Source organism: Emticicia fontis, assembly GCF_054779675.1.
The window spans coordinates 115,343-205,545 of record NZ_BAAGXU010000012.1 but is presented as its reverse complement, the minus strand read 5'-3'; the positions used below and the strand labels follow the sequence as shown (position 1 = coordinate 205,545).

Genomic DNA, 90,203 nt, shown 5'->3' with positions numbered 1-90,203 from the left:
TAGAAAAATACAAATTTTATCTGCTTGCTAGATGTAGCGTTTCTATTGAACCACCACAGTATAGTAGATTTGCCTTTCATCTTAAAATACCATCAAAAACATATGTTTTATGTATTTTCTTACAAAGAACTTGTCTAATGTTTTAGTTTACGATTTATTTGTAAAAAACTAAATTTAAATCAACACTTTGAAGAAAATTAGATTTTTATTATCTGACAATATATACATTCCAATTTCTCATATTTAAGATTGAAAATAAGGCACTTACAGTCAATTATTACTTATAAGAAATGTGAGATTTATTCTTAGCTAAAGTCAGTTGTCTGTAATATCAAATCTTAATTTTTACAATTATTTTTCTTACAAAGCAAATAGCTATTCCTATAATATTGAGACAAAACCAATTTAATGATTTTACTTCATACCTGATTAACAACGCTTTGAATGCATCTAGCCAAGCAAAAGCTCGCTCAATAACGAAACGATTCTGATATAGAATTTCATCAAAATATTCATGTCTGTCATTTATGGAACCATTTCTTGGATTAAAATCTATATTAGCCTCAATCTGATAAGCTTGGCAAATATTCCTGCATTCTTGACTATCAAATCGCAGCGGCGAACCGCCCTGCATCTGCATTTAGAAATAACCCTTCGGTTCGAATATCTGCCTTTTCTAACCAAGTCATTAAATAGTGAAAATGCGATTTAATATCAGATAAATCATGATGTTCGCCGCTAATGGGTTCAGAAATAGCAACCAAAACTCCTTGATTATCACACAAATACAAAAAATTTGTACTTTCATCTGCTTTTCTAAACTGGAACCCAACCTTTTCGCCTCCTCTATTAGCTCTGGTTTGTGAGCCATCTAGTTGAATACTTGATAAGTCTAAGAGATTCTTATATTGTTTCAATAGATTTATCCACATACTTTCCCAAGACCCATCTTTGCACCACTTGGAGAAATGATAGAAAACAGTTTTAGGACTATAACCTTCTTTAAAATATCGTTCAATTGGTAATTCTCTCCATTGGCAACCAGTTTTTAGACGATGGAATATCGCTGAAACTATACTGATTCGCTTTTCTTCTGTTAAGCTTTCTCCTCTTTTACTCTCACTCAAGTAAGGTAAAATGAACTTTTTAATCTTATCTTTGCTTAAGATGCTCATCGTAGGTTTTTATTTTGGTTCGCAAAACAAAATTACTCCTTATTTGAGCATCTTTTTATTTAAACAATAATGTTAGACAAGTTCATATAAAAAAAGAGAATAGATTTTCATACTTCATATTTATAATTTTTACTGTTTTAAGACAAATAAAGTATTGTCGAAATAACAACCTACATATAAGTTTGGAACGAAAAAAGGACGCGTACGCACAGGCGAACGTGAGGCTAAAGTGATAGATATGAATTAGAAAAATATGAGTAAAAAATTGAGTTTTCTTACACTATAAAAAAAGAGAAATTCTTAAAAGGACTTGCTTAGAGAGAATTGAAGTATACTTGGCATAATAACACGCGTATGACCCCCACAAAAAAGAATATAATCACTCATAACCCCCCACTACGCACAGGCGCGCTAGGCTGAAAATATAACTTATATTGAGTTTTCTTGCATATAAAAAAGAGAGAAATATAAAGAAACTTGTTTAGAAGAGGATTAGCTATATTCGGAGGTCATATACGCGCATATAACCTCCGTAAATTACTATATATATGATTTTCTACTATAATTCTGGTAAAGATTTACTACTTGCAATAACCCTAAAATATAGTTATATTAGGTATTAAATAATTTTCCATATGGATATACTTAAATGCCAACTTTGTATTAAAAATGATGCGAACCAGAAAAATTCTCTTATTATCACAAAATTCTTGATTAATGGGTTATTTGAGAATCTGCCATATAAAGGAACTTTTATTATTAAGCATGGTATAAAGCACGAATATGAACCTCAAGATACTATTAAAGAATATTATATTTTATGCAGCGAATTTTATCAATATCCAAAATATTTAATTGAATTAATAAATGCTATTTTGAAGCTAAATATTCAGCTATATTTGTTAATTATTTTTAAGTACAAAATTGTAACCTACAAGAAAACTCTATAAATATGTAAAAACATTTGTTATATATTTTAGAATTAAACTTATAAAAAATCTATTTACAATTACTTTCCTAATCTTCCTATAAGAAATAAATCATGAAATACTCTAATTTTTTCATCAAACATCTTAACTAATTCTAATTTTTACTTATTAGAATTCCGCAAAAGACTGCAAAGCTGCTCACACATTACTATCAATACATGTTATAATTATTTTACCTGTTAGATTATTCAATAAAAAATATTAGATAATTTTAACAAAATCTTTGTAATGTAAACTGCAAATAAATAACACTGATTAATGAAACTTAAGGAAGCTATTTTAAAAAGTTTAGAAGATATTGGAGGTTTAACTAATTTCAATGATGTAACAAATCATATAATTTCTAAAAAATATTATGACTTTAAAGACGCTAAAACACCCCCTTCAACAGTTTCTGCTTTACTTGGGGATTTTATAAGAATTGGAGATACAAGAATAAAGAGAATAAAAAAATCTGGGGGGTATTCTTACTATCTGGCAAAAAACGAACAAAATATAGAAATTGATATTCTTTCGGTAGAAACCGATGCAACATTAGCAAAAGAAGTTCAAATAGATAAAACGAAAACTTTTCATGAAAGAGATTTGCATAAACTCTTAAGTAGCTATTTAAAAAATACTGAGATATATTCAAAAACAATTTTCCATGAACAATCGAATGTAAAAGATAATAATCAAATTTGGACTCATCCTGATATGGTAGGTATTAAGTTTCTAAACTTAAAGAGTAAAACAAGTCAAATTTTTTTAAAGTCAATTAATCGTGTTGACACTTTTAAACTAAGCTCGTATGAAATAAAAAAAGAGATAAATACTGATAGTGAACTTAAAAAAGCATTCTTTCAAGCTGTTTCAAATTCTAGTTGGGCAAACTACGGATATTTAGTAGCATTTGAAATTAGCGATAGTTTAAATGAAGAAATGGCTCGACTAAATGAATCTTTTGGTATTGGGATAATTGAATTAAATGCCAATCCCTATCAAAGTAAAGTATTGTATACAGCTAAATATCATAATTTGGATTTTAAGACTATTGATAAATTATGTAAACTTAATAAGGAATTTGAAAGATTTATTGAACAAACTGAAAAACTACTAACAGCAGAAGAACGATACTATAACTCAACAGAAAAAGAGTTAAATGATTTTTGTGATAAATATTTTATAAATGATACAGAAATAGAAAAATACTGCAAAGACAAATATATCCCTATAGAACAACAGCGAGAGCAGGAATCTTTCTAATAAGAAGTAAATTAACAATATCTCACAATAAAAATACTTAAATACTTAAACACTAACTATTTACATTCAATAATAGATTCAATAATAGCCACAATCTATTTAAAAAACATAACTTAAAACGAATTAAGATAAAATTTTAAACTATGAACAAGCCATTAACATATATAAGTTTATTTAGCAGTGCGGGAGTTGGTTGTTTTGGGTTTAAACAAAATGGATTTGAGTGTATTGCAACAAACGAGATTTTAACTAAAAGGTTGAAAATTCAAGTCTATAACCAAAAATGCAAATATGAAACAGGTTATTTGGACGGGGATATTTCAGAAGAAGAAACTAAAAACAAATTATTTAGTGAAATTAAGAAATGGCAAACTGACCATAAAATTTCTGAGCCAGATGTAATTATTGCTACTCCACCATGTCAAGGAATGTCTGTTGCAAATCATAAAAAAAATGATGAAATAGGCAGAAATTCATTAGTAATTGAATCTATAAAAATTACTAAAGACGTTAATCCTAAATTTTTCATTTTTGAAAATGTAAGAGCATTCTTAAATACTACTTGTACTGATATTGATGGGAAAGAAAAACCAATTGAAGAAGCTATAAAGTTAAATCTAGGTGGAAATTATAATATATTATTTAAGGTTGTAAACTTTAAAGAATACGGGTCAAATTCAAGTAGAACAAGAACTTTAGTTTTAGGCGTTAGAAAAGACTTACAGAATATTAGCCCTTATGATATTTTTCCTGAAGTATGTAAACCTAAAACTTTAAGAACACTTTTTTCAAATTTACCTAAACTTCATGAAATGGGAGAAATATCAGAAAATGATATTTTTCATTCATTTAGAGAGTTTGACAAAAAAATGCTTCCTTGGATTGAGAACTTAAAAGAGGGAGAATCTGCATTTCAAAATACAGAGAAAGAGAGAATACCACATCAGATAAAAGACGGTGAAATAATTTTTAATGAAAGTAAAAATGGAGATAAGTATGCCCGTTGGTTTTGGGATAGAGAAGGTCCTTGTATCCATACAAGAAATGATATTTTAGCCAGCCAAAATACACTACATCCATCTGAAAATAGAGTTTTTAGTATTAGAGAATTAATGCTAATGATGAGTATTCCCGAAAATTTTAAGTGGACAAACTTGTCAATAGAAGAACTTAATTTGTTGAACAAAATTGAAAAGAAAGCTTTTCTAAAAAAGGAAGAGCTTAATATTAGACATTGTATTGGAGAAGCTGTCCCAACAGAAGTTTTTGGAAATATTGCTAAGAGAATCAAAAATGTTTTAAGTCAAAAATTTCTTTCCACAACAGAAATTAACAACATTATAAAAAAAGAGGAATTAGCTGAGACAAATAATTTAGTTTCTTTTATCAACTCTAATTACAATAATCTTGGACTTGAAAATATATCTCAACTAGCAGAATATGCCAATTCTAGCCGTCAAGAAAATTCGGCATTTTTTACAAGAAAAGACATCGCTTTTTCTGTAGTAAAAGATTTACCTGAATTAAAAGGGAAAAAGAAAATTAGAATTTTAGAACCTTCTGTAGGTATAGGGAATTTTATTCCATTACTTATCGAAAAGTATAGTGAAAAAGATGAGGTTATTTTTGACCTCGTAGATATTGACAATAATTCCTTTGTTATTTTCCAGAATATTCTAGACAAACTAAAATTGCCTAAAAAATTTAAATTTAACTTCATAAATGCAGATTTTCTTACCTATCAATTTCATACAAAATATGATATTGTTGTAGGAAATCCGCCTTATAAAAAACTAATTAATAATCAAGAATCTTTATCTCTATATAGATTCAATGCAAGGAATAATGAAACAAATAACCTATTTTCATTTTTCATTGAAAAAGCAATTTCTTTAGGTAATTATGTTTCTTTGATTGTTCCAAAAAGCTTAATCAATTCACCCGAATTTAATATTACTAGAGAAATTTTAACTCATCAAAACCTCTTAAAAATTTGTGATTATGGAGAAAAAGGGTTTAAAGGGGTAAAAATTGAAACGATTAGTTTTTTGCTTGAAACCTCTTATAAAAACTATTCTGAAACTATTCTAATTGAAAGTTATATTACAAATACTCAAGAACAAAAAGAAAAAGATTATCTGTTTTCAAAAAAATTCCCCTATTGGCTTATATATAGAAATGAAGAGTTTGACAGAATTGCCAAGAAATTAAAATTCGATATTTTCCTAAGTTTTAGAGACAGGCAGATAACTAAACAAATAACTAAAGACAGTGGTAAATATAGAGTTTTAAAATCTCGAAATATTGGTAATAATGAAGTGTTAGACTTAGAGAATTACAACTGCTATATTAATGATATGGAAAATTTAGCAGTAGCAAAATATTTAAATCGGGAAAATGTTGTAATGATTCCAAATCTAAGCTACTATCCAAGAGCTAGTTTTTTACCTAAAAATGCTATTGCTGATGGGTCTGTTGCATTATTAACACTTAAAAATGGTAGTAGATTACCTACAGAAAAAGACTTGGAATATTATGGCACAAAAGAGTTTGAAAAATTCTACAGAGTTGCAAGAAATTATGGTACACGCTCATTAAATATAGATAATAATTCTGTTTTTTTCTTTGGTATTTTTAAAGACCTAGATAATGAGAATATTGATTACAGAGGAAATGAAAACTCAGGCGGCAATAGAAGCTAAAAGAAGAGATTCTTTTATTCAGCATCATTTTGAAGTAAATCATTTAACTTATGACCAAAGGGATGAAATTGGTTTTCTAGGAGAATTTGCTTGTTGTAATGCTTTAGGTATCGACTGGAAAGCTAATATTAGAGAAAATTACTTTACTATTGATGACTATGATTTCATCGTAAAGGGAAATCGTATAGATGTAAAAACAGAAACTTTACCTTTAAATTTTGCTCAAAAAATCATATCTAGGCAAATTACTGATAATGAACTGTATGGTCGAAGACTTATTAATAAAGGTCAATTGTCACTGCTCACTAAATATGATTTAGTAATTTTTGGTTTATTTATTAGAGAAGACCTAAACTATTGGTATCCTCTAGGTTATTAGAAACATCGATTATTATTAACGATTATCCACCCACATATAAGAGACCAGATGGAGGGAATTATCCTTTCCCTGGCTCTCCAATACCAACTTCCAAATTAAAACCTATAGAGAACCTATTAAGATGATAGAAGAATTAAAGGCTTTTCTTGCGTCTTTCGACTTTGATGTAAGAAAATCGAGGGACGCACGATTTATGGATCAGAAAGTAACACCTGATGTATTATGTATTATGGCTGATTGCGTTTTGAACTATGTTGCAGATAGAGATTTAGAATTTACTAAAGATGATATTTGGAATGACCGATACTTTAATAAAAATGTAAAAGCTATTTTTAATAAACCTGATGCAGGTAATGAAACGACGCGGCAAGAATATGACAAATTTACTTCTCAACCTCTAAGAATGTTAGCGTATTCAAAAGTTCTAACTATGAGGAAAGAGGGAAATAAAAATCTTTATCGCATAAATAATAAAACACTACTTGAATTTATAGCAATAAAAGAACGAAATGCATACATTTTTCTTTATCACTACCTTGAAAAAGTATTATCTGATAGTGGTCAGCTAAAATATTTTGAAGAATTTAAGGATAAATGTCAAAATGGAATTATTACAGATGATGATTTTTCTGAATTAAAAGAACGCTTTCAAAAATTCTTGATTGGAAATACTGCAATTAACGGGATACTTGAAGTAAATAGGATTTTTCCTAAAATTTTGAATATATATGCTTGTGAAAACAACATTCAAGGCACAATTAAAGGAAAACTGTCAGACCACCAGTTTTATTATACTGATTTAATGTATAATCGCCCAAATTGGAGAGATACTAATAAAAACAAAAATATTTCAAGAAATGAATCTATTCAGGAACACGAAAAATTGATGATGGAACAAAACGAAGCATACTCTGACTATATGGTTCAAAAAGCTATGAGTATGATTCGTAAAATGTATAAGGAAAGCGAGATAAAAGACCAATGGGCAAATGGAGAAGCTACACAAATACATCATATTTTTTCTAAATCTGAATTTCCTCAATTGGCTCATTATCTTGAGAATCTAATTAAATTAACACCAACCCAACATAATACAAAAGCACATCCAAGTAATAAGACAACTGCAATTAATAAAGATTATCAATTGATTTGTTTGCTTGCAAAATCTGACAGTATTGAAATATCTTTAAAGAGAGGGGAATTTATTTACCGAAAAGAATCGTTTATATACGTAATAAATACAGGTCTAGCTCAAACTTTGGACTATGGGCTTAATTTCCAAACTATTAAAAGTGAATTAACAAGAATTTATAACATTACTTAAAGTTTAAAACTATGTATCAACAACATTTTGGCTCTGTGCAACAAATTAAATTTGATAATGAAAGTGAATATTATGAACTGATTGGGCTTCTTGCTAAAAATGACGGTTCTACAAGTTTAGCTTGGGAGCCTAATGATGAAAAAGGAACAGCTTGGGGCAAAGAAGGTAGAATACAGTTTCACCGATACCCTATAAATCTCAGTTGTTATTTAAAATATACAGCAGGAAATGGAGGAAATATTAGTAAAAGGGTTAATTGCAATGAGTTTATTCAAAATCTAATAAATAATCATGGTTTTGTAATGGGAGCTACACAAAATATAAGTTCAATTAGAAGCACTGTTCCTCCTCAATATCATGTAGATTTCGACAGAGGCTTACAGTTATAATATTATTTCCTTTAAGTTTCAATAAGAATAATATTTGTCAATTATATTCTTTTGGTAGTTATTTTTAATGATTACTTAGCATTTTTTTCTTCTTTTATAAAAATTGCTTCAATTTATATTGTGACTAATAAGACAATTTAAACCCAATGAATTTAGATACAATTTATAGTAAACTTAAATCTGCTATTATCGACGGTTTATTGTACGTAAAAAATCATGAGGAAGAATTCTTTCGATTTACCCTGACCAATTATCATGATGATTATTACACCATTAATTATCGTGATACTGGTTATCCATCATTTTATAAATCTTCGTATTCCAAAAGAAAATATTCTGGACTATTTTATAAAGATGATTGTAAAAATATGTCAAGTTGGAAAGAATTTCAAGAATATATTTTACTTAATGATGATTTCTGTAAATTTTTTGAAATAGGAAAATATTTTATTGGTAATCATGAAATAAGAAAAAAAAACTTAAATGATTTATATTCAAGCTCTCCAATTACTGAAATAATTGAACGATATATACATATATATTCAACAAAGGAGTTTGATGAAGAAAAATTTAAATTACTTTTTAATGAATGGGCAAATCATATTTTTTCAAAAGAATTAAAATTTGATATAATTGTTCCAATCTTAATGGTCACTTTTGACTTTGAGAAACTTGACATTCTGGAAAATTTAAGTATTGAAAGAATGAATGATATATTGCAAAGGTCAAGAAACATAAAGAAATCTGAAAATTCTTCTCCTCATGAAATGGTAATGAGTGCATCTACCCATGCTCTCGTCATTAAAGGTCAATTATTGCTAAATGATGCTGATAGTAGAGGGGAGCTATATAATATTAATTTTTATAATAGTACTATTAATACGTATATTGATAAGGTATTTGCTTTTTTAAGAATAAAATCGGGATTAGATACAGGGTATTGTCAAATAATTGCAAAACCTGATAACTGGGCTAGTTTTTGGGATGTAGACTTAATACCGTTAAAAATTGTATCTATAAAAGCTTATCCTGATTATTTTGAAAACTATTACTGGCGAAACCCACCAAAAAAAATAACTGAAAGTTTATTTATCAATGGTGATTTAAATAATTACTTGAACCCAATTCAAAGAAATGTAGAAGTTGCAATTAACAGGTTAAATAACTCTTTTCTTAGAAAACACATTGATGACTCTATTCTTGATATAACAATGGCTCTTGAAGCATTATTTATAGAGGGTTCAGAGAATTCAGAAGTAACTCATAAATTGGCAATAAGAGTAGCAGTTCTATGCAAATTATTCCCAATTAATTCTCTTACTTCATTCCAGATTTTCAAAATATGTAAGAAAATTTACTCATTTAGAAGTGCAATTATTCATAGTAAAGAAAAAAAAGATTTAGATAAAAATAGAATTATTAAAGCCGAAGCTTTTCCTGAAATTTCAAGCGTCGAAGCGGGAATAAAAATTCTTTCTCATTCCATTAATATACTTTTAAAAAATCCTGAATATTTGAAGCCTGAGAATATAGATAGTAAAATTTTTGAATAGTTATTTAATCCTAAAGATTTAGAAAGCTCTAGGATTTATAATTTACTATAAAAATGGCAATTATTTCTTCATAATATTTCTCAACTCATCTAAAGATAGGTATTGGCCATCAAACTTTGAATGTAACATTCTATGGCAATTGGCACACACCAGAGCAAGGTCATCTAATGAAGTTTCTCTTACGCCTACAGAAGAGCTAATAGGGGTAAGATGATGACATTCGATATAAACTTTGTTATAAGTCTGAGGAAATGAAAAGGTGCAAACTTCACAATGAAGACTATTATTTTCTATGGCTTGTCTTTTCTTCTTTCTTATTATTTCTGGATTTCTTTCTCTAACAAGATGAGATAATAGTTTTAATCCACCCTCATTTACTTTATAATCTATATCAAATGCTTTTAATTCGCTAACTACTGACGTTGTAATTTCAACAGATTTTCGCTCCTCCGAACGAAAATATCTGATAAAGTCTTGCCAAGTTTGAAGCTGTAACTCTTCGATATTTGTAACAGATTCAATGTTATTAATATTGCAAGCATTCCCATTAGATATACCACTAAAATTAATGTTTTTCCACACGGTTAAAGAAACATTAATAGCCGATTCTTTCTCTGCTACTGCAATTATTTTAACTTTCCTGCTATATCTAAATCTAGGATTTCTAGGGTTGTCTACTATTTCATTATCAACTGGTGTTACTAAATGAGTAAGTACAGAAATATTATCTATTTTTTGTCTAAGAACTATTAATTCGCCTATTTGAGGACTAAGGACATTTGATTTATGTTTCGCAGGGAACTCAAGATTGAAAGTGCCATCGGCAACAGGAACATCAAGATAAGCTTCACCAACCACATCGTTTGTAATATTCTTAATCCAAAGAATATCAGCCGGAGTATATATTTTATTAATTAGGCTAATTGGAATTTTACGAACTTTCAATGAACCTTGTTCATTTTTATAAATTTCCCAGAGACCGTGGTAAATAAAATTGTATTTAGTAACAACACCATGCCGGATTTTATATAGAACATCATAATTGGAGTGTGAATCTGTTCGCCTTGGAAACGAATTTTCTTCATAGTTTACACGTGAATCAATATTAACTGTTAAAGAATTGATATGAGCTTGTATTGTTCCATATTTAATCCCTTTCCATTTTTTTGTTATAAAATTTATAATTTCTCTATTTTTTACTTCACCACCTAGAGTTTCAATAGCTTCTTTTACCATTTGCCAAACAGGTATTCCATATTTATTCATAATTAGAACATGTAATTTATAGAGTTGAAATATAACTTTTTAAAACATAAATACATATTATTGCTTCACCAAACGCTTAACGAATAGACAAACAAAAAAGCGTAACTTATTGATTTTCAATAGATTACGCTTTTATTTTGTAGCGGGAACAGGACTCGAACCTGTGACCTTTGGGTTATGAGCCCAACGAGCTACCAACTGCTCCATCCCGCGATGTTGTTCCTAAATCGGACTGCAAAGGTACGACTATTTTTGAAATAAAAAACTATCTTTGCAAAAAAATAAAATATTTTTTCTCGTGGATATAATTTCTCCAAATCATAAAGCTGGTTTTATCAGTATTGTTGGTAAGCCAAATGTGGGTAAATCTACCCTGATGAATATATTAGTGGGTGAACGTCTTTCTATTATCACCTCAAAAGCGCAAACTACCCGTCACCGTATTATGGGCATTGTAAATGGCGTGCACAATGGTACCGATTTTCAGTTAGTTTACTCTGACACACCAGGTATTATTAAGCCTGTTTACGAGCTTCACAAATCAATGATGCATTTTGTACATGGTTCACTTGATGATGCAGATGTGATTCTGTTTGTAACAGATATTTTCGAAAAACATGATGAAAATGATGTAATCGAAAAACTCAAAAATACAGAAACGCCCATTTTATTGATTGTTAATAAAATAGATTTAGCTAAGCCTGAACAGATAGAAGAAAAGCTCAATTATTGGAAAGAAAACTTCAAAGCTACTGAGGTCATTGCTATTTCGGCATTAGAAAATCAGAATATCGGCGAGTTATTTGATAAAATCATTAATTTTTTACCCACCCACCCACCCTATTTCCCGAAAGATGAGTTGACAGATAAACCGGAGCGTTTCTTTGCGGCTGAAATCATGAGGGAAAAGATTTTTACCAATTACATCAAAGAAGTACCCTATAGCTGTGAGGTAGTGATTACCAGTTTCAAGGAAAAAGAAGACATGATTGTGATTAGTGCCGAAATTTATGTTGAGCGCACAACACAGCGTGCTATTTTACTGGGTCATAAAGGTGAAAGAATTAAGAAAGTAGGTATCGAAGCGCGTCAGGAAATGGAGAAGTTTTTTGGCAAAAAGATTTTTCTGGAACAATACATCAAAGTTGAGCCTGATTGGAGAAATAAACGAAATAAATTAGAGAAATTTGGGTACGAATAATCTACCCATTACTTTAATCTCTACTACAATCAACTACTATGCTATACCTTATCTTAAGTATCATTTTCTCGGTATTACTACTGATTAATTTCCGTATTTATCCAAAATACCAAATCAGTACTTTTCAGGCAATTGCGTTTAACTATCCTGTCTGTTTTCTGACAGGTCTGGCATTAATGCCTAAAGAGCAGCATTTTGAGTTGAATTTTTCAGAAGACTGGTCTTACTACGCTTTGTTTTTAGGGGTTGGGTTTATCATTACATTTATACTATCAGGCGTTTCTACCCAAAAAATGGGTATTACGGCTACCTCATTAGCTAATAATATTTCTTTAGTAATTCCGGTTATTTTCAGCCTTTTTATTTTAAAAACGAATGGACGAACCTTTGATGGATTAAATTATCTGGGTTTACTTCTGGCAGTAATAGCGGTTGGCTTAAGTACGTTTAAACCAAGTAATGAAAAAATCAAAGGCAAAGGCTTAGATTTCCTATTACCTATTGCAGTTTTTCTGCTTTATGGCATTACCAATACTGCCATTAATTATCTGAATCTGAAATATATCACCTCTTCCGACCGAACTGTCCCTGTTACTTTGGTTATGGTACTTGGAGCGGTAATTGCTGGAGCTGTTGCTCTGATTATTCAGATAATAAGAGGCAAAGAGAAAATTGAAGGTAAGAACATTCTGGCGAGTATAACACTCGGAGTACCCAATTTCTTGTCATTCTATTTTCTGATATTAGCTCTTTCTGCTTTTGGTAATAGTGGTGCTTTTGTTTATCCCTTATATAATATCGGAGTTATCCTGGTGTCGGCAATTATTGCCGGGCTATTTTTTAAAGAAAAGCTTACAGGCTTGAATAAAATCGGTTTGCTATTGGCTATTGTTGCCATTGCTTTGATTTCGTGGCAGGATATTCAAGGAATTTTTTAAGTATCTTTGAACCCAAAGCTCGTGTACCGTGTTGATACTCAACAGAATTCCCTCTGTTTTCCTATCTTTGTACCCCATTTATACCCAAAGCTTAAAGAGACCTAAAGACCTCTCTCTTTATTGGTATTTGGAAAAATTGTTTTTTTATTATTTCAGAGGTCTTCATCTATAATTATACCCTCTTGAGGGTCAGGGGTTTATGGCAAATATTGTTGCAATTGTAGGCCGACCGAACGTCGGAAAATCTACACTTTTTAATCGTCTTATTGAGAGCCGTGTGGCTATCACTGATAATATGCCGGGCGTGACGCGTGACCGCCATTATGGGCAGGCTGTCTGGACAGAGAAATATTTTACAGTTATTGATACTGGCGGATACGTAGTAGGTTCGGAAGATACTTTCGAAGGCGCTATCCGCGATCAGGTAGAGATTGCTATTGAAGAATCAAGCGTTATTCTGTTTGTGGTAGATACTATGACAGGATTAACTGATTTGGATAAAGACTTTGCGAATATCCTTCGTCGTTCTAAAAAGCCTGTATTTGTTGTAGCTAACAAGGCAGAAACTTTTGAGCGCCAACAAACGGCATCAGAGTTTTATGAAATGGGTTTAGGTGAAGAAATCTTTGCCATCTCGGCTGCTGATGGTGGCGGAACGGGAGATTTGTTAGATGAAGTAGTAAAAGCATTTGAGGATGATGGCATCGAAAATCCAAACGAGGGCATTCCAAGAATTGCGATTCTGGGTCGTCCGAATGTGGGTAAATCTTCATTCCTTAATGCCCTGACTGGTAAAGATAGAAGTATCGTGACTGATATTGCCGGTACAACACGTGATGCGATTGATACGCACTATCGATTGTATGGCAAAGACTTTATTCTGACTGATACAGCAGGTATCCGTAAAAAAGCGAAGGTACACGAAAGCATTGAGTTCTATTCGGTTTTACGTTCTATTAAAGCACTGGAAGATTCTGACGTATGTATCATTCTATTAGATGCATCTAAAGGCTTGGAATCACAAGACATTAGTATCATTGCGAATGCTCATAATTCTAAAAAGGGTATTGTGTTGATGATTAATAAATGGGACTTGGTAGAGAAAGATTCTAAAACTGCCGATCGCATGAAGAAGGAGATTCTTGAACGTATTGCTCCTATGAACTATATGCCTGTTGTGTTTGCTTCAGTTCTGGAAAAGCAACGCATTTTTCAGGTAATTGAGAAAGCAATGGAAGTATATGAAAATAAAACTTTCAAAATTACTACTTCTAAATTGAATGAGGTAATGCTACCAATCATTGAGCAGACACCTCCACCTATGTTGAAAGGTAAACAAATCAAGATTAAGTATTGTCTTCAGTTACCTACACCATCGCCAACGTTTGTGTTCTTCTGTAATCTACCTCAGTATATCAAAGAAGCATACGAGCGTTTCTTACAGAATAAAATACGCGAGCATTTCGGTTTTGAGGGAGTACCGATTACGATATTCTTTAGAAATAAATAAGCGAATTAGCAAATAAGCCTCATCGTTGATGAGGCTTATTTGCTTTTATACTACTGCAACTTCTTATACTTAATACGCTTAGGCGTTACATCAGTACCCAGACGCTTGCGTCGATTCTCTTCATATTCTGAGAAGTTACCTTCAAACCAATATACTTGTGAGTTACCTTCAAAAGCAAGAATATGTGTTGCGATTCTATCTAAGAACCAACGGTCATGGGAGATAACTACTGCACAACCTGCAAAGTTTTCAAGACCTTCTTCCAGGGCACGTAATGTGTTTACGTCCAAATCGTTGGTAGGCTCATCTAATAACAATAAGTTACCTCCTTCTTTTAGCATCATGGCTAAGTGCACACGGTTTCTTTCACCACCTGACAAAGTACCGATTTTCTTTTCCTGATCTGATCCCTGGAAGTTGAAACGGCTTACATAGCCACGGGCATTTACCTGCTTATTACCCAACATCACCCATTCATTACCCCCTGAAATCAATTCATATACTGATTTGGCAGGGTCAAGCTGGTTATGTTCCTGATCAACATACGAAAGCTTTACGGTCTCTCCTACTTCAAATGTTCCTTCTAATGGCTGTATTTGCTCTGTTATCAGTTTGAATAAAGTAGTTTTACCAGCACCGTTAGGCCCGATAATACCTACTATACCATTTTGTGGAAGATTGAAATTGAGATCTTCGTATAGTAGTCTATCGCCAAAGCCCATTTTTACGCCTTTGGCTTCAATCACTTTGTTACCCAAACGTGGTCCTGGAGGAATAAATAATTCAAGTTTTTCCTCTCTCTCTCTGTTATCTTCGCTCACCATGCGGTCATATGCAGCCAAGCGGGCTTTAGATTTTGCCTGACGCGCCTTAGGTGCCATTCTTACCCATTCCAACTCTCGTTGTAAAGTCTTCTGACGTTTCGATTCCGATTTCTCTTCTTTCGCTAAGCGGTTTTGTTTCTGCTCTAACCACGAAGAATAATTTCCTTTCCATGGAATACCCTCACCCCTATCCAATTCCAGAATCCATCCGGCTACGTTATCCAGAAAATAACGGTCGTGGGTTACGGCAATTACCGTTCCTTTATATTGGCGCAAATGCTCCTCCAACCATAATACCGACTCAGCATCCAAGTGGTTGGTAGGCTCATCTAGTAATAATACATCCGGTTGTTTCAACAATAAGCGGCAAAGTGCTACGCGGCGTTTTTCACCACCTGACAGAGTTTCAATTTTCGCATCTTCCGGCGGACAACGCAGAGCATCCATCGCACGTTCCAGACGGGTATCTAATTCCCACGCATCTAACTGATCGAGCTTCTCTTGTACTACCCCCTGTCTCTCAAGCAGTTTATCAAAATCGGCATCGGGTTCAGCAAAAGCGTTGTTGATGTCGTCAAACTCTTTCAATAAATCTACAATCTCCTGCACCCCTTCTTCTACCACTTCTCTCACGGTTTTAGTTGGGTCTAGCTGCGGCTCTTGTTCAAGAAGACCAACAGTATAGCCAGGTGAAAATACTACGTCGCCATTGATGTTTTTATCGATACCTGCAATGACTCTCAACAGGGTAGATTTACCTGAGCCATTGAGACCTAAAACACCAATTTTTGCTCCATAGAAAAACGAAAGATAGATATTTTTGAGAATCTGACGGTTCGGAGGAATGATTTTACTCACCCGCTCCATCGAGAAAATAATTTGCTCACTCATTGTTTAATGCGGTTTCTTAGATAGTTTTTTATGCTCCAATGTTAAATTTTTTAAAAATATATCGTATTTCAGGCTTTTTTACTACCTTAAATAAAATTTTGTCTCAAATATCGTGATTCAAGTTTGCATTATACAAAAAAACTACGAATTTTACCTTTTCAAACCACAACCCTTGACTCACAAGCCATGTGATTTTAATTATGGACGGCGTAACATTAGATAACGAATATGCTTACATCAAAGACGGTAAGGTATTCTTGAAGGGCTACTTAGACATGCCCGACCGACAAATCGGCGAAGTAAAACGCACAGAAGAAGAAGCTTTCCAGTACTTCATTAACCGTTACCAGATTGCGGTAAACAAGGTTAATCAACTAGAATCGGAAATCACGGATGCCCAGAATAAGGGCTCCTTCTTAACAAAACTCACGCAACTTCGCAAAAGACTGCTGAACTTCGATGGTATCGGCGACTTTATTCCATTGCTCAAAAAATTAGATGAGCATGAAGAATACCTTCGCGGGCTCATCGTAGGTAACCAAGCCAACAACCTTACTATCAAGCAAGCTTTGATTGACGAAGCTAAAGAAGCTAAAGAAGATGTTGATTGGGGTATTGTAGCTGAAAAACTACAAGACATTAAAACTCGCTGGATTAGAACAGGGCCTGTAGACAAGCCTTATCAAGAAGACATCGAAACGGTTTTCCGTGAAGTACTGGATGATTTCTATCAACGTAGAAAAGCGTTCTACGAAGAGCAAAACAGAATCATTGCCGAACGCATGGAGAAATATAATGAGCTGGTAAAAGGAGCTGAACAACTATTCCGTATGGGTAACTGGGAATTATCTTTTGCCGAGTTAAAAAGACTGCAACACGAATGGAAAAATGTGGGAGATGTACCTCCAAAACGTTTGAAATTCGAATTCCGCCGTTTCAAAAAACTAACGACTCTTTATTACGAAAAATATTGTAACGCCAAGGGTATTCAGATCAAAGCCAGAGTTGACCCTCGTGTAGAAGCACAACAAAAAATGATGGAAGAAGCTGAAAGATTGGCTGACGCTAAAGATATTTTTGCTTCTACTGAAAGAGCCAAAGTGCTTTTGAACGACTGGAAGAATATCAAAGTACCTTCACATCTGGCAGTACGCAACGTAGCAGAACGCTTCAGAGCAGCTTGCGATAAGATTTTTGAGTTGAGTTACCTGATGAAGGTAATCACAAGAAAATTGCCTAACTACAATTATTTGAGCGAAAGACAACAAGTCTTGACCAAATATCGTGAGATGGAAAGTATCGTAACCCGTGCCCGTGGCGAATTGAAACAATTAATTGAAAGCTACGATGGTGTAGCACGTAATCCGGACATGGATAAAATCATGACTTCTAATATTCAGACTCAAAGACGCAAGTTATTGATGAAAGAAGTAATTCTGGAAGAATTGAGACGTGCCGCACAAAATGTAGGATAAGATAAATTTTATGCTTCATACATAGCCCTGTTTGCTTGGCAAATGGGGCTTTTATTTTGGCCTTTTCTCTCTAACGATATTCATTAAACGTAACGCATAAGAAAACAGCGTTGCGGAAAAAACCACAACGCTGTCTGATTACCCTAAACTAAATACTAATGATATATTATTTTACTTCTACAGTTCTATACTCTGAAACAGTCGGCACTTTTGTTTGAAGATTTACTTCTTTTGTGATGGTTTCTTTACCATTGGTAATTTCGAAACGATATTTACCATCTTCCAAGCCTGTTAAATCAAACTTCTTTGCAAATTGAGTCGCCTTTCTGTTAATAACCTCCACATAGATTGTTTCGTTTTTATCGTTTTTCAAACGAACTTCTACCCAGTTACCTTGTTCTTTAGCAATCGTCATGTTGATTTTCATGGTGTTCAACACGCGATACATGCCTACGTCGAATGTTTTTCCTTCTGCTAGTTCTGTTGCCGAAACAGCTGTGAATGTGAATAAACCTGCTACTAGAGCTAATGCGAAATTTTTTACTTGCTTTTTCATAATCATAATTTTGTTAAAATGTTAAGTACTTTGCTTTTTCAATTAAATAGACTACTTTTTACTATTGTGTGTGACAAATTTTAAGCTAAACGGCTTAATGGCTTGATAAATGGCCGGTGGCTTAGTAACTCAATGTATGCGATCCTTTTAAGATTTCTTTCGTAATGATACGGTCTCCGTTTTTCACTTCTACGTAGTATTTACCGGCTTTCATGTTGCTCATATCGAAGCATAATTTATAGGCTTCAACTTTTTTACCTAAAACTTCTTCGTGTAGAATGCTTCCGTCTGCATCCATCAATTTGATGGTAGCGCTTACGCCCTTATCCTTTGTCAGGTTCATGTTCAATTTCATTGAATTTGTGAAACCTGCTTCGTACATACCTACTTTAAGGTTACTACTTTTGTATTCAATTTTTTTGTCGTCTGCATTTGCATTAAATGCTACGGTAGATGCTAATAAAGCAATAGCGATGATTGATGTTATCTTTTTCATAATTTTATTCTTTTAAATTTTAGCTTTTTCAATTAATAGATGCTTTTCTAGAGCTGTGTGTTTCAGTTTTTACGTTAATCGGCTATATAATCTGATGAACGGTAACTGGATTAATAACTTAAAGTACTTTTGCTTTTTAAGATTTCTTTGGTAATAATACGATCTCCGTTTTTCACTTCTACATAATATTTACCGGCTTCAGCGTTTGTCATATCGAAAGACAATTTGAATGATTCAGCTTTTTTACCAATAAATTGTTCGTGTATTGTGTTTCCGTTTGCGTCCATTAATTTAACGGTAGCGGCTACACCTTTATCTTTTGTCAGGTTCATATTCAATTTCATTGAGTTTGCATAACCTGCTTCGTACATACCTACATTAAGGTTGCTGCTTTTGTACTCAATTTTTTTATCGTCTGCATTGGCGTTGAATGCTACTGATGTTGCTAATAAAGCTATTGCGATGGCTGATGTTAACTTTTTCATAATTTTATTTTTTTAAACTTTTATTTAATTTTTTTTGATGTTTTAAAATTAGCTCGGCTTTGTTTTTCAGTGTGACATTTGTGATGAAATTCGAGTATTTTGTGATGAACCTCTTATCTCTTTATGTCTCTTGTTTTCTGCTTTACTATTTTGTTTTTGTTTTGATGATTCAAAGATATATGTTTTAACTGGTACTGTGCATTACAAACTACTCGAATGGTTATTTTAAAAGGATAAACGGTAATTAAATTTGATTGCTTGAAAATTCATTTGTTGTAAAATTTTATTTCGTCAAATCCTTTTATTTAACTTTAAAAAAGAGCTTTACAGAACATTATTTTGTGAAACCTTAATTTTTGTTAAAATTCCTTATTCCCGCTTTTCTCTTTTTTTTGTTTTCGTCTTTGCTTTGATGGTTCAAAATTATACTGCTTTTTCTTATCAGATAACTTACAATTTATAAACGGTCAATGCTAACTTACGAACGGTTACTTCTTTTGTATTTCTGGTTCGATTTGGGCGTTTCACAAAATTATATTCTATCTGTATATACTTTGCTTTTTAAAAAAGGTTACAAACAAAATAAAATTTTGGTAAAACCTCATTTTCGCCCTTTCGCCTCATGCTTACATTTTATATATATGACAAACTCGTGCCAGAAAATTTTAAAATTTGTTAAAATATTTATAAATCATTAATAATCAACGATTTAGATAAATTTTAGCGTGCCAAAAAAAATTTCAGACTATTGAAATTTGTCCGATATCGTACGCTTTTATTCCGTTTTCGTACACCCGTACGCAAAACTTTATTGGTTTTGGCACGGCACTCAAGTCGGTAAAAGGCTAAAAAAGGTTCTTTGAGAGAGCAGAAAAATAATTTTTATCTATTTTTTAAGATATTCTTTTTAAAAAAACTTGTAGCTTGCAGCCTTAATCTATACCTATATATATAGTATAGAGAGTAACATTCAACCTTATTTACTCAAGATGAAAAAAATACAGATTTTAGCCTCTTCATTTGCCATTGCAGTTTTAATCAGCTGCAACACTAACGCCCAAACCAAAAGCACTGTACCAGAAGTTTCACCAGCACCAATGAAACCAGATATGACAGAAATCTGGAATCCGGAAGTACCAGTGGTAACTCCAGGTAAAAATCTGGGTGATGCTCCTTCTGATGCCATCATACTTTTTGACGGAAAAGACTTATCGCAATGGGTAAGTGCGAAAGATGGTAGTGCTCCTAAATGGAATATTGTGAATGGTATTATGGAAGTAGCTCCGGGCACAGGTGATATCAAAACCAAAATGAAATTCGGAGATTGCCAACTACATATTGAGTGGAGTGCACCAGACGAAGTAAAAGGCAATAGCCAGGGTCGTGGTAATAGTGGGGTGTTCTTCCAGGATCGTTACGAGCTACAAGTATTGGATTCATACGAAAACCGTACTTACCGTAACGGACAAGCCGGAAGTATCTATAAAGATCAGGCTCCTCTGGTAAACGTTACACGTAGCCCATTAGAGTGGAATACTTATGATGTTATCTATACAGCCCCTCGTTTCAAAGCAGATGGCCGCATTGATTATCCTGCTCGTATCACTGTATTACACAATGGTGTAGTAGTTCAAAACAATACTACTATTCTTGGCTTGACTCTTTATATTGGCTTACACACATACCCAGAAGCACATGGTGACGATGTAATCCACTTACAAGACCATGGCAACAAAACTCAATTCAGAAATATCTGGATCAGAAAACTGTAAGACTTATATAGTATAGAGTTATATAGAAATGCCGTTCTCCAAAGGAACGGCATTTTCATTTTGTCTGAACTTTGATTTACCTGATTTTATGATTTAACTGATGAACAATTATACAGAGTTTTAAATCATAGTTCAGAAAAAAATAGAGATTAAATTTCTTCAATTGATATATTTGAGTAAACCAAACACTTTAGCAGATTGTTAATGTTTTGAAAGCAATAAGACTTTCCCCCTCTCTATTTACAATCTTATTATCTCACACTTCAACCTTTTCACAATGAAACAAAGCAAATTGGGTAATCAGGGCTTGATAGCCTCACAGATGGGTCTTGGCTGTATGGGTATGTCAGAATTCTATGGAAGCAGCGACGAAGCGGAATCTTTACGAACCATTAACAAAGCCATTGATTCAGGTGTAAATTTTCTGGATACGGCTGATATGTATGGCCCTTTCAAGAATGAAATATTACTAAGTAAGGTATTAAAAGACCGAAGAAAAGAGGTTGTATTGGCCACTAAATTCGGTATTGTAAGAAGTGCTACTGATCCTACCGTAAGAGGCTTTAATGGCTCACCTGAATATTGTAAAAAAGCCTGTGAAGGTAGCCTGCAAAGATTAGGAATTGAGACCATAGATCTCTATTATCTACACCGTGTTGACCCGAACGTGCCGATTGAAGAAACCGTAGGTGCTATGGCTGATTTGGTAAAAGAGGGGAAGATTCGTTATATAGGTTTATCAGAAGCAGCTCCCGCTACGCTTCGCAAGGCTTTTAAAGAGCATCCTATTACAGCTTTACAGACCGAATATTCGCTATGGTCTCGTGAGCCGGAAGATGAGATTATTCCAACCTGCCGTGAATTAAGTATCGGCTTTGTGCCTTATAGTCCTTTGGGTAGAGGTTTTCTGACAGGAGAAATCAAAAGTTTTGATGATTTGGCACCAGATGATTTCCGAAGAATGTCGCCACGTTTTCAGGATGAGAATTTTGAAAAGAATCTTGTACTGGTTGACAAAATCAAACAGTTGGCTACTGAAAAAGGCTGTACGGCTTCACAGTTAGCTTTGGCTTGGGTGATGGCACAAGGCGATGATATTTTCCCGATTCCGGGCACTAAACGCGTGAAATACCTGGAAGAAAATATGGCAGCGGCAGCTATTACACTTTCTGCTGATGAATTAGCAGAAATCGATGCCATCGCACCGAAAAATATAGCAGCCGGAACCCGTTATCCAGCGGCAAGTATGCAGTTTGTTAATGGCTAATCAATAATAAAGTGAAAATCCGGCTTTACTAATATTGATTAGTAAAGCCGGATTTTCTTATTAAATGCTTATCTCGAATAAAATACCGTTAAAGAATAGAATGATTTACTCTTATTCATAGATTCTGGGTGTTTTGGCTGGTCTGGGAGCAACTACCGGAGCAGGAGTTCTGATATATCCTGATGGCGGTGTTGGCGCCACAACCGGAGAAGGCGTTCCTGCATATCTGATAGGTGCCGGAGGCACTGGAGCCGCTGATGCAATGGCTGGTCTTGCTATGGCATGTGGCGTTGGCGCAACAGCTGGTACTGGAGGCACCGGAGGTACAATGCTACCAAAATTATGGAAGATATGTCCGTTTTCGCTATAGGTACTAAAATTAATATGCTCACCATTTGCCTCAATCGTAAAGTCTTTATCTTTAATACCTCTCATACGACTACCCCAGGTCTTATCAATCCAGTTCCATACTTTTTCGTAGACAGCAGAAGATTGTGGCTCTAAGTTAATGAGTAGTTTCTGTCCTTTTAAACGAATTTCGAAGTCTTTTTTATCTTTAATCAAGCCTTCTTTGAAAAGCATCTCAGCAAAATCGCGGAATTCTTTTTTAAAGCGCGCCTCCTCCTCTTTGGCTAATCTTTCAATTACTTTTCCCTTTTCTTCCATCAATCGACCAAGGCTATCCATAGGGCGATGGTAGCGTTCCATTGCTCTTTGTAAACTATCCATCGGGTTATTCAAACGCTCCATTTTCCGTTGGATAGGCACCATTTCTTCCTCAACTTTACGCATTTCTTCTTCAAATACATGCATCTGATTTTCAAGATCACGCTCTTTTTTCTCCAAGCCTCTCAATTTTTGTTCGGCATCAGTTGGCATTCTCACATCGCGGTATTGATTTTCGATTTTTCTCATGGCCAGACTCACTTCCTGCATTTCGATAGATAGATTGTCAATTTTTCTCTGAGGTACACGCATTTTCAGGGAAACCTGCTCCATGTCTTTGCTATGCTTTTCCATCAATTTGCCATATTTATCTTCCATTTGTTTGCTATGCTTTTCAATTTCCTGACTGTACTTCTCCATTTCTTTGCTCAAACGTTCCATTTCTTTTTCAGCATCCTGTAATCTTGAAGTATCAGCTACGGTATTGAATTCTTCACTAAATTCTGTACCAAAGAATTGCTCATTGACGTCTTGTATTTCATCTTCCACAATACCCGGCACTACGGAAAAGTGTGAGTTTTTAGCTTTCAGGAACTCGTCAGAATAGGTTTTCATTGTTTCAAACTCTTTGCCTGTCAGATTTTTACCATCTATTACAATCTTTATAATTTCGCCCCTTTTGTTTTTAAATACCCCTACATTCTTTCTATCTTTTTCGAAAAAATAGAAATCGTATTGTTCTTCAGGCTTTGTGAATTCAGTATTTTTCGACTGAGGGTCATTTTTAGCGATTCTATCCTGCCCGTAAGCAATGCCCATAGCGGCAATCAATACCATGCCTACAAAAACTGCCCAATTGCCATAGCTCATAGGTTTGGCATCATTGATACCCACAATGCGTTTGATTCTATCCATAAAGGTCTGACGTTTAGCTCCGAAGGCCATAGCCAGACGTGGCTGATGCTGGAATGTAGCTACTTGTGTCAAGGCTTTGGCTAAAACCAGTCTGTCGCCACAGATATTTACTGCAAAATCATCACAGCAATTTTCTCTTTCGTCACGCACTTGTGTTGAAATAAACCAGGTTGCAGGATGATAAAAGAAAAGAATCTCAACACAACTCTGAAAGATATTAATCAGGTAATCATGGCGTTTGATGTGGGCTAATTCATGCGCTAAAACGGCCTCTAATTGCGTAATCGTCAAGCCTGACATAATACCCGCCGGAAGAAGAATAATAGGTTTTATCCAACCAATAGTCATTGGCACTGCTGCTTTAGCCGATTCAAATAATCGGATAGGCAGATGCAACTGGATTTTCTCCTGTAATTCTTCCATAATGCCCAATATCTCATCTCTTACAGGCGTGATTTTCTGTACTTTTAATTGCTGCACATATACAAAACCTATGATTAAGCGTAGCAATAGAAGGTTAGCTCCAATGAACCAGAATAACACGAAAGTTCCCAGGTTGTTGTGGATAAATAATTCTGCTTGCTGAAAGAAACTTAATTTTGAAGGAGCAAAAATTGAAACGCCATCCAGATTTGCAGCATTGTTGATAAAGAAAGCCATGAATCTTGGCTTTCCGGTTGCTTCCATTTCAGCAGGTTGATATACCAGGCTGAAAGTAACAAGGGCACTAATCAATTGTAAACTCAAGGCAACTATGCCTTGCCAGTAACGTGCATTAGACGTTTTGAAAATGTATCTTAAGATACCAAAAACCACTACAATAACAAGCCCTTGCCATAAAGAGTGGATGAGTGTCCAGCCTAATGCTGAACTGATGTTTTCGGGAATTCCGGCAGTAAAATCAAAAAGCTTTTTCATAATTTAATTAAATGTTATATTAGTTTAAATAGGTTATTGGCCTTTTTCGATAGAATCAATCAATTTCTTAATTTCTTCTAACTCTTCTTTACTCACTTGCTGATTACCCAGCGCCTGCATCACCATTCTGGTGGCTGAGCCCCGGAAAGTTGAACCAATAAATTTGTCCAGAAGCATATGTTGGGTGGGTTCTTCACCTACTGCCGCTTCATAGACATGATAGCGGCCCTCGTCTGTACGACTTACCAATTGTTTCTCAAACATAATCTGCATGAGCTTGAGTGTTGTCGTGTAGCCTACTTCTCTGGTTTTAGAGAGCTGGTCATTTACCTGTCGAACTGTGGCTTTACCTAAAGCCCACAAAATCTGTAAGATTTCTAATTCAGACTCGGTGGGCTTGATATTTATTTGCTTTTCCATAATTTTTAAATTTTTACTGAATAATGGTATCAGTTTGACCTGACAGAGAACATCTACGAAGAACTTCGTAACAAATGTACCAGAAAAGAATTGAGACTTCCAAATTTTATTACGAAAATTTTCGTAGACAAGGAGAAATTAAGATTTTTTAACAGAAAGAGCTTTGTCCATAAAGTTTAGAGAAGGTTACTTTTGGTAAAGTTTTTATAAGAATGTAACGATTTAGAAAATCTTTACCTACTTTATGATATTATACTAAAGCGAGCTGGAAGCTCGCACCACAATACTGAATAAATACATGGTTATGGGATAATTTCCCAATGCAGACGGAAAGTCCCTACAACATCTACTTGTTTCCATTTGATAACTTTCAGATTGGTACAATCCAGCTCTCCGTCGGCCCTTACCAGTCTCCCGTTAATGGTTCCTTGAACTGTTAGATTATTCTTACTCATTTTAGAAACACCTAAGGTCACATTGGTATACAGTAATTTATTATCACAACCATCCTGATAGGATTGTTTGTAGTTGGTTGTTTTGGTAGAGAAAGTAACCACCCCGGTTTCATTACCTGGGTTAATCGGATAATCACCGATTGTTTGAATAGCTTTGCTATCTACTCTAATGGCCAATGCAGTGCCATCTTTAGTGTTTGAGGCAGTTAATGTGGTAGTATTCCCTGTGGAATTTGTTGCAAAAACGGCGTTAGCATTTTGTTGTCCGGTGGCTTTATAGTCTACTTCAAAATTATAAGTTACGCCTTCAACAGTAAGTGATACGGAGCCTGTATTCAGATCGTCGGCGGGTTCAGCACTATCTTTTGAGCAGCACATCATTGTGAAAAGAAGACCTGAGACACACAACAGAGTTAATGTTTTTTTCATAGCTATTTGATAATAATTGATGGATTTCAATAATTTAACTGAAAGTAATTATCTTAAAGTATCTCAACAGCTATATTTCTGATAAAATCAGCTTAAATCTATAAAAGTATTGGTGAGGTAGTGAATTTGAAGAGTTTTGAGTGAATAGACTTATTATTCATCTAATAAGTCATATATACCCAACAATTACAGCAATATCTTCTTTCTTTGTAACTGAAAATATAGATATTTGTTTGCTGATGTCTGAAATAATCTGTCTCAAACCCATGTAGTATGCGTATATTGATTGCAGACGATCATAAATTTATTCTGGATAGCCTTGAAATGCTGATTTCGACCATGCCTGAGCATGAAGTGATAGGCACGTATAGCAATGGTGGTGAAGTATTACAAGCCTTAGAAGAAAACAGTGATGTGGACGCCATTCTATCTGATTATAATATGGGAGAGCTCAATGGCATTGCCATGACTAAGCAAATTAAACAACGCTACACACATATAAAGATCTTATTGCTCACAGTCTCAGAAGATGCAGAAACTATCAAAGAAGCGTTTGAGGCAGGTGTATCTGGCTACGTAATGAAAAAAGCTGGCAAAGCTGAATTACAAAAAGCGCTGAATACAATTGCCTCTGGAGAAAAATATTTTAGTGAATCGGTTGTTTTTGAATTATTGAACCGGGATAAGAAAATAGTTAATCTGGAACAGGAGTCAAATCAAACAGGTTTGTTAACAGAAAGAGAATTAGAAATTATCCGGTTGATAGTCAAAGAATTATCTACTAATCAGATTGCGAATAAGCTCTTTATTAGTCATGCAACAGTAGAAACTCATCGACACAATATATTGAAAAAATTAGGAGTTAAAAATTCGATTGGCATTGTGATGTATGCCATCAATAATAAATTGGTTTAGTGTCTACACAATTGGTACTTCAACCACTACTTCTGTTCCTTTCTCCGGCACACTCGTAAATTCAATCTCCATGTAAAGAAGCCACACGGGTTTTAATATTTGCCAATCCCATGCCCTGTTTTGAGGCTTTTTCTGACATCCCAACACCATTATCTTTAATCACTAATCGTAATTTACCGTTGATCTGTGTTAAGGCAATAATGGCTTCAGGGGCTTGTGCATGGCGCAGGATATTATTCGAGAGTTCGAGTATCACACTGAATAATTCATATTCGATTTTATTGGCAAAACGTTCATCGTGTGTAGAAATACTGAGCGAAAAACTGGTCTTACCCAGCGAGTTAATTTCTCTTACTATAATTTCCAGGGCTTTAGCAAGCCCATGCAATTCAAGCTCGGCGGGTAATAAATTATGTGATAGTAAACGAACATCCGTATACACTTCTGAGAGTGCCTCTACGGTTGAATTAAAAATTTTACTCTCTTTTTCAGTCTGAAAACTTGGATTGATGGCCTCCAGGCGCCAGCGTAAACTGGCTATTTTTGCCGATATATTATCATGCAATTCGCTAGCGACCCGTTTCAGTTCGATGGTTTGCCCTTTCAATAAAGCACCTTGTATCTCCTCGTTTTTTTGTACCAACTCCGCATTGATTTGTTTGAGTTGATTATTGTTCCAGAACACATACGCAATCAGAATAACACCCACAATAAGGCTAAATATCAGACCCATTCCTATCAGGCTTTTTTTATCATCCGCTTGTTTGAGCGTTTCATATTCAAGAGTTTTAATACGTGTTTGTTGTTTTTCAAAATTATAGCTGGCTTCCAGTTCGGCATATTTCTGATTCACTACTATTCTGCCCAAACTATCTTCATGGGTTTTATAATCTTTCAGGTATTTCAGGGCATTACCACTATCTTCGGCCATTTCGTAGGTTCTGGAAATTTGATTTTCTGCTCTGGAAATCATTTCAATCCAAGCCGATTTTCTGGCATATTCAAGGCTAAGTTTCCGGTATTCAACAGCCTTGGCAAATTGTTTTTTCTTTTCATATATTTCTGCCAGATCAGAGTAAATTGCAAATATTACCACCCGATTATTGGTTTCCTGAGCATATTTCAAAGCCTTATCCCGATAATATGCTGCCAGATGCTCGTTGCCTAGTTGGGTATAGCAATTAGCGATACAATGCGGGTTATCAGCTTTCAGATTAGCGCTGGTCGCATGGGGTAATAGTTTTTCTACTTCCAGGTAATAACTTAATGCCTTTTGATAGCTTTTTACACCAAAATTATCATAGTAATTATAATCGCCATAGTAATCCATAATCCAGCACAGGTTGTTTGTGTTATAGGTCATTTTTGCCAATGGCAGGGCTTTTTCCATATACTCCAGGCACTTATCTACCCTACCATTATTATTCAGCACAAAACCCGTCAATATATAAGTATAACATAAATCAAAAGGGTCTCCGCCTGCTTTTATCAATATCTCACTGGCTTTTGAATAGAGCCTCAATGCTTCTGTATAATTGCCGTTTCTATCTTGTTTTTTACCTAATGCTCTATGATACAATCCTTTGCCTTTGAGCCAGTTTGTCTTTTGTGTGAAACGTTTTAAAGAATCCAATAAACCATCTGCCCGTTTATCAGCCAGATTAATCATTCGTTCTGTCAATAAACTCAGTTTACCTATAATTAAGGTATCACGGCGAAGAGATATTTTTTTTTCATTTAAGCCATGAATCTGATTAATCAATGAGTCAAGCGGATGATTTTGCGCCATCCCTTTAAAAGATATACTAATGAAAAACAGCCAATACCATAGTTTGTTCATGGGCGATGAAGAGCAGGAGGTATAAGTAAAAATAGTGGATTATAAGAGTGATTTGCAATAAACTATCGCAAAATACAGGAAAACCTGTAGGCTCACTAAAGGCTTTCCTTGAATAAAATATAAAAGACGCATCAGTCTATTTGATACGTCTTTGAGTAAATTATTATCAATATTTATATCATTTCTTTTTCAACTCAATGTCCATTGCAGCAGCAGGCATTTCTACCGATACTCTATCTATATCTCCTTTAGCATTCATGAGGAATTTAAACTTGATATTTTCCCAATCGCCCAAGGCTTCAAAAATATCATAATGGTAGTGGCGTAAAGAGATTTTCTCAGTATGAAAATCTGCTTTCAGTGAATCGTCGTTTACGTTAATAGTTAATGTACCATAGGCAGGGTGTTCATAAGTACCTGCATAATTAGTTAATGTGTGTGTTGGTTTAGTATCTTTCTGACGTTGGTTTTCATTATCAACTTTTGCTTTAGCAGTTTTCTCTTTGGCTTCTAGAAAATCTTTTCTCAATCGGGTATTCCAATCTATTACATTCTTTTCCAGATAGGTATCAGCAATATAATTGGTAATAGTACTTACAAAATTATATCCTACTACACCAGTATTAGTAGTAATAAATACTGCCAGATTATCATTCGGAAAAACCGTCATTTGTGAGCGATACCCTTCAATAGACCCACCATGTTGACGACGTAAATGTCCTCGATAAGTGTTAATTGTCCATCCCATGCCATAAGTTCCAAACCCTAATTCAGGATATTTTGCTTCAGCAGGTTGTACTACTGCTAGAGGGGTATGGTTTTCATTCAGGTTCTTCTCTGATACAATTACTTTATCCCCTACTTTCCCTTTGTTCAATTGTAATAATAGCCAGTTCGACATTTCTGTTACATTCGCTTTCACGGCTCCGGCAGGGCCAATCCCATCCACATTACTATCAAAACCAGCTTCTTTTTCCAGATGCTTTTCATCGTCATAAGAAAGTGAATAATCTGTATTTTTTAACATTTCAGGATAAGTCAATACAGTGGTTTTCATACCAATTGGATCAAGAATTTTCTCCCGCATAAACTCCTCCCATGTTTTGCCTGACAAGCGCTCAATCAATACACCTGCTGCCATATACATCAGGTTATTGTATTGGTATTGGGCATATACAGGCTTATTGAGAGGCAAATACCTCAATCTATCAAACATTTCTTTTCTGCTCAAAGGCGCCGCTACCCATAGATAATCATGGCGGGGAAGACCCGAACGATGAGAAACCAAATCACGGGCAGTAAGGGTGCGTGTAGCGTATTCATCATATAACTGAAAGTCAGGCATATATTCTTTTACGGGCTTGCTCCAATCTAATTTGCCCTCATCTGCCAGAATAGCCAAACAAGCCGCAGTAAATGATTTGGAACAGGAAGCAATGCCAAATAGAGTATTAGCCGTAACAGGGGCTTTGGTCTTCATGTCTTTTACACCATAGCCCTTGGCATAGAGAAGCTTGCCATCTTTGACAATACATAAAGCTGTACCCGGAACAGCCCATTCAGCCAACATTTTATTCACAAATCCATCTAGCTCTTTTAGCGTATCAACAGGAGCAATGGTCTTTTTCTTTTGCGCAAGCGCCGGAGAGAGGATAAATAGGAGAAGAAGCAAATAAATATTTTTCATCAGATTTAGTTTAGGTTATGACCAAAAATAAGAAAATCTGATGAAAAATATTGCAATTTGGTTAAGAAATTAACCAATAAAAGAGATAAACTATAACCCTCTTAACCAAGTAGTCAATAATCTAACACCATAGGCAGTACCAGATTTCATAGAGCCATATTCTGAATCTCCGAAGGCCATTCCGGCAATATCCAAATGTGCCCAGTTATTATGGCCGTCAATGAAAAGTTCTAAAAACTTAGCAGCAGTAATGGCTCCGGCTATAGGTAGAGAAGATAGGTTTTTTACATCGGCAATATCCGATTTCATCATGTCTTTATAATCATCCCATAGAGGTAAGCGCCAGAGTTTTTCTCCACTCATTAATCCCGTTTTATATAGTTGACTGGCTAGTTCATCATTGTTAGATAATAGACCTGCGGCATTATAGCCTAAAGCGGCAATACAGTTCCCTGTTAAGGTAGCTAAATCAATAATGACTTCCGGCTCATAGTTTTTCTTGATATAAGATAAACCATCAGCTAAAATGATACGACCTTCAGCATCGGTATCTATTACTTCGATGGTTTTTCCTGAATAGGTATGAATGACATCGCTTGGCTTCAAGGCATTGCCATCCACACAGTTTTCTGTCACCGGAATCACCCCTATCAGATGTACTGGTAGTTTTAGTTTAGCCGCCAATTCTATTGTACCCAATACAGCGCCAGCTCCTCCCATATCAGACTTCATATAGCTCATACTCCCGGCACCTTTGATAGAAACCCCGCCCGTATCAAAGGTTACGCCTTTACCTACTAAACCTATTTTCTTCAAAGGTTTATCGCTTAGAGCAGACAGGTTATATTCCAATACAATAAATCTTGGAGGGTTTTCAGTACTTCCTTTTCCGACTGCCAATAGGGCTCCCAAACCTAGGCCCTCACATTCTTTTTCATCAAATACCTTCACATCAAAACCATACATTCCACCAGATTTCAGGGCATATTCTGCCATTTTCTCCGGGTATTTTTTATTGGCAGGCGCATCAACCAAGGTCATGATTCTGATTTGGGTCTTGGCAGTTTCTTCGCCGATTTGAGCTAATGCCTGAGATTCATCTAACCCTTTTTCAGATGCGTAGATAGTCAGTATTGATTCGGCAGCAAAGAAGTCTGCTCTTTCTTTTTTTTCTGTTTTAAATACACCTATCTCATATTCAGCCAGACAAGTACCATTCACCACATACTCAATACTACTTTCCAGCTTGCTTGTTTTCAGGTCAATAGCTATTGAAAGTGGTAGCTTTTTCTTATTTTGATAAAAAAATGAGCGAAAAACTTTAATGAAATCGATCTGCTTAGGTGCTTTACCGAAACCTATCAGGTATATTCTTTCAGGTCCTTTTTTGGCTGGATAAAGTGTGACTATTTCTTTTAAACCCGCCTTAAAATCCTGTTGGAGTGCTTCTGCATTTAATCCTGCCTGACGAGCAATTTTTGAAAGATTTTCTGCTAGTTTATCATTATCAATTAAAGGATAAACGATTGCTTGCGGAGAAGTTAGTTGAGAAGATATATTGATTTTCATTGTGTTTCTGTGATTTGTTAGTAATTGGTATGTTGATTAAACAAATATACCACGATTCACACCAAATTTTCATTCAATGTGAATCGTGGTTATATACAAATTCATTTAAAACCTTAATAAAACAGCCATTCCAGAGCTTTAGAGAACTCTTGTCCCCAACGTTTTTCGGTATGGTCGCCTCTTGAATCAAGTGAGAGTTTTACATCTACTTTATCTGTACTCCACCTTTGGCTGTCTATAGTATCTTTGATTTTTTTCACACTCGGAATCATCGTTGCACCTTCTTTTCCGCCACCATACAAATAGATTTTGGTATTAATCGGGCTAAAAAATTCCACAATGTCAAAATATATTTTGTTAGACACCCATAATGATGGAGAAAAAACCATCACGCGACCAATAGTCTCAGGATACATCAGGCCAGCATATAAGCTAATCAATCCTCCCATTGAACTACCACCAATACCTGTAAATTGAGCTTCAGGTTTGGTTCTATAATTTTTATCAATATAAGGTTTCAAGGTACGCACAATAAAATTGGCATATTTCATACCCATTCCTTTCCCTTTTTTCTCAACTGTGTAAGGTGAATATTCCTTGAAACGATCTTTATCTCCGTGGTCAATGGCCACTACAATTACATCAGCTTTATCTTGTTTGGCTAATAAAGACAAACGTTTATCAACTTCCCAATTGCCATAACTTGAGCCTTCTCCATAAAGATTCTGCGCATCCTGCATATAGAGTACCGGATAGCTTTTATCGGTATTCTGCTCATAATCATGCGGTAATAAGATATGAATGGCTCGGGTCTTACCCAATTGAGGAATACTGAAACTCTCAGATACTACGTCCACTTTTGGCATCAATGTAGCGATAGATGCTGTTGAACCATCTTCGCGCCAGAAAGGTACATAATCTTTGATACTGCCTTGCTTTTTAGTAATGACACGATTGGCCGGGGCATTTCCATAAGAATCCAGTTCCACAAAATCCCAGCCACCGCGTGTATACTTATATTCTATTTTTTCAGGAAGACTTTCATCTGGCGAAAAATTAAACTTATATTTTCCTTTACCAACCTTTTCCATTTCAAACTCTGTCAAATCAGGATACCAATCACAAAAATTTCCTGCTAGGTAAACAGGTCTGTCATCATCTTCGGGGGTTGCTAATTCTAAACTTAATAGTGTACGATTACTCATTTTTTACTCTTTGAATGCTAAATAACCATCAAACTTACGTAAGAAAACTTTCTTTTATAAATTTGAGTTCAAAAAAAATATCAAATTTAATATAGCAATAGGCTGAAAATCAAATACTTGTGTGGTTATTTAAAATGCATTTTCTTTGGATAATCCTATCACTAAGACAATTTTCAAAAAATAATACAATTTTAATATTAAAAAATTATGCCAATGCTTCCCACAAAATTTCTACAGGATGCAGGGCTGTTCTACCGGTACCATCGTGTATCTGGTGACGGCAACTGGTACCCGGTGCGGCAATAATTACTTCTTCGGGCTGTTTTCTGACAGTTGGGAAAAGCACTAATTCACCGATTTTCATCGAAATATCAAAGTGTTCCTGCTCATAGCCAAAAGAGCCTGCCATTCCACAGCAACCTGATGGAATGAGATGCACTTCATAGTTTGCCGGAAACGACAATATTTTTTTAGTTGGTGTCAATGAGGCAACTGCTTTTTGCTGACAGTGTCCATGCAGTTTAATCAACCTTTTTTCCTCCGTAAAACTGCTTTTCCTGATATTTCCCTTATCAATTTCTCGGGCAATAAATTCATCAACCATCAAGGCATTTTTTGCCAGCGTTTTAGCATGAGAAATTAATTCATCATTCACTAAATCAGGATATTCATCTCTGAAAGTCAAAATAGCTGAGGGTTCTACACCAATCAATGGTGTATTTTCATTGATAATGTCTTTTAACAGACTTACATTTTTATTCGCCAGTTTCTGCGCATCTTTCAACATCCCTTTTGACAGATAGGCTCTGCCTGCGTCTACGTGGTCTGGTATGATAACCTGATAACCCAGCTTTTGTAGTAAAAAGATTGTCTTTTTACCGATTTCTACATCGTTAAAATTGGTAAACTCATCACAAAATAAATAGACTTTCTTTTCGGCGTTTTTATCAATTGTTTTGGCAATGTTTTTATCATACCATTTTTTCAAGGTATCTTTTTGCAGAAGCGGCATGGTACGTTCAGGGTGGAAACCGACCACTCGATTAGCAATTTTGCGCAATGGCTCGTTATCAAAAATCAGATTATAAGCCCAGGGTACATAGGAAGCCAGCGTACTCATTTTAGAATAATTGCCTACCAACCATGAGCGCACAGGCACACCGTGTTCTTCATTATAATGCTGCAAAAACTCCATCTTCAACTTGGCTACGTCTACGTTTGATGGGCATTCTGATTTACATCCTTTACAGACCAAACATAAATCCATTACCTCTTTTACTTCTTTACTATCAAACCGGTTCAATTTTTCTGATTTGGTTAGCACTTCTCTCAGCATATTGGCTCTGGCGCGGGTCGTATCTTTTTCGTTGCGGGTAGCCATATAGCTTGGGCACATGGTTCCACCACTAAGTTCTGTTTTCCGACAATCGCCTGAGCCATTACATTGCTCAGCGTGTTGCAGAATATCCTGATTATGGAATTTAAAGACTGTTTTGAATTCTGGCGTTTGTTGACCTGCTTCATAACGCAGAAATTTATCCATCGGAGGTGTATCAACAATCTTATTCGGATTAAAGATATTCTGTGGATCCCATACCTGTTTTAATTCTTTAATCAAGGCATAGTTTTTCTCGCCAATCTGCTGGCGGATAAACTCGCCTCTCAAACGACCATCACCATGCTCACCTGATAATGAGCCTTTATATTTTTTAACCAAAGTTGAAATCTCCTCAGCAATTAATCTGAATTGCTTGTGCCCTTCTTCAGTTTTCAGGTTGATAATCGGGCGCAAGTGTATTTCTCCTGAACCCGCATGAGCATAATGCACTGCTGACATGCCGTTTTCAGCTAATACCTTATTGAAATCAATGATAAAGTTCGGTAAGTCATTTACATCAACAGCGGTATCTTCAATTACAGCAACCGCCTTTTCATCACCCGGAAGGTTAGACAATAAGCCTAGTCCTGCTTTTCTCAAAGTCCATATTTTTTTGGTATCATCTCCAAACAAAACCGGAAAATGATAACCCAAGCCATTGGCACGCATCTCTGCTTCCATTTCCACCGCTAGTCGCTGAATTTCCTCTATTGAATCATTGGCCAGTTCTACTACCAGAATAGCTCCCGGGTCACCTTGTACAAAGAAACGGTTCTGGCTTTGTTCTTTATTTTCTTTAGTACATTCTAATATATAATGATCTATCAGCTCAACTGCTGATGGTTTATATTTCAAAGCAATCAGGTTGGCTCTTAGTGATTCATCAACCGAATTGAAATGCACACAAACCAAGCCCGTGAATCTTGGCGGAAGTGGATTAACATGGATTTTGATTTCGGTCAGAAATATCAATGTTCCTTCAGAACCAGCTATTAGTTTACAAAAATTGAATGTTTCTTTAGAGTCAGTGTCAAACACCTCTGTTTCTAATAATTCATCAATGGCATACCCTGTATTCCGGCGCTCAATGGTTCTCTTAGGAAACTCTTTTCTGATTTCGGTCTGATTAGCTTTATCGCTTAGTACTCTACTGATATGTTGATAAACCTTTGTTTCCAGGCTATTATCAGTAGACATACTTTTCTCCTGAAATTCAGATAGGCTTAAGTCTTTAAATTCCACATAACTACCATCACTTAAATAACCCTTGACTTCCATCAGGTGATCGCGGGTTGAGCCATAGACTACCGAGTTTGAACCACAAGAATTATTACCTACCATCCCGCCTATCATGGCACGATTGGCAGTTGAGGTTTCAGGCCCAAAGAATAAACCATGCTCTTTCAGAAATATATTCAGTTCATCACGCACTACTCCCGGCTGTACCCTTACCCAGCTTTCTTCTTTATTTAGCTCTAAGATTTTAGTAAAAGTTCTCGACACATCTACCACAATACCACTACCTACCACTTGACCAGCCAAAGATGTTCCGGCCGTACGTGGAATCAAAGAAGTCTTGTTTTCTTTAGCAAAGGATATCAGTTTTTTTAAATCGGATTCATTTTTTGGAATTGCTACCGCCAGCGGCATTTCGCGGTAAGCTGATGCATCAGTAGCATACAATGTCCGCATCACTTTGTCATAATGAAGTTCACCTTCTAAGTTCTGGGCAAGCTGGTTCAGTTGTTCTTCAAGCATTCTCTGTTGATTCTAAATTGGTATATCTTTACTCGTTTTTATCAGAATTCAAAATTAGTCAATAAGGCGCTAATTTATTCAAAAAGTACAAAAGAATTATTCATTCAAACACATTAAAATATGCATCCGTATACCTAAAAAGGTTAAGGATACTATTATAAAATTTATTTTTCAAATACTTCAATATCAGTTTTTTACTAAGATAATATTTACATTTCCAATCTATTTTAGATTTGTTTTTTACAAACATCATTGCAGAAGAATAGCGGAAGGTTTATAGTACTTTTCTAATATTCCTCAAGTTAGAATAGCATAGGGTGAAAACGATTGCAAAAGGATTAAAACGCTGAAAAGTAACAGATAATTAATTTATTAGGGATTAGCATTTTTTTAATCTGAAGGATTCTCCTGAAAACATTACTACCAAGACCTCATTCTTGGCTATTGACAATTTTTTTATAAAGTTAAAAACGATAGATTTTATGGATTAAAAAAATTTAATCCGCTCATAGCTTAATTAAAAGCTTGAGAATTATCCCTAAAAAACAACGAAATATGTGTTTTGTGCAATTTTTATCATTTTTTTTTTCGAAATCTCCTAATATTTTAAATATTTTTTTGGACTTTAAATATTTCTTTTTGTAGTTTTGGAAGTTGATTAGGGGTAATGTTCTATCTAATCCCAAGATATTCCAATTGTAAAGGATAACCTGAACCGGATTCTGACAAGGCAAGCTTCTGATAGACAAGTTTTTACGAAAATTTATTAACTCACTTTAATTACAACCTATGATGAATTCCTACCAAGTAGGCCGCTTCTCAGAGCGGTTATTGGCTTGTGTGAAAAATTCTGTTTTCACTCTCGCTGCATTGTTACTCACATCATTCACATTTGCGGTAATGGCACAGGATATTACTGGTACTGTAAAAGGTGCTGACGGAACTGGCTTACCAGGTGTGACTGTGCAGGAAAAAGGTACTTCGAAAGGTACTCAAACGAACGTAGACGGTACTTACAAATTAGCTGGCGTTTCTAAAAACGCAACCTTAGTATTCAGTTTTGTGGGTATGGAAACAAAAGAAGTTGCTGTTGGGAACAAAACTGTTGTTGACGTAACCCTATTAGATGATACCAAAGCCCTTGAAGAAGTAGTAGTAGTGGGCTATGGTACGCAGAAAAGAAAAGAGATTTCAGGTACTGTAACTAGTCTTGGAAGTCGTGATTTTAACCCTGGAGTTGTTACTAACCCATTGGCAGCGGCCCAAGGTAAAGTGGCAGGTTTGGTAATCACACAAAGTAGTGGTGACCCTAACGCTCGCCCTGTCGTACGTTTACGTGGTACAGGTTCATTGAGTGCAGGTAGTGAGCCATTATATGTAATTGACGGTGTAATTGGTGCACCTATTGAAAACGTTGCTCCGGAAGATATCCTGACAATGGACGTATTGAGAGATGCTTCTTCTGCTGCTATCTATGGTTCGAGAGGTGCGAATGGTGTAATTTTGATTAATACCAAAAGAGGTAAAGCAGGTGTGACAACTGTTGATTACAACGGATATGTGGGTATGGAAAAAATCTCACAAAGACCTGATTTATTGAATGCATCTGAGTTTAGAGAAGCTGCAAAAAAATACAACCAGACATTTGATGATGGTGGCGCAGATACTGACTGGATCAAAGCTATCACTCGTACAGCAATGACTCAAAACCATAATATTGGGGTTTCGGGTGGTTCTGAAAACTTCTCTTATAGAGCTTCTGCGGGTTACCTTGATCAGATTGGTACTTTGCTTGGGTCAGGCAAATCTCGTTTGAATGGTCGTTTAAATTTGGATGCAAAGGGTATTGGTGGAAAACTATTAATGAAATTCAACGTATCAGCTTCTCAGGCAGATGCTAATATATCACAAGACAGAGCTATCGGTTTTGCTATGAATATGCGCCCTACCGATCCACTTTATAACGCTAATGGTACTTATTTCCAGCTTCCTGGTACATTTGGAAACTTTAACCCATTGGCGGTTCTTAATAGCATCTCTCAGAAAGAAAAACTACAAGATGTTCTATTCAATGCGCAAGCAGGTTATACTATTATCGATGGCTTGTTTTTCAATGTAAGCGGTACCTTACGTACGCAAAACAAAAACTCAAGCTATTATGCGGCCTCTACACCTGATAACTTACTTCGTATCGTAGGTGGTAATGCTGCTTCAAGAGTTTTAGACGCTGTAGTTGATAAACAATTAGAAACTACTTTGAACTATACCAAAGCAATTACTTCTAATAGTAACTTAACTGTATTAGCTGGTTATACTTATCAGGATGTTACGGCTGATGGTTTTGGTGCTTCGAATAATAACTTTTTGACAGACGTTTTCGGCCCTAACAACCTGGGTGCTGGTCTTGGTATCAGAAGCAACCCAAACCTTTTAGGTTCATATAAAAACGAATACAAATTAGTTTCGTTCTTAGGCCGTGTGCAATATAGCTTAATGAACAAATATTTTGCTACGGTTAATATGCGTCGTGATGGTTCGACTAAATTCGGAGACAATAACAAATGGGGTTTCTTCCCGTCTGTATCAGTTGGCTGGAGTTTGAGCGAAGAGCCATTCCTGAAAGGAAATCCTGTGGTTGATAACTTGAAACTTCGTGTAAGCTGGGGTAGAACCGGTAACTCTGAAGGTATCTCACCTTTACGTTCAAGAGGTTTCTATGGTACAAGTGGTACTTACTACGATGCAGCAACTAATGATTTCTTACCATCATATGCTATTCAGGGTAACCCGAACCCGAACCTGAAATGGGAAGTTAACGAAAACTATGGCGCAGGTATCGACTTTGCTTTGTGGAAATCAAGATTAACAGGTTCGATTGACTGGTATACGCGCCAGACTAAAGACTTATTATATGTAGTAAATGCTCCGCAAGAAAAAGGTTACGTGTTTCCAACTATTCTGGCTAACGTAGGCAGTATACAAAACAGAGGGGCTGAAATCACTTTAACTTACCAATGGTTTGACACAAAAGATTTCACATGGAGCTCGACTTTCGCAGGTTCATTTAACAAAAATAAAGTACTTAGCTTATCAAGTGATTTATTCCAGGCGCAAAACCAGATATTCCTGACTACTAACTTAGGTAGCGCATTAAGAGGTACTTCTGCTGTAAACTTCTCAGTTTTACAAGCAAATTATCCGGTAGGTGTGTTCTACGGAGCCAGAGTTGATAAAATTGAAAATGGCAAATACGTATTCAAAGATGTAAACGGTGATGGTAAAATCGAACAAAGTGGTGGAGACAGAGATTATTTAGGAGATCCGAATCCATTCTTTGTAGGTGGCTTGACAAACAGCTTTAAATTCAAAAGCTTTGACTTCCAGTTCCAGTTAACAAGTAATATGGGTGCGAAAATCATGAATACCAACCAATTGTTATTAGGTAGACAAGACGGTCGTATTGCTGAATCTAACGCCCTTAAATCAGCTTTAACTTCGCCTATCAATGATAACCAGACAATCCCGATGGATTATTATGTTGAATCAGGAAATTACCTTCGTGTAAACAATGCTTCAATAGGCTATACTTTACCTGCGAACTTAGGCGTATTGAAAAGAGCACGTATCTACATTGCGGGTAACAACTTGTTGTTGTTCACTAAATACTCAGGTGTAGATCCTGAAATTAGTCAGGCCTTGAAAGTAGACGGAGACAACCAAAGAGCTCCGGGTATCGACGTTCGTGAGACTTACTACAAAACACGTGGTCTTACTGCTGGTATCAACCTTTCTTTCTAAACAATCGTATATATAAAGACTGATTAAAACTATCAATAAAATGAAAAGAAAAAATCTTATAAAAGTACTTTCTGTATCAGCGCTTAGTCTCGGTATGCTTAGCTTACAGTCATGTACTGACCTGACAGAGCCAGTTTATGGCTCTATTATTGATGACGGTAATTTCCCTAAAACTGACGCTCAGATTGCGGCAGTATTAGGACCTGCTTATGGTGGGTTGAGAGGGATGACAGATAACTGGTTTAACCCAAGTGAAGCTACTACTGATGAGCTGATTGTACCTACCCGTGGTGGTGACTGGTATGATAATGGTGACTGGTTGGCTTATTCTCGCCACACATGGACATCGCAACACAATCCAATTAATGGTGTTTGGGGTTTTATCTTTGGTAATATCTCACAAGTAAACCAGTTAATGGTAGTTGTAAAAAATAATCCGAAAGCGGTTGATGAGCTTCGTGCTATCCGTGCTTTCTATTATTTTATGGCAATCGACTTATTTGGTAATGTACCTATCGTAACAGATGCAACTTCAGCTGCCGGAACAAAAACCCGTGCAGAAGTATATGCCTTCATTGAGTCTGAATTAACTGCTGTTATTCCAAACCTGAATACAGGTAAAGTATATAGTCGTATGAATCAGGATGTAGCTAATATGCTATTAGCAAAATTGTACCTGAATGCAGGTGTATATAAAGGTACTCCTGAATGGCAAAAAGCTTATGATACAATCAGTAAGGTTGTTTCTTCTCCTAATGCTTATGCTTTAACTCCTAATACGCTTGACAACTTCACTGTTCAGAACCAAGGCTCAACTGAGAATATCTGGGCTGTTCCTTATGATAACTTCAAAGCGGGTGGTATGAACTTCCAGATGAGAACTTTACACTATGCGAACCAACGTACTTATAACTTAGGTAATGCTCCGTGGAATGGTTTCTGTACTTTGGCTGAGTTTTATAACTCTTTCGATTCTAAAGATGCACGTAGCAAAATGTGGTTGACAGGTCAACAATATGCAGCTGATGGTACGCCGTTGTTAGATGCAAAACAACAGCCTTTGGCGTTTATCATTGATTTCAACAAAGATCAAATGACTGATGCTGATCCTGAATTCCAGGTAGCAGGTGCCCGTTCTCAAAAATATGAGATTCAGGTAAATAACCCTAATGGCGATCAAAGCAACGACTTAGTAGTATTCCGTTTGGCAGATGCAATCCTTATGAAAGCAGAAGCAGGCTTCAGACTAGGTAAAACTACAGAGGCTTTGGCAGGGGTAAATACTATCAGAACAAGATCAGGCATTGCTCCTTTGACTGCCTTAACTGAAGCTGACATCTTAGCAGAAAGAGGCCGTGAGTTTGCTTGGGAAGGCTGGAGACGCAACGATATGATTCGTTTTGGCACTTTCTCTAAAGAAAGAAAATTCATGAAGAATCTGGATAAAAACAAAGAATTGTTCCCGATTCCTCAACCTCGTATTGATGCAAACCCATTATTGAAACAAAATCCTGGGTATTAATCTTATATGAGTTACAAAAAGGCAGATCAGGTGTGGTCTGCCTTTTTATTTTACAGCCGGCAGACCAAGCTGCTGGCATTTAACCTATACCAATGAAAAAAATACTTTTTTTAATTTTTTATTCTTTCTTCCTAACCTCCTGCAGCAAAAAAGAAGATACCCTGTTTGAATCCCTCCCGGCTTCTGAAACAGGTATTGACTTTGTAAACAGAAGTTTAGAAAAGAAAGAATTCAATATTTTTAACTATCGCAATTTTTACAATGGCGGGGGCGTAGCAATTGGAGATGTAAACAACGATGGATTTGCCGATATTTTTGTTACTTCCAATTTTGAAGACAATAAACTATACCTCAACAAAGGTGTAAAAGAAGGTAAATCTTTTCAGTTTGAAGATGTATCAATCAAAGCGGGTATTGTGGGTAAAAAATTCTGGTCGACGGGTGTTACGTTTGCTGATGTGAATGGTGACGGCCTATTGGATATTTATGTGTGTAATTCAGGTAGTCAGGATCAGCGGGGAAATCAGCTATATTTGAATCAGGGTGTTGGCCAGAATGGTATCCCATCGTTTAAGGAAATGGCTAAAGAAGTAGGTCTGGAAGATGGGGGGTTCTCTACACACGCTGCATTTTTTGATTATGACCGTGATGGTGATTTAGATATGTATTTACTGAATAATAGCTTTACACCAATTGACAGGTTAGGTTATCTTAATCTCCGAAATGAACGTGATAGACTTGGAGGGCATAAATTATTCAGAAACGATAGCGAGCAAGGAAGTTTGAGATTTACCGATGTTAGCGAGCAAGCAGGTATTTACGGAAGTTTGATTGGTTTCGGGTTAGGAATCACTATTGGAGATGTTAATAATGATAATTGGATGGATATTTACATTTCTAATGATTTCTACGAGCGTGATTACCTTTATATTAATCAGAAAGACGGTACATTTAAAGAAGATTTAGAAAAAGAAATGCAACATATCAGTCTTAGTTCAATGGGTGCTGATATGGCAGATATAAATAACGATGGCAATCTGGATATTTTCGTAACAGATATGCTGCCCGCAGATGATAGACGCTTAAAGACTACCAGTGTTTTTGAAAGTTACAATCTATCAGAGATGAAAAAGGAACGTGGTTTCTGGCATCAGTATATGCGTAATATGCTACATCTCAATAATGGTGATGGTACATTTAGTGAAATTGGTGAATTATCAGGTGTGCACGCTACTGACTGGAGCTGGGGAGCCCTGATTTTTGACATGGATAATGATGGGCTGAAAGATATTTTTGTTGCCAATGGGGTAGCAAAAGATTTAACCGATCAGGATTTCGTAGAGTTTCTTGGAGACCGAAATACCATGCAACAGATGCTGGAAGGCAAAAAATTCGATTATAAAGAATTTACAGATAAAATCTCATCTGTTCCTATTCCTAATTATGCTTATAAAAACAATGGTAATCTGCAATTTACAAATACTGTTAAATCTTGGGGATTAGAAGGACCAGGTTTTTCTAATGGGGCAGCTTATGGAGATTTAGACAACGATGGCGACTTAGATTTAGTAGTAAATAATATAAATGCTCCGCTCTCGGTCTATAAAAACAAAACCAATGAAATCAATAAAAATCATTTTTTAAGAGTACAGCTGAAAGGTACAGCTAAAAATCTCAACGGAATTGGTGCTACAATTACGATTTATCAGCAAGGGAATAAAAAGGTATTACAACAAATGCCTAACAGGGGCTTTCAATCATCAAGCGACCACCAAATGGTATTTGGCTTAGGACAGAACGGTACTCTTGACTCACTGAAAATTGTATGGCCTGATGATAAAATGGAGGTGCTTAAAAATCCAAAAGCTGATTTAAGTCTGACTCTCGATTATAAAAATGCAAATCAGGTTTTTAAAATCTCTCAATCTGTCAAACAATTATTATTTACTGATATTACTAATAGTACGCTTGACTATACTCATAAAGAGAGCAATTTCGTAGATTATAACCGTGATGTGCTATTGAAACAGGAATACTCTACCCAGGGTCCGGCTCTGGCAGTAGGTGATGTAAACGGAGATGGCCTGGATGATATTTATTTTGGTGGAGCCACAGGGCAAGCCAAGCAACTGTACATTCAACAAAAGAATGGCAAATTCGTAGAATCCAATCAGCCTGATTTCGCTTTTGATGGAACCACTGAAAATGTAGACGCTTTATTTTTTGATGCAGATAAAGATGGAGATCTGGATTTGTTTGTAGTAACGGGTAGCAATGAATTTGAACCCAATGCACCCGAACTACATGACGTGCTATATATGAACGATGGCAAGGGAAATTTCAAACGGGATTTACGCTTCCCTCCCATTAATGAAAATGGATCATGTGTAGCTGCGGCTGATTTTGATAAAGATGGAGACCTTGATTTATTCGTAGGATCACGCATGATTCCGGGTAAATATGGTATAAATCCTCCTAGCAATTTATATATTAATGACGGAACCGGAGGATTCAAAAATATATCAAAACGCTATATACCACAAATCAATGAACTAGGCATGGTAACAGATGCAGAGTGGGTAGATATTGACAAAGATGGTTTTGTAGATTTGGTAGTAACACAAGATTGGGGAGGCATCGTAATATTTAAAAATGAAAGAGGCCGTACTCTTACACTGAAAGAAACCATCAAAGACTCAGAAGGAATGTGGAATTGCCTGAAACCAGCTGATATTGATGGAGATGGAGATGTAGACTTTATTGTAGGCAATCTGGGAGAAAATACCAAGCTAAAAGCCACTGTTGAATACCCGGCTTATCTGGATGTAAATGATTTTGATAAAAATGGTACTACCGAACAGATAATTTCATGTGTAACGGAGGACGGGAAAACTTATCCGATGGTATTGAAAGGTGAATTGCAAAGAGCCTTACCTATCATCAAAAAGAAGTTTATCAAATATGCTGACTACGCAAATAAAAGCATTGAGGATATATTTACACCCGAGCAGATGAAAGATTGTGTGCGCAAAAAAATTATCAATACCTATACTTCGTTTTTAATAAATGATGGTAAAGGTCATTTCTCGCTGAAAGCCCTACCCATGCAAGCGCAACTGTCTCCTATTTATGCCATCGAAACAGGTGATTTTAATAATGATGGAATATTAGATATCGTATTAGCCGGAAACTTTTTTGACGTATTGCCGGAATGGGGTCGTTTTGATGCCAATTATGGCTTATTGCTACAAGGAAAAGACAAAGGAGAATTTGAAGCGATTACACCTGATAACTCCGGATTTAAAACTCTGGGACAGGTACGAAAAATGTATAAAGTAAAAACAATGATACACAACCCTAATACAACTGAAGAAATGCTCGTGCTGGCCAAAAATAATGATAAAGCGCAGATATTCAGTTTTAAAAGCAGTAAAAAATGAAGTCAATAGTAAAGTTTGTAAGTATAATCAGTTTATTAGTCGTAGGTTTTAGTTCATGTAACAAATCAAAAAAAAATGATGGTATAAAACTTTTCGACAAACTATCATCTACCCAAAGTAAGATTGGGTTTGCTAACAATATCACCGAAACAGAAGATTTTAATATCTTAGACTATCTGTACTTCTATAATGGTGGAGGTGTAGCGGCAGGCGATATTAATAATGATGGCTTAACCGATTTGTTTTTTGTATCGAATCAGGGCAAGAGCAAACTCTATTTAAACAAAGGCAAAACCAAAGATAGTCCTGTTGAGTTTGAAGATATTTCAGACAAAGCCGGAATTGGTGGTTTCTCTGACTGGAAAACTGGTGTAACAATGGCCGATGTAAATGGAGACGGATTATTGGATATTTATGTCTGTGCCGTTGCCAATTATAAAGGTTTAGAAGGGTCTAACGAATTATATATCAACAACGGAGACCTGACTTTTACAGAAAAAGCCAATGAATATGGCTTAGACTTCACAGGTTTCTCTACGCAGGCTGCTTTTTTTGATTATGATAAAGATGGAGATCTGGATTGTTATCTGCTCAATCATGCTGTGCATAATACCCGTTCTTACGACCGCGTGAATACCCGTATGCTGAAAGACAATGAAGCGGGCGATTATCTTTACCGCAACGATAATGGCAAATTTACGGACATAAGTAAGGAAGCCGGAATCTATCAGGCAGCAATGGGTTATGGTTTGGGTATTTCGGTAGCTGATATTGATAATGATGGTTGGTTAGATATTTATGTAAGCAATGATTTCCACGAGGACGACTATTACTATATCAATCAGAAGAACGGTACATTTAAAGAAGCAATTAAAGATCATTTTACGCACCTGAGCCGTTTCTCAATGGGCTCTGACGTGGCCGATATTAATAATGATGGCTTCCAGGATATTATGACACTGGATATGTATCCTGAAGATGAAAAAGTAGAAAAATCATCTGTTGGAGAAGATCCGCTGGATATTTATCTCTATAAACTGCAATTTGGTTATTTCAACCAATATAGCCGCAACTGCCTGCAATTGAGCATGAGTGGTAAAAGATTCAGTGATATCGCCCCGATGGCAGGTGTAGCGGCAACAGACTGGAGCTGGAGCCCTTTAATGGCCGATTATGATGGGGATGGTATCAAAGATATTTTTATTACCAATGGTATTCTGAGAAGGCCAAATGATTTAGACTATCTCAAGTTCATCGCCAACGATTCGCTTCATTATAATCTTCCGACCTCTCATGAGCTTGATAAAAAAGCTATTGATATGATGCCCAGTGGCAAATGGCATAATTATCTCTATAAAGGCACAAAAGAATTACAATTCCAGGATAAATCTATTGACTGGGGTTTTGAAGAAGCAAATGTTTCTAATGGGAGTACTTATGCCGATTTAGATAATGACGGAGACTTAGATTTGATTACCAACAATCTGAACGAAGCTGCTGGAATTTATCTGAACCAGAGTCGTGAAAAAATAGGCAATAATTATATCAAGCTAAAACTGAAAGGTATCGATAAAAATACCTTTGGTATAGGTGCAAAGGTGATTCTGAAAACAAGTGAAGGCGAGCAATTACAACAATTGATGCCGACCCGCGGCTTTATGAGTTCTGTTGAGCCTTCTTTGATTTTTGGTATCGGAAAAACGCCAAAAATAGATTCGCTGATAGTGATTTGGGAAAACCAGAAAATGGAGGTAATTTCTGACCCTGCTATTAACAAAACTCATATTTTAGACCAGAATAATGCCAAGCTAGATGGTAGTAGCTATCCATTCGAAATGATTCAAAAGCCAATGTTTGAGAATATCACCACTGCTGAAAATATTCCTTTTGTGCACAAAGAAAACGTGTATTTCGACTTTACCCGAGAATTATTGATTCCGTTTAAAATCTCTACTGAAGGGCCAAAAATGGCAGTCGGAGATATAAATGGCGATGGTTTAGAAGACTTCTATGTGGGTGGTGCCAAATATCAGGCAGGAGAGTTATATCTGCAAAAAGGAAATGGATTTACCAGAAGTAAACAAACTGCTTTTGAAGCTGATTCTCTATTGGAAGACGTAGATGCTCTGTTCTTCGATGCTGATGGAGATAAAGACCTGGATTTATATGTAGTAACAGGAGGAAATGAGTTTTATGGTGAGATGATAGAACAACTCGACCGACTATATCTCAATGACGGAAAAGGAAATTTTACTAAATCTACAGATGCATTACCCAAGATGTTTGATAATAAATCGTGCGTTCGCGCCTGTGATTTTGATAAAGATGGCGACCTCGATTTGTTTGTGGGTGGGCGTGTAGTGGCTTATCAATATGGTAGATCACCCAACTCCTACTTATTAATCAATAATGGCAAAGGAAAATTCACCGACGCAACTATAAATATTGCACCTGAGATACGTCAGGCAGGAATGGTTACAGATGCTGTATGGGCTGATATAGATAAAGATGGTGACCTTGACCTAACCATAACAGGTGATTGGATGCCAATTAAAACCTTTGAAAACAATCAGGGTAAATTCAAACAGGTTGATAATCAACTAAGCAAATTTACTGGCTTTTGGAGTAGTATTACTGCCGGAGATTTTGATAAGGATGGTGATATTGATTTTTTGGTAGGTAATTTGGGCACCAACACCAAATTCAGAAAACACGAGGGTGGTCAATTGAAAATGTTTACGAAGGACTTTGATAAAAATGATGCTCTTGACCATATCCTGGCGTATAGCAGAAGTGATAAATGGTATCCGGTGAATGGTAAAGATGAAATGGGCAAGCAGATTTCGAGTATCATTAACAAGAAGTATGTCGATTATAAAGACTTTTCTGGTAAAACTATTGAGCAGGTATTCAGCTCAAAAGAATTAGATGACTCGGAAGAGAAATTAGTAAACACTTTTGAGTCAGTTTATATTGAAAACCTCGGCAATAAAACTTTTAAGTTGCGACCTCTGCCAAGCCTTGCACAAGTATCAAAAATTATGATACTCCGCACTGAAGATGTTGATAATGATGGTAATTTAGATGTGTTAATAGGTGGTAATTTTTACGGAGCGAATATGTATCAGGCTCGTTATGATGCCTCTTATGGGTTGATTCTGAAAGGTAATGGTAAAGGAGATTTCAAAGCATTGGTGCCAACCAACACGGGTTTCTTGCAAGAGGGTGATGTGCGCGACATAAAAGTTATCCATACTCCTAAAGAACAATTATATTTTGTATTGCGAAACAACGATCAAATGCAGGTATTCAAGAAATTGAAATAAGACATTAGTCAAACACTCGCTATTAAAATCTGGTGGGGTTGGCTTGCCAGCCCCGCTAAATACTTATTCATCATTTACTTACTGGCAAACAATTAATTTGTCAGAATCAGCGAACCTTTTATCCAACTAAAAGGCCATAAAACCCGTCATAGATTTAGACGCTATGTGACCAGTTTTATAATGATTTTAAATCCCAAATCTCCTATTATTTATTCTAGCCAAACCAGACACGTTTCTACTTATAATTAAGAGATACTTAACCAAACTATGAATGAATAAACAACTCTATTTTCTTTTCACACTGTTTTTTTTAATCCATATCAATGTGGTTGCTCAGAAGAAAAACTTTTTGTTTTCGGGCACAATTAAAGAAGCAGGAACAAATCTACCGCTTGAAAACGCAAGTATTCTATTTTCGGGGATGACTATCGGCGTTCAGACCGATTCTTTAGGTTATTTCGGTTTATATCTTCCACCCAAAGCCTATCAGATAACCGTCAGAATGCTGGGATATAAGATAAAAACCGATAGAATAGTTTTAGACCAGAATGTAAATATTGAGGTAAGTCTGGAAAAAATCGAACGCCTGTTGGATGAGGTAGTCATTACAGCCGAAAAAGCTGATGCGAATGTCAATCGCACAATCATGGGTGTCGAAAAATTATCAGGCAAAACGCTAAAAAAACTTCCTAACCTAATGGGCGAAGCGGATGTCATCAGGAGTATTATGCTTTTACCGGGTGTTTCAACAGTGGGTGAAGGCGCTTCAGGCTTCAATGTCAGAGGAGGCAATGTTGACCAGAATCTGGTTTTATTGGATGGTATTCCGCTATTTAATACCTCCCACCTATTTGGTTTCTTTACAGCTTTTAATGCCGATATGGTGCAGGATATTAGTTTATATAAAAGCGGCATCCCCTCAATGTATGGCGGCAGGGCTTCGTCGGTTTTAGATGTAAGGCTGAAAGAAGGAGATTTCGACAAATGGAGTTTGCAGGGAGGTGTTGGTCCTATTTCCAGCAGGATATTGGTTGAAGGGCCTTTGTGCAAAGGCAAAACCTCTATTATTGCTGCGGCCAGAGGTTCATTATCTGATTTCTATTTGCGCTATTTTCCGAATGAAGCACTCAAACAAAGTAAGGCCAATTTTTATGATTTCAATGTAAAAATCACCCATAAATTCGGGCAGAATCAACGCATTTCTCTCTCAGCCTATTCAAGTAATGATGCTTTTAAGTTTGCACAAGACACGATGTATTTCTGGAAAACTAGCAATATCAGTTTCAAACATAATGCCTTAATTCATGGAAAACTGGCGCATAATTTCACGGCTTTTTTAAGCAAGTATCAATATGGGATTGAAGGACTAAGTGTTCCTTACCAATACAAATGGGAACCATCGATTGTTCAGAAATCTATCAGAGAAGATTTAAGCTATGAGCTATCCAACAAAAGCAGATTAGATTTTGGCTTGGAGTTCAGCCATTATACCAACGATGCCGGAAGTCTTTTCCCAACTTCTTCAGAATCTATCGTCAACAATTTTGCTATGCCAGTTCAGCAGTCAAGAGAAATGGCGGCATATGTTGGGCATAACATTAGTTTAGGTAAAGCCATTAGTTTAGATTATGGACTGCGGTATGCCTATTATCAGCTACTAGGCCCAGGCAAATTTTATGATTATCAGTCAGGAGTACCCCGTGAAGTGGAGACTATCAGAGATACGCTAAATTATCGCAAGGGTTCGGTTGTGCAATCGTATGGAGGTTTTGAACCACGCCTATCTGTGGCGTTTAAGCTAGACTCTAATTTCTCAATCAAACTGGGATATAACCGGATGCAGCAATTCATGCACCTGATTTCTAATACGATGGCTATTTCTCCTGCCGACGTCTGGAAAAACAGTAATCCGCAGATACCTCAACAAATAGCTGACCAATATTCAATAGGATTTTTCAAGAATTTTGTAGGGCGGGAAAGCAATGTATATGAAGCCTCTCTTGAAGTCTATTACAAAAATCTTCAGAATGTAGTAGATTATATTGATGGAGCAGCACTTTATCTGAATCCTGCTATCGAAACCCAATTATTAGTAGGTAAGGGCTTCGCTTATGGGGCAGAATTTTTCCTAAAAAAAGCGCGGGGTAAAAAGCTGACAGGCTGGTTTTCTTATACTTATTCCAGAACCTTCCGTCAGATTCAGGCCACTGAGAACCAATTATCAGCTAATTTTGGTTTAAGATTTCCTGCCAACTTTGATTCTCCCCATAATTTCAAACTGGTGCTCAATAACCGATGGACAAAGCGTATGACATTCAATGCCAACTTTACTTATAATACCGGGCGACCTATTACTTACCCCAATGGCAGGTATAAAATTACAGCTTTCAGCGATGTATATGATTATATGGTAAAAGCAGGGCTGACTCCGCGAAATGGGTATAATATAAGTACTTATGTCTATAATGGATCTGTGTATGAGCAATTGAACCTTGGTACTATTTATCAATTATTAGATGGATATTCTACCCCAAGTTTTACACTACGAAACGCGGAGCGGATTCCTGATTATATGCGTTTAGACCTGGGGATTACTGTTGATGCCAAAGAGCAGAAAAAATGGCAGGGTAGCTGGAATTTCTCTATCTATAATATTCTGGCTCGTCAGAATGCTTATTCTATCTATTTCAAATCTGCTACCGGTTTACGTACACAAGCTAAAACCTATAAGCTTTCGGTCCTGGGCGCTGCTATTCCATCAATTACTTATAACTTCAAATTCTGATGAAAAAGATACTTCTATTTTTATTGTTGATAGGCTGGCTCACCTCCTGCGAAACTGAACTGAAAGATTTTGAAGCCAGCAATCAAACTAACGCCATTGTGGTATATGGAGAAGTAAATAATCTGACAGGGCCATATCATGTACGAATAAACAGAGCTACTGCTTATGACCCTTACGATGCCTCAGAATATATGGGAAAACCCGTAACAAAAGCACAGGTAAAAATTGTAGGCGGTTCGGGCAATGTCTATGAAATGACAGAAATACAAGACGGGTATTACGAGGCATCACCTCTATTTAAAGGAATAACAGGGCAGAAATATCAGTTAAAAATCATAACCAGCGATGGGAAAGAAATTGAATCTGATTTAATTGAACTGAAAGCACCTCCTGTATTCAACAAATTTGATTATGCTTTCGTGAATGCCGAAAAAGCCCTTGATATGAAGTTTAACGTATCGGCCGAGATAAAGGATCCAGCAGCAACAGAAGATTATTACTTTATTAAGCGGCAGGATTTTATTCAGTTTATTACTACTTGTCCTGAACCTCCACCGCCGCCAGCCCCAACACCAGACTGTTTCACTAAGTGCTGGCGGGCACCATTCAATAGTCAGCCTATTCTGGTGAAAGATTTTCTGGTCAATGGCCGGAATATCCCGGTTCCTGTAGGCAGTATTGATTATAAAGATTATACAGACTGGATAATCCAGTTAGATATTTATTCTGTCTCAAAAACGATCTACAACTATTGGCAAAGGCTGGAAGACCAACGCACTGTAGGAGGAGGAATTTTTGATAAAATACCTGCGCAAGTAGTAGGTAACCTGAAATGCACGTCAGACCCGAGGCAGGAAATATTGGGTGCATTTGTAGTAGGTGGTTTAACCAAACAACGCCTGGTTATAGACCGGTTTAACAATGTGCCGCCCGATGCTTATGAAAAGATGGTATTAGATATTGGCATATTCGATTACCGTTACACAAAACTAAGGCTTTGGGATTGCACAACTGCCGGATTTGTAGAATACAATATAGGTCGGAATCTGCCCCCTTTGGTTCAGTAATCATAAGCACCACATTTTCTCATTAATAGGTGGTGCTTATCTATTAAAACATTAATCTCCTGAAATCAGGCAGACATTATTTTTTGCCTGTGGTGTTGCCCCCATTTTTCCATTGCATTTAACACCTCATCAAGTGTTTCGCTATAAGGTGTCAGGGCATATTCAACTGTTATAGGTTTCGTATCGAGAACCGTACGGCTCACAAGCCCATTCATTTCCATCTCCTGCAACTCCTTTGATAAGATTCTTGGTGAAATATCCGCCTCTCTCGACAGTTCCCGAAATCTTCTCTTCCCACGTCTTAATATCGTGAGCAATACCAGTTTCCATTTGCCGCCTACTACATCTAATGTATCTCTCACGGCTAGCCTTGCTTTTCTACAAGATTCATCTGTATGCACCATAGTATCCTTTTTGTAATCGCTATCCTTTTTGTAACAGATAACAAAAGTATAGCATATATTTCAGAAATTTGCATGGTAATTAAATTAAAAAACAATGTCAAAGAAAATAAACAAAATTGCAGGTTGGGTATTAAGCATTATACTAGGATTACTTTTCGCATTTAGTGCGTATTTAAAGCTTTCACAAAACGAAATAGCTGTAGCACAGGCAACCTCTATGGGTTTTACTGGAAGCGTCTATCGTATGATTGGTGTTATAGAATTAGTAGCGCTTGGTTTATTCCTGATTCCTCGCACGGGCATACTGGGTTCATTACTTTTGATTGCCTATATGGGTGGTGCAATCGCTACACATCTACAGCATAATCAGCCCGTTTTTATGGCTGTTGCTGTACAAGTACTGGTTTGGATAGCTTTTGTATTACGTTATCCGACAATAGTGCAGCAATTATTTCCGGCTGCACAAAAATTAATTAAACAACAATAAAATGTTACGACAATGGAACAAAGAACCATAAACCATATCATCACCCCTCAGGCTCATCAGGGCTTTTTGGGTGAAGGCCATACAGCCAAAGCTTTAATTGACGGGAAAGATTTTATCAATACTGACCCTTTTATTATATTGATGGACGATGCGCTGAATTTACCCGGTGGTAAACCTGTCGGAGGCCCACACCCACATGCAGGTTTTGAAACCGTGACACTGGTCTTACAAGGTGATAATAAAGATTGGCATACTGGTAGCATGGAATTAATGACTGCCGGCAAAGGCATTATTCATACTGAAGAGATAGCTACTAAAACCCAGATGCATATTTTGCAGTTATGGCTGGCTTTACCTCCTGAAAAACGATGGGTAGAACCTTCATGGCAACAGATTTTGTTGGAAGATGTACCTACTCTTAAAACAGCACAGGCCGAAATCAGGGTTTATAGTGGTAGTAGCAATCATCTGCAAGCACCCATGCAAAACCATACCCCATTTACATTGGTACATTTTAATTTGGAGCGAAGCGCTGAGGTAAATCAGGAAATTCCTGCCATCTATAATGGATTTATTTATGTATTAGATGGAGAAGTTTCGATAGGAACAACTAAAGTTTCAAAGGGGCAAATAGCTTGGTTAAACAAAACTGATAAGTCAGGCGAAAGTGAAATAAGTTTTATAGCAGGTGAACAGGGTGCCAGATTTGTGCTGTATGCAGGAAAACCGCACAATGCGCCTATTGTCAGCTATGGCCCTTTTATTGGAGATATCAACAGGGACATTATACGCCTCTACAACGAATACAATGCAGGTGAGATGCCTCATCTGAATAATCTGCCTGAAAGCAGTAAAACATGGCACCGAAAGGTTGGTGAACTCATTTAATCATCGCAAAATCAGAGTGGCTTCTCAGTCACTCTGATTTTATTTAAACCTTTTCCGAATTTTATACTTCAATTACTTCTTCAATCTTTATCAAAAATAGAGAACCAAGCTAAACGACCTGACTTCTATACAATAGAAATCGATTTCTATTGTTATTTTTACAGGTTTATATTTCTCTGATGATAAAATCGCTGCTTTATTGTTTACCTCTGACTGTGTTGCTTTCGTGCCGGGAAAGTTCACAAGATTATTTATTTGAATCTCTTGATACATCCCAAACGGGTATTGACTTCATGAATAAGATTGAAGACACGCCCGAAATGAATATTATCAATTACCGTAATTTCTATAACGGTGCGGGCGTAGCTATTGGCGATGTTAATAATGACGGTTTTGCAGACATTTATTTGACTGCCAATCAGGGTGAAAATAAGCTATATCTGAATAAAGGCAAAAAAGATGGGGCTTCTTTTCAGTTTAAAGATATTACCAAACAGGCTGGTGTTGGTGGAACGAAAGCATGGAGTACAGGGGTGACATTTGCCGATGTGAATGGCGACGGCTTACTTGATATATATGTGTGTAATTCAGGTGAATTGAGAAATGATACACGTGGCAATGAGCTGTTTATAAATCAGGGCGTTGGACGGAATGGTATTCCGTCGTTTAAGGAAATGGCCTTTGAATATGGTCTATTTGATGGAGGATATTCTACACACGCTGCTTTTTTTGACTATGACCGCGATGGTGACCTTGATATGTATCTGCTCAATAATAGCTTTATACAGGTTAATAAATTGCAATACCAAAATCTTCGTAATCAGCGAGATCCATTTGGTGGTCATAAACTATTCAGAAATGATAATAATAAATTTACTGATGTAAGTCAGGAAGCAGGTATTTATGGCAGTTTAATCGGCTTTGGATTAGGTATAACCGTTGGAGACGTAAATAATGATAACTGGCTGGATATTTATATCTCCAATGATTTTTACGAACGGGACTATCTATATATCAATCAGAAAAACGGGACTTTCAAAGAAGTAGTAGAAGAATCAATGGGGCACACCAGCCTTAATTCGATGGGTGCTGATATTGGTGATATTAATAATGATGGTCAGCCTGATATTTTTGTGACTGATATGCTGCCTAATGATGATTATCGTCTGAAAACTACTTCAAGTTTTGAAACCTATGAGCTAGAGCAAATCAAAGTACAAAGAGATTTCTACCATCAATATACCCGAAACACCCTCCAACTCAATAATGGTGATAACCGTGATGGTGTACCTGTTTTCAGCGAAATAGCAGCACTTTCGGGCATTTATGCCACTGATTGGAGCTGGGGTGCCTTGATTTTTGATATGGATAACGACGGCATGAAAGACATCTTCGTAGCCAATGGTATTATACACGACCTCACCGATCAGGACTTTATCAGCTTCCTGGCAGATAAGAATACAGTCCCTCAGATGCTTGACCCTAATGGCAAACTCAACATCAATAAAATGGTAGAGAAAATGCCCTCTCAGCCCATTGCCAATTATGCTTTTCATAATCAGGGAAATCTGAAATTTGAAAATAAAGCAACAGATTGGGGCCTGGGTGAGCCCGGGTTCTCAAATGGTTCGGCCTACGGAGACCTTGACAATGACGGAGACCTTGATCTGATTGTCAATAACAATAATATGCCTCTATCTGTCTATCGCAACAACTCCTCAGAAAAACTAAAAAAGCATTTTTTGCGAGTAAACCTGAAAGGAGCCAATAAAAATACTTTTGGTATTGGGGCAAAAGTATATGTATATCAACAAGGCAAAACACAGTTTTTACAATCGATGCCTAATCATGGCTTTCAATCTTCAAGCGATCATATTCTGGTTTTTGGTTTAGGCAATAATCCAGGCATTGATTCTGTGACAGTTATCTGGCAGAATGATACAAAGCAAACGATTAAAAATCCAAAAGCTGATTCAGATTTGTTATTGGAACAAAAAAATGCTACTCATACCTATCTAACCAAACCCCAATTAGCAAATAAGTATTTTACCGATATAAGTGCACAATCAGGACTGGATTTTACTCATCTTGAAAACAGCTTTGTTGATTATAACAGAGATGCTACGCTTAAGCAAATGCTCTCAAGGGAAGGCCCTGCCTTAGCCATAGGTGATGTGAATGGTGATGGTCTAGAAGATGTTTATTTAGGTGCTGCTCTTAATTCTACTGGGCAATTATTTTTACAGACTCGTGCAGGGGATTTTCAAGTATCCATACAAAGTATTTTCAGTATCAATTTACATGCGGATGAAGTAGCTGCTACTTTCTTTGATGCAGATGGAGACAAGGATTTAGATTTATATATTGCTACTGGTGGTAACGAATTCCCGAAAGATAACCCATCTCTTGTCGACTATTTATATATCAACGATGGCAAAGGCAATTTTTCTTCAGGTATTTTACCGCCTCTTTATGAGAATAATTCTTGTGTGATAGCAGGAGATTTTGACAAAGATGGTGATGAAGACCTATTTATAGGTTCACGGATGATAAACGCACAATATGGACGAAACCCTAAAAGCTATATTTTAAGGAACGACGGTAAAGGTAAATTTACTGCTGAGAGTTTAGGAGAACTCGGCATGCTAACCGATGCCTCATGGGCTGACATTGATAAAGATGGCTGGCCTGATTTGGTATTGGCAGGTGATTGGATGCCTGTAACCATTCTTAAGAATCAGCAAGGAAAAATTTCTATCAAGCCAATGCCTATACCTGATTCAGCAGGCTGGTGGAATACAATCAAAGTAGCTGATATAGATAATGATGGTGATGAGGATTTAATTGTAGGAAATTTAGGCCTTAACTCTAAATTAGTTGCCTCAAAAGACCAACCTGCCATGCTCTGTGTAAATGATTTTGATAAAAATGGCTTAGTAGAGCAATTGATCTGTGTATACAATAATGGCAAATTGGTGCCTCTTATGCAAAAACCGGACTTACAAAAGGTCATTCCGTCCATCAAAGAGCGTTTTGTGTATCATAAAGATTATGCAAATAAATCGGTTGATGAAATATTTACCAGCGCGCAAAAGGAAGGGATGATTGAGAAATCGGTAGTTAATCCGCAAACTTCTTTCTTTATCAACGATGGCAAAGGTAATTTTAGCATTATTCCCCTACCTATTGAAGTACAATTCTCTCCGATTTATGGGATCGAAACCTGTGATTACGATCATGATAATAAAATGGACATAATTCTGGCCGGAAATTTTTTTGATGTATTACCTGAGATTGGGCGATATGATAGCAATCATGGGCTGGTTTTACATGGCAAAGGACAAGGGAAATTTGAAGTGTTGAAATCAGGGAATACAGGCTTTTTCAGCACCGGACAAGTACGCCGAATGAAAATAGTAAAGGGAGCTAAGAAAAATATGTTAATTTTGGCAAAAAATAACGATAAGGTTCAAGTAATCGGATTTTGAGTAGCACCGCACCTCCCCTGAATTAAAGCATGAGCGTAGTAAAAAAATTAGCGAGCGATACAGCCCTTTATGGTATCAGCAGCATTGTTGGCAGATTTCTGAACTGGCTTTTAGTAGCCATACACACCCGTGTTTTTGAGAAACAACAATTACTTGCCGACAACAATCAGTTATATATCTACGCTGTTCTGCTCAATATCATCTATACCTATGGTATGGAAACAGCTTTCTTCCGATATGCCAGCAAGAAAGAAAACCGGGAAGAATACTTTAATCTGATTTTATCTTATATCATTCTTACCAGCATCATTTTTTCGGGTATTATCTATTTTGCTGCCACGCCAATTATCAATGCCATGAAATTTCCGGGCAAAGAAAGATTGGTCGTATGGTTTGCCATCATTCTGGCTACTGATGCTATAGCAGCCATTGCCTTTGTTAAATTAAGAGCTGAGAATCGGGCTAAAAAATTCGTTGCCATTCGTCTTATCAATATTTTTGTCAATATTGGTCTGAATGTCTTTTATCTGATGTTCTGTAAATACATTTATGAGGGTGTCATACTGCCTGACTGGAAGCCTTTTGCAGCGTTTTTCTATAATCCTAAAATAGGACCTGACTATATTGTTTGGGCAAACTTCATTGCCAGTCTGCTTACTTTACTTCTTTTGTGGAAAGAATTTATCAATTTCAGGTTCACATTCGATTTCAAAAAGTTCAAGCCTGTTTTCATCTATGCTTATCCCCTTTTAATTATGGGTCTCGCGGGGGCTACCAATCAGTTAGCCGACCGCATTATGTTTCGGGATATTTTACCTGAGGGTTTTTACGAAGGCTTAACTACCGACGCTGCTTTCAGTATTTATGCCAATGTCTATAAATTATCTATTTTTATGCTTCTGGTGGTGCAAGCCTACCGCTATGCCGCCGACCCATTTTTCTTCTCTAAAGCCGAAGATAAAAATTCCCCTTCAATGATTGCCCTCGCTACCAAGTGGTTTACTATTGCCTGTATTCTTATCTGGGTAGGTGTGAGTCTGAATATAGATTTAATTAGCCTGATATTAGGTAAAAGTTATCGTTTTGGTCTTGAAGTGGTGCCTATCCTCCTATTGGCTAATCTCTTTATTGGGGTATATCAGAATATGTCTATCTGGTTTAAGTTAAGCGATAGAACGCATTTCGGCACAATCCTGACATTTATCGGGATGTTTATCTCGGTTGTCTTAAACCTTATCCTGATTCCACAAATGGGTTATGTGGGTTGTGCTTTAACCTTTGCTATCGCTTCTTTTGTGATGATGGTGCTGTGCTATTGGTTTGGCCAGAAATATTATCCGATTCCCTACGAAATAACGAGTATCGTTATCTACCTCATTGGCGCTGGTATCCTGATTCTGGCATCCTGGCAAATTAAAATAGAGAATCCTTATTATTCTATTCCGTTTCATCTCATATTAAGCCTTTTATTCTTATTCGTCATTGTATTTGTAGAGCGCAAAAGCCTGGGGCTTAGTAAGTATTTTCGTGTTTGACAGATGCGCGTGGCATTATATGGTCGTGGCATATTTATTTTTGGATAGGTTTAAGTGTATAAGGTTAATAACAGTAATGACATGAAAACAATAAGCATCATAGGCTGCGGTTGGCTAGGCTTACCTTTAGGAAAGTATCTATCCGAAAAAAACTATCTTGTAAAAGGCAGCACTACTCATACTGATAAATTAGAAATTTTAGAAGAAAACGGCATTGAGCCATATCTGCTCAAACTTAATCCACAACTGGAATGTGAATATGTGGATAACTTTCTTGATAGTGAGATTCTAATCATCAATATTCCACCCAAAATAAGTATACAAAAGACAGACGCACATGTAGAGCAGATGGCGAACCTGCTTAAGTCTGTGGAAAACTCTCCTATCAGAAAGATTATTTATATCAGCTCTACTTCGGTTTATCCGGAACTTAATCGTGAGGTTGTAGAAGATGATGTGTTGACTCCAGAAGCATCGGCCAGCCCAACGATGGTGAAAGCTGAAAATCTCCTCAAGGATTTTTCTAATGAAGTGACTATCTTACGTTCGGCAGGACTCATGGGTTATGAACGTATCCCAGCCAAATATTTTGCGGGATGGAAAGGTTTGACTACCGGAGATATTCCCGTGAATTACATCCATAGAGACGATGTTATCCGAATCATTGAAACGGTTATCGAGAAAGACATCTGGGGTGATACCTTTAATATTGTCTCTCCTATACACCCCATAAGAAAAGAAATATATGCCCGGAATTGCGAAGAACTAGGCTTTGAAATGCCCGAGTTTGTCGAATCACCTAAGCCGCACCCATATAAAATCATCAATGGAAATAAATGGTCAGAGAAATCTGATTATCATTTTATATTCAAAAATCCGTTGGATTATTTCTATCAGCTTCCTGAGTAAATAGTATCAATAATTATTTACTCCATTATTTTTTAAGATATTTCTGGCATTTGCGTTGCCTTTTTTAGCTGATTTAATATACCACTGCTTAGCTGTTTCAATATCATTTCTACTAGCGTAGTTAATTCCAATATTGTATTCAAAATCACCGGTTGAATCTCTAACGGTTGCTCTTCTCCAGTATTCTACTGCGTTATCATCTTGCTTTAAGTCTACATAAGTTACGCCGAGATTTTTATACGCAGGCCCATACTGTGGCGCTTTCTCAATCAACTCTTTTAGCTCCTTAATTTCCTGATCATAATTTCCTTGTTTCCGATAAGAATAAGCATGATTCAAGTAGGCATCCCAATAATCAGGTTTTAAGGACATTGATTTTTTGAAGACTTTTCTGGCTTCATCATAATTTTCACTTCCTATCAAAGATAAACCATAAGATGTCCAGTATTCAGCATTATCAGGTTCGTTTTCAAGTGTCACCTGAAAATAATAGTTAGCATTCTTATAATCGCCCATCCGATAATAAACTGTAGCAAGAAGCCAGTTAGTACGATTAGATTTCGGTAAGTATTGAGTTGCTCTCTGGAAATATGTTAAGGCAGTTGCGTTATCTCCTTCATCTAAAAACATAGACCCTATCGTGCGGCACACATCTGCATTTTTAAAACCTCCATCATCGGCTCGTTTCAGATACGACTTCGCTGTTGGAAATTCTTTATTATTTAAATAGTACCAACCTATATTACTCAGAATCATAGCATCATTCGGGAAAGCCTTATCAGCATCCGTAAACAATACTAATTCATTTTTCCATTTGCCTGTCTGCACAAAAGTCATCCCACATAATACTAATGCCATAAGTATAAAGCCGGCTAAAATACCTTTAGATTTTACATAAATTTTATTTACTAATAGCCCAATCAGAAATAAGGGGCCAACAGATGATAAATAATAATAACGATCAGCTACCAGAGCACTACCTACAGGTAAAATCTGTAAAACAGTAGAGATTGCAATCAGGAAAAAAGCTCCTGCCCACCAGATTCGCTTGTCTTTTCGCCCGAACCATATAATAGCGCCACTGATGAGAAGTACTCCCAAAAGAGCCAATGAATAAATAGCAGGAATATTTCCGGTGGCTTTATTTGGATAAGGATAAAATGGATAAAGATTATATGGCAGAATTGTTTTTACCCAATAAAAACAAAAGGCATAGGCAGTCAACAAAACTCTTTCTCCTGCAGTATACGCATTTCCGATTACGCTTGAAGCATCGGCTCCTGCATCTATTTGTGCATGAGTAGCCAGATAAGCAAAAAATATGGTAATAATAAAATAAGGGATTTTATTAAGGAATATTTTAAAGCCTAAAGGCTTCTTCAAAAAACAATAATCGGTAATAATCAAAATGGCTGGTAAAACTACTGCCATCCCTTTTGAAAGACAGGACGCAATAAATAAGAGAATCGAAACCCAGTATAGGGCCTTGTTATTGGTCTCGTCAAAACGGATATAATACCACAATGAAAGCAATAGCAACAAAGTATACAATACGTCTTTCCGCTCTGCTGCCCATGCTACCGACTCAACGTGTAATGGATGAATAGCAAATAAAATAGCTGTAACAAAAGATACCAGAAAATTACCATTCAATTTCTGAATAACTCTGAAAACCAGCCAGCTATTTATTATGTGCAGAATGATATTGTCTAAATGATATAACCAGGTTTGTTCTTTTACAAGTGCATACTCAATCGCCAGACTCAGTACCGTAAGTGGATGATAGTTACCTACTACGTATTCACTAAAAATACCCTTTATATCAAAGTTTTTCACTAAATCATTTATAGTAATGTAGGGTTTATCGTCCCATACAAAACTGTTTTGCCAGACAGGAATATAACTGATAAAGACCAGAATACTTAGAATTGCGGGAATCCATTTTTCATCAATCGAAAAACTATTGGTTGGGACAGCTACAACTTTAGGAGAAGCCGATGTTGTTTGTACTACCTCTTTTTTAGTCCCTTGTTTAGGTTGAGATTTCTGTTTTGCCATTTGATAAATTGGTCGGGTCTACAAAAATATTTCAATTATCTTGCCAAAGCAATAGTTCGCACTTTTATGTCACTTATTTTCCATTCGTCCGCTTCTGCTTGTGAATATGCTGTAAAATCCTTAGCTTGCCTATAAACCCGAAACATATTGCCGAGGTCAGAAGTTGTTATTTTGTTATTTCCGATTATTTAAAGAACTTTGATGAGGCTTTGGCAGGAATCTTGCCGATTATCAAGCAATATTCAGCGCATTCAGGCGTTAAAATACCTACAATTAGTTGATGAATGAAAGTATCAAAAATCATATTATGGGCACTTATCTGGCTTCCCGTATTAGGTATAGCGCAGAAAAATAAGAAAGCCGACGATGGCACTATTTCAGAAAAAGAACTTCAGGCCGAGGCAGTTTTTACTGATGGTATGAAGTACTTTATTGCTGAAACTTATGATAAGGCCATTACCCATTTCAAGAAAGCTGCAGAAATGAATCCGGCCAGTTCGGGAGCCAATTTTATGATTGCCAAATCTTTCTTGGCAACCAATGATGTGGCCAATGCTACGCTTTATACAGAGAAAGCTGCAAAACTGGATGATGATAATAAATTCTACAAGAAGTTTTTAGGAGACCTATACACCAAACAAAAACGCTACAAAGAAGCCGCCCAGATTTATGAAAAACTTGCCAACAGATATCCGACAGACGTTGATAATTACCTCGATTTATCGAATGCCTATATCATGCAGGAGAAATATTCTGATGCAGTAGAGGTGTATAATAAGATAGAGAAAACAATTGGGATGAGTGAGGAAATCACACATCAGAAACAATTGATTTACCTAAAACAAAACAAGCTTGAAAAAGCGATTGAGGAGGGAGATAAACTCATTGCATCAGAACCTACTGAACCGGAATATGTTGTACAACAGGCACAGATTCTGATTTCGAACGAACGTTATGATCAGGCATTGAAAATGTTGGAAAGTTCGTTGAAACGCAATCCTGACTTTGCAGAGGCACACGTATTGTTGGCAGAAATCTATCGTAAAAAAGGGGATTTAGATAAATGTAGCCAGGAGTTACAAGTAGCCTTTACTAATAAAAATCTTTCTTCTGATGTAAAATTCAAGATTTTATCCAGCTATATGCTGATGATGAAAGATGATAAAGGCGAAAAAAATCTCGATAATCTGATTGGTTTGACAAGAGAGTTGATTAAACAGGCACCATCAGAACCTAAAGCCTATGTAGTGTTGGGAGATTTGTTGATGAAAAAAGGGGATATGATAGGTGCTCGTGATAGTTATGTCAAATCAACTCAATTTGATAAATCTATTTTTGAGGTATGGCTTGCCATTGTTGAAATTGATTCAAAACTTAATAATACAGATAGTCTGGCCAAACATTCAGAGGAAGCCATTGAGTATTTTCCGAATCAGGCTTTTTTCTGGTATCATAATGGGGTAGCCAATTTTGCTAAAAAAGACTTCGAAAAAGCGATTTCTTCTTTAGAAGAAGCCAGAAATTTATCTTTGGATAACAAAGAGCTAACCAAGTTTGTCAATGGACTTTTAGGTGATGCCTATAACGAAGCCAAACAGTACAGCAAGTCTGATGATGCCTACGAGGCAGTGCTGAAAGTTGACCCGAACGATGAACACGTATTGAATAATTATGCTTACTATTTATCGTTGAGAAAAGATAAATTACCCCGTGCATTGGAATTATCAAGCAAACTTGCGGAGAAAAATACTAACAATGCTACGTATTTAGATACACACGCCTGGGTACTTTATACCATGAAAGACTATCAGAAATCACGAGAAGTTCTGGAACGTGCAGTTAAACAAAGTAGTGGTGTAAGTGGAACTATTGTGGAACATTATGGCGATGTATTGTATCAACTGGGTGAAAAAGATAAAGCCATTGAACAATGGAAAAAAGCCCGCCAGATGGGAGAGAATAGCATCAATATTGATAAGAAAATACAATCAGGTCAGTTAATCGAATAGACTTCACCTTATTAAACCTGTTGATACATTTGCCCTGTAAGGGTTTTTATTCCGATAATTGCACCGGAATAAAAACGTGAAGCAAATTTTTAAAAACCCACAATTATGTCAAGCCGTTATATAGTTCTGACTTTTTCATGCCTGATAGTTTTATTTACTACCTCTTGCAAACGTCAACGGATTCATAAAACCGAGATTAAAGATTCTACCAGTATAGCAGTAAGTCAACCCGATGTACCTGCTAAAATTGATACACCAACTTCGAGCCCAACTTCTACAACTAAAGTAGATGTAAACCCTGCTGAAATCGATTTTAAGTTTCTAAGAATCAAATCAAAAGTAGAGTATTCGTCAGGATCAGATAATCAGTCTTTTCCGGTTACTGCACATATCGAAAAAGACAATAAAATCTGGTTATCAATTTCTGTGGGTTTAGAAGTAGCCCGAGGCCTGATTACCAAAGATTCTATTATTTTCTTAGACCGATTGCATCGTAATTATTATAAATACGATTTTGCTACCTTGAGCCGACAGTTTAATTTCAATCTTAGCTATGACCTCGTACAGTCTATTTTGATTGGGAATATGCCTATCAAAAAACGTGAGGAGGATGATATTACGAAGCAAGAGGGCAGTTTTGTAATCAGACAAAAAGAGAATAATGTCCAGATTGAAAACTTTATTGCTGAACCTAATCTCAAATTGCAAAAACTGATGGCTGCTGATACAACTGGAACCAGCAAAATGCAAATTGACTATAGTAATTTCCAGTCTATTAATAATTTTTTGTTCCCGCAGGCCATTATTGCTAAGATTGATGCCGCAAAAGATGATAAAACCAATCAGACTTTAATAAATTTGCAGCATAATAGAATCGAATTTTTAGACGAAAGCCCCGGATTCTCGTTCAGTATTCCTAAAGGGTATTCGCCTAAATAATCCTGGCTACGCCTAAACCAACGCCTGATGTCTTTAAAAAGTCTGACATATTTTTTCCTTACCTGCTTTCTTTTCTGCTTACTGATTAATCAACAAGCGTTTGCTCAACGTACCCGGAAATCGCGTGCGCAATTGGAAAACGAGAAAAAAAGAAATCTGGCAAAAATTGCCGAAACCACAAAGGCACTTGAAAATGCCAAGGCAAAGAAGGAAGTTACGGTTGGTAACATTAAAGCCATTAAAGAGCAAATTTCATCAAGAGAAGAACAAATCGGTTTGATGGAACAGGACATGGAACTGATAGACGTAGAGATGCAGGACATTGTGGGCGCCAAAGAAAACCTTGAAGATAAACTGGCTCAACTGCAACAGGAATATGCCGCTATGCTTTATTCTGCTTCCAAATATAGTGGCAAACTCAATAAACTAAGTTTTCTCTTTTCTTCTACTTCCTTCAACGAATTGTTGATGCGGTATAAGTATCTGCAGCAATATACCGAGAACCGCAAAGCACAGGTAACACAAATGAATAAAGTAGCCGCTTTGCTACGCGAAAGACAAACCAACCTTGAAGGAAAACGCTCTGATAAAAAGCGATTACTTACAGCCAAAGTTGTGGAGGCCAAGAATCTGGAACAGCTCAAAACCCAGCAGACAGAAATGGTGGGTGAGTTGTCGAAAAAAGAGATTGACTTAAGAAAAGAGATTGAAGCATCTAAACGTTCGGTTACAAAATTAGATAATCTCATTGCCAACGTTGTTGCCCGCGAAATTGCTAAAAAAAATAAAGAGCGAGAACTCAAACAGGATAAAGAAGCTAAACTTGCCAAAACAAACCCTGTCAGAAAAAAGAACAAGCCAATTCTGGATTTAGACGAAGAGGAAACTACTTTAGGGCGTTCGTTTGGCTCATCACGTGCACGATTACCCTGGCCTGTGCAAAGAGGTTTTATCTCCGATCGTTTTGGGGTAAAAGAACATCCTGTTTTGCATGGCGTGTTAATTAATAATAATGGCATTGATATTCAGACACCTTCTAATGCCACCGTGAGGTCGGTATACGATGGAGTTGTGAAAGATATAACTGAAATTCCGGGCTTAGGTAAAGTAGTGGCTGTACAGCATGGTGATTATTTTACCGTTTATGCCAATCTTAACCAGGTATTTGCGTCGGTAGGGCAAAAAATCAGTGCGAAAGAAACCATCGGTACAGCAGGAGTATCAGGTGGAGCCACCGAAATCAACTTCCAGATATGGCATAATACAGAAAGGCTAAATCCTGAAAACTGGTTAGTTCCGAGATAATTAATTATTATTCGATAAAATAACCCTAGTGAATTAATTTAAGAACTAAACAAGAATAGAAATGTTATAGTAACATTATTAATCACTAATTCGCTCATTCACTCAATCACTAATTTCTTACATGTCTACTCATTCTGAAATAAAACGCATCACTACTCATACCTTACAGGAAATGAAACGCAAAGGCGAAAAGATAGCCTGTCTTACCTCCTATGATTATTCAATGGCTAAAATAGTTGATGGTGCTGGGGTAGAGCTCATTCTTGTAGGAGATTCAGCATCAAATGTGATGGCGGGTCATGAAACTACTTTGCCTATTACTGTTGACAATATGATATACCATGCACAGGCAGTTGTGAAGGCTGTAAATAGAGCATTGGTAGTAGTAGATTTACCTTTTGGCTCATATCAGGGCAATTCATCGGAGGCTTTGCGTTCTGCCATCAGAATCATGAAAGAATCGGGTGGGCACGCAGTAAAATTAGAGGGAGGTATTGAAGTAAAAGAATCTATTGTGCGTATTCTAAGTGCCGGTATTCCTGTGATGGGTCACCTGGGGCTTACGCCACAATCTATCTATAAATTTGGAACGTATGCTGTAAGAGCCAAAGAAGAGGAAGAAGCCGAGCAGTTAATAGCCAATGCTAAGATGCTTGATGAGGTAGGTTGTTTTGGTGTAGTATTAGAAAAAATCCCCGCCGATTTAGCTAAAAGAGTTACTGAAAGCGTAAGCATTCCTACTGTAGGTATCGGAGCAGGGCCACATTGTGATGGACAGATTTTAGTAGTGCATGATATGTTGGGTATCAATAAAGAATTTTCTCCCCGCTTCCTACGCAGATATGCAGACTTGCATACGATTATGACTGAAGCGGTTAAGAACTATACCAAAGATGTAAAATCATCTGATTTCCCTAACGAAAAAGAGTCTTATTAACAAATGTGGCGCGAACGAGACGTTCGCGTCACAACTATATTAGTGCGTCATATAATATCTCGGCTGGATGCTTAGCCACACGTCCTGTTCCATCTTTTATCTGATGGCGACAACTGGTACCTGGAGCGGCAATGATTACTTCTTCCGGTTGTTTTCTAACAGTTGGAAATAATACCAACTCTCCTATTTTCATTGAAACATCATAATGTTCTACCTCATAGCCAAACGAGCCTGCCATACCACAGCAACCTGATGGAATCAGATGTACTTCATAGTTTATTGGTAATGACAGACTTTTCTTACTTGGTGTGAGAGATGATAAAGCTTTCTGATGGCAATGTCCATGCAATTTTATCAATCTCTTTTCAGTAGAAAAAGCCTCTTTTTTAATATTACCTCTATCTATTTCACGGGCAAACCATTCTTCAAAAATGAAAGTATTATGGGCAATTTGCTGCGCTGCTTCTTTGAGATTCTCTGGCACTAATTCTAGGTATTCATCTTTTAATGTCAGAATAGCCGATGGTTCAATGCCGATAATAGGTATTTCCTCTTTTACTAAATCTTTTAATGTATTCACATTATGTATAGCAATTTTCTGTGCTTCACGAATCATGCCCTTTGATAGATAGGTTCTTCCACTTTCTATATGATTCGGGATAAGCACCTGATAACCCAATTTCTGTAAAAGTAAAATCATTTTTTTGCCTACTTCTACATCGTTGAAATCAGTAAATTCATCACAAAACAGAAATACTTTTTTGGGCGAAGTAAAATCTTTTATCTCTTTGGCATTTTTGAACCAGCTTCTCAAAGTCTGGCTATGTAGCAGGGGCATCGTACGATCAGGATGGAAACCGACTATTTTATTGGCTATCCGGCGCGTAAACTCTGTTTTGAATATAAAATTATATCCCCAGGGCGCAATGCTTGCCAATCGCATCTGTTTTGTAAAATTACCTATTAACTTCGAGCGGAACGGAATGCCATGTTCATCGTAATATTGCTGCAAAAACTCACCTTTCATTTTGGCAATATCGACACTTGATGGGCATTCTGACTTACATGCTTTGCAGGATAGACATAAATCCAGAATTTCTTTGGTTTCATTAAAACCGACTTCCTTTGTTGTTGTAGTATCACTCAGGTATTGTCTTAATATATTGGCTCTTGCTCGGGTAGTATCTCTTTCGCTTCTGGTAGCCATATAACTCGGGCACATAGTTCCGCCTGTTACTTCGGTTTTCCGACAATCTCCTGAGCCACTGCATTTTTCTGCCAAGCGCAGGAAACTCTCCTGTTTAGAGAAGTCAAAAATAGTCTTTTGTGCAGGAATATTTTTATCTGCTTCGTAGCGCAGAAACTCGTTCATTGGTGGAGTATCTACAATTTTACCTTTGTTGAATATACCCTTAGCATCAAAAATTTGCTTTACTTGTCTGAAAAGTTCATAGTTCTTGTCTCCCATCATAAAAGGAATAAATTCGCCTCTCAAACGCCCATCACCGTGCTCTCCTGAAAGAGAGCCACCATACTTCTTAACCAATGCTGCCGTTTCAGCCAGAATTGTACGGAATAATGTTCTACCTTCAGACGTTTTCAGGTTCACCATAGGCTCTACGTGCAATTCTCCAGCACCTGCGTGGGCATACATCGAATATTGTACGCCATGATTCTTAAGCAATACTTCCAGTTCAGCGATATAGGCTGGTAAATCTACTACATCCACTGCACAGTCTTCTATCAGGTTGACAGGCTGTGTATCGCCGGGCAGATTTCTTAATAAGCCTAAGCCGCCTTTTCGCACTTCCCATGCTTTTTTGGCATCATCCTGCAATAAAATCGGGAAAGCATAGCCCAATTCATTGGCTTTCAATTCAGCTATCAGATTCTCTGCTTTTTCTCTCAAATCAGCTTCGGTTTTAGCAAAAAACTCCACCATCAGAATTGCCTTCGGGCCGCCCTCAATAAAGAACCGATTCTTCGATTGCTCAATATTGGTTTTGGTAAACTCCATGATAAAATCATCTACTAGTTCAGAGGCTGCGCATTTATGCTTCATGGCAATCAGATTTGCCATTAATGCTTCGTGTAAACTTACTGTATGCACTGCTACCATACCTACTTCAGCAGGTGGCAATTCTATCAGTTTTAGCTTGGCTTCGGTTACAAAACATAGGGTTCCTTCTGACCCTGCAATCAGGCTGCTTAGATTGAGTGGTTTATCAGCTTTGGTTTGCCACATATCCTCAATCACGTCGAGGGCATAACCTGTATTTCGACGGGTAATTGTCTTTTTTGGAAACCCGTTTCTGATTGATTCCTGATTTTCTTGATTATCAATTAAAGTAATAAGGGCTCTGTAAATCTCCCCCTCTTTGTTTTGTAGTTGGCTTTTCTTATCAAGTTCCTCAGCAGTAATTCCTCCAAAAACGGCTTCACTTCCGTCTGATAATAATACTTTTACTTCTAAGAGATTATCTCTCGTTGCACCCCAGATAATGGAGTGTAAACCACATGAATTATTCCCGATCATCCCTCCAATCATGGCACGGCTAGAGGTAGATGTTTCTGGTCCGAACATCAATCCATAAGATTTCAGATAAGCGTTTAAATCGTCACGGATTACTCCGGGTTGTACTCTTACCCATTTCTCTTCCCGATTAACTTCCAGAATGTTGGTGAAGTTTTTAGATATATCTACTACTAAGCCTTTACCTACTACCTGCCCTGCCAATGATGTTCCGGCAGCGCGTGGAATCAATGTCAATTGATTAGTATTAGCAAAATGTATTAACTGACGAATATCCTGTACCCTCTTTGGTAAAGCTACGGCAATAGGTTTCTCCTGATAAACAGAGGCATCGGTGGCATAGACTGTTCTGATGGCCTCGTCGGTAATGGTATTTCTGAAGTATAATTCTCCCTCAAAATCTTTCAACAATGACTCAAACATTGGATTCTGTTTTTTAAGTTTCAAATTTGAGGAAGAAACGGCAGATTTGCTAAGTATTGAAAAGGAAAAGAATTAAATAAACTTTAAAATTTCGCCGTTCACCACATAACATGGACATTTATTAACAATATTCCCCTAATTTTGTTGTTATTAAACTGTCATAAAAGCGTAAATTTGCAGCCTCAAAAATTGAAATACTTCACCATCAATCAATTAAAGATTGACAAAATGGCAGGTTTAATCGGTTTGGAGAGGTATTTGACAGATAAAGATTCGTATCAACTAGAAATCAAGAACAAGATATACAAATGCTCAATTTTTTAACCAAGGGAATTACACAGATTTTTGGAACAAAGTCTGATAGAGATAATAAGGAATTACAACCTTATGTAGGACTGACAAATGAAGAATTTGCCAAGTTGAAGAATCTTTCCCATGATGAGTTTCGTGCCAAAACTGTCGAGTTACAAGAATATATTGCACAGAAACTTTCGCATATCGACGACCAGATTAATCAATTGAAAGAAAACATCAACAATAACCCTGATATGGAGGTTGATGAAAAAGAAGTTTCTTTCAGAAAAATTGATGAATTGAAACTGGATAGAAACAAAGAACTTGAAGTAGTTCTTTTAGAGATTCTTCCTAAAGCGTTTGCGATTGTGAAAGAGACGGCTCGCCGTTTTACTGAAAATACAGAAATTGTTGTTACTGCTTCGCATCTTGACCGTGAGCTGGCTATGAAAAAAGGCCATATCAGAATTGAAGGCGATAAGGCTATCTGGCAAAATCAGTGGTTGGCTGCCGGAAATATGATTACCTGGAACATGGTGCATTACGATGTACAGATTATCGGTGGTGCTGCACTGCATAAAGGAAAAATTTCTGAAATGGCTACCGGAGAAGGTAAAACCTTAGTGGCTACATTCCCGGCATTTTTGAATGCTTTAGCAGGTAAAGGTGTACATATCGTAACGGTGAATGATTATTTGGCTCGTCGTGACTCTGAGTGGATGGGGCCGATTTTCGAATTTAATGGTATTACCTGCGATTGTATAGATAAACATCCGGCCAATTCAAATGCACGTAGAAATGCTTATGCAGCAGGTATCACATATGGTACGAACAACGAATTTGGTTTCGACTACCTACGTGATAATATGGTGAACGACCCAGAAGAATTAGTGCAACGTGAACACCATTATGCAATGGTCGATGAGGTTGACTCAGTTTTGGTTGATGATGCCCGTACACCTTTAATTATAAGTGGACCTATGTCTCGCACAGGAGATGAAGAGTTATTCTTGTCCTTAAAACCACGTATCCAACGCATTGTAGAAGCGCAGAAAACTTTAACTAATAGTTATCTGAACGAAGCGAAAAAGTTGATTGGAGCCGGTAATAAAAAAGAAGGTGGCTTAGCTTTGTTCCGTGCTTTCCGTGGTTTGCCTAAAAACAAACCTTTGATTAAGTATTTGTCTGAACAAGGAATGAGACAAATCTTACACGAAACAGAGGCAACTTATCTGGCTGAAAACCAGAAATTAATGCCTGAGGCTGATGCTCCGTTGTATTTCACTATTGATGAAAAAAATAACTCAATCGAGTTAACAGATAAAGGACTGGATTTTATTACCGGAGAAGGCGAAGACCACAATTTCTTCCTAATGCCGGATTTAGGTGTTGATCTGGCTGCTGTTGAAAAATCAGATTTACCGGAACAAGAAAAAATATTGAAAAAGGATGAAATCATTCGTGATTATTCTTTGAAAGCTGAGCGTATCCACTCTGTAAACCAGTTGTTGAAAGCTTATACTTTATTTGAGAAAGATGTTGAGTATGTGGTGTTGGATAATAAAGTAATGATTGTTGATGAGCAGACGGGTCGTATCATGGACGGTCGTCGTTGGTCAGATGGTTTACACCAGGCAGTTGAAGCTAAAGAGAACGTAAAAGTAGAAGATTCTACGCAAACTTATGCTACGATTACTTTACAGAACTATTTCCGTATGTACCATAAATTAGCAGGTATGACGGGTACTGCTGAAACAGAAGCAGGAGAGTTCTGGAAAATATATAAACTAGATGTGGTTTCGATCCCAACCAACAGACAAGTAATCCGTAAGGATGAAGAAGATATGGTTTTTAAAACTGTACGTGAAAAATACAATGCCGTTGTAGATGAAATTGTTAAATTGGTAAACATTGGTCGTCCGATACTGGTAGGTACAACTTCAGTTGAAAATTCAGAGATTCTGAGTAGAATGCTTACGCTTCGTAAGATTCCACATCAGGTATTGAATGCGAAACAACACGCTCGTGAGGCTGACATCGTAGCAGAAGCCGGAAAACCAGGAACAGTTACAATTGCTACCAACATGGCTGGCCGTGGTACTGACATTAAGCTAACCCCGGAAAGTAAGAACGCTGGAGGTTTGGCAATTATCGGTACTGAACGCCATGATTCTCGCCGTGTTGACCGTCAGTTGAGAGGTCGTGCTGGCCGTCAGGGAGACCCGGGAACTTCACAATTCTTCGTATCATTAGAAGACCAGTTGATGCGCTTGTTCGGTTCTGACCGTATTGCTAAAGTAATGGATAGAATGGGTATGGAAGAGGGCGAAGTGATTCAGCACTCTATGATTACCAATTCTATTGAAAGAGCGCAGAAAAAAGTAGAAGAGAATAACTTCGGTACTCGTAAGCGTTTGATTGAATATGATGATGTAATGAATATCCAACGTGATACGATTTACAAACGTCGTAAAAATGCCCTTTTCGGAGACCGTTTATCATTGGATATTGCTAATATTCTATACGATACATGTAGTGATATTGTGATGAATGCAGAAGGCAATTATGATGAATTTGAACTACGTAGTATCCAGAAATTAAGTATCAAGCCTGAGATTGAACGCCACGAGTTCTCGAAAGGAAATACTAAATTAGTAGATAGACTTTACCAACAGGCTGAAAGAACTTACAAAGCTAAGAATGATGCCATCCGTAAGAATATGGTTCCGGTATTGTCTGATGTACTGAAAGACCGTCGTGGATTGGTAGATGAGCAATACATTGCCATTATTGGCGATGGTACGCAAAACATTGGTATGTATTGCAATCTGAAAGATTCAGTAGAGAGCGATGGTAGAGAGTTGATTAAAGAAATAGAGAAACATATCTCATTGACAGTTATTGACCAGGAATGGAAGGAGCATCTTCGTGATATGGACGATTTGAAACAATCGGTACAGAATGCCTCTTACGAGCAAAAAGACCCATTGTTAATCTATAAATTTGAAGCGGTAGAACTATTCAAAAACTTCCTGAACAAGGTAAATGCTGATACAGTAAGTTTCTTAATGAAGGCCAATGTGGTGGAATTAAGATTCCAGCAATTGGCCCCACCAAAAGAAGAAAAACCAAAATTACAAACCAATAAGGTTGAGGAAGACGGTGGTAGCGGAAATTCAGATTCAGGCTCACGCCCAATTACGCCAGCTCGTACACAGAAAATTGCCGATAGAAATCAACGTGTGAGTGTACAGTACAAAGATGGTACAGTGAAGCGTGAAGTGAAATACAAACACGTAGAAGAGGACGTAATGAGTGGTAAGGCTGTATTGGTTGATTAATCAATTGAGATGATATATCTGCAAATATTAAAAGAAGTCGCTAAGTTTTAGCGGCTTCTTTTGTTTTAAAGCACTAAATTGGAGGAAAATTTGTATACTAGCAGTAAAATTTAGTGCATGAAAACTTGGCGACTAATTCAACCAGTATGACCCATATTAAGCATTATGAATCTCCGCTGGGAGCTCTAGAACTTATTGCTACGGATACACATCTAACCCATGTACTTTTCAGAGAAGCACAAAAAAAGCCTAGCAGGCAATTACAGGAAACGCCTGAAAATTCTCCTATTATTGACGAATGTATCAGACAGTTTAATGCTTATTTTAAAGGCGAACTGAAAGATTTTGACTTACCTTTATTACCAGAAGGTACTGAGTTCCAGAAATTGGTATGGGAAAGCCTGAAAAGTATCCCCTATGGCAAAACCATTTCTTATCTGCAACTGTCACGTATCATCGGCAACGAAAAAGCCATTAGAGCAGTAGGCGTTGCTAATGGCAATAATCCTCTGACCATTATTCTGCCATGCCATAGAGTAATAGGCTCTGATAAAAGCCTAGTTGGCTATGGTGGCGATTTATGGCGAAAAGAATGGCTTTTACGTCACGAAGGCAGTTTGCCGAAGGAAGAACAATTGAGTTTATTTTAATTAATCCAAGCAGTAGAAGGAGCAAAAGCTACAAAAAATAGCAGTAAAACGCTGAACACAACCCTTTACTGCTACCTTACTATAATCGGCTCTCAAAATCTATTTATTACTCATACTTACCACTTTTTTGGTATCAAATGGCATCATTACGGTATCAACTACGTGTGCCACCCCATTACTTTGGTAAATGTCTTTAGTAGTAACTGTGGCAGTCATACCGTTTTCGTCGGTTACTATCAGGTTATCTCCACTCATTGAAAATTTCAACGAACCACCCTGCATTGTTTTTAATGATAAAGTACCGTTATTTCCGTTGATACCTGCCATAATATCATTCGAATCCCATTTACCATCAATTACATGGTATTTTAAAACCTTTGTTAAGGTTGCTTTAGATGGTGTAGCACCAATCTTCATAAAAGCTTCATTAGTAGGCGCAAAAACAGTAAATGGACCTGGTCCTTGAAGCGTTGATACTAGTCCGGCAGATTTAATGGCCGAAACAAGTTTAGTATGCTCTTTAGACTCCATAATGTTGGTAACCACATTTTTATATGAACTCATTTCAGAGCCGCCAACCATAACTTTTGTCTCTTGTGCAAATGTCCCCAATGAAATCAAAGCAGACACTAATAATAATGAGATAGTTTTCATGCTTTTGTTAGTTTTGTGAATATTAATTGTGTGAACCAAACAGGCTCGTTCATATTAGTAAAGAAACTGTTCCAGTAGGAGAAAAGGTGTATTTGCGAAGAATTCCAGTCAAGAAGTAGTAAAATTGCCATCAAGTGTGGGCATTTTTTTCCCCTTTGGCAGAATAAAGGCATAAAAGTATATTATAGTACGTTCATGAGTTGATAAATTACTAAAAAAAGAAAACCCTCCTTATCTGATAATAAAGAGGGTTTTACACCAAAGTAGGAGGTTCAGAATTCTGAACTCCCTACTATTAGATTTTAAACATATTCTCTACGTTGTTTCGCTGCTTCTTGTGACTTACGCTTTTCAGCGGCTGCTTCCAATTCAGCTTTGTTTCCAACGATGATGTTCTGATATCTACGGTTACCTGTTCCGGCAGGAATCAAGTGTCCTACGATAACGTTTTCTTTCAAACCTTCAAGCATATCACGCTTACCTCTTACAGCAGCTTCTGACAATACTTTAGTAGTTTCCTGGAACGATGCCGCAGAGATGAATGATTCAGTACCTAATGAGGCAGTTGTGATACCTTGTAGTGTCGGACGAGAAACGGCCGGCATCGCATCACGTACTTCGATTTGTGCCAAGTCAGCACGTTTCAAACGGCTGTTCTCATCACGCATCTCACGAGCGCTGATGATCTGACCTGGTTTGAATTTATCCGAAGCACCTGCATTCATTACTACTTTCTTATCCATGATCTTGTCGTTAGCCAAACGAACTACCCATTTATCAACCATCTGGTATTCAAGGAACAAAGTATCACCTGAATCTACGATTTCAACTTTTTGCATCATCTGACGGACGATTACCTCGATGTGTTTGTCTGAAATCTTCACCCCTTGTTGACGATAAACGGCTTGTACCTCGTTTACTAAGTACTCTTGAACGGCGGTAGGCCCTTTGATACGTAGAATATCGGCTGGTGTAATGGCGCCATCTGATAGAGGGTCACCTGCTAAAACGAAGTCACCATCCTGTACCAAGATCAGTTTTGATAGAGGTACCATGTATTTCATTTTAACACCGTCTTTTGCTTCTACGAAAATCTCACGGTTACCACGTTTTACCGAACCGTATTGTGTGATACCATCAATTTCAGATACAACTGCTGGATTCGATGGGTTACGAGCCTCAAATAACTCGGTTACACGAGGCAAACCACCCGTAATGTCACGGTTCATATTAATGGCACGAGGGATTTTAGCTAATGCCTGACCTGCTTTAATCTTCTGACCGTTTTCTACAGTCAAACGAGCCATTACAGGTAAGTTATAAGCTTTATCTTCATCTCCACCAACTCTTACAATGATAGCAGGGTTTTTCGAACGGTCTTTCGACTCAATGATTACCTTATCACGGAAACCGGTTTGCTCATCGGCCTCTTCTTTATAAGTGATGTTTTCTTCGATAGCTTCGTACTCAATAGTACCATCTAACTCTGAAAGGATAACGGCGTTAAACTGATCCCAGTGACAAAGAGAATCTCCTTTTTTCACTGTATCTCCATTCTTCACTTCTAAAGTAGCACCATAAGGTACGTTATTAGTAATCAGAATGTTATTTGTTCCTGGCTCAACAATACGAATTTCACCACGACGACCCAATACGATAGTAATCTCATTGCCTTCACGGTCAACAGATGGTACCGTACGCATTTCTTCCAGTTGAATTACCCCACCAAATTTGGCTTTGATGTTGGCTTCAGAAGCAACGTTCTGGGCAGTACCCCCTGTGTGGAACGTACGAAGGGTCAGCTGTGTACCAGGCTCACCGATAGACTGCGAGGCAATTACACCTACAGCTTCTCCGTTGTCTGACATACGACCTGTAGCCAGGTTACGTCCATAACATTTCGAACAAACACCAGTCTGGGTTTCGCAAGTCAATGCTGAACGAATTTCAACCGTTTCGATAGCTGTATCATCAATTTGTGCAGCAATCTCTTCTGTAATCTCCTCACCTGATTTGATAATCAGTTTTTTGGTAAGAGGATCGATGATATCATAAACTGATGTACGACCTAAGATACGCTCTGATAATGGCTCAACGATATCTTCGTTATCTTTTAAGGCAGATACCTGAATACCACGTAGTGTACCACAGTCTACTTCATTTACTACTACGTCTTGTGCAACGTCATGTAAACGACGAGTCAGATAACCCGCATCGGCTGTTTTCAAGGCTGTATCGGCCAAACCTTTACGAGCACCGTGGGTAGAGATAAAGTACTCCAATACGTCAAGACCTTCTTTGAAGTTCGACAAGATTGGGTTTTCGATGATCTCTCCTACTGAACCCTGGATATTCTTCTGTGGTTTCGCCATCAATCCACGCATACCGCCCAACTGACGCACTTGCTCTTGCGAACCACGTGCACCCGAGTGCATCATCATGTAGATTGGGTTGAAACCTTTCTGATCAGCTTCTAATTGTTTCAATAATACCTCACGGATACGTGTGTTTACACGGCCCCAGATATCGATAATCTGGTTGTAACGCTCACGCTCAGTGATGATACCGAACATATAATTATTCTGAACTTCTTCAACTTCTGCTTTCGCATCAGTGATCAGTTTTGTTTTTTCCGGAGGAACGATGATGTTATCCAAACCGATAGACAAACCACCTCTGAAGGCCGTCTGGTATCCTAGTTCTTTAATATCATCCAAGAATTTCGCTGTACGTGCATATCCGGCCTCTTTGAATACGCGACCAATCAACTGTTGAAGTTTTTTCTTAGTCAATAATTCGTCAAGATAACCTACCTCTTCTGGCACACATTGGTTGAAGAGAATACGACCTGCAACTGTATCAACTACTTTATCAACTAATTGACCGTTTTCGTCTTTTACTTTTACACGACATTTAATGTGTGCGTGTTTTGAAATTTTACCCTCATTCAAGGCTATGATTACCTCTTCAGCCGAGTAGAAAGTCATTCCATCACCTGGTACTTTGTCTTCTTCTGTAGATTTACGTCCTTTTGTTACGTAATATAAACCTAACACCATGTCCTGAGAAGGTACCGTGATTGGGGCACCATTAGCAGGGTTAAGGATATTATGAGAAGCCAACATCAGAATAGATGCTTCCATGATTGCCTCCTGACCTAGTGGTACGTGTACCGCCATCTGGTCACCGTCAAAGTCGGCGTTGAAGGCTGTACAAACTAACGGGTGCAATTGGATCGCTTTACCCTCAACCAATTTAGGTTGGAATGCCTGGATACCCAAACGGTGAAGCGTAGGAGCACGGTTTAGCAAAACAGGATGTCCTTTCAATACGTTTTCAAGAATATCCCAAACTACGGCGTCTTTTCTGTCAACGATTTTCTTAGCAGATTTTACTGTTTTCACGATTCCACGCTCAATCAGTTTTCTGATAATAAATGGTTTGAACAACTCAGCAGCCATATCTTTAGGCAAACCACACTCGTGAAGTTTCAATTCAGGGCCTACCACGATAACCGAACGACCAGAGTAGTCGACACGTTTACCCAATAAGTTCTGACGGAAACGACCTTGTTTACCTTTCAACATATCTGAAAGGGATTTCAAAGCACGGTTTCCTTCTGAACGTACGGCGTTTACTTTACGAGAGTTGTCGAATAATGAATCGACAGCCTCTTGCAACATACGTTTTTCGTTACGTAAGATTACCTCTGGTGCTTTGATTTCCAACAAACGTTTCAAACGGTTGTTACGAATAATCACACGACGGTAAAGGTCATTTAAGTCAGAAGTTGCGAAACGACCTCCATCAAGAGGTACAAGCGGACGCAATTCTGGTGGAATAACCGGAACCATGCGGATAACCATCCACTCAGGTTTATTTTCGATACGCGTATTGGCATCACGAAGCGCTTCTACTACTTTCAGACGTTTTAAAGCTTCCGCTTTACGTTGTTGAGAAGTATCAGTAGCTGCCGCGTGGCGTAAATCATAAGAAAGTTCATCTAACTTGATACGAGAAAGCATCATTTCTAATGCTTCTGCACCCATTTTGGCGATAAATTTATTCGGGTCTTTATCGTCAAGCATCTGGTTTTCTCTTGGTAGTTTGTCAACTATGTCAAGATACTCTTCTTCTGTCAGGAAGTCATTGGCAGAGATACCATCTTCGCCTTTGATACCAGGTTGAACAACCACGTAACGTTCGTAGTAAATAATTTGGTCGAGTTTTTTCGACGACATTCCTAACAAATACCCGATTTTGTTTGGTAAACTACGGAAATACCAGATATGTGCTACCGGAACCACCAATTCGATGTGTCCCATGCGTTCGCGACGAACCTTTTTCTCAGTTACCTCAACACCGCAACGATCGCAGATAATACCTTTGTAGCGAATACGTTTGTATTTACCACAGTGGCATTCCCAGTCTTTCACAGGTCCGAAAATACGCTCACAGAACAAACCGCCCATCTCTGGTTTGTAGGTACGGTAGTTGATTGTTTCCGGCTGTGTTACTTCTCCAAACGAGCTCTCCAAGATTGACTCTGGTGAAGCCAAACTAATGGTGATGCTGTTGAAGTCGCTATTAAGTTTTTTATTTTTCTTTAAAGACATTTTCCTTATGATTGATGTGAAAATGATTTTTTAAAATCGTAACCTGTCTCAGCTTCTCAGCCAAGACAGATTTATTAATATTGCTTACTGCAAGGTAATCTCTAATGCTAAGCCTCTCAATTCGTGTACTAATACGTTGAATGACTCAGGGATATTCGCTTTTGGTAAGTTTTCGCCTTTAACGATGGCTTCGTATGCTTTCGCACGACCTACCACGTCATCAGACTTAACTGTCAGGATTTCCTGTAAGATATGTGATGCACCGAATGCTTCCAATGCCCACACCTCCATCTCTCCAAAACGCTGACCACCAAATTGCGCTTTACCACCCAATGGCTGTTGCGTAATGAGTGAGTATGGTCCAATCGAACGGGCGTGCATTTTATCATCAACCAAGTGGCCCAGTTTCATCATATACATGATACCTACCGTTACCTTTTGATCGAATGGCTCACCGCTCAAGCCGTTATATAGTTGTGAACGTCCGAATGGTGGTAATCCTGCTTCTTTCAACTCTGCAGATACTTCTTCTTCAGTAGCACCATCAAAGATTGGAGTAGCATATTTACGACCTAATTTACGACCCGCAAGACCCAATACAACCTCATAAAGCTGTCCGATGTTCATACGAGAAGGTACCCCAAGTGGATTCAATACGATATCCATTGTTGTTCCGTCTGCCAGGAATGGCATATCTTCGTCGCGCACAATACGGGCAACAACCCCTTTGTTTCCGTGACGACCCGCCATTTTATCACCCACTTTCAGTTTACGCTTCTTGGCAATATATACTTTTGCTAATTTCACGATACCTGCAGGTAATTCATCACCCACTTCCAATACGAATCTTTCACGTTTGAAACGACCGATTACTTCACTACGACGAGCTAAGTAATTTTTGCTCAATGCCACGATTAATTTGTTGAGTTCTAAATCGTCAGTCCAACCATCCAGAATCACATCACCTAAAAGGTTTACTTCCTCTGGTACGTTGTATTGACTTTCGTCAACATAATTGTTTTTATCAGGGAATAAGTTGTTAGCAATATTCGAACGGTTGAATTTCATTCCTTTCGATATTAACTCATCTCCGAATTTATGTTTCACACCCACAGTAGTTTTGCCATCAAGCAATTCTACCATTTTATCTAACATTCTTTCACGCAATTCAAGTAAGGCTCTGCTGTGTTTTTTCATCAAAGCTTTTAACTCATCTTTGTGTTTCGAACGTTCTTCTTTACTTGGGCGAGAGAATAATTTTGTATCTATGATCACACCGTCCATTGATGGTGGCGCTTTTTTCGATGCATCTTTTACGTCACCAGCTTTGTCACCAAAGATAGCGCGTAATAGTTTTTCTTCAGGAGTTGGATCTGACTCACCTTTTGGTGTAATCTTACCAATCAGAATATCTCCTTCTTTTACTCTTGTACCTGTGCGAACGATACCGTTTTCATCCAAGTTTTTAACAGTTTCTTCCGAAACGTTCGGAATCTCAGCTGTTAATTCCTCTTCACCACGTTTAGTATCACGTACTTCCAGTTCGTATTCTTCAATGTGAATAGAAGTAAAGATATCTTCACGTACTACTCTTTCAGAGATTACGATCGCATCCTCAAAGTTATATCCTTGCCAAGGCATGAAGGCAACCAAAAGGTTACGACCTAAAGCAAGCTCACCACCTTGTGTAGCATAACCTTCTACCAGAATCTGTCCTTTTTTCACAGCCTGTCCTTTTAATACAATCGGACGGATGTTGATACAGGTATCCTGGTTAGTACGACGATGTTTAATCAATTCATAGGTAGTAAGATTGGTATCGAAGCTAACCAATGTTTGTTCTTTAGTCCAGTTATAACGAACCTTGATTACATTGGCATCTACGAATTCAATCACACCATCTTCTTCTGCTACTACAAGGGTACGAGAGTCACGAGCCAGACGGCCTTCAAGACCAGTACCTACAATCGGAGCTTCAGGACGTAATAATGGTACGGCCTGACGTTGCATGTTTGAACCCATCAAGGCACGGTTGGCATCATCATGCTCAATGAAAGGAATCAACGAGGCGGCAACCGATACAATCTGGTTTGAGGCAATATCCATGTAGTCGATTGAATCTGGCGTTTTCATCGGGAAGTCCCCTTCGTAACGACATTTCAATGTATCTACCAAGAAATTACCATCTTTATCCACGTCTGCTGTCGCCATCGCGATGTTTTTACCATCTTCTTCTTCGGCAGTCAGATAAACCAGTTCGTTGGTTAATTTACCGTTCTCAATTTTCAGGTATGGCGTCTCAATAAAGCCCATACCATTGATTTTGGCATATGTACAAAGCGATGAAATCAAACCAATGTTTGGTCCCTCAGGAGTCTCGATGGTACACAGACGGCCATAGTGCGTATAGTGTACGTCACGAACCTCGAAACCTGCACGCTCACGGCTCAAACCTCCTGGTCCAAGAGCTGACATACGACGTTTGTGCGTAATCTCAGCCAATGGGTTAGTTTGGTCCATGAATTGTGATAGCTGGTTGGTACCAAAGAATGAGTTAATAACCGACGAAAGCGTACGGGCATTAATCAAATCAACTGGTTTGAAATCTTCGTTATCACGAACGTTCATACGTTCTTTGATGGTACGCGCCATACGAGCCAAACCTACACCGAATTGGGCATATAATTGCTCACCTACTGTACGCACACGACGATTTGACAAGTGGTCGATATCATCGACTACCGCCTTGGAGTTAATAAGGCTAATCAAGAACTTAACGATTTCAACAATGTCTTCAGTAGTTAATACCCCTGTTTCCAATGGTGTCGTTAAGCCTAATTTTGTATTGACACGGTAGCGACCTACTTCTCCTAAATCATAACGTTTGTCAGAGAAGAACAAGCCTTGAATAATCTCACGGGCTGTTGCTTCGTCAGGTGCTTCTGTGTTACGTAACTGACGGTAGATTTGCTCAACGGCCTCTTTTTCAGAGTTTGAGCTATCGCGTTGTAACGTATTATAGATTATGTTAAATTCAGATACGTTTGCATCTTCACGGTGTAAAATCACCGATTTTTGCTCTGTATTTAAGATGGTTGTAATATCGCCTTCAGAGATGATAGAGTCACGCTCTAAGATTACCTCGTTACGGTCGATAGAAACCACCTCACCTGTATCCTCGTCCACGAAGTCTTCAGTCCATGTTCTTAGAACACGCGCTGCTAAACGACGGCCAATAGCTTTGGTTAAAGCATCTTTTGTACCCGGAATTTCTTCTGAAAGACCGAACAGGTTTAAGATTTCTTTATCTGAGCCAAAACCAATGGCACGAAGAAGCGTAGTTACAGGGAATTTCTTCTTACGGTCAATGTAAGCATACATGACGTTGTTTACGTCAGTAGAGAATTCAATCCATGAACCCTTCATCGGGATTACACGAGCTGAATACAATTTTGTTCCGTTTGTATGCTTGCTCATAGAGAAGAATACACCCGGTGAACGGTGCAATTGTGATACGATTACACGCTCGGCACCGTTGATAACGAAAGAACCTCTTTCGTTCATATAAGGAATATTCCCTAAGAATACTTCCTGCTCGATTGTTTCGAAATCTTCGTTGTCGGCATCGTTACAAATCAAACGTAATTTGGCTTTTAAAGGCACGGCATACGTCAGACCTCTGTCAATACACTCATCAACTGAGTATTTTGGCGGGTCAATAGTGTAATCAACAAACTCCAACACGTAGTTCTCGCGAGAATCGGCGATTGGGAAGTTTTCAGCAAACACATTGTAAAGCCCTTCTTTTTTGCGGCTTTCGGCTGGTGTGTCAATCTGGAAGAAATCCTGAAACGATCTTACCTGTACATCCAAAAAGTCTGGATATTCTACAGAGGGATGAACCGTTGCAAAACTTTTTCTACCGTTTACTGTAAGACTCAAGGCTTTGAAAGTTTTAAGTTTATAATTTTTTTAACTAGCTGTTAAATGTGAGCGACAAGCAGACCCGTACTCCTGAACAAGAGTCAAATACTTATGCTATAAAACAAGCTGAAAATATATATTTCGTAGTGAAGGAGATGATTGGCCCTGTGCAACTGCCCTACGGAAAAACGGTTGTGTATCGGACAAAAATCTCATGAATGAAAAGCGCTGTTAAAGAGAGTATCGCTAAATAAGGTGCGAAATTACATAATAATAACAGAAGAAACAAATATTTATTATAAAAAAATGTGTATTGTTTGAAATATTTTTGTATTGGGGTGAATTTGAATGCTATTAACCTGTTTGGAAGGCCAGTGAATAAAATTCACCGGCTAAGATAACAAAGGTATTTTTTGCATATTAGGCGGGACTTAAGTCCGGCTCACATATAATCATTCCTTTGTTGTTTTAGACCCCGAATGAATTCGGGGAATCGAGGATTTTGTGAATCCCTTGATTGCTTGCTGCCCTATTCTTCAAAAAACGACCTTAGTATTTCCTCATCCCACAAAAAAGCCTGACCTTTGTGTTTTTTAGGATATAGATATTAGAATAGTATGAAATACCATAGAGTATTAGTCGAAGCCATTGTGTATGCCTTGCAACAGATTTTCATTGAGGGCAGACAGGCCGATAAAGTCATTGAATATGTATTGAAATCGAATAAGAAATGGGGTAGTCGTGATAGAGCCTTCATTGCTGAAAATACCTATGAGATTGTTCGCTGGTGGCGGTTATTGAAATTTGTTACCCAATTATCTGATACTAAAGTAGAGGATGCTGCGCAATTCTGGCAATTGTTTGCTGCGTGGCGTGTTTTGCAAGGAGATAAATTACCTGACTGGCAGGAGTTTTCTAAAGTCAATGCCAAACAGGTATTAGTCCGATTAGAAGAAGCGCAGCAAATAAGAAAAGTAAAAGAATCAGTACCGGATTGGTTGGATACTATTGGCGAACAGGAATTAGGCGAAGAATGGAATGCTGAACTGCAAGCCATGAATAAGCAAGCTCCTGTTGTTCTACGCACTAATACACTTAAAACCAATCAGAATGATTTACGCAAAAAGTTTCATGAGATTGGGATTGAGACTGATACTCTACCGAGTGTCAGCGATGCTTTGGTTTTACAAAAAAGAGCCAATGTATTCTCAACTGAAGCTTTTAAAAACGGGCTTTTTGAAGTGCAGGATGCCGGAAGTCAGTTGATTGCGCCTTTTCTGGAAGTACAACCTGGTATGCGGGTAATTGATGCCTGTGCAGGTGCCGGAGGCAAAACACTACACCTGGCAACTTTGATGGAAAACAAAGGAAGAATCATAGCGATGGATGTAGAAGAGTATAAACTACAGGAATTACAAAGACGTGCCCGACGGAATGGCATAGGCAATGTAGAAACTAAACTAATAGAGGCCAAAACCATTAAAAGATTAAAAGAAAGTGCCGACCGCTTGTTATTAGATGTACCCTGTTCGGGTTTAGGTGTATTAAGGCGAAATCCGGATGCTAAATGGAAATTGAAGCCTGAGTTTTTAGAGAATATCAAAAAAACACAGCATGAGATAATTACCAATTATTCAAAAATGTTGAAACATGGAGGTAAAATGGTTTATGCCACTTGTAGTATTCTGCCTTCGGAGAGCGAAGAACAGGTAAAGAAATTTCTTAACCAAAATCCTGAGTACACGCTTATAAAAGAGCAACGCACCTCTCCTGCTGCTGATGGTTTTGATGGGTTTTATATGGCATTAATTGAGAGGAAGTAGATGTATCACGATTTTCCAAATCGTACAAAATTAAAAAGGAGTAGCATTGATATACATCAGTGTTACTCCTTTTAGCTTAATGAATTTATTTCTTAGTATATACTATCAATTAGATACTCTTCTTTTTAGAAGCGGCGCTTTTGCCAGTGTTTAGCAATTGATCAGCTTCTGTATATCCTAAAATTGATTTTACTACCTTGCCATTATTAGGGTCAATAAAGAACAGTGTCGGGTAACCTCTCACTTCGTAGATACTCGATAATCTCATTCCTTCGTCGCTTTCCATATCTATGGCAGCATTCACAAAGTTCTGGTTGAAATACTCTCCTAATTGTTTATCAGGGAATACTCTTGCCTGAAGCATCTTACATGGGCCGCACCAGGTTGTGTAAGCATCCATGAAAATAAGTTTTTTCTCAGCCTTAGCTTTTTTGATTAATTCTTTCCAGGAAGTTTTTTCTTCGAATTTGATTCCCGATGTTGAAGAGGCGTGTTGAGCAAAGGTTGACAAACTAAGTAATAGTCCAAGGGTAGTAACCAATAATTTTTTGTTCATTTTCAAGAAAAGATTTGAATTTTACACAAGATTAACGATAAAACTTTGGCTTTTAGTTTCTTAGTCAGAAAATAAAGCAAATTTTACACCAAAGTAGGCGTGCCAATTATCAAATATTCCTTTGAGATATGCTTACACTATCCGAAATTTAAGCCTGCAAATGCATACCACTATGAAAAAACTCTTTCTTCTCTTTTTACTCTCTTATACCTCTTTTGCCCAATCGAATCAAACTAAAATTGATTCGGTAAGGGTATTGCTTGAAAAGGCTTTTAGTGAGCAAAACTCTGCTAAAATTTATGAATTGGTGGGAGAATCTTTCCGAAGTCAGTTGTCTGAATCTCAAATCAAACAGGTGACCTTGAGTCTCTATGCGCAATTAGGTGCATGGAAATCTTCTGAGTTTCTAAAAAACACAGATGGCGTAGCCAACTATAAAGGGATATTTGAAAAAGCCAATCAGAATATTTATCTGAGCCTGGATAAACAGGGAAAAATATATACAATGCTTTTTCAGCCTTTTATGGGCGATAAACCTAAAAAAGACTCTCCTGTAGCCACGGATAATCAAATGGCTTCTGCTTTAGATATAAGAGTAGATAGTGTGATCAGACCTTATATTCAGTTAAAACACACGGTTGGTCTTGCGGTGGCCATTATCAAAGATGGTAAAATATATACCTATAACTATGGCGAAACCAAACAGGGTAACAAACAATTACCAAACCCTGATAAAACTTTGTTTGAAATTGGCTCAATCAGCAAAACCTTTACAGCTACCATCTTAGCTGATGAAGTAGTAAAAGGTAAAATGTCTCTTGACGACCCTATCAACAAATACCTGCCCGATTCTATCGGAAAAATGGCTTATAAAGACGTGCCTATTACCCTTAAAACTTTATCTAATCATACTTCGGGTTTCCCTCGTCTACCAATAAATCTTTATAAAAAAGGTGACCCTGTTGATGATCCTTATAAGAACTATGACGAGCAGCGAATGTTTACTTATCTCAAAAACTTTAAGCCTTATCGTGAAGTAGGTGTTAATTACGAATACTCTAACTTTGCCGTTGGTCTTTTGGGACATATATTAGCTTTACAGAATCATACTTCCTATGAAAAGCTATTGAAAGAGCGTATTACCAAACCTTTGAAGATGAATCATACTTTTATTACTATAAGTCCTGAGCAAGCGCCAAATTTTGCACAAGGTTATAATGAGAAAAGCGAACCTGTATCTGCCTGGGCTTTGAATACGCTGGAAGGAGCAGGGGCAATACGTTCTACGGTGAATGATATGGTAAAATATGTGGAAGCGAATATAGGTAAAGCTCCTGAAAAACTCCAAAAAGCCATTGATTTAACGCATCAGATTACATTTGAAAAAGGCCAAAATATTGTTGGTTTAGGCTGGCATTTAGTTAAAAGGAAAAACATTACTATTTACCAACACTCAGGTGGCACGGGTGGGTTCAGAAGTTTCTCAGGTTTCGACCCTAGTAGAAAAGTTGGAGTGGTGATTTTATCTAATTCAGCAGAGGAGGCTTCGCTGATTGGGTTGGAATTATTAAAGTAAAACTAAATTTATGATGATACCAGAAAGTAAATATCAGGAATTTATAGAAAATTTAGTACAAATGGCATTAGGGTCATTATGGCATACTACCAAAGACTATTCAGAAATCTATGAAGAAAGAATAGAATTATTTTTTATTATACTAAGACGTTTAATAGAAGAGGGGCGTATTCGTCTTGCCAAAAACGGGGAGTTTTTAATAGGTACAATAGATGACCAGATTGAACTTTTCAAAAATGCGTTTCCTACTGAGAAACGAATGAGAGAAATTGATTCTTATTGGTGGTTTATGGACGATTGTCCTGCTGGTAGTGTTTGGATTATTGATAGAGAAATAGATGGCTTTACAACTCCCACAGGTGATGGTAAACACTATTATTGGGCTTAAATAAAAAGCTAAAGAATTTATACTTTCATTGAACAATTAAGATTGTAAGCCAAAACCTCTGATAAACCATTTATGAAATATAAATACTTGCTATTACTACTTAGTCTGACAAGCTGTGAATTTAATGATACACAATCATTTAACATAAGCACCAAAACTGATACAACTATCAATGTTAAGCGAAAAATACCACATAAAAGTAAAATGGGTGTTACAATAAAAGGAGAACTTGAAGATGATTGTATATTAATTCTTAAAGAAGGTAAAAAGCCCGATAGCTTGGTCGTACAGCTTACCTATATATTAGAAAAGGGAATTATTAACAAGACCTATGGAAGTTCTGATATATATATGCTGATTGGGGTGATATAGTTTTTAAGCATCAGAATAATACTAAAGGTAATCTGAAATTTGAGGTAAAGTTTTAATTAAATGAGATTTTTAATCATTTTAATAATAGTGTGTTTAAACTGGGCATGTAATAAAGGTCCTGTCGTGAGAGCTATAGAAATAGATGCTTCAAAAGATACTGCTTTAATTATAGCAAAAAGAGGCGGTTTTGATTCAGCTGGTCTTAAAATTAGTGGAACTATTGATGGAGATGCTTTAATTCGTATGCAGCATCCTGATGAACGTAATTTTAACCTGCATAAAGACCTTATCTTAACAAAAGGATATAATAATAGTAAGCAAGGCTTAACTAATCTTTATGATGGAACTTTCAAAATAGTTTACTATCACAAAAACGTCAATAAGGGGAAGTTGAAATTAGTTGTCAATTTCTAATCAATGCTGATGACCCGCACTATGGCAAGCTCTTTTGTGATAGTGGTAGTTCAACCCATAAGCAGCCGCCATTAATAAACCGCCTGTTACGTTGAAAAACATTTCGTAAACTTGTGGTACAAAGAAGATACCTAAGACATTGAAGAGTAAGGCAATAATAAGAAGCTTAAGCGGGGTAGAATTGTGGTGATTTTTATAATCTTTTCTCAATAAGAAAATAGCTAAACCTGCGCTGATACCAATCAGAAGAATTTCGGATTGTTCGCTGATAGCATTCTTGCTTAAATAAGGCAATGAAGTAAGAATGAATGGCATAGCCAGACAATGCACTGTGCAAAGTATAGACAGCCACAGACCTACTTTATTGAGATTATGATAATGAGTGAATATTTTTCGCATAAGAATGAAAAAATGTGTCACCAAGTGATTGAATCACCGAAACCGTGACACAAATATACAACTATTATGCAACATCATTGCAAATATTTTAGTTCATTCCGAAAAATATAATTGATGGCTTAAGGCTGAACCCCCAGTTTTATCAGATTATTGCGGGCATCTACATAATTCGGGTTACGCTTCATTACTTCTTTTAAGTCTCTGATAGCCCCGTCCGTATCACCTAAACTATAACGTGCTACTGCTCTGTCATTATAGGCCGTATCTACCGACATTCCCAAGTCTATCATGCGCGTATAATCATTATAAGCTTCTTTAAACTTATTGGCTTTCAGATTGGCAAAGGCACGCATACCCAGATAAGCCGTTTTGTTTTCGCCTTTGTCCATAGCTGTTGTAAAATCGCTGGCAGCCTGTTCAAAGTTTCCAGCATCCCGGTTTGCGATACCACGGTTATAGTAAGCCACAAATTTGCGATGCTCCGGCGATTTATCAATACTTTTCTGGTAGAAATCTAACGCTTTTTTATAATCGCCTTTCAGGTAATAAGCATTGGCTAATGCCCCCATTAAAGCATACGATTCTACACCTTTTGAAAGTGCGTACTCCCCATATAGCAATACATTATTGATTTCGCCTGAACGGCCATAATGGTTTGCCAGGTTTTCGTTCACTACCGGTGAGGTTGGCTCGTATTTATAAGAATTGGCAAATAAGGTACCTGTGTCTTTATAAGTCAATGTCTGCTTGT

The 90,203-nt window shown here is 37.1% G+C and carries 59 protein-coding genes and 1 tRNA gene (1 of these 60 cut by a window edge); 36 read left to right on the top strand and 24 right to left on the bottom strand.

Annotated features, from left to right (window positions below):
- Positions 1-605 precede the first annotated feature (605 nt).
- Entirely contained in the window at positions 606-1,175 is a 570-nt protein-coding gene (locus tag ACYVFA_RS08130) for a transposase (protein WP_460471316.1), read from the bottom strand.
- Positions 1,176-2,422: 1,247 nt separating this feature from the next.
- On the opposite strand from ACYVFA_RS08130, the gene ACYVFA_RS08125 reads away from it, so the two are divergent.
- The 6 genes from ACYVFA_RS08125 (at position 2,423) to ACYVFA_RS08100 (ending at position 9,756) form a co-directional block, all read left to right on the top strand.
- Positions 2,423-3,409, top strand: coding sequence for a hypothetical protein (locus ACYVFA_RS08125; protein ID WP_460471315.1), 987 nt, complete (start codon positions 2,423-2,425; stop codon positions 3,407-3,409).
- Positions 3,410-3,552: 143 nt separating this feature from the next.
- Positions 3,553-6,111 carry a DNA cytosine methyltransferase gene (locus ACYVFA_RS08120; RefSeq protein ID WP_460471314.1) on the top strand — a complete coding sequence of 853 codons (2,559 nt, stop codon included), beginning with the start codon at positions 3,553-3,555 and terminating at the stop codon, positions 6,109-6,111.
- Complete coding sequence (locus ACYVFA_RS08115) at positions 6,059-6,490, top strand: hypothetical protein (RefSeq protein ID WP_460471313.1); 432 nt, start codon at positions 6,059-6,061, stop codon at positions 6,488-6,490. Before ACYVFA_RS08120 ends, ACYVFA_RS08115 begins: the two co-directional genes overlap by 53 nt.
- A 121-nt stretch (positions 6,491-6,611) precedes the next feature.
- Positions 6,612-7,814, top strand: coding sequence for a hypothetical protein (locus ACYVFA_RS08110; RefSeq protein ID WP_460471312.1), 1,203 nt, complete (start codon positions 6,612-6,614; stop codon positions 7,812-7,814).
- A gap of 11 nt (positions 7,815-7,825) precedes the next feature.
- Positions 7,826-8,203 carry a hypothetical protein gene (locus ACYVFA_RS08105; RefSeq protein WP_460471311.1) on the top strand — a complete coding sequence of 126 codons (378 nt, stop codon included), beginning with the start codon at positions 7,826-7,828 and terminating at the stop codon, positions 8,201-8,203.
- A 146-nt stretch (positions 8,204-8,349) separates the two neighbouring features.
- Positions 8,350-9,756: a hypothetical protein gene (locus ACYVFA_RS08100; RefSeq protein ID WP_460471310.1), complete on the top strand. Its 1,407-nt coding sequence runs from the start codon at positions 8,350-8,352 to the stop codon at positions 9,754-9,756.
- Positions 9,757-9,816: 60 nt separating this feature from the next.
- Here the strand turns inward: ACYVFA_RS08100 and ACYVFA_RS08095 are convergent, their stop codons facing one another.
- Entirely contained in the window at positions 9,817-11,022 is a 1,206-nt protein-coding gene (locus ACYVFA_RS08095) for an HNH endonuclease (protein ID WP_460471309.1), read from the bottom strand.
- A 140-nt stretch (positions 11,023-11,162) separates the two neighbouring features.
- Positions 11,163-11,235, bottom strand: a tRNA-Met gene (locus ACYVFA_RS08090).
- A gap of 85 nt (positions 11,236-11,320) precedes the next feature.
- Here ACYVFA_RS08090 and era point away from each other — a divergent pair.
- The 3 genes from era to der all read left to right on the top strand — a co-directional run bounded on the left by era (position 11,321) and on the right by der (position 14,671).
- Positions 11,321-12,223 carry a GTPase Era gene (era, locus tag ACYVFA_RS08085; RefSeq protein WP_460471308.1) on the top strand — a complete coding sequence of 301 codons (903 nt, stop codon included), beginning with the start codon at positions 11,321-11,323 and terminating at the stop codon, positions 12,221-12,223.
- A 38-nt stretch (positions 12,224-12,261) separates the two neighbouring features.
- A complete protein-coding gene (locus ACYVFA_RS08080; RefSeq protein ID WP_460471307.1) occupies positions 12,262-13,161 on the top strand; it encodes an EamA/RhaT family transporter in 900 nt (299 codons plus the stop codon).
- Between the two features lie 199 nt (positions 13,162-13,360).
- Positions 13,361-14,671 (top strand): ribosome biogenesis GTPase Der, encoded by a 1,311-nt coding sequence (der, locus tag ACYVFA_RS08075; RefSeq protein WP_460471306.1) that lies wholly within the window; start codon positions 13,361-13,363, stop codon positions 14,669-14,671.
- Positions 14,672-14,721: 50 nt separating this feature from the next.
- Here the strand turns inward: der and ettA are convergent, their stop codons facing one another.
- Positions 14,722-16,386, bottom strand: coding sequence for an ABC transporter ATP-binding protein (gene ettA / locus ACYVFA_RS08070; RefSeq protein ID WP_460471305.1), 1,665 nt, complete (start codon positions 16,384-16,386; stop codon positions 14,722-14,724).
- Between the two features lie 200 nt (positions 16,387-16,586).
- Between ettA and ACYVFA_RS08065 the strand changes: the two genes are divergently transcribed.
- Complete coding sequence (locus tag ACYVFA_RS08065) at positions 16,587-17,861, top strand: DUF349 domain-containing protein (protein WP_460471304.1); 1,275 nt, start codon at positions 16,587-16,589, stop codon at positions 17,859-17,861.
- A 166-nt stretch (positions 17,862-18,027) separates the two neighbouring features.
- On the opposite strand, the gene ACYVFA_RS08060 is transcribed toward ACYVFA_RS08065, so the two are convergent.
- The 3 genes from ACYVFA_RS08060 to ACYVFA_RS08050 all read right to left on the bottom strand — a co-directional run bounded on the left by ACYVFA_RS08060 (position 18,028) and on the right by ACYVFA_RS08050 (position 19,398).
- Positions 18,028-18,417 carry a hypothetical protein gene (locus ACYVFA_RS08060; protein WP_460471303.1) on the bottom strand — a complete coding sequence of 130 codons (390 nt, stop codon included), beginning with the start codon at positions 18,415-18,417 and terminating at the stop codon, positions 18,028-18,030.
- 121 nt (positions 18,418-18,538) lie between these two features.
- A complete protein-coding gene (locus ACYVFA_RS08055) occupies positions 18,539-18,913 on the bottom strand; it encodes a hypothetical protein (protein ID WP_460471302.1) in 375 nt (124 codons plus the stop codon).
- A gap of 110 nt (positions 18,914-19,023) precedes the next feature.
- Positions 19,024-19,398 (bottom strand): T9SS type A sorting domain-containing protein, encoded by a 375-nt coding sequence (locus ACYVFA_RS08050; RefSeq protein ID WP_460471301.1) that lies wholly within the window; start codon positions 19,396-19,398, stop codon positions 19,024-19,026.
- A gap of 989 nt (positions 19,399-20,387) precedes the next feature.
- On the opposite strand from ACYVFA_RS08050, the gene ACYVFA_RS08045 reads away from it, so the two are divergent.
- Positions 20,388-21,170 (top strand): 3-keto-disaccharide hydrolase, encoded by a 783-nt coding sequence (locus ACYVFA_RS08045; RefSeq protein ID WP_460471300.1) that lies wholly within the window; start codon positions 20,388-20,390, stop codon positions 21,168-21,170.
- A 277-nt stretch (positions 21,171-21,447) separates the two neighbouring features.
- Positions 21,448-22,437 carry an aldo/keto reductase gene (locus ACYVFA_RS08040; protein ID WP_460471299.1) on the top strand — a complete coding sequence of 330 codons (990 nt, stop codon included), beginning with the start codon at positions 21,448-21,450 and terminating at the stop codon, positions 22,435-22,437.
- A 111-nt stretch (positions 22,438-22,548) separates the two neighbouring features.
- Here the strand turns inward: ACYVFA_RS08040 and ACYVFA_RS08035 are convergent, their stop codons facing one another.
- The 3 genes from ACYVFA_RS08035 to ACYVFA_RS08025 form a co-directional block, all read right to left on the bottom strand.
- On the bottom strand, positions 22,549-24,936 hold the full coding sequence (locus tag ACYVFA_RS08035; protein WP_460471298.1) for a M56 family metallopeptidase: 2,388 nt from the start codon (positions 24,934-24,936) through the stop codon (positions 22,549-22,551).
- Positions 24,937-24,969: 33 nt separating this feature from the next.
- On the bottom strand, positions 24,970-25,356 hold the full coding sequence (locus tag ACYVFA_RS08030) for a BlaI/MecI/CopY family transcriptional regulator (protein WP_460471297.1): 387 nt from the start codon (positions 25,354-25,356) through the stop codon (positions 24,970-24,972).
- Positions 25,357-25,658: 302 nt separating this feature from the next.
- Positions 25,659-26,240, bottom strand: coding sequence for a hypothetical protein (locus ACYVFA_RS08025; RefSeq protein WP_460471296.1), 582 nt, complete (start codon positions 26,238-26,240; stop codon positions 25,659-25,661).
- Between the two features lie 273 nt (positions 26,241-26,513).
- Between ACYVFA_RS08025 and ACYVFA_RS08020 the strand changes: the two genes are divergently transcribed.
- Positions 26,514-27,155, top strand: coding sequence for a response regulator (locus tag ACYVFA_RS08020; RefSeq protein ID WP_460471295.1), 642 nt, complete (start codon positions 26,514-26,516; stop codon positions 27,153-27,155).
- Between the two features lie 61 nt (positions 27,156-27,216).
- On the opposite strand, the gene ACYVFA_RS08015 is transcribed toward ACYVFA_RS08020, so the two are convergent.
- The 5 genes from ACYVFA_RS08015 to ACYVFA_RS07995 all read right to left on the bottom strand — a co-directional run bounded on the left by ACYVFA_RS08015 (position 27,217) and on the right by ACYVFA_RS07995 (position 36,592).
- Entirely contained in the window at positions 27,217-28,995 is a 1,779-nt protein-coding gene (locus tag ACYVFA_RS08015) for a tetratricopeptide repeat-containing sensor histidine kinase (protein WP_460471294.1), read from the bottom strand.
- 178 nt (positions 28,996-29,173) lie between these two features.
- Positions 29,174-30,682, bottom strand: a complete 1,509-nt coding sequence (locus tag ACYVFA_RS08010; protein WP_460471293.1) for a serine hydrolase — start codon at positions 30,680-30,682, stop codon at positions 29,174-29,176.
- 90 nt (positions 30,683-30,772) lie between these two features.
- Entirely contained in the window at positions 30,773-32,251 is a 1,479-nt protein-coding gene (locus tag ACYVFA_RS08005) for a leucyl aminopeptidase family protein (RefSeq protein WP_460471292.1), read from the bottom strand.
- 113 nt (positions 32,252-32,364) lie between these two features.
- Positions 32,365-33,456: an alpha/beta hydrolase gene (locus ACYVFA_RS08000; RefSeq protein ID WP_460471291.1), complete on the bottom strand. Its 1,092-nt coding sequence runs from the start codon at positions 33,454-33,456 to the stop codon at positions 32,365-32,367.
- Between the two features lie 205 nt (positions 33,457-33,661).
- Positions 33,662-36,592: an FAD-binding and (Fe-S)-binding domain-containing protein gene (locus ACYVFA_RS07995; protein WP_460471290.1), complete on the bottom strand. Its 2,931-nt coding sequence runs from the start codon at positions 36,590-36,592 to the stop codon at positions 33,662-33,664.
- Between the two features lie 789 nt (positions 36,593-37,381).
- On the opposite strand from ACYVFA_RS07995, the gene ACYVFA_RS07990 reads away from it, so the two are divergent.
- The 6 genes from ACYVFA_RS07990 (at position 37,382) to ACYVFA_RS07965 (ending at position 52,530) form a co-directional block, all read left to right on the top strand.
- Entirely contained in the window at positions 37,382-40,390 is a 3,009-nt protein-coding gene (locus ACYVFA_RS07990; RefSeq protein WP_460471289.1) for a SusC/RagA family TonB-linked outer membrane protein, read from the top strand.
- A 40-nt stretch (positions 40,391-40,430) separates the two neighbouring features.
- Positions 40,431-41,912 carry a RagB/SusD family nutrient uptake outer membrane protein gene (locus ACYVFA_RS07985; protein WP_460471288.1) on the top strand — a complete coding sequence of 494 codons (1,482 nt, stop codon included), beginning with the start codon at positions 40,431-40,433 and terminating at the stop codon, positions 41,910-41,912.
- Positions 41,913-42,004: 92 nt separating this feature from the next.
- Entirely contained in the window at positions 42,005-45,352 is a 3,348-nt protein-coding gene (locus ACYVFA_RS07980) for a VCBS repeat-containing protein (RefSeq protein WP_460471287.1), read from the top strand.
- Positions 45,349-48,678 carry a VCBS repeat-containing protein gene (locus tag ACYVFA_RS07975; protein ID WP_460471286.1) on the top strand — a complete coding sequence of 1,110 codons (3,330 nt, stop codon included), beginning with the start codon at positions 45,349-45,351 and terminating at the stop codon, positions 48,676-48,678. The genes ACYVFA_RS07980 and ACYVFA_RS07975 overlap by 4 nt, the downstream gene beginning before the upstream one ends.
- A 271-nt stretch (positions 48,679-48,949) precedes the next feature.
- Positions 48,950-51,463 (top strand): TonB-dependent receptor, encoded by a 2,514-nt coding sequence (locus tag ACYVFA_RS07970; RefSeq protein WP_460471285.1) that lies wholly within the window; start codon positions 48,950-48,952, stop codon positions 51,461-51,463.
- Entirely contained in the window at positions 51,463-52,530 is a 1,068-nt protein-coding gene (locus ACYVFA_RS07965) for a DUF4249 domain-containing protein (RefSeq protein ID WP_460471284.1), read from the top strand. The genes ACYVFA_RS07970 and ACYVFA_RS07965 overlap by 1 nt, the downstream gene beginning before the upstream one ends.
- A gap of 65 nt (positions 52,531-52,595) precedes the next feature.
- Here ACYVFA_RS07965 and ACYVFA_RS07960 read toward each other — a convergent pair whose 3' ends face one another.
- Positions 52,596-52,934 (bottom strand): winged helix-turn-helix transcriptional regulator, encoded by a 339-nt coding sequence (locus tag ACYVFA_RS07960; protein ID WP_460471283.1) that lies wholly within the window; start codon positions 52,932-52,934, stop codon positions 52,596-52,598.
- Positions 52,935-53,028: 94 nt separating this feature from the next.
- Between ACYVFA_RS07960 and ACYVFA_RS07955 the strand changes: the two genes are divergently transcribed.
- The 5 genes from ACYVFA_RS07955 to ACYVFA_RS07935 all read left to right on the top strand — a co-directional run bounded on the left by ACYVFA_RS07955 (position 53,029) and on the right by ACYVFA_RS07935 (position 60,241).
- On the top strand, positions 53,029-53,421 hold the full coding sequence (locus ACYVFA_RS07955; RefSeq protein WP_460471282.1) for a DoxX family protein: 393 nt from the start codon (positions 53,029-53,031) through the stop codon (positions 53,419-53,421).
- Between the two features lie 12 nt (positions 53,422-53,433).
- On the top strand, positions 53,434-54,309 hold the full coding sequence (locus ACYVFA_RS07950; protein WP_460471281.1) for a pirin family protein: 876 nt from the start codon (positions 53,434-53,436) through the stop codon (positions 54,307-54,309).
- Positions 54,310-54,602: 293 nt separating this feature from the next.
- Positions 54,603-57,797, top strand: coding sequence for a VCBS repeat-containing protein (locus ACYVFA_RS07945; protein WP_460471280.1), 3,195 nt, complete (start codon positions 54,603-54,605; stop codon positions 57,795-57,797).
- A 29-nt stretch (positions 57,798-57,826) separates the two neighbouring features.
- Positions 57,827-59,332 (top strand): lipopolysaccharide biosynthesis protein, encoded by a 1,506-nt coding sequence (locus ACYVFA_RS07940; RefSeq protein WP_460471279.1) that lies wholly within the window; start codon positions 57,827-57,829, stop codon positions 59,330-59,332.
- A gap of 81 nt (positions 59,333-59,413) precedes the next feature.
- On the top strand, positions 59,414-60,241 hold the full coding sequence (locus ACYVFA_RS07935; protein ID WP_460471278.1) for a Rossmann-fold NAD(P)-binding domain-containing protein: 828 nt from the start codon (positions 59,414-59,416) through the stop codon (positions 60,239-60,241).
- A 6-nt stretch (positions 60,242-60,247) separates the two neighbouring features.
- Here the strand turns inward: ACYVFA_RS07935 and ACYVFA_RS07930 are convergent, their stop codons facing one another.
- Positions 60,248-62,299 carry a tetratricopeptide repeat protein gene (locus tag ACYVFA_RS07930; RefSeq protein ID WP_460471277.1) on the bottom strand — a complete coding sequence of 684 codons (2,052 nt, stop codon included), beginning with the start codon at positions 62,297-62,299 and terminating at the stop codon, positions 60,248-60,250.
- 284 nt (positions 62,300-62,583) lie between these two features.
- On the opposite strand from ACYVFA_RS07930, the gene ACYVFA_RS07925 reads away from it, so the two are divergent.
- The 4 genes from ACYVFA_RS07925 (at position 62,584) to panB (ending at position 67,489) form a co-directional block, all read left to right on the top strand.
- Entirely contained in the window at positions 62,584-64,308 is a 1,725-nt protein-coding gene (locus ACYVFA_RS07925) for a tetratricopeptide repeat protein (protein ID WP_460471276.1), read from the top strand.
- A 105-nt stretch (positions 64,309-64,413) separates the two neighbouring features.
- Positions 64,414-65,247: a DUF4292 domain-containing protein gene (locus ACYVFA_RS07920; protein WP_460471275.1), complete on the top strand. Its 834-nt coding sequence runs from the start codon at positions 64,414-64,416 to the stop codon at positions 65,245-65,247.
- 27 nt (positions 65,248-65,274) lie between these two features.
- Positions 65,275-66,552, top strand: coding sequence for a murein hydrolase activator EnvC family protein (locus tag ACYVFA_RS07915; protein ID WP_460471274.1), 1,278 nt, complete (start codon positions 65,275-65,277; stop codon positions 66,550-66,552).
- A 121-nt stretch (positions 66,553-66,673) separates the two neighbouring features.
- Positions 66,674-67,489 (top strand): 3-methyl-2-oxobutanoate hydroxymethyltransferase, encoded by an 816-nt coding sequence (gene panB / locus ACYVFA_RS07910; RefSeq protein ID WP_460471273.1) that lies wholly within the window; start codon positions 66,674-66,676, stop codon positions 67,487-67,489.
- 34 nt (positions 67,490-67,523) lie between these two features.
- Here the strand turns inward: panB and ACYVFA_RS07905 are convergent, their stop codons facing one another.
- Positions 67,524-70,445 (bottom strand): FAD-binding and (Fe-S)-binding domain-containing protein, encoded by a 2,922-nt coding sequence (locus ACYVFA_RS07905; RefSeq protein WP_460471272.1) that lies wholly within the window; start codon positions 70,443-70,445, stop codon positions 67,524-67,526.
- A 308-nt stretch (positions 70,446-70,753) separates the two neighbouring features.
- On the opposite strand from ACYVFA_RS07905, the gene secA reads away from it, so the two are divergent.
- On the top strand, positions 70,754-74,080 hold the full coding sequence (secA, locus tag ACYVFA_RS07900) for a preprotein translocase subunit SecA (RefSeq protein ID WP_460471271.1): 3,327 nt from the start codon (positions 70,754-70,756) through the stop codon (positions 74,078-74,080).
- A gap of 146 nt (positions 74,081-74,226) precedes the next feature.
- Positions 74,227-74,730 carry a methylated-DNA--[protein]-cysteine S-methyltransferase gene (locus tag ACYVFA_RS07895; RefSeq protein ID WP_460471270.1) on the top strand — a complete coding sequence of 168 codons (504 nt, stop codon included), beginning with the start codon at positions 74,227-74,229 and terminating at the stop codon, positions 74,728-74,730.
- 99 nt (positions 74,731-74,829) lie between these two features.
- Here the strand turns inward: ACYVFA_RS07895 and ACYVFA_RS07890 are convergent, their stop codons facing one another.
- The 3 genes from ACYVFA_RS07890 to rpoB all read right to left on the bottom strand — a co-directional run bounded on the left by ACYVFA_RS07890 (position 74,830) and on the right by rpoB (position 83,942).
- Entirely contained in the window at positions 74,830-75,384 is a 555-nt protein-coding gene (locus ACYVFA_RS07890) for a fasciclin domain-containing protein (protein ID WP_460471269.1), read from the bottom strand.
- 302 nt (positions 75,385-75,686) lie between these two features.
- The gene (rpoC, locus tag ACYVFA_RS07885) at positions 75,687-80,000 is read right to left on the bottom strand and encodes a DNA-directed RNA polymerase subunit beta' (protein ID WP_460471268.1); all 4,314 of its coding nucleotides are present in this window, start codon (positions 79,998-80,000) and stop codon (positions 75,687-75,689) included.
- Positions 80,001-80,084: 84 nt separating this feature from the next.
- On the bottom strand, positions 80,085-83,942 hold the full coding sequence (rpoB, locus tag ACYVFA_RS07880) for a DNA-directed RNA polymerase subunit beta (RefSeq protein ID WP_460471267.1): 3,858 nt from the start codon (positions 83,940-83,942) through the stop codon (positions 80,085-80,087).
- Between the two features lie 47 nt (positions 83,943-83,989).
- Here rpoB and ACYVFA_RS07875 point away from each other — a divergent pair, with 47 nt between their 5' ends.
- Both ACYVFA_RS07875 and ACYVFA_RS07870 read left to right on the top strand, forming a co-directional pair.
- Entirely contained in the window at positions 83,990-84,142 is a 153-nt protein-coding gene (locus ACYVFA_RS07875; RefSeq protein ID WP_460471266.1) for a hypothetical protein, read from the top strand.
- Between the two features lie 399 nt (positions 84,143-84,541).
- On the top strand, positions 84,542-85,747 hold the full coding sequence (locus ACYVFA_RS07870) for an RsmB/NOP family class I SAM-dependent RNA methyltransferase (RefSeq protein ID WP_460471265.1): 1,206 nt from the start codon (positions 84,542-84,544) through the stop codon (positions 85,745-85,747).
- Between the two features lie 109 nt (positions 85,748-85,856).
- On the opposite strand, the gene ACYVFA_RS07865 is transcribed toward ACYVFA_RS07870, so the two are convergent.
- A complete protein-coding gene (locus tag ACYVFA_RS07865) occupies positions 85,857-86,303 on the bottom strand; it encodes a thioredoxin family protein (RefSeq protein WP_460471264.1) in 447 nt (148 codons plus the stop codon).
- 172 nt (positions 86,304-86,475) lie between these two features.
- On the opposite strand from ACYVFA_RS07865, the gene ACYVFA_RS07860 reads away from it, so the two are divergent.
- From ACYVFA_RS07860 to ACYVFA_RS07845, 4 genes are all read left to right on the top strand, one after another.
- Complete coding sequence (locus ACYVFA_RS07860; RefSeq protein WP_460471263.1) at positions 86,476-87,879, top strand: serine hydrolase; 1,404 nt, start codon at positions 86,476-86,478, stop codon at positions 87,877-87,879.
- Positions 87,880-87,889: 10 nt separating this feature from the next.
- Positions 87,890-88,267, top strand: coding sequence for a DUF596 domain-containing protein (locus ACYVFA_RS07855; RefSeq protein WP_460471262.1), 378 nt, complete (start codon positions 87,890-87,892; stop codon positions 88,265-88,267).
- A gap of 72 nt (positions 88,268-88,339) precedes the next feature.
- Positions 88,340-88,639: a hypothetical protein gene (locus tag ACYVFA_RS07850; RefSeq protein WP_460471261.1), complete on the top strand. Its 300-nt coding sequence runs from the start codon at positions 88,340-88,342 to the stop codon at positions 88,637-88,639.
- Between the two features lie 60 nt (positions 88,640-88,699).
- A complete protein-coding gene (locus tag ACYVFA_RS07845) occupies positions 88,700-89,053 on the top strand; it encodes a hypothetical protein (protein ID WP_460471260.1) in 354 nt (117 codons plus the stop codon).
- On the opposite strand, the gene ACYVFA_RS07840 is transcribed toward ACYVFA_RS07845, so the two are convergent.
- The gene (locus ACYVFA_RS07840) at positions 89,054-89,452 is read right to left on the bottom strand and encodes a MerC domain-containing protein (RefSeq protein ID WP_460471259.1); all 399 of its coding nucleotides are present in this window, start codon (positions 89,450-89,452) and stop codon (positions 89,054-89,056) included.
- A gap of 119 nt (positions 89,453-89,571) precedes the next feature.
- Positions 89,572-90,203 carry the final stretch of a tetratricopeptide repeat protein gene (locus ACYVFA_RS07835; RefSeq protein ID WP_460471258.1) on the bottom strand. It continues 1,264 nt past the right edge of the window, so 632 of the gene's 1,896 nt are visible here — the last part of the coding sequence; the start codon falls outside the window, past its right edge; the stop codon is at positions 89,572-89,574.

What these genes read in the sequence shown, in the direction of transcription:
- ACYVFA_RS08130 (WP_460471316.1), bottom strand. Translation starts at nt 1,175, where the DNA reads ATGAGCATCTTAAGCAAAGATAAGATTAAAAAGTTCATTTTACCTTAC.
- ACYVFA_RS08125 (WP_460471315.1), top strand. Translation starts at nt 2,423, where the DNA reads ATGAAACTTAAGGAAGCTATTTTAAAAAGTTTAGAAGATATTGGAGGT.
- ACYVFA_RS08120 (WP_460471314.1), top strand. Translation starts at nt 3,553, where the DNA reads ATGAACAAGCCATTAACATATATAAGTTTATTTAGCAGTGCGGGAGTT.
- ACYVFA_RS08115 (WP_460471313.1), top strand. Translation starts at nt 6,059, where the DNA reads ATGAGAATATTGATTACAGAGGAAATGAAAACTCAGGCGGCAATAGAA.
- ACYVFA_RS08110 (WP_460471312.1), top strand. Translation starts at nt 6,612, where the DNA reads ATGATAGAAGAATTAAAGGCTTTTCTTGCGTCTTTCGACTTTGATGTA.
- ACYVFA_RS08105 (WP_460471311.1), top strand. Translation starts at nt 7,826, where the DNA reads ATGTATCAACAACATTTTGGCTCTGTGCAACAAATTAAATTTGATAAT.
- ACYVFA_RS08100 (WP_460471310.1), top strand. Translation starts at nt 8,350, where the DNA reads ATGAATTTAGATACAATTTATAGTAAACTTAAATCTGCTATTATCGAC.
- ACYVFA_RS08095 (WP_460471309.1), bottom strand. Translation starts at nt 11,022, where the DNA reads ATGAATAAATATGGAATACCTGTTTGGCAAATGGTAAAAGAAGCTATT.
- ACYVFA_RS08080 (WP_460471307.1), top strand. Translation starts at nt 12,262, where the DNA reads ATGCTATACCTTATCTTAAGTATCATTTTCTCGGTATTACTACTGATT.
- der (WP_460471306.1), top strand. Translation starts at nt 13,361, where the DNA reads ATGGCAAATATTGTTGCAATTGTAGGCCGACCGAACGTCGGAAAATCT.
- ettA (WP_460471305.1), bottom strand. Translation starts at nt 16,386, where the DNA reads ATGAGTGAGCAAATTATTTTCTCGATGGAGCGGGTGAGTAAAATCATT.
- ACYVFA_RS08065 (WP_460471304.1), top strand. Translation starts at nt 16,587, where the DNA reads ATGGACGGCGTAACATTAGATAACGAATATGCTTACATCAAAGACGGT.
- ACYVFA_RS08060 (WP_460471303.1), bottom strand. Translation starts at nt 18,417, where the DNA reads ATGAAAAAGCAAGTAAAAAATTTCGCATTAGCTCTAGTAGCAGGTTTA.
- ACYVFA_RS08055 (WP_460471302.1), bottom strand. Translation starts at nt 18,913, where the DNA reads ATGAAAAAGATAACATCAATCATCGCTATTGCTTTATTAGCATCTACC.
- ACYVFA_RS08050 (WP_460471301.1), bottom strand. Translation starts at nt 19,398, where the DNA reads ATGAAAAAGTTAACATCAGCCATCGCAATAGCTTTATTAGCAACATCA.
- ACYVFA_RS08045 (WP_460471300.1), top strand. Translation starts at nt 20,388, where the DNA reads ATGAAAAAAATACAGATTTTAGCCTCTTCATTTGCCATTGCAGTTTTA.
- ACYVFA_RS08040 (WP_460471299.1), top strand. Translation starts at nt 21,448, where the DNA reads ATGAAACAAAGCAAATTGGGTAATCAGGGCTTGATAGCCTCACAGATG.
- ACYVFA_RS08035 (WP_460471298.1), bottom strand. Translation starts at nt 24,936, where the DNA reads ATGAAAAAGCTTTTTGATTTTACTGCCGGAATTCCCGAAAACATCAGT.
- ACYVFA_RS08030 (WP_460471297.1), bottom strand. Translation starts at nt 25,356, where the DNA reads ATGGAAAAGCAAATAAATATCAAGCCCACCGAGTCTGAATTAGAAATC.
- ACYVFA_RS08025 (WP_460471296.1), bottom strand. Translation starts at nt 26,240, where the DNA reads ATGAAAAAAACATTAACTCTGTTGTGTGTCTCAGGTCTTCTTTTCACA.
- ACYVFA_RS08020 (WP_460471295.1), top strand. Translation starts at nt 26,514, where the DNA reads ATGCGTATATTGATTGCAGACGATCATAAATTTATTCTGGATAGCCTT.
- ACYVFA_RS08015 (WP_460471294.1), bottom strand. Translation starts at nt 28,995, where the DNA reads ATGAACAAACTATGGTATTGGCTGTTTTTCATTAGTATATCTTTTAAA.
- ACYVFA_RS08010 (WP_460471293.1), bottom strand. Translation starts at nt 30,682, where the DNA reads ATGAAAAATATTTATTTGCTTCTTCTCCTATTTATCCTCTCTCCGGCG.
- ACYVFA_RS08005 (WP_460471292.1), bottom strand. Translation starts at nt 32,251, where the DNA reads ATGAAAATCAATATATCTTCTCAACTAACTTCTCCGCAAGCAATCGTT.
- ACYVFA_RS08000 (WP_460471291.1), bottom strand. Translation starts at nt 33,456, where the DNA reads ATGAGTAATCGTACACTATTAAGTTTAGAATTAGCAACCCCCGAAGAT.
- ACYVFA_RS07995 (WP_460471290.1), bottom strand. Translation starts at nt 36,592, where the DNA reads ATGCTTGAAGAACAACTGAACCAGCTTGCCCAGAACTTAGAAGGTGAA.
- ACYVFA_RS07990 (WP_460471289.1), top strand. Translation starts at nt 37,382, where the DNA reads ATGATGAATTCCTACCAAGTAGGCCGCTTCTCAGAGCGGTTATTGGCT.
- ACYVFA_RS07985 (WP_460471288.1), top strand. Translation starts at nt 40,431, where the DNA reads ATGAAAAGAAAAAATCTTATAAAAGTACTTTCTGTATCAGCGCTTAGT.
- ACYVFA_RS07980 (WP_460471287.1), top strand. Translation starts at nt 42,005, where the DNA reads ATGAAAAAAATACTTTTTTTAATTTTTTATTCTTTCTTCCTAACCTCC.
- ACYVFA_RS07975 (WP_460471286.1), top strand. Translation starts at nt 45,349, where the DNA reads ATGAAGTCAATAGTAAAGTTTGTAAGTATAATCAGTTTATTAGTCGTA.
- ACYVFA_RS07970 (WP_460471285.1), top strand. Translation starts at nt 48,950, where the DNA reads ATGAATAAACAACTCTATTTTCTTTTCACACTGTTTTTTTTAATCCAT.
- ACYVFA_RS07965 (WP_460471284.1), top strand. Translation starts at nt 51,463, where the DNA reads ATGAAAAAGATACTTCTATTTTTATTGTTGATAGGCTGGCTCACCTCC.
- ACYVFA_RS07960 (WP_460471283.1), bottom strand. Translation starts at nt 52,934, where the DNA reads ATGGTGCATACAGATGAATCTTGTAGAAAAGCAAGGCTAGCCGTGAGA.
- ACYVFA_RS07955 (WP_460471282.1), top strand. Translation starts at nt 53,029, where the DNA reads ATGTCAAAGAAAATAAACAAAATTGCAGGTTGGGTATTAAGCATTATA.
- ACYVFA_RS07950 (WP_460471281.1), top strand. Translation starts at nt 53,434, where the DNA reads ATGGAACAAAGAACCATAAACCATATCATCACCCCTCAGGCTCATCAG.
- ACYVFA_RS07945 (WP_460471280.1), top strand. Translation starts at nt 54,603, where the DNA reads ATGAATAAGATTGAAGACACGCCCGAAATGAATATTATCAATTACCGT.
- ACYVFA_RS07940 (WP_460471279.1), top strand. Translation starts at nt 57,827, where the DNA reads ATGAGCGTAGTAAAAAAATTAGCGAGCGATACAGCCCTTTATGGTATC.
- ACYVFA_RS07935 (WP_460471278.1), top strand. Translation starts at nt 59,414, where the DNA reads ATGAAAACAATAAGCATCATAGGCTGCGGTTGGCTAGGCTTACCTTTA.
- ACYVFA_RS07930 (WP_460471277.1), bottom strand. Translation starts at nt 62,299, where the DNA reads ATGGCAAAACAGAAATCTCAACCTAAACAAGGGACTAAAAAAGAGGTA.
- ACYVFA_RS07925 (WP_460471276.1), top strand. Translation starts at nt 62,584, where the DNA reads ATGAAAGTATCAAAAATCATATTATGGGCACTTATCTGGCTTCCCGTA.
- ACYVFA_RS07920 (WP_460471275.1), top strand. Translation starts at nt 64,414, where the DNA reads ATGTCAAGCCGTTATATAGTTCTGACTTTTTCATGCCTGATAGTTTTA.
- ACYVFA_RS07915 (WP_460471274.1), top strand. Translation starts at nt 65,275, where the DNA reads ATGTCTTTAAAAAGTCTGACATATTTTTTCCTTACCTGCTTTCTTTTC.
- panB (WP_460471273.1), top strand. Translation starts at nt 66,674, where the DNA reads ATGTCTACTCATTCTGAAATAAAACGCATCACTACTCATACCTTACAG.
- ACYVFA_RS07905 (WP_460471272.1), bottom strand. Translation starts at nt 70,445, where the DNA reads ATGTTTGAGTCATTGTTGAAAGATTTTGAGGGAGAATTATACTTCAGA.
- secA (WP_460471271.1), top strand. Translation starts at nt 70,754, where the DNA reads ATGCTCAATTTTTTAACCAAGGGAATTACACAGATTTTTGGAACAAAG.
- ACYVFA_RS07895 (WP_460471270.1), top strand. Translation starts at nt 74,227, where the DNA reads ATGACCCATATTAAGCATTATGAATCTCCGCTGGGAGCTCTAGAACTT.
- ACYVFA_RS07890 (WP_460471269.1), bottom strand. Translation starts at nt 75,384, where the DNA reads ATGAAAACTATCTCATTATTATTAGTGTCTGCTTTGATTTCATTGGGG.
- rpoC (WP_460471268.1), bottom strand. Translation starts at nt 80,000, where the DNA reads ATGTCTTTAAAGAAAAATAAAAAACTTAATAGCGACTTCAACAGCATC.
- ACYVFA_RS07870 (WP_460471265.1), top strand. Translation starts at nt 84,542, where the DNA reads ATGAAATACCATAGAGTATTAGTCGAAGCCATTGTGTATGCCTTGCAA.
- ACYVFA_RS07865 (WP_460471264.1), bottom strand. Translation starts at nt 86,303, where the DNA reads ATGAACAAAAAATTATTGGTTACTACCCTTGGACTATTACTTAGTTTG.
- ACYVFA_RS07860 (WP_460471263.1), top strand. Translation starts at nt 86,476, where the DNA reads ATGAAAAAACTCTTTCTTCTCTTTTTACTCTCTTATACCTCTTTTGCC.
- ACYVFA_RS07855 (WP_460471262.1), top strand. Translation starts at nt 87,890, where the DNA reads ATGATGATACCAGAAAGTAAATATCAGGAATTTATAGAAAATTTAGTA.
- ACYVFA_RS07850 (WP_460471261.1), top strand. Translation starts at nt 88,340, where the DNA reads ATGAAATATAAATACTTGCTATTACTACTTAGTCTGACAAGCTGTGAA.
- ACYVFA_RS07845 (WP_460471260.1), top strand. Translation starts at nt 88,700, where the DNA reads ATGAGATTTTTAATCATTTTAATAATAGTGTGTTTAAACTGGGCATGT.
- ACYVFA_RS07840 (WP_460471259.1), bottom strand. Translation starts at nt 89,452, where the DNA reads ATGCGAAAAATATTCACTCATTATCATAATCTCAATAAAGTAGGTCTG.